The sequence below is a fragment of the Pseudomonas sp. PA-5-4B genome (assembly GCF_021606215.1).
GTDB lineage: Bacteria > Pseudomonadota > Gammaproteobacteria > Pseudomonadales > Pseudomonadaceae > Aquipseudomonas > Aquipseudomonas edaphica.
This window is the reverse complement of record NZ_WKDB01000015.1, coordinates 1-103,642: the sequence shown is the minus strand read 5'-3', so window position 1 is coordinate 103,642 and position 103,642 is coordinate 1. Positions and strand designations below refer to the sequence as shown.

Annotated in this window: 122 protein-coding genes, 1 tRNA gene and 2 pseudogenes; 87 read left to right on the top strand and 38 right to left on the bottom strand. The window is 57.5% G+C overall.

The features are described from left to right. From GIW28_RS10095 to GIW28_RS10080, 4 genes and pseudogenes are all read right to left on the bottom strand, one after another. Window positions 1-1,062: tyrosine-type recombinase/integrase (locus tag GIW28_RS10095; protein WP_236490393.1), on the bottom strand; the 1,062-nt coding region annotated here is incomplete at its 3' end. A gap of 122 nt (window positions 1,063-1,184) precedes the next feature. Beyond that, window positions 1,185-1,574, bottom strand: a pseudogene (locus GIW28_RS10090) (endonuclease); the annotation flags it as partial. Window positions 1,575-1,578: 4 nt separating this feature from the next. After that, window positions 1,579-1,827 (bottom strand): DUF1654 domain-containing protein, encoded by a 249-nt coding sequence (locus tag GIW28_RS10085; protein ID WP_017138765.1) that lies wholly within the window; start codon window positions 1,825-1,827, stop codon window positions 1,579-1,581. Window positions 1,828-2,013: 186 nt separating this feature from the next. Next, a complete protein-coding gene (locus GIW28_RS10080) occupies window positions 2,014-3,102 on the bottom strand; it encodes an asparaginase (protein WP_056861272.1) in 1,089 nt (362 codons plus the stop codon). 494 nt (window positions 3,103-3,596) lie between these two features. On the opposite strand from GIW28_RS10080, the gene GIW28_RS10075 reads away from it, so the two are divergent. The 7 genes from GIW28_RS10075 to GIW28_RS10045 are packed head-to-tail and all read left to right on the top strand — an operon-like array spanning window position 3,597 to window position 10,564. After that, window positions 3,597-4,556: a sugar ABC transporter substrate-binding protein gene (locus tag GIW28_RS10075; RefSeq protein WP_236447240.1), complete on the top strand. Its 960-nt coding sequence runs from the start codon at window positions 3,597-3,599 to the stop codon at window positions 4,554-4,556. 57 nt (window positions 4,557-4,613) lie between these two features. Beyond that, window positions 4,614-6,167 (top strand): sugar ABC transporter ATP-binding protein, encoded by a 1,554-nt coding sequence (locus GIW28_RS10070; RefSeq protein WP_017138768.1) that lies wholly within the window; start codon window positions 4,614-4,616, stop codon window positions 6,165-6,167. Then, window positions 6,164-7,141, top strand: a complete 978-nt coding sequence (locus tag GIW28_RS10065; RefSeq protein WP_099549914.1) for an ABC transporter permease — start codon at window positions 6,164-6,166, stop codon at window positions 7,139-7,141. The genes GIW28_RS10070 and GIW28_RS10065 overlap by 4 nt, the downstream gene beginning before the upstream one ends. A 3-nt stretch (window positions 7,142-7,144) precedes the next feature. Continuing rightward, a complete protein-coding gene (locus GIW28_RS10060; protein ID WP_099549915.1) occupies window positions 7,145-8,167 on the top strand; it encodes a LacI family DNA-binding transcriptional regulator in 1,023 nt (340 codons plus the stop codon). 23 nt (window positions 8,168-8,190) lie between these two features. After that, on the top strand, window positions 8,191-9,108 hold the full coding sequence (gene rbsK, locus GIW28_RS10055; RefSeq protein ID WP_236447241.1) for a ribokinase: 918 nt from the start codon (window positions 8,191-8,193) through the stop codon (window positions 9,106-9,108). Next, window positions 9,105-9,509 carry a D-ribose pyranase gene (rbsD, locus tag GIW28_RS10050; RefSeq protein ID WP_017138772.1) on the top strand — a complete coding sequence of 135 codons (405 nt, stop codon included), beginning with the start codon at window positions 9,105-9,107 and terminating at the stop codon, window positions 9,507-9,509. The genes rbsK and rbsD overlap by 4 nt, the downstream gene beginning before the upstream one ends. Before the next feature lie 26 nt (window positions 9,510-9,535). Further along, window positions 9,536-10,564: a nucleoside hydrolase gene (locus tag GIW28_RS10045; protein ID WP_236447242.1), complete on the top strand. Its 1,029-nt coding sequence runs from the start codon at window positions 9,536-9,538 to the stop codon at window positions 10,562-10,564. A 33-nt stretch (window positions 10,565-10,597) separates the two neighbouring features. On the opposite strand, the gene GIW28_RS10040 is transcribed toward GIW28_RS10045, so the two are convergent. Beyond that, complete coding sequence (locus GIW28_RS10040; protein ID WP_017138774.1) at window positions 10,598-10,810, bottom strand: hypothetical protein; 213 nt, start codon at window positions 10,808-10,810, stop codon at window positions 10,598-10,600. Window positions 10,811-10,982: 172 nt separating this feature from the next. Between GIW28_RS10040 and GIW28_RS10035 the strand changes: the two genes are divergently transcribed. Continuing rightward, on the top strand, window positions 10,983-11,291 hold the full coding sequence (locus tag GIW28_RS10035) for a hypothetical protein (protein ID WP_026013818.1): 309 nt from the start codon (window positions 10,983-10,985) through the stop codon (window positions 11,289-11,291). A 143-nt stretch (window positions 11,292-11,434) separates the two neighbouring features. Further along, window positions 11,435-11,755, top strand: a complete 321-nt coding sequence (locus GIW28_RS10030; protein ID WP_017138776.1) for an I78 family peptidase inhibitor — start codon at window positions 11,435-11,437, stop codon at window positions 11,753-11,755. Between the two features lie 74 nt (window positions 11,756-11,829). Here GIW28_RS10030 and GIW28_RS10025 read toward each other — a convergent pair whose 3' ends face one another. Together GIW28_RS10025 and GIW28_RS10020 are read right to left on the bottom strand one after the other, a co-directional pair. Continuing rightward, window positions 11,830-12,042 (bottom strand): cold-shock protein, encoded by a 213-nt coding sequence (locus tag GIW28_RS10025; protein WP_003234260.1) that lies wholly within the window; start codon window positions 12,040-12,042, stop codon window positions 11,830-11,832. A 289-nt stretch (window positions 12,043-12,331) separates the two neighbouring features. Then, window positions 12,332-12,646: a hypothetical protein gene (locus GIW28_RS10020; RefSeq protein WP_236447243.1), complete on the bottom strand. Its 315-nt coding sequence runs from the start codon at window positions 12,644-12,646 to the stop codon at window positions 12,332-12,334. A gap of 365 nt (window positions 12,647-13,011) precedes the next feature. On the opposite strand from GIW28_RS10020, the gene thrS reads away from it, so the two are divergent. The 9 genes from thrS to GIW28_RS09975 all read left to right on the top strand — a co-directional run bounded on the left by thrS (window position 13,012) and on the right by GIW28_RS09975 (window position 20,464). After that, window positions 13,012-14,934: a threonine--tRNA ligase gene (gene thrS, locus GIW28_RS10015; RefSeq protein ID WP_017138778.1), complete on the top strand. Its 1,923-nt coding sequence runs from the start codon at window positions 13,012-13,014 to the stop codon at window positions 14,932-14,934. Continuing rightward, complete coding sequence (gene infC, locus GIW28_RS10010; protein WP_015884933.1) at window positions 14,934-15,485, top strand: translation initiation factor IF-3; 552 nt, start codon at window positions 14,934-14,936, stop codon at window positions 15,483-15,485. Before thrS ends, infC begins: the two co-directional genes overlap by 1 nt. Before the next feature lie 59 nt (window positions 15,486-15,544). Further along, window positions 15,545-15,739, top strand: coding sequence for a 50S ribosomal protein L35 (rpmI, locus tag GIW28_RS10005; RefSeq protein ID WP_002553160.1), 195 nt, complete (start codon window positions 15,545-15,547; stop codon window positions 15,737-15,739). A 27-nt stretch (window positions 15,740-15,766) separates the two neighbouring features. Beyond that, window positions 15,767-16,123 carry a 50S ribosomal protein L20 gene (gene rplT / locus GIW28_RS10000; RefSeq protein WP_003174975.1) on the top strand — a complete coding sequence of 119 codons (357 nt, stop codon included), beginning with the start codon at window positions 15,767-15,769 and terminating at the stop codon, window positions 16,121-16,123. A 109-nt stretch (window positions 16,124-16,232) separates the two neighbouring features. Beyond that, the gene (pheS, locus tag GIW28_RS09995) at window positions 16,233-17,249 is read left to right on the top strand and encodes a phenylalanine--tRNA ligase subunit alpha (protein ID WP_034117607.1); all 1,017 of its coding nucleotides are present in this window, start codon (window positions 16,233-16,235) and stop codon (window positions 17,247-17,249) included. Window positions 17,250-17,275: 26 nt separating this feature from the next. Continuing rightward, window positions 17,276-19,654 (top strand): phenylalanine--tRNA ligase subunit beta, encoded by a 2,379-nt coding sequence (gene pheT / locus GIW28_RS09990; protein ID WP_176991857.1) that lies wholly within the window; start codon window positions 17,276-17,278, stop codon window positions 19,652-19,654. Between the two features lie 3 nt (window positions 19,655-19,657). Then, window positions 19,658-19,960, top strand: a complete 303-nt coding sequence (ihfA, locus tag GIW28_RS09985) for an integration host factor subunit alpha (protein WP_002553164.1) — start codon at window positions 19,658-19,660, stop codon at window positions 19,958-19,960. Then, window positions 19,941-20,297: a MerR family transcriptional regulator gene (locus tag GIW28_RS09980; protein WP_003219935.1), complete on the top strand. Its 357-nt coding sequence runs from the start codon at window positions 19,941-19,943 to the stop codon at window positions 20,295-20,297. The genes ihfA and GIW28_RS09980 overlap by 20 nt, the downstream gene beginning before the upstream one ends. Window positions 20,298-20,387: 90 nt before the next feature. After that, window positions 20,388-20,464: transfer RNA gene (locus GIW28_RS09975), tRNA-Pro, on the top strand. Window positions 20,465-20,553: 89 nt separating this feature from the next. On the opposite strand, the gene GIW28_RS09970 is transcribed toward GIW28_RS09975, so the two are convergent. From GIW28_RS09970 to GIW28_RS09945, 6 genes are all read right to left on the bottom strand, one after another. Continuing rightward, complete coding sequence (locus GIW28_RS09970) at window positions 20,554-21,666, bottom strand: phage integrase Arm DNA-binding domain-containing protein (RefSeq protein WP_236446944.1); 1,113 nt, start codon at window positions 21,664-21,666, stop codon at window positions 20,554-20,556. Next, window positions 21,666-21,878 (bottom strand): hypothetical protein, encoded by a 213-nt coding sequence (locus GIW28_RS09965; RefSeq protein ID WP_059404374.1) that lies wholly within the window; start codon window positions 21,876-21,878, stop codon window positions 21,666-21,668. Before GIW28_RS09965 ends, GIW28_RS09970 begins: the two co-directional genes overlap by 1 nt. Before the next feature lie 72 nt (window positions 21,879-21,950). Then, window positions 21,951-22,130 carry a hypothetical protein gene (locus tag GIW28_RS09960; protein ID WP_236446941.1) on the bottom strand — a complete coding sequence of 60 codons (180 nt, stop codon included), beginning with the start codon at window positions 22,128-22,130 and terminating at the stop codon, window positions 21,951-21,953. Between the two features lie 49 nt (window positions 22,131-22,179). After that, window positions 22,180-22,509, bottom strand: a complete 330-nt coding sequence (locus tag GIW28_RS09955) for a hypothetical protein (RefSeq protein ID WP_236446940.1) — start codon at window positions 22,507-22,509, stop codon at window positions 22,180-22,182. Window positions 22,510-22,589: 80 nt separating this feature from the next. Further along, the gene (locus tag GIW28_RS09950; RefSeq protein WP_236446939.1) at window positions 22,590-23,039 is read right to left on the bottom strand and encodes a hypothetical protein; all 450 of its coding nucleotides are present in this window, start codon (window positions 23,037-23,039) and stop codon (window positions 22,590-22,592) included. Then, on the bottom strand, window positions 23,036-23,335 hold the full coding sequence (locus GIW28_RS09945; RefSeq protein WP_329606430.1) for a DUF4406 domain-containing protein: 300 nt from the start codon (window positions 23,333-23,335) through the stop codon (window positions 23,036-23,038). Before GIW28_RS09945 ends, GIW28_RS09950 begins: the two co-directional genes overlap by 4 nt. Window positions 23,336-23,426: 91 nt before the next feature. On the opposite strand from GIW28_RS09945, the gene GIW28_RS09940 reads away from it, so the two are divergent. Continuing rightward, entirely contained in the window at window positions 23,427-23,591 is a 165-nt protein-coding gene (locus GIW28_RS09940; RefSeq protein ID WP_236446937.1) for a hypothetical protein, read from the top strand. A 3-nt stretch (window positions 23,592-23,594) separates the two neighbouring features. Then, window positions 23,595-24,053: a hypothetical protein gene (locus GIW28_RS09935; RefSeq protein ID WP_236446929.1), complete on the top strand. Its 459-nt coding sequence runs from the start codon at window positions 23,595-23,597 to the stop codon at window positions 24,051-24,053. On the opposite strand, the gene GIW28_RS09930 is transcribed toward GIW28_RS09935, so the two are convergent. Next, window positions 24,050-24,973, bottom strand: coding sequence for a DNA cytosine methyltransferase (locus tag GIW28_RS09930; RefSeq protein WP_236446927.1), 924 nt, complete (start codon window positions 24,971-24,973; stop codon window positions 24,050-24,052). The two genes, GIW28_RS09935 and GIW28_RS09930, sit on opposite strands and share 4 nt — an antisense overlap. Before the next feature lie 70 nt (window positions 24,974-25,043). On the opposite strand from GIW28_RS09930, the gene GIW28_RS09925 reads away from it, so the two are divergent. Continuing rightward, window positions 25,044-25,280: a hypothetical protein gene (locus GIW28_RS09925; protein WP_236446925.1), complete on the top strand. Its 237-nt coding sequence runs from the start codon at window positions 25,044-25,046 to the stop codon at window positions 25,278-25,280. A 9-nt stretch (window positions 25,281-25,289) separates the two neighbouring features. Here GIW28_RS09925 and GIW28_RS09920 read toward each other — a convergent pair whose 3' ends face one another. After that, window positions 25,290-25,643, bottom strand: a complete 354-nt coding sequence (locus tag GIW28_RS09920; RefSeq protein WP_236446923.1) for a hypothetical protein — start codon at window positions 25,641-25,643, stop codon at window positions 25,290-25,292. Between the two features lie 28 nt (window positions 25,644-25,671). Beyond that, window positions 25,672-25,983, bottom strand: a complete 312-nt coding sequence (locus GIW28_RS09915; protein ID WP_236446921.1) for a hypothetical protein — start codon at window positions 25,981-25,983, stop codon at window positions 25,672-25,674. A gap of 98 nt (window positions 25,984-26,081) precedes the next feature. On the opposite strand from GIW28_RS09915, the gene GIW28_RS09910 reads away from it, so the two are divergent. Then, entirely contained in the window at window positions 26,082-26,309 is a 228-nt protein-coding gene (locus tag GIW28_RS09910; protein WP_236446919.1) for a hypothetical protein, read from the top strand. Here GIW28_RS09910 and GIW28_RS09905 read toward each other — a convergent pair. The 4 genes from GIW28_RS09905 to GIW28_RS09890 form a co-directional block, all read right to left on the bottom strand. Then, window positions 26,293-26,616: a hypothetical protein gene (locus GIW28_RS09905; RefSeq protein ID WP_236446917.1), complete on the bottom strand. Its 324-nt coding sequence runs from the start codon at window positions 26,614-26,616 to the stop codon at window positions 26,293-26,295. The two genes, GIW28_RS09910 and GIW28_RS09905, sit on opposite strands and share 17 nt — an antisense overlap. An 81-nt stretch (window positions 26,617-26,697) precedes the next feature. Further along, the gene (locus GIW28_RS09900; protein ID WP_236446915.1) at window positions 26,698-27,012 is read right to left on the bottom strand and encodes a hypothetical protein; all 315 of its coding nucleotides are present in this window, start codon (window positions 27,010-27,012) and stop codon (window positions 26,698-26,700) included. Then, window positions 27,009-27,371 carry a hypothetical protein gene (locus GIW28_RS09895; RefSeq protein WP_187601568.1) on the bottom strand — a complete coding sequence of 121 codons (363 nt, stop codon included), beginning with the start codon at window positions 27,369-27,371 and terminating at the stop codon, window positions 27,009-27,011. Before GIW28_RS09895 ends, GIW28_RS09900 begins: the two co-directional genes overlap by 4 nt. Window positions 27,372-27,827: 456 nt before the next feature. Then, window positions 27,828-28,115: a hypothetical protein gene (locus tag GIW28_RS09890; protein ID WP_236446913.1), complete on the bottom strand. Its 288-nt coding sequence runs from the start codon at window positions 28,113-28,115 to the stop codon at window positions 27,828-27,830. A gap of 381 nt (window positions 28,116-28,496) precedes the next feature. Here GIW28_RS09890 and GIW28_RS09885 point away from each other — a divergent pair, with 381 nt between their 5' ends. Then, the gene (locus tag GIW28_RS09885; protein WP_236446911.1) at window positions 28,497-28,814 is read left to right on the top strand and encodes a DUF1654 domain-containing protein; all 318 of its coding nucleotides are present in this window, start codon (window positions 28,497-28,499) and stop codon (window positions 28,812-28,814) included. A 77-nt stretch (window positions 28,815-28,891) separates the two neighbouring features. On the opposite strand, the gene GIW28_RS09880 is transcribed toward GIW28_RS09885, so the two are convergent. Beyond that, window positions 28,892-29,161 carry a superinfection immunity protein gene (locus GIW28_RS09880; protein ID WP_236446909.1) on the bottom strand — a complete coding sequence of 90 codons (270 nt, stop codon included), beginning with the start codon at window positions 29,159-29,161 and terminating at the stop codon, window positions 28,892-28,894. Window positions 29,162-29,315: 154 nt separating this feature from the next. Further along, window positions 29,316-29,642 (bottom strand): DUF2388 domain-containing protein, encoded by a 327-nt coding sequence (locus tag GIW28_RS09875; RefSeq protein WP_236446907.1) that lies wholly within the window; start codon window positions 29,640-29,642, stop codon window positions 29,316-29,318. Between the two features lie 259 nt (window positions 29,643-29,901). Between GIW28_RS09875 and GIW28_RS09870 the strand changes: the two genes are divergently transcribed. Further along, complete coding sequence (locus GIW28_RS09870) at window positions 29,902-30,105, top strand: hypothetical protein (RefSeq protein ID WP_053256761.1); 204 nt, start codon at window positions 29,902-29,904, stop codon at window positions 30,103-30,105. A gap of 117 nt (window positions 30,106-30,222) precedes the next feature. Here GIW28_RS09870 and GIW28_RS09865 read toward each other — a convergent pair whose 3' ends face one another. From GIW28_RS09865 to GIW28_RS09845, 5 genes are all read right to left on the bottom strand, one after another. Further along, the gene (locus GIW28_RS09865; RefSeq protein ID WP_236458920.1) at window positions 30,223-31,101 is read right to left on the bottom strand and encodes a DNA adenine methylase; all 879 of its coding nucleotides are present in this window, start codon (window positions 31,099-31,101) and stop codon (window positions 30,223-30,225) included. A gap of 64 nt (window positions 31,102-31,165) precedes the next feature. Further along, window positions 31,166-32,917, bottom strand: coding sequence for an AAA family ATPase (locus GIW28_RS09860; RefSeq protein WP_236458919.1), 1,752 nt, complete (start codon window positions 32,915-32,917; stop codon window positions 31,166-31,168). Window positions 32,918-33,086: 169 nt separating this feature from the next. After that, entirely contained in the window at window positions 33,087-33,308 is a 222-nt protein-coding gene (locus tag GIW28_RS09855; RefSeq protein WP_236446901.1) for a hypothetical protein, read from the bottom strand. Beyond that, window positions 33,305-33,550: a hypothetical protein gene (locus tag GIW28_RS09850; RefSeq protein ID WP_236446899.1), complete on the bottom strand. Its 246-nt coding sequence runs from the start codon at window positions 33,548-33,550 to the stop codon at window positions 33,305-33,307. Before GIW28_RS09850 ends, GIW28_RS09855 begins: the two co-directional genes overlap by 4 nt. 4 nt (window positions 33,551-33,554) lie before the next feature. Further along, window positions 33,555-34,403 (bottom strand): XRE family transcriptional regulator, encoded by an 849-nt coding sequence (locus tag GIW28_RS09845; RefSeq protein ID WP_236446897.1) that lies wholly within the window; start codon window positions 34,401-34,403, stop codon window positions 33,555-33,557. An 88-nt stretch (window positions 34,404-34,491) separates the two neighbouring features. On the opposite strand from GIW28_RS09845, the gene GIW28_RS09840 reads away from it, so the two are divergent. From GIW28_RS09840 to GIW28_RS09785, 12 genes are all read left to right on the top strand, one after another. Further along, entirely contained in the window at window positions 34,492-34,671 is a 180-nt protein-coding gene (locus tag GIW28_RS09840) for a Cro/CI family transcriptional regulator (RefSeq protein ID WP_236446895.1), read from the top strand. An 83-nt stretch (window positions 34,672-34,754) separates the two neighbouring features. Beyond that, on the top strand, window positions 34,755-35,177 hold the full coding sequence (locus GIW28_RS09835; RefSeq protein ID WP_236446893.1) for a phage regulatory CII family protein: 423 nt from the start codon (window positions 34,755-34,757) through the stop codon (window positions 35,175-35,177). Between the two features lie 68 nt (window positions 35,178-35,245). Then, on the top strand, window positions 35,246-35,944 hold the full coding sequence (locus GIW28_RS09830) for a phage antirepressor KilAC domain-containing protein (protein ID WP_236446891.1): 699 nt from the start codon (window positions 35,246-35,248) through the stop codon (window positions 35,942-35,944). Beyond that, window positions 35,944-36,693, top strand: a complete 750-nt coding sequence (locus tag GIW28_RS09825) for a DnaT-like ssDNA-binding domain-containing protein (protein WP_069553774.1) — start codon at window positions 35,944-35,946, stop codon at window positions 36,691-36,693. The genes GIW28_RS09830 and GIW28_RS09825 overlap by 1 nt, the downstream gene beginning before the upstream one ends. Continuing rightward, a complete protein-coding gene (locus GIW28_RS09820; RefSeq protein WP_236446889.1) occupies window positions 36,693-37,376 on the top strand; it encodes a replication protein P in 684 nt (227 codons plus the stop codon). Before GIW28_RS09825 ends, GIW28_RS09820 begins: the two co-directional genes overlap by 1 nt. Next, the gene (locus GIW28_RS09815; protein ID WP_236446887.1) at window positions 37,373-37,669 is read left to right on the top strand and encodes a DUF1364 domain-containing protein; all 297 of its coding nucleotides are present in this window, start codon (window positions 37,373-37,375) and stop codon (window positions 37,667-37,669) included. The genes GIW28_RS09820 and GIW28_RS09815 overlap by 4 nt, the downstream gene beginning before the upstream one ends. Then, complete coding sequence (locus GIW28_RS09810; RefSeq protein WP_236446885.1) at window positions 37,666-38,070, top strand: hypothetical protein; 405 nt, start codon at window positions 37,666-37,668, stop codon at window positions 38,068-38,070. The genes GIW28_RS09815 and GIW28_RS09810 overlap by 4 nt, the downstream gene beginning before the upstream one ends. Then, entirely contained in the window at window positions 38,067-38,498 is a 432-nt protein-coding gene (locus GIW28_RS09805; RefSeq protein ID WP_236446883.1) for a VRR-NUC domain-containing protein, read from the top strand. The genes GIW28_RS09810 and GIW28_RS09805 overlap by 4 nt, the downstream gene beginning before the upstream one ends. After that, window positions 38,495-39,775 (top strand): tyrosine-type recombinase/integrase, encoded by a 1,281-nt coding sequence (locus GIW28_RS09800; protein WP_236446881.1) that lies wholly within the window; start codon window positions 38,495-38,497, stop codon window positions 39,773-39,775. The genes GIW28_RS09805 and GIW28_RS09800 overlap by 4 nt, the downstream gene beginning before the upstream one ends. A gap of 16 nt (window positions 39,776-39,791) precedes the next feature. Further along, window positions 39,792-40,088, top strand: coding sequence for a hypothetical protein (locus GIW28_RS09795; protein ID WP_236446879.1), 297 nt, complete (start codon window positions 39,792-39,794; stop codon window positions 40,086-40,088). Continuing rightward, entirely contained in the window at window positions 40,088-40,405 is a 318-nt protein-coding gene (locus GIW28_RS09790) for a hypothetical protein (protein WP_236446942.1), read from the top strand. The genes GIW28_RS09795 and GIW28_RS09790 overlap by 1 nt, the downstream gene beginning before the upstream one ends. A 3-nt stretch (window positions 40,406-40,408) precedes the next feature. Next, window positions 40,409-40,762, top strand: coding sequence for an antitermination protein Q (locus tag GIW28_RS09785; protein ID WP_236446878.1), 354 nt, complete (start codon window positions 40,409-40,411; stop codon window positions 40,760-40,762). A gap of 381 nt (window positions 40,763-41,143) precedes the next feature. Here GIW28_RS09785 and GIW28_RS09780 read toward each other — a convergent pair whose 3' ends face one another. Further along, window positions 41,144-42,154: a hypothetical protein gene (locus GIW28_RS09780; protein WP_236446876.1), complete on the bottom strand. Its 1,011-nt coding sequence runs from the start codon at window positions 42,152-42,154 to the stop codon at window positions 41,144-41,146. 272 nt (window positions 42,155-42,426) lie between these two features. Between GIW28_RS09780 and GIW28_RS09775 the strand changes: the two genes are divergently transcribed. After that, on the top strand, window positions 42,427-42,759 hold the full coding sequence (locus GIW28_RS09775; RefSeq protein ID WP_236446874.1) for a phage holin, lambda family: 333 nt from the start codon (window positions 42,427-42,429) through the stop codon (window positions 42,757-42,759). 79 nt (window positions 42,760-42,838) lie between these two features. Here GIW28_RS09775 and GIW28_RS09770 read toward each other — a convergent pair whose 3' ends face one another. After that, complete coding sequence (locus tag GIW28_RS09770) at window positions 42,839-43,042, bottom strand: hypothetical protein (protein WP_236446872.1); 204 nt, start codon at window positions 43,040-43,042, stop codon at window positions 42,839-42,841. Window positions 43,043-43,201: 159 nt separating this feature from the next. Beyond that, window positions 43,202-43,471, bottom strand: a complete 270-nt coding sequence (locus tag GIW28_RS09765) for a hypothetical protein (RefSeq protein WP_236446870.1) — start codon at window positions 43,469-43,471, stop codon at window positions 43,202-43,204. Window positions 43,472-43,596: 125 nt separating this feature from the next. Here GIW28_RS09765 and GIW28_RS09760 point away from each other — a divergent pair, with 125 nt between their 5' ends. The 28 genes and pseudogenes from GIW28_RS09760 to GIW28_RS09625 all read left to right on the top strand — a co-directional run bounded on the left by GIW28_RS09760 (window position 43,597) and on the right by GIW28_RS09625 (window position 66,612). Further along, a complete protein-coding gene (locus GIW28_RS09760; RefSeq protein WP_236446868.1) occupies window positions 43,597-43,941 on the top strand; it encodes a phage holin family protein in 345 nt (114 codons plus the stop codon). A 418-nt stretch (window positions 43,942-44,359) separates the two neighbouring features. Then, the gene (locus tag GIW28_RS09755) at window positions 44,360-44,944 is read left to right on the top strand and encodes a terminase small subunit (RefSeq protein WP_236446867.1); all 585 of its coding nucleotides are present in this window, start codon (window positions 44,360-44,362) and stop codon (window positions 44,942-44,944) included. A gap of 4 nt (window positions 44,945-44,948) precedes the next feature. Further along, a complete protein-coding gene (locus GIW28_RS09750) occupies window positions 44,949-46,967 on the top strand; it encodes a phage terminase large subunit family protein (RefSeq protein WP_236446865.1) in 2,019 nt (672 codons plus the stop codon). A gap of 1 nt (window position 46,968) precedes the next feature. Next, window positions 46,969-47,175: a phage head-tail joining protein gene (locus GIW28_RS09745; protein ID WP_236446862.1), complete on the top strand. Its 207-nt coding sequence runs from the start codon at window positions 46,969-46,971 to the stop codon at window positions 47,173-47,175. Further along, a complete protein-coding gene (locus GIW28_RS09740; protein WP_236446860.1) occupies window positions 47,175-48,656 on the top strand; it encodes a phage portal protein in 1,482 nt (493 codons plus the stop codon). Before GIW28_RS09745 ends, GIW28_RS09740 begins: the two co-directional genes overlap by 1 nt. Further along, on the top strand, window positions 48,653-49,795 hold the full coding sequence (locus tag GIW28_RS09735) for a head maturation protease, ClpP-related (RefSeq protein ID WP_236446858.1): 1,143 nt from the start codon (window positions 48,653-48,655) through the stop codon (window positions 49,793-49,795). The genes GIW28_RS09740 and GIW28_RS09735 overlap by 4 nt, the downstream gene beginning before the upstream one ends. Continuing rightward, complete coding sequence (locus tag GIW28_RS09730) at window positions 49,792-50,130, top strand: head decoration protein (protein WP_065929222.1); 339 nt, start codon at window positions 49,792-49,794, stop codon at window positions 50,128-50,130. Before GIW28_RS09735 ends, GIW28_RS09730 begins: the two co-directional genes overlap by 4 nt. 62 nt (window positions 50,131-50,192) lie before the next feature. Beyond that, window positions 50,193-51,188, top strand: a complete 996-nt coding sequence (locus GIW28_RS09725; RefSeq protein ID WP_099489030.1) for a major capsid protein — start codon at window positions 50,193-50,195, stop codon at window positions 51,186-51,188. A gap of 2 nt (window positions 51,189-51,190) precedes the next feature. After that, window positions 51,191-51,511: a head-tail joining protein gene (locus GIW28_RS09720; RefSeq protein WP_069552403.1), complete on the top strand. Its 321-nt coding sequence runs from the start codon at window positions 51,191-51,193 to the stop codon at window positions 51,509-51,511. Further along, window positions 51,508-52,167 (top strand): phage tail protein, encoded by a 660-nt coding sequence (locus GIW28_RS09715; RefSeq protein ID WP_236458918.1) that lies wholly within the window; start codon window positions 51,508-51,510, stop codon window positions 52,165-52,167. The genes GIW28_RS09720 and GIW28_RS09715 overlap by 4 nt, the downstream gene beginning before the upstream one ends. Continuing rightward, window positions 52,167-52,682: a hypothetical protein gene (locus tag GIW28_RS09710; protein ID WP_236446584.1), complete on the top strand. Its 516-nt coding sequence runs from the start codon at window positions 52,167-52,169 to the stop codon at window positions 52,680-52,682. Before GIW28_RS09715 ends, GIW28_RS09710 begins: the two co-directional genes overlap by 1 nt. Window positions 52,683-52,711: 29 nt before the next feature. Continuing rightward, window positions 52,712-53,245: a phage baseplate assembly protein V gene (locus tag GIW28_RS09705; protein WP_236446593.1), complete on the top strand. Its 534-nt coding sequence runs from the start codon at window positions 52,712-52,714 to the stop codon at window positions 53,243-53,245. A 56-nt stretch (window positions 53,246-53,301) separates the two neighbouring features. Next, window positions 53,302-53,580: a hypothetical protein gene (locus tag GIW28_RS09700; RefSeq protein ID WP_236446582.1), complete on the top strand. Its 279-nt coding sequence runs from the start codon at window positions 53,302-53,304 to the stop codon at window positions 53,578-53,580. 5 nt (window positions 53,581-53,585) lie between these two features. Further along, window positions 53,586-53,912, top strand: a complete 327-nt coding sequence (locus GIW28_RS09695; RefSeq protein WP_236446580.1) for a GPW/gp25 family protein — start codon at window positions 53,586-53,588, stop codon at window positions 53,910-53,912. Next, window positions 53,909-54,790, top strand: coding sequence for a baseplate assembly protein (locus GIW28_RS09690; RefSeq protein ID WP_236446578.1), 882 nt, complete (start codon window positions 53,909-53,911; stop codon window positions 54,788-54,790). Before GIW28_RS09695 ends, GIW28_RS09690 begins: the two co-directional genes overlap by 4 nt. Window position 54,791: 1 nt before the next feature. Then, entirely contained in the window at window positions 54,792-55,481 is a 690-nt protein-coding gene (locus GIW28_RS09685; RefSeq protein ID WP_065929230.1) for a phage tail protein I, read from the top strand. After that, complete coding sequence (locus GIW28_RS09680) at window positions 55,478-57,094, top strand: phage tail protein (protein WP_236446576.1); 1,617 nt, start codon at window positions 55,478-55,480, stop codon at window positions 57,092-57,094. Before GIW28_RS09685 ends, GIW28_RS09680 begins: the two co-directional genes overlap by 4 nt. Further along, a complete protein-coding gene (locus GIW28_RS09675; protein WP_236446574.1) occupies window positions 57,091-57,522 on the top strand; it encodes a phage tail assembly chaperone in 432 nt (143 codons plus the stop codon). Before GIW28_RS09680 ends, GIW28_RS09675 begins: the two co-directional genes overlap by 4 nt. A 102-nt stretch (window positions 57,523-57,624) precedes the next feature. Continuing rightward, window positions 57,625-58,791, top strand: coding sequence for a phage tail sheath subtilisin-like domain-containing protein (locus GIW28_RS09670; protein WP_065929232.1), 1,167 nt, complete (start codon window positions 57,625-57,627; stop codon window positions 58,789-58,791). A 12-nt stretch (window positions 58,792-58,803) separates the two neighbouring features. After that, window positions 58,804-59,307: a phage major tail tube protein gene (locus tag GIW28_RS09665; RefSeq protein WP_236446572.1), complete on the top strand. Its 504-nt coding sequence runs from the start codon at window positions 58,804-58,806 to the stop codon at window positions 59,305-59,307. A gap of 14 nt (window positions 59,308-59,321) precedes the next feature. Further along, window positions 59,322-59,597, top strand: a pseudogene (locus tag GIW28_RS09660) (phage tail assembly protein); the annotation flags it as partial. Window positions 59,598-59,636: 39 nt separating this feature from the next. Beyond that, window positions 59,637-59,921: a phage tail assembly protein gene (locus GIW28_RS09655; RefSeq protein ID WP_236446592.1), complete on the top strand. Its 285-nt coding sequence runs from the start codon at window positions 59,637-59,639 to the stop codon at window positions 59,919-59,921. Window positions 59,922-60,071: 150 nt separating this feature from the next. Beyond that, a complete protein-coding gene (locus tag GIW28_RS09650; protein ID WP_236446570.1) occupies window positions 60,072-63,332 on the top strand; it encodes a phage tail tape measure protein in 3,261 nt (1,086 codons plus the stop codon). 9 nt (window positions 63,333-63,341) lie between these two features. Then, window positions 63,342-64,187: a phage tail protein gene (locus GIW28_RS09645; protein ID WP_236446569.1), complete on the top strand. Its 846-nt coding sequence runs from the start codon at window positions 63,342-63,344 to the stop codon at window positions 64,185-64,187. Beyond that, window positions 64,162-64,368, top strand: a complete 207-nt coding sequence (locus tag GIW28_RS09640) for a tail protein X (protein WP_236446567.1) — start codon at window positions 64,162-64,164, stop codon at window positions 64,366-64,368. Before GIW28_RS09645 ends, GIW28_RS09640 begins: the two co-directional genes overlap by 26 nt. A gap of 91 nt (window positions 64,369-64,459) precedes the next feature. Further along, entirely contained in the window at window positions 64,460-65,503 is a 1,044-nt protein-coding gene (locus GIW28_RS09635) for a phage late control D family protein (RefSeq protein ID WP_236446565.1), read from the top strand. A 51-nt stretch (window positions 65,504-65,554) separates the two neighbouring features. Then, on the top strand, window positions 65,555-66,088 hold the full coding sequence (locus GIW28_RS09630) for a glycoside hydrolase family 19 protein (RefSeq protein WP_236446563.1): 534 nt from the start codon (window positions 65,555-65,557) through the stop codon (window positions 66,086-66,088). After that, window positions 66,085-66,612: a lysis system i-spanin subunit Rz gene (locus GIW28_RS09625; RefSeq protein WP_236446562.1), complete on the top strand. Its 528-nt coding sequence runs from the start codon at window positions 66,085-66,087 to the stop codon at window positions 66,610-66,612. Before GIW28_RS09630 ends, GIW28_RS09625 begins: the two co-directional genes overlap by 4 nt. Window positions 66,613-66,633: 21 nt before the next feature. Here the strand turns inward: GIW28_RS09625 and GIW28_RS09620 are convergent, their stop codons facing one another. The 7 genes from GIW28_RS09620 to GIW28_RS09590 form a co-directional block, all read right to left on the bottom strand. Then, complete coding sequence (locus GIW28_RS09620) at window positions 66,634-67,290, bottom strand: hypothetical protein (protein ID WP_236446561.1); 657 nt, start codon at window positions 67,288-67,290, stop codon at window positions 66,634-66,636. Window positions 67,291-68,248: 958 nt separating this feature from the next. Further along, entirely contained in the window at window positions 68,249-68,899 is a 651-nt protein-coding gene (locus tag GIW28_RS09615) for a hypothetical protein (RefSeq protein ID WP_236446560.1), read from the bottom strand. A 627-nt stretch (window positions 68,900-69,526) separates the two neighbouring features. Next, window positions 69,527-69,814 carry a type II toxin-antitoxin system RelE family toxin gene (locus GIW28_RS09610; protein WP_268938834.1) on the bottom strand — a complete coding sequence of 96 codons (288 nt, stop codon included), beginning with the start codon at window positions 69,812-69,814 and terminating at the stop codon, window positions 69,527-69,529. After that, window positions 69,804-70,091: a type II toxin-antitoxin system Phd/YefM family antitoxin gene (locus GIW28_RS09605; RefSeq protein WP_236446559.1), complete on the bottom strand. Its 288-nt coding sequence runs from the start codon at window positions 70,089-70,091 to the stop codon at window positions 69,804-69,806. Before GIW28_RS09605 ends, GIW28_RS09610 begins: the two co-directional genes overlap by 11 nt. An 89-nt stretch (window positions 70,092-70,180) precedes the next feature. After that, window positions 70,181-71,113: an EAL domain-containing protein gene (locus GIW28_RS09600; protein WP_268938835.1), complete on the bottom strand. Its 933-nt coding sequence runs from the start codon at window positions 71,111-71,113 to the stop codon at window positions 70,181-70,183. Window positions 71,114-71,244: 131 nt separating this feature from the next. Next, on the bottom strand, window positions 71,245-74,376 hold the full coding sequence (locus tag GIW28_RS09595; protein ID WP_236446557.1) for an ATP-binding protein: 3,132 nt from the start codon (window positions 74,374-74,376) through the stop codon (window positions 71,245-71,247). Between the two features lie 82 nt (window positions 74,377-74,458). Continuing rightward, window positions 74,459-75,085, bottom strand: coding sequence for a response regulator (locus GIW28_RS09590; RefSeq protein WP_236446556.1), 627 nt, complete (start codon window positions 75,083-75,085; stop codon window positions 74,459-74,461). Window positions 75,086-75,388: 303 nt separating this feature from the next. On the opposite strand from GIW28_RS09590, the gene GIW28_RS09585 reads away from it, so the two are divergent. From GIW28_RS09585 to GIW28_RS09545, 9 genes are all read left to right on the top strand, one after another. Then, window positions 75,389-75,835, top strand: coding sequence for a hypothetical protein (locus GIW28_RS09585; protein WP_236446555.1), 447 nt, complete (start codon window positions 75,389-75,391; stop codon window positions 75,833-75,835). 246 nt (window positions 75,836-76,081) lie between these two features. Beyond that, complete coding sequence (locus GIW28_RS09580) at window positions 76,082-76,609, top strand: fimbrial protein (RefSeq protein ID WP_236446553.1); 528 nt, start codon at window positions 76,082-76,084, stop codon at window positions 76,607-76,609. Between the two features lie 247 nt (window positions 76,610-76,856). Beyond that, window positions 76,857-79,403, top strand: a complete 2,547-nt coding sequence (locus GIW28_RS09575; RefSeq protein ID WP_236446551.1) for an outer membrane usher protein — start codon at window positions 76,857-76,859, stop codon at window positions 79,401-79,403. Window positions 79,404-79,509: 106 nt separating this feature from the next. After that, window positions 79,510-80,262, top strand: coding sequence for a fimbria/pilus periplasmic chaperone (locus GIW28_RS09570; protein ID WP_329606429.1), 753 nt, complete (start codon window positions 79,510-79,512; stop codon window positions 80,260-80,262). Between the two features lie 92 nt (window positions 80,263-80,354). After that, on the top strand, window positions 80,355-80,837 hold the full coding sequence (locus tag GIW28_RS09565; protein WP_236446549.1) for a fimbrial protein: 483 nt from the start codon (window positions 80,355-80,357) through the stop codon (window positions 80,835-80,837). 14 nt (window positions 80,838-80,851) lie between these two features. Continuing rightward, window positions 80,852-81,337: a fimbrial protein gene (locus GIW28_RS09560; protein WP_236446546.1), complete on the top strand. Its 486-nt coding sequence runs from the start codon at window positions 80,852-80,854 to the stop codon at window positions 81,335-81,337. Next, window positions 81,334-81,861, top strand: a complete 528-nt coding sequence (locus GIW28_RS09555) for a fimbrial protein (RefSeq protein ID WP_236446544.1) — start codon at window positions 81,334-81,336, stop codon at window positions 81,859-81,861. The genes GIW28_RS09560 and GIW28_RS09555 overlap by 4 nt, the downstream gene beginning before the upstream one ends. Window positions 81,862-81,943: 82 nt before the next feature. Next, a complete protein-coding gene (locus tag GIW28_RS09550) occupies window positions 81,944-82,813 on the top strand; it encodes a reverse transcriptase domain-containing protein (RefSeq protein WP_236446542.1) in 870 nt (289 codons plus the stop codon). 1,605 nt (window positions 82,814-84,418) lie between these two features. Then, on the top strand, window positions 84,419-85,060 hold the full coding sequence (locus GIW28_RS09545) for a glycoside hydrolase family 25 protein (protein ID WP_236446540.1): 642 nt from the start codon (window positions 84,419-84,421) through the stop codon (window positions 85,058-85,060). A gap of 5 nt (window positions 85,061-85,065) precedes the next feature. Here GIW28_RS09545 and GIW28_RS09540 read toward each other — a convergent pair whose 3' ends face one another. After that, on the bottom strand, window positions 85,066-85,695 hold the full coding sequence (locus tag GIW28_RS09540; protein ID WP_236446538.1) for a CatB-related O-acetyltransferase: 630 nt from the start codon (window positions 85,693-85,695) through the stop codon (window positions 85,066-85,068). A gap of 167 nt (window positions 85,696-85,862) precedes the next feature. On the opposite strand from GIW28_RS09540, the gene GIW28_RS09535 reads away from it, so the two are divergent. The 13 genes from GIW28_RS09535 to GIW28_RS09475 form a co-directional block, all read left to right on the top strand. Then, on the top strand, window positions 85,863-88,268 hold the full coding sequence (locus tag GIW28_RS09535; protein WP_236446536.1) for a TonB-dependent receptor: 2,406 nt from the start codon (window positions 85,863-85,865) through the stop codon (window positions 88,266-88,268). A 266-nt stretch (window positions 88,269-88,534) separates the two neighbouring features. After that, entirely contained in the window at window positions 88,535-89,449 is a 915-nt protein-coding gene (locus tag GIW28_RS09530) for a Fe(3+) dicitrate ABC transporter substrate-binding protein FecB (RefSeq protein ID WP_370589443.1), read from the top strand. Window positions 89,450-89,451: 2 nt separating this feature from the next. Next, a complete protein-coding gene (gene fecC / locus GIW28_RS09525; RefSeq protein ID WP_236446535.1) occupies window positions 89,452-90,441 on the top strand; it encodes an iron-dicitrate ABC transporter permease FecC in 990 nt (329 codons plus the stop codon). Beyond that, a complete protein-coding gene (locus tag GIW28_RS09520) occupies window positions 90,438-91,406 on the top strand; it encodes an iron chelate uptake ABC transporter family permease subunit (protein WP_236446534.1) in 969 nt (322 codons plus the stop codon). Before fecC ends, GIW28_RS09520 begins: the two co-directional genes overlap by 4 nt. 4 nt (window positions 91,407-91,410) lie before the next feature. Then, window positions 91,411-92,202: a Fe(3+) dicitrate ABC transporter ATP-binding protein FecE gene (fecE, locus tag GIW28_RS09515; protein WP_236458917.1), complete on the top strand. Its 792-nt coding sequence runs from the start codon at window positions 91,411-91,413 to the stop codon at window positions 92,200-92,202. A 496-nt stretch (window positions 92,203-92,698) separates the two neighbouring features. Further along, window positions 92,699-95,092, top strand: a complete 2,394-nt coding sequence (locus tag GIW28_RS09510; protein WP_236447929.1) for a TonB-dependent receptor plug domain-containing protein — start codon at window positions 92,699-92,701, stop codon at window positions 95,090-95,092. A 25-nt stretch (window positions 95,093-95,117) separates the two neighbouring features. Next, window positions 95,118-96,083 (top strand): amino acid ABC transporter permease, encoded by a 966-nt coding sequence (locus GIW28_RS09505; protein ID WP_236447928.1) that lies wholly within the window; start codon window positions 95,118-95,120, stop codon window positions 96,081-96,083. After that, entirely contained in the window at window positions 96,076-96,849 is a 774-nt protein-coding gene (locus GIW28_RS09500) for an amino acid ABC transporter ATP-binding protein (protein ID WP_017138708.1), read from the top strand. The genes GIW28_RS09505 and GIW28_RS09500 overlap by 8 nt, the downstream gene beginning before the upstream one ends. An 18-nt stretch (window positions 96,850-96,867) precedes the next feature. Beyond that, complete coding sequence (locus GIW28_RS09495; RefSeq protein WP_056861290.1) at window positions 96,868-97,791, top strand: ABC transporter substrate-binding protein; 924 nt, start codon at window positions 96,868-96,870, stop codon at window positions 97,789-97,791. Window positions 97,792-97,801: 10 nt separating this feature from the next. After that, window positions 97,802-99,385, top strand: a complete 1,584-nt coding sequence (locus GIW28_RS09490) for a flavin monoamine oxidase family protein (RefSeq protein WP_236458916.1) — start codon at window positions 97,802-97,804, stop codon at window positions 99,383-99,385. Between the two features lie 11 nt (window positions 99,386-99,396). Beyond that, window positions 99,397-99,819, top strand: a complete 423-nt coding sequence (locus GIW28_RS09485) for a RidA family protein (protein ID WP_169988555.1) — start codon at window positions 99,397-99,399, stop codon at window positions 99,817-99,819. Between the two features lie 358 nt (window positions 99,820-100,177). After that, window positions 100,178-102,328 (top strand): phosphocholine-specific phospholipase C, encoded by a 2,151-nt coding sequence (locus GIW28_RS09480; protein WP_017138713.1) that lies wholly within the window; start codon window positions 100,178-100,180, stop codon window positions 102,326-102,328. A 159-nt stretch (window positions 102,329-102,487) separates the two neighbouring features. Further along, window positions 102,488-103,642 (top strand): EAL domain-containing response regulator (locus tag GIW28_RS09475; RefSeq protein ID WP_236490392.1); only part of this gene is annotated, 1,155 nt, incomplete at its 3' end.

The window sequence follows — 103,642 nt, the reverse complement described above, 5'->3', positions numbered from 1 at the left end:
GTCTTTAGTAGTTGCCTCATCTTCGTGTCCCATTTGTTCTGGAACATACTGCCAAGGGTCGTACCCGTGTTTGTAGCAGAAGTCAACGAGATTGGTCGCGAATGTGTGTCTCAGCGCATGGAAGGTCAACTTGAGAAAGTTGGGTTTGGTCACAAAGTGTAGATGCGGGTCTTTGGCGTGAAGTTCGGATATCACGCTCTCGATTTTTGTGCTAGCTAAGATTCTTGCTGACTTGAAAATATTAGAGGCGTGTCCTTCGAATAATGAAGCGCCATTCCTCCTGCAAATCAACGATCCATTCGCAATATTATCCGTCCTGCGTCGACCCTCCATGAAGGCCTTGATCTTTTTGAGAGCTTTAGGAGGGCAGTCAACCTGCCGGAGCTTATCTCCCTTCCCGATAATAGGCAGTGTTATGGTCTTATCACCGCTCTGCTCCGCCAGAGCAATGCGTCTCCTCAAATCAGCCGTTTGCAGATTTCGCGGATCGGTGACTTCGGCACAGCGAAGTCCACAATAGTATCCGAGGTGAAGAACCAGCTCGTCCCGCTCCTTTTCGAAAGGGGATTTGGCTTTGATGTTGCCCAGCAGACTGCTGAGGATGTCTTTCTGGATGTACTTACTGAAGAGGTCAAAGTTGACTTTTTTCTTGCCGTCCCCTTGAACCTTCTGCTCCGTCGAAAGGTACAGGTAGGTGAAGGATGCCGGAGCATCGAGCATCCCAATCTGCCAGGCGTGTGCATAGAATGCTTTGAGGGTGGAAATGTGGCGCTCGATTGTCTTGTCAGTGCACGATTTGGTCGTTTTCAAGTGGCCGTACAGATAGCCTGACATGTCGAGATCTGTGAGGCGTCTCCAATCTTGCTCATGAACGCGCAGGGCTTCGAAGAAGCCTCGAAGGTCATATGCACAGGAGCGGATGGAGTTGGGTAGCTGCCCATCTTGGGCTAGGTGTATTAGATAAAGACTTGGGGCTGGGACGATGCTCTCTTCTGTGATCGGCCCATCCTCGAGAACGGCATAGGTATTGAGGGGGCCGCCTGACCAAGCGATGTCTTTCACAAATTTTATCTTCATCGCATTGCACCCATAGCCCCGAAGCAAGAGTTGCTTCATAAAGCTAAGCTAATCAGCAGCTTATGGTGCTGTCAACGTGCGTAGAAGAGCGTGTCAACGTTTCCCTAAAAGCGGTTCTCTCTCGGATAAACCTCGCCGATGCTCGGCACCAGGTTGTGCAGGTCCGCCTCGGCGCGCTTGAACACATCATCGTGACGCGTACAGTTTTTGCGCCCGCCGGCTTGCCAGCACTGGCGCTGATGTCCGATCTGCCAGGCCGGGACGATATGTTCCCATTCGATGCGTGCGGCACGGTTGGCATTTTTGCGCGGTACGTAACCGCAGGCTTTCAAATCGACCCGGTTGCCGGTGTATTTGCAGCCACAGTAGAACTCCGTGGATTGCGGGGCGTAGAGCTTCCAGGCGACTTTCTTGGCCTCGCTGAAGGTTCGAGGCGCCTGTGCGTGGGCTGTAACGGCAAAAAACAGGCAAAAAACAGCAATAAAACGGCCACTCATTGAATCAATCTTCCTTCGGCACAACCCAGAAAATCTGCACGCCACCGTCATCCCGGTAGGCGAGGGTGACGTTGTCGTTCTCCGCAATCTCCTCCAGCAAGCGCGCCCATTCCTCCTCAGGCTCATCCGGCAAGCGAAAGATCAAGGCAGCCTTGGCTTTCTGGGCATTGGTCGAATTGATGATTTTTTGCACGCGAACGGCAAGGCGTGCGTACGCGTCAGGGGTTGGCGCTGCGGAAGAGGACGTTGCCACGGAGTATTCCTTAGTGTGCTGTACGGGCATACAGTATTTAACTGTTACGATTTTCGCAACTGCTTAAAATTCAGGAGGTTTGTCTGGCAGCGTTTTCAGCGAGGTGATTGAGCGCGGGGAGTTGTATCGAGGTGTAAGAGGAGAGGTAGAAGCGGGTGAACCCGCCTCTACCCGTGTTACCGGGGATCAGTATTCCCAGAACATCCGTTGCAGCTCTTTGCTGTCCTGGGTCTTGGTCAGGGCAACCATCGCCAGAATCCGGGCTTTTTGTGGGTTCAGGTCATGTGCGGCGACCCAGTCGTACTTGTCGTCAGGCTGTTCGGCATTGCGCAGAACGAAACCACCGGCATTCACGTGGGAAGAACGAATGATCTGCACACCTTGCTTGCGCAGTTCCTGCAGGGCAGGCACCACCTTGGAAGACACCGAACCGTTGCCGGTACCGGCATGGATGATGGCTTTGGCGCCGGCCTGGGCCAGGGCTTTGACAGCCGTGTCGCTCACGTTGCCGTAGCCGTAGGCGATTTCAACGTCCGGCAGGCTCTTGATGGTCTTGATGTCGAATTCGGAATCCATGGTGTGACGCTTGGCAGGCAAGCGGAACCAGTAGGATTTGCCTTCAACCACCATGCCCAGCGGGCCCCATGGGCTCTTGAACGCTTCAGTCTTGATGTTGATCATTTTGCTCACGTCGCGACCCGATTGGATCTCGTCGTTCATGGTCACCAGCACGCCCTTGCCGCGTGCGTCTTTGCTACCGGCAACGGCTACGGCGTTGTACAGGTTGAGCATGCCGTCCGCCGACATGGCGGTGCCCGGGCGCATGGAACCGACCACCACGATTGGCTTGTCGGTTTTTTCCACCAGGTTGAGGAAGTAAGCGGTTTCTTCCAGGGTGTCGGTGCCGTGGGTGATCACGATACCGTCCACGTCCTTGCTGTCGGCCAGTTCGGCAACACGACGGCCCAGTTGCAGCAGGTTTTCGTTGTTGATGCTTTCGGACGCAATTTGCATCACTTGTTCGCCGCGTACGTTGGCGATCTGACTAAGCTCAGGAACGCCGGCGATCAGTTGTTCGATGCCGACTTTGGCCGCCTGGTACGTGGCACTGTTGGCCGCACTGGCGCCGGCGCCAGCAATGGTGCCGCCGGTGGCGAGGATCACGACGTTGGACAGTTTGGTCTTGGTTTCAACTTCCTTTGCCTGGGCGGCAACGGGGAACAGCAGCAGGAGGGCGAGGGCGCCCGGAACAAAAGTCTTCAGTGCAGATTTCATTATTTTTCTCTCTGGTTTTTGATGAGTGCTGTAGCAGGTTCATCGAGAACACCCGGGCCGTTCTGAATGCCGCGAGGTGCTTGGAAAGAGCAGGATTTGTACCAAGCCCATGATGTTCGCGGTCATAAATTAACGTGTTGATTTAAAACAACTTATATTGAATTTTAAGATGAGTGGGCAGCGTGCTCGTCCGGCATTCCGAACAGCAGGGTGGTATTGCGTTCGGTTGTCCGAAAACCATGATGGAATATCAACGGTGGGTGTGGGACTTGGGCGCCATAGCCTGTCGTTTTAGACAACGACCGGGAGAAGCTGAGGTTCAATCCTGCGACCCGCAGGGTGTAAGGGAAGGTAACCGAGCGCCTGGATGAAAGACGCTTTTCACCCGTTGACAAATCTCGACAAGGTTCTCATAGTTTGAACAACGCAAACGTTTGCGAGATGTTTCGCAGTGCAAGCGTTGCTCACAATAATCATAAGATCGGAGTGAACCCATGAAGCTGCCATTTGCTGGACGTCTTCTTGCTGTCGCTGTGCTTGCCGCCGCATCCGCTGCTCTGCCCCTTTCCTCTGCCTTTGCCGATGACGCCGCCGCCAAACCCAAGGTCGGCCTGGTGATGAAGTCCCTGGCCAACGAATTTTTCGTGACCATGCAGGACGGCGCCAAGACTTATCAGAAAGAACACGCTGCCGATTTCGACATGATCACCAACGGGATCAAGAACGAAACCGACACCAGCGCGCAGATCGATATCGTCAACCAGATGATCCTCGCCAAAGTAAACGCCATCGTGATCGCGCCGGCTGACTCCAAGGCACTGGTCACCGTGTTGAAGAAAGCCTCCGATGCCGGCATCAAGGTCGTCAACATCGACAACCGCCTTGACCCGGACGTGCTCAAAAGCAAAAACCTCGATATCCCGTTCGTAGGTCCGGACAACCGCAAAGGCTCCAAGCTGGTGGGTGACTACCTGGCCAAGCAACTGAAGGCAGGTGACAAGGTCGGCATCATCGAAGGCGTGCCGACCACCACCAATGCCCAGCAGCGCACCGCAGGCTACAAGGATGCGATGGACGCGGCAGGCATGAAGATTGTTTCCACCCAATCGGGTAACTGGGAAATCGACCAGGGCCAGAAAGTGGCGTCCGCCATGCTGAGCGAATACCCGGACCTCAAGGCGCTGTTGGCGGGTAACGACAACATGGCCCTGGGCGCTGTCTCCGCCGTACGTGCGGCAGGCAAGGCCGGCAAGGTATTGGTGGTTGGCTACGACAATATCGAAGCCATCAAGCCTATGTTGCAAGACGGCCGCGTACTCGCGACCGCCGACCAGGCCGCGGCCCAGCAAGCGGTGTTCGGTATCCAGAACGCGCTCAAGCTGGTCAAGGGTGAAAAAGTCGATGCCAAAGACGGCGTGATCGAAACCCCGGTCGAACTCGTCCTCAAGAAGTAATCCTGGCAGCACCCAACAGCGCCCGCTCGTCCTGAGCGGGCGCCTGGAGATTTTCCTATGTCATCTTCCGCCCCGAACGCTGTCCTCTCGGTCAGCGGTATCGGCAAGACCTATGCCCAACCGGTACTGTCCGACATCACCCTGACGCTCAATCGCGGGGAAGTGCTGGCGCTGACCGGTGAGAATGGCGCAGGTAAAAGCACCTTGTCGAAAATCATCGGCGGGCTGGTCACGCCGACCACCGGGCACATGCAGTTCAATGGCCAGGATTACCGTCCCGGCAGCCGCACCCAGGCTGAAGAGCTGGGCGTGCGCATGGTCATGCAGGAACTCAACCTGCTGCCGACCCTGACCGTGGCCGAAAACCTGTTCCTGGACAACCTGCCCCGCAACTGTGGCTGGATCAACCGCAAGCAACTGCGTAAAGCTGCGATCGAAGCCATGGCCCAGGTCGGCCTGGATGCGATCGACCCGGACACCCTGGTGGGGACGCTGGGCATTGGCCATCAGCAGATGGTCGAGATCGCCCGCAACCTGATCGGCGACTGCCATGTACTGATCCTCGACGAACCGACCGCCATGCTCACGGCCCGTGAAGTCGAGATGCTCTTTGAACAAATCACCCGCCTGCAGGCTCGGGGCGTGGCGATCATTTATATTTCACACCGGCTTGAAGAGCTCGCCCGTGTTGCCCAGCGCATTGCAGTACTGCGTGACGGCAAGCTGGTCTGCGTCGAGCCGATGGCCAATTACAACAGTGAGCAGCTGGTGACCTTGATGGTCGGCCGCGAGCTGGGTGAGCAGATCGACCTGGGGCCACGCACCATTGGCGGCCCGGCGCTGACGGTCAAAGGCTTGACCCGCTCGGACAAGGTTCGCGATGTGTCCTTTGAGGTGCGTGCCGGTGAGATCTATGGCATTTCAGGCCTGATCGGCGCCGGCCGCACTGAATTGCTGCGTCTTATTTTCGGTGCCGACCTGGCCGACAGCGGCACCGTGGCCCTGGGTTCGCCAGCCCAAGTGGTGAGCATTCGCTCGCCGGTGGACGCAGTGGGCCATGGCATCGCGCTGATCACCGAAGACCGCAAGGGCGAAGGCCTGCTGCTGACCCAATCCATCAGCGCCAACATTGCCTTGGGCAACATGCCGGAAATCTCCGGTGGCGGCGTGGTCAACAGCCGCGACGAAACTGCCTTGGCCAAGCGCCAGATCGATGCCATGCGCATCCGCAGCTCCAGCCCGGCGCAGTTGGTGTCCGAGTTGTCGGGCGGCAACCAGCAGAAGGTCGTGATTGGCCGTTGGCTGGAGCGCGACTGCGCGGTAATGCTGTTCGATGAGCCGACTCGCGGTATCGACGTCGGCGCCAAGTTCGACATTTATGCCTTGCTCGGCGAATTGACGCGCCAGGGCAAAGCGCTGGTGGTGGTATCGAGTGACCTGCGCGAACTGATGCTGATCTGCGATCGCATCGGTGTGCTGTCTGCCGGGCGCTTGATCGAGACCTTCGAGCGCGACAGCTGGACCCAGGACGAATTGCTCGCCGCCGCCTTTGCCGGCTATCAAAAACGTGACGCGCTGCTCAACGACGCAGTGCTTAGGGAAACACCATGAAAATCACTTCTTCCCCGGGCAAAACCGGCGGCAACTTCTACGGCCTGGGCACCTACCTGGGGCTGGCCGGCGCCTTGCTCGCGATGATTGCGCTGTTCTCGGTGCTCAGCGACCACTTCCTGTCCTATGACACCTTCAGCACCCTGGCCAACCAGATCCCGGACCTGATGGTGCTGGCGGTGGGCATGACGTTCATCCTGATCATCGGCGGCATTGATCTGTCGGTGGGCTCGGTGCTGGCACTGGCCGCTTCGGCGGTCAGTGTGGCGATTCTGGGCTGGGGCTGGAGCGTGTTGCCAGCCGCATTGCTGGGCATGGGCTGCGCTGCGTTGGCGGGCACCATTACGGGTTCGATTACCGTGGCATGGCGCATTCCGTCGTTTATCGTGTCCCTTGGCGTGCTGGAAATGGCGCGTGGCGTGGCCTACCAGATGACCGGCTCGCGCACCGCCTATATCGGTGACTCCTATGCCTGGCTGTCGAACCCGGTGGCTTTCGGGATTTCGCCGTCGTTCATCATTGCCCTGTTGGTGATCATCGCCGCTCAGTTGGTGTTGACCCGTACTGTATTCGGTCGCTACCTGATCGGCATCGGCACCAACGAAGAAGCCGTGCGCCTGGCCGGCATCAACCCCAAGCCCTACAAGATCCTGGTGTTCAGCCTGATGGGCCTGCTGGCCGGGGTGGCGGCATTGTTCCAGATTTCCCGCCTGGAAGCGGCGGACCCGAATGCCGGCTCCGGCCTGGAGCTGCAAGTGATCGCCGCCGTAGTGATCGGCGGCACCAGCCTGATGGGTGGGCGCGGTTCGGTTATCAGCACCTTCTTCGGTGTGCTGATTATTTCGGTACTGGCCGCCGGCCTTGCGCAGATCGGTGCGACAGAGCCAACCAAACGCATCATTACCGGCGCCGTGATCGTGATTGCCGTGGTCCTCGACACCTACCGCAGCCAGCGCGCCAGTCGGCGGGGCTGAACCATGGCAACGATCAAGGATGTGGCCGCGCTTGCAGGTATTTCCTACACCACTGTGTCCCATGTGGTGAACAAGACGCGGCCGGTCAGCGAGCCTGTGCGCATCAAGGTGGAAGCGGCGATCAAGCAACTGGACTACGTGCCGAGTGCCGTCGCGCGCTCGCTCAAGGCCAAGACCACTGCGACCATCGGCCTGCTGGTGCCCAACAGCCTTAACCCGTATTTTGCCGAGCTGGCGCGGGGTATCGAGGATTACTGCGAGCGTAATGGCTATTGCGTGATCCTCTGCAACTCCGACGATAACGCCGAAAAGCAGCGCAGCTATCTGCGCGTGTTGCTGGAAAAGCGCATCGACGGCCTGATCGTGACCTCGGTGGGCGGCGATGACAGTGGCCTTGCCGCAGGCTTGAGCGCGGTGCGCACCCCCATGGTAATTGTCGACCGAGCACTGGACGGCATTGATGTCGACCTGGTGCGCATCGATCATGAGCAGGGTGCCTACCTGGCAACCCGGCATTTGCTGGAGCTTGGTCACCGCGACATCGCCTGCATTGGCGGCCCCAGTCATACCCGCGTGGCGCAAATGCGTCTTGCCGGCTATCACCGCGCGCTGCGTGAGGCGGGCGTGGAAGTGCCAGCCAATCGCACCCAGGAAAGCGATTTCACCAGCACCGGTGGTTATGCCGCGGCGGTACAGCTGCTGTCGGAAAACCCACCCAGCGCGATTTTCGCCAGTAACGATATGATTGGTTTCGGCGTGTTGCGTGCAGCCGCCGAACGCAATATCCGTGTGCCTGGCGAGCTGTCGGTGATTGGTTTTGACGATATTCAAATGGGTCGCTACGTGTACCCGGCGCTGACGACGGTCGGGCAGTCGATCGTGCAACTGGGCGAGACGGCGGCCGAGCTTTTACTGCGACGAATTGCAACACCCCAACTGCCGATCGATCAGCGCATCGTGACGCCGAGCATTGTTTTGCGTGAGTCGACGGCGCCGTTTGCCGGTGTGTTCGCCCAATACCGCTGAACCGAATTGATGAGTACTGATGTATGCCAGCAAAAGTAGTGGTAATAGGCAGCTTGAACATGGACCTGGTCACCCGCGCCAGTCGCTTGCCGCGCGCCGGTGAAACCCTGATCGGCCAGACGTTTTCCACCGTGCCGGGCGGTAAGGGTGCCAACCAGGCGGTAGCCTCTGCGCGCCTTGGCGCTGAGGTGGCGATGATCGGCTGTGTGGGCACGGATGCCTACGGCGCGCAATTGCGTGATGCGCTGCTGGTGGAGGGCATCGATTGCCAGGCCGTCAGCACGGTGGATGGCTCCAGCGGCGTGGCGTTGATTGTGGTGGATGACAGCAGCCAGAACGCGATTGTGATCGTGGCTGGCAGCAACGGTGAGCTCACGCCCGCGTCGTTGCAGGCGGCTGACGCGGTACTGCAGGCAGCAGATGTCATTGTCTGCCAGTTGGAAGTGCCGATGAACACGGTTGGCCAGGCGCTCAAGCGCGGTCGTGAATTGGGCAAGACCGTGATCCTCAATCCGGCACCGGCCAGTGGCCCGCTGCCAGAGGAATGGTATGCCTCGATCGATTATTTGATCCCCAACGAAAGCGAGGCCAGCGCCTTGAGTGGTGTGACGGTCGATTCACTCGACGGCGCCAAGGCTGCCGCAACGCTGCTGCTCAAGGCGGGTGCCGGCAAGGTCATTATTACCCTTGGCAGTCAGGGCGCGTTGTTTGCCGATGGCAAAGGTTTCGAGCACTTGCAGGCGCCCAAGGTCAAGGCGGTGGACACCACGGCTGCCGGTGACACCTTTGTTGGTGGTTTTGCCGCGGCGCTGGCCAATGGCAAAAGTGAAGCCGAGGCTATCCGGTTTGGCCAGGTGGCTGCCGCGCTGTCGGTCACGCGGGCGGGTGCGCAACCCTCTATTCCTACGCTGCAGGACGTACAAGGTTTTATGCCCTCATGAAAAAGACACCATTGCTCAATATCGCGCTGTCGCGCGTGATCGCATCCCTCGGCCACGGTGACATCCTGGTGATCGGTGATGCCGGCCTGCCAGTGCCGCCAGGCGTCGAGTTGATCGACCTGGCGCTCACGCAAGGCATTCCGGATTTCATCAGCACCTTGCGCATTGTGCTCAGCGAGATGCAGGTAGAAAGCCACGTGCTGGCCGAGGAAATCCTGCTCAAGCAGCCACCTGCGCTGACGCCACTGAATGTGTTGACCGAACAGGCCGCCTTGGGCGAGCGCCGTTTGGTCAGCCATGAAGAATTCAAGCAGCTCAGCCGCAAGGCCCGCGCCGTGGTGCGCACGGGCGAGTGCCAGCCGTATTGCAATATCGCGCTGGTGTCCGGCGTTACCTTCTAGAGTTTCCCTACGACAAGGAGTGTTTCATGCAACGTGGTCTCCCAGCCCTGAAGAATCTATTTCGGAGTGTCCTGCTTTTGTCCGCACTCACCGCAGCCAGCGCCCACGCGGCGGAAAAAATCGACCTGATCATCGACACCGACCCAGGCGCCGATGACGTCGTGGCGTTGCTGTTTGCCATGGCGTCCCCGCAGGAGCTGAGCATTCGTGCGCTGACCACCGTCGCCGGTAACGTGCGCCTCGACAAGACCTCCCGCAACGCGCGCCTGGCCCGCGAGTGGGCAGGGCGCGAAGACATCCCGGTGTACGCCGGCGCGCCAAAACCCATGCTGCGCACGCCTATCTATGCGGAGAATATCCATGGCAAGGAAGGTATTTCCGGGGTTGCCGTGCATGAGCCGAAAAAAGGCCTGGCCGAAGGCAATGCCGTTGACTACCTGATCAAGACCTTGAGCACCGCCAAGCCTCACAGCATCACCATCGCCATGCTCGGCCCGCAGACCAACCTGGCACTGGCGTTGACCCAGGCGCCGGAGATCACCCAAGGCATCAAGGAAGTGGTGGTGATGGGCGGGGCGCATTTTAATGGCGGCAATATCACCCCGGTGGCTGAGTTCAATCTGTTCGCGGACCCTGTCGCGGCTGAAATTGTGCTCAAAAGTGGCGTCAAGCTGACTTACCTGCCGCTGGACGTGACCCACAAGGTGCTGACCAGTGACGCGCGCCTGAAACAGATTGCCGACATCAAGAACAATGCGAGCAAGGTGGTGGGCGATATTCTCAATGAATACGTCAAGGGCGACATGGAGCACTACGGCATCCCGGGTGGCCCGGTGCATGACGCTACCGTGATTGCCTACCTGCTCAAGCCTTCCCTGTTCAGCGGCCGTGAAGTCAACGTGGTGATCGACAGCCGCGAAGGCCCGACCTTCGGCCAGACCGTCGTCGACTGGTATGACGGCCTCAAGCAGCCGAAGAACGCATTCTGGGTTGAGAACGGCGACGCCCAGGGCTTCTTCGATCTGTTGACCGAGCGCCTGGCCCGTCTGAAGTAAGGTGTTTGCCGGTCGGCGCTCGCCGGCCGGGTCTTATTCGCGCTCGGGGTTATGAGCGCCCATGTGGTCGGCCGGGTATTTCTCGAATACCTGGCCGATGAACGCCTGTGCGGCCTGAGTGCCGAGCTCCTTGACCAGCAGGTCGATTCCGATGATGGCCAACTCCTCCGGGCTTCCGGGGCTGTAGGAGCTTTGTCCTTGAGGCCACTTGGCTTTGATGTCGGCTTGGAGGGTTACGGTACTCATGGTCGGGGCTCACGGGGCGGGAAGGCTGGGCAATGCGCTGGAACGCGGTTCTAACCGGGGCAGTTAACCATTTTTGCGTAGGGTTTGGCAGTGCTACTTAGGCATGAGACGTTTCGGGATGAGGCCGATGCTGTGCGACACTGTTACCCCATTCAATTGCCGGGGACACCAGGTGCAGATCGATTTGAACAACCCCGAGAACCTCACGCTGGAAGCCGTGCGCCAGTTGCTCGCGAGTGCCAGTGACGACGAGCACACCCAGTTGCGGGTGACCAAGGGCGGTATCGCGTTTATTTCTTCCGGGAAGGCCGTAGGCGGAGTCGACATCGACGGCCTGCTGTTTCGCCTCGAGACCTGGGCCAAAGGCTCGGGTTATGTCGGTAACGTCGCGGCCAGCGATGAAGTCTGGGTCCGGCAGATTTTCAACGCGCTCCAGCAGAACTGGCCGAAGCCGCCGTTTGACTACATCGATATCTACTGAATTCGTTCATATCTGGTGACGATTGATCCGGCGAATGCTCGCCTTGAGTCAGGCAGACTTGCTCTTAGGCGATTTACGTCTTGAAACCAAACCGCCAGATCGCTGTCGCACGATCTCTGTCCATTTTTTTCATAGGAGGCTTCATGCCTTGGAAGCTCGCATCATTCGGTACTTTGTTGGCAGCACTCGCGTTGGCGGGTTGCAGCACCCCGGGTGCCCCTGAGCCGGGCAAAGATGCCGCCGTTGCCGATGCAGGTCACACTCGCTGCGAGTCGAAGGCTGCCGAATTCGCTATCGGCCAGAAAGCCTCGCCTCAACTGCTGGAGCAGGCGCGTACCCGTGCCGGCGCGCAGAACGCACGTATCCTCAAGCCTAACGACATGATCACCCTGGAATACCGCTCCGACCGTCTGAACCTGAACACCGACGACAACCTGGTGATCACGCGGGTCAACTGCGGCTGATCGCCTCCCGGCTTTTGCAGCGCCCATAAAAAACCCCGTCACATGGACGGGGTTTTTTTTAGCTCAGCGGAGAATTACTCGCCGCGAACCTGTGCAGCTTGCATACCCTTTTGGCCTTTCTCAGCCACGAAGGAAACGGTTTGGCCTTCTTTCAGGCTTTTGAAACCGTCGCTTTCGATAGCTTTGAAGTGTACGAACAGGTCGTCACCGCCACCTTGAGGAGTGATGAAGCCGAAGCCTTTTTCATCGTTGAACCATTTAACGGTGCCGGTTTGGCGATTAGACATGGTGTATCTCCAAGAAACATATATTTTCAGTAGTGCTGTGCTGCTCAGGCCAACTGGGCACACCGGGGTATCATAGTCGAAATGTTCGGCTTGTAAGCCCCCCCAAGGCATTGTTTGCTAATCAATAGCGTTGCGTTTAGTGCCTTGGTTGGCTGAAAGCCCCGATCTACGGGGCTTTGCAGCGAAATACCAGCTGTTAAAAAAAGCCGTAAAAGCTGCGTAATTTGTGCGAAATGGCAGTTTTCAGGCTGTTTTTTCAGTCAAATGGCCGTCTGATCAGTGGTCGTTGTTATTTTTTCTTCACGACTTTGCAGGACGAAATAGCCGCGACAGCTTTGTTTTTTAGCTCGGGGCTGGAGTTCGGGTTAGTCATGAGCTCTTTGATTTCAGCGGTGCTCAATTCGGCATTGATCTTGTCCGCGCCACATTCGCAATGGCTTTTGGCGGTTTTGGCGTCCACGTTTTGTTGGGCTGCCGAGCTGCAATCCTTGATGAAGTTGTCACGGGCACCTTCAGGCCAGTTCGAAGGGGCGGCGGCGTGCGCGCCAACAGACAAGAAAGCCAGGGAAGCGGCGAGAGCGAGGGTCGAGGTAAAGCGCATCATGAAGTGCTCCTTTGATTCGTGGGCAAACAGCGATTCTCAGCGGGTTTGAGGGCTTTCGTACAGCTCAAGTTCACTTTTACAGGCATCAAACACGGGATTTTATGTTTCATCAGGCGCGGCAGGCGCGATGACCGTTCATCTGTGCTAGCATCCTCTGCTTGGCTATTTCCAGGCGCGCCCATTGCCGCCTTGCCATGTTTTTTGAGTTCACTCCAGTCACTCTGGTTCGATTATCGGTTGGCCGAAAGGCTCCTGCCGCTGTAAGGCAGGCGTTCATCATTGAACGGCCTGGTGTTGGATCTTGTACTGGCTCATCCCAACCCACGTGACCTTTGGTAGGGGTCACCACTAGGAGAGGAGGCGCCATGCCAACTATTACTCTTCCCGACGGCAGTCAACGTTCATTCGATCATTCGGTTTCCGTAGCCGAGGTCGCCGCATCCATTGGTGCAGGTCTTGCCAAGGCCACCGTGGCCGGCAAGGTCGACGGCAAGCTGGTTGACGCCAGCGACCTGATCACTGGTGATGCCAGCCTGCAAATCATCACGCCCAAGGATCAAGAGGGGCTGGAGATCATTCGCCACTCTTGCGCGCACCTGATTGGCCATGCGGTCAAGCAGCTGTACCCAACGGCAAAAATGGTGATCGGCCCGGTCATTGACGAAGGCTTTTACTACGATATCGCCTATGAGCGTCCTTTCACTCCGGACGACCTGGCCGCTATCGAAGCGCGCATGCACGCGCTGATCGAAAAAGATTACGACGTGATCAAGAAGGTCACGCCGCGCGCCGAAGTGATCGACGTGTTCACCGCCCGTGGCGAAGACTACAAGCTGCGTCTGGTGGAAGACATGCCGGACGAACAGGCCATGGGCCTGTATTACCACGAAGAATATGTCGACATGTGCCGTGGTCCGCACGTGCCGAACACACGCTTCCTCAAGTCGTTCAAGCTGACCAAGCTGTCCGGTGCCTACTGGCGCGGTGATGCGAAGAACGAACAATTGCAGCGGATCTACGGCACGGCCTGGGCTGACAAGAAGCAACTGGCGGCCTACATCCAGCGCATCGAAGAAGCTGAAAAGCGCGATCACCGCAAAATCGGCAAGCGCCTGAACCTGTTTCACCTCCAGGAAGAAGCGCCGGGCATGGTGTTCTGGCACCCGAACGGCTGGACCCTGTACCAGGTGCTCGAGCAGTACATGCGCAAGGTTCAGCGTGACAACGGCTACCTGGAGATCAAGACGCCTCAGGTTGTTGACCGCAGCCTGTGGGAGAAATCCGGGCACTGGGCCAACTACGCCGACAACATGTTCACCACGCAGTCGGAAAACCGCGACTACGCCATCAAGCCAATGAACTGCCCATGCCACGTGCAGGTGTTCAACCAGGGCCTGAAGAGCTACCGCGAGTTGCCGATGCGCCTGGCCGAGTTCGGTGCCTGCCACCGTAACGAACCGTCGGGTGCGCTGCACGGCATCATGCGTGTGCGTGGCTTCACCCAGGACGACGCCCACATCTTCTGCACCGAAGAGCAGATGCAGGCTGAATCCGCCGCGTTCATCAAGCTGACCATGGATGTTTATCGCGATTTCGGTTTCACCGAAGTCGAAATGAAACTGTCCACTCGTCCGGAAAAACGTGTTGGTTCCGACGAACTGTGGGATCGCGCTGAATCTGCACTGGCCGCTGCGCTAGATAGCGCGGGCCTTGCGTACGATCTGCAGCCGGGTGAGGGCGCCTTCTACGGTCCGAAGATCGAGTTCTCGCTGAAAGATTGCCTTGGTCGCGTCTGGCAGTGTGGTACCCTGCAGCTCGATTTTAACCTGCCGATCCGTTTGGGAGCCGAATACGTCTCCGAAGATAACAGCCGCAAGCACCCGGTTATGCTGCACCGGGCGATCCTCGGCTCGTTCGAACGGTTCGTCGGTATCCTGATCGAGCACTACGAGGGTGCATTCCCTGCGTGGCTGGCTCCGACCCAGGCAGTGATCATGAATATCACTGATAAACAGGCCGATTTTGCCGCTGAAGTTGAAAAAACTCTCAACGAAAGCGGATTTCGTGCCAAGTCCGACTTGAGAAATGAAAAGATCGGCTTTAAAATCCGCGAGCATACTTTGCTCAAGGTTCCCTATCTTTTGGTTATCGGAGATCGGGAAGTCGAGATGCAGACTGTCGCTGTGCGTACTCGTGAAGGTGCTGACCTGGGCTCGATGCCCGTCGCCCAGTTCGCTGAGTTCCTCGCGCAAGCGGTTTCCCGGCGTGGTCGCCCAGATTCGGAGTAATTATTATTAAGCGTGAAATGAGACAAGATAAACGAGCTGCACCGAAAGCCCCGATCAACGAGAATATCTCGGCACGCGAGGTTCGGTTAATTGGCGCTGACGGCGAGCAGATTGGCATCGTCTCGATTGATGAAGCGCTTCGTATTGCTGAAGAGTCCAAATTGGACCTGGTGGAAATCTCCGCCGATGCAATCCCACCTGTTTGTCGGGTGATGGACTACGGCAAATCGATCTTCGAGAAGAAGAAACAGGTTGCCGCAGCGAAGAAGAACCAGAAGCAGATTCAAGTAAAAGAAATCAAGTTTCGTCCAGGGACGGAGGAAGGGGATTACCAGGTAAAACTGCGCAACCTGGTACGTTTCCTGAGTGATGGGGACAGGGCCAAGGTATCCTTGCGATTCCGCGGCCGTGAGATGGCCCACCAGGAGCTGGGGATGGAACTCCTCAAGCGGGTTGAAGCTGACTTGCTCGAGTACGGTTCGGTCGAACAGCATCCTAAGATGGAAGGACGCCAGCTTATTATGGTCATCGCCCCGAAAAAGAAGAAGTAATCAACAGGGCACGGCAGGCCTTCTGATTATGTTTATCAACTGAATGCGGAGTACCGAACATGCCAAAGATGAAAACTAAAAGTGGTGCTGCTAAGCGGTTTCTGAAAACTGCTAACGGTATCAAGCACAAGCACGCTTTCAAGAGCCACATTCTGACCAAAATGTCGACCAAGCGTAAGCGTCAACTGCGCGGTAGCAGCTTGCTGCATCCGTCTGACGTGGCAAAAGTCGAGCGCATGCTGCGCCTTCGTTAATTTTAGTCAAGAATAGAGGAATAACTCATGGCTCGTGTAAAGCGTGGCGTCATTGCCCGTAAGCGTCACAAAAAAATTCTGAAACTTGCTAAAGGCTACTACGGCGCGCGTTCACGCGTATTCCGTGTTGCCAAGCAAGCGGTAATCAAGGCAGGCCAATACGCCTACCGCGACCGTCGTCAGAAAAAACGTCAGTTCCGCGCTCTGTGGATCGCTCGTATCAATGCTGGTGCACGTGTTAACGGTCTGTCCTACAGCCGTTTCATCGCTGGCCTGAAAAAAGCGTCCATCGAAATCGACCGTAAGGTTCTGGCTGAACTGGCCGTGAACGAAAAAGCGGTGTTTGCTGCGATTGTCGAGAAAGCTAAAGCCACCTTGGCTTAAGTACCCCCGACAGTCACCTTGGGCTGCTCCTGTAGCCCAAGGTGGTAAACGTCATAAATAGGGGAAGAGCCTTCAAGCTCTTCCCCTATTTTGTATCTGGAGTCTGTACATGGAAAACCTGGATGCGCTCGTTGCCCAAGCTCTTGAGGCTGTGCATAGCGCTGAAGATGTAAATGCCCTGGAGCAAATCCGGGTTCACTACCTTGGCAAAAAAGGTGAATTGACTCAGGTGATGAAGACCCTGGGGAATTTGCCGGCTGAAGAGCGTCCGCAAGTCGGCGCGCTGATCAACGTCGCCAAGGAGCGTGTCACCGAGGTGCTCAATGCGCGCAAGGCGTCGCTCGAGGAGGCCGATCTTGCGGCCAAGCTCGCCGCCGAGTCCATTGACGTAACTTTGCCTGGTCGTGGCCAGGCCTCGGGCGGTCTGCATCCGATTACCCGGACTCTGGAGCGTATCGAGCAGTTTTTTACCCACATCGGCTACGGCATTGCCGAAGGTCCTGAGGTCGAAGACGACTATCACAACTTCGAGGCGCTCAACATCCCAGGCCATCACCCGGCCCGGTCGATGCACGACACCTTCTATTTCAACGCGAACATGCTGTTGCGCACCCATACCTCGCCGGTACAGGTCCGCACCATGGAAGCAAACAAGCCGCCGATCCGCATCGTCTGCCCAGGCCGTGTGTACCGCAGCGACTCTGATATCACCCACTCGCCGATGTTCCACCAGGTCGAAGGCCTGCTGGTCGATCGCGACATCAATTTCGCCGACCTCAAAGGCACCATCGAAGAGTTCCTGCGGGTGTTCTTCGAGAAAGAGCTGGCGGTGCGTTTCCGTCCATCGTTCTTCCCGTTCACCGAGCCATCCGCTGAAGTCGACATGGAATGCGTGATGTGCAGCGGCAAAGGCTGCCGCGTCTGCAAGCAGACCGGCTGGCTGGAAGTGATGGGCTGCGGCATGGTTCACCCTAACGTGCTGCGCATGTCCGGGATCGACCCGGAAGAGTTCTCGGGCTTTGCCTTCGGCATGGGCGTTGAGCGCCTGGCCATGCTGCGTTACGGCGTGAACGACTTGCGTCTGTTCTTCGACAACGACTTGCGGTTCCTCGCGCAATTTCGCTAGTCGTAACGAATCTTTAGGAGAGCAGGATGAAATTCAGTGAACAATGGCTGCGTGGCTGGGTAAGCCCGCAGGTAGATCGCGACGAGCTGGTTGCTCGTCTGTCGATGGCCGGCCTTGAGGTCGATAGCGTAACGCCGGCCGCCGGTGTTTTCACCGGCGTGGTGGTGGGCGAGGTGCTGAGCACCGAGCAGCACCCCGATGCCGACAAGCTGCGTGTGTGCCAGGTCAGCAATGGCGTGGAAACCTTCCAGGTCGTGTGCGGAGCGCCAAACGTGCGCCCGGGCCTGAAGATTCCGTTTGCCATGATCGGCGCCGAACTGCCGGGCGACTTCAAGATCAAGAAAGCCAAGCTGCGTGGCGTTGAGTCCAACGGCATGCTGTGTTCCCAGGCCGAGCTGCAAGTCGGCGAGGGCAACGATGGCCTGATGGAACTGCCGGCCGATGCGCCAGTGGGTCAGGACATTCGCGTTTACCTGGAACTGGAAGACGCCAGCATCGAGGTCGACCTGACCCCGAACCGGGGTGACTGCCTGTCCCTCGCCGGTCTGGCCCGTGAAGTGGGCGCGCTGTACAACGCCCCGGTCACCCGCCCGGTGGTGGCCGCAGTCGCTGCAGTCCACGACGAAGTGCGCCCTGTCGACGTACTGGCGCCAAACGCCTGCCCACGTTACCTGGGTCGTGTGATCCGCAACGTCGACCTGTCCAAGCCAACCCCGCTGTGGATGGTTGAGCGCCTGCGTCGCGCCGACGTGCGCAGCATCGATGCCGCCGTGGACATCACCAACTACGTGATGCTGGAGCTGGGCCAACCGCTGCACGCCTTCGATCTTGCCGAAATCAATGGCGGCATCCGTGTGCGCATGGCCGAAGAAGGCGAGAAGCTGGTATTGCTCGACGGCCAGGAAGTCAGCCTGCGCGCCGACACCCTGGTCATTGCCGACCATTCCCGCGCCCTGGCGATTGCCGGCGTGATGGGTGGCGAGCACAGCGGCGTGTCCGAAACCACCCGCGATATTTTCCTTGAGAGCGCATTCTTCGACCAGATCGCCATCGCTGGCAAGGCGCGTTCCTACGGCCTGCACACCGATGCGTCGCACCGCTACGAGCGTGGCGTGGACTGGAAACTGGCCCGTGAAGCCATGGAGCGCGCCACCGGCCTGCTGCTGGAAATCACCGGCGGCGAAGCCGGCCCGATCACCGAGACCGTCAACGAGCAGTTCCTGCCGTCGATTGCACCGATCACCCTGCGCGCCAAAAGCGTCGAGCAAATGCTTGGCCTGGTGATTGAACCTGCGCAAATCGAGCAACTGCTGTCCGCACTCGGCCTGGGTATTTCCGCCGGTGGGGAAGGGCAGTGGCACGTAGAAGTGCCAAGCCATCGTTTCGACATCAGCCTGGAAGTCGACCTGATCGAAGAGCTGGCCCGCCTGTACGGCTACAACCGCCTGCCGGTTCGTTACCCGCAAGCGCGTCTGGCACCGCAACCCAAGGCCGAGGCGCGTGCGCACCTGCCAGAGTTGCGTCGCCTGCTGGTTGCCCGTGGCTACCAGGAAGCGGTGACTTATAGCTTCATCGATCCAAAGCAGTTTGAGCTGTTCAACCCAGGCGTCGAACCGTTGCTGTTGGCCAACCCGATCTCCAATGACATGGCTGCCATGCGTTCGTCGCTGTGGCCAGGCTTGGTGAAAGCGTTGTCCCACAACTTGAACCGTCAGCAAGACCGCGTGCGCATGTTCGAAAGCGGCCTGCGTTTTGTCGGTCAACTCGACGGCCTCAAGCAAGAGCCGATGCTGGCGGGTGTTGTCTGCGGTAGCCGCCTGCCAGAAGGCTGGGCACAGGGCCGCGATGGCGTGGACTTCTTCGACGTTAAAGCCGATGTGGAAGCGGTGCTGGGCTTTGCCGGTGCACTGGATGATTTCACGTTTGTGCCTGGTAGCCACCCGGCATTGCACCCGGGCCAGACTGCACGTATCGAGCGCGAAGGGCGTTTGGTGGGTTTTGTCGGTGCTATCCACCCTGAGCTGTCGAAAACATTGGGCCTGGACCGTCCGGTCTTTGTTTTTGAGCTGGTCCTGGCTGAAGTGGCGTCGGGCAAGATGCCTAAATTCAGCGAGTTGTCGCGCTTCCCTGAAGTGCGTCGTGACCTCGCGCTGATCGCCGACCGTGAAGTGGCCGCCACTGCCGTTCTGGACGTAATCCGTGAAAATGCAGGGGAATGGCTGACAGACCTCAGGCTATTTGACGTCTATCAGGGTAAAGGCATTGATCCGCATAGAAAAAGCCTTGCAGTTGGCTTGACCTGGCAGCATCCATCGCGCACTCTTAATGACGATGAGGTGAATACCACGACACAAAATATCCTCACCTCGCTCGAACAAAGGTTGAACGCCACGTTAAGGAAGTGACGTATGGGGGCTTTGACGAAAGCTGAGATGGCGGAACGTCTGTACGAAGAGTTGGGTCTGAACAAACGCGAAGCCAAGGAATTGGTCGAGCTGTTCTTTGAAGAAATTCGGCACGCTCTGGAAGACAACGAACAGGTCAAATTGTCCGGTTTCGGTAATTTTGACCTGCGGGACAAACGCCAGCGGCCTGGCCGCAATCCAAAAACGGGAGAAGAAATCCCGATCACGGCTCGCCGTGTGGTCACCTTTCGTCCAGGGCAGAAGTTGAAGGCCCGAGTTGAGGCTTATGCTGGAACCAAGTCATAACGACGAGCTACCCGTCATCCCAGGCAAACGCTACTTCACCATTGGTGAAGTCAGCGAGCTCTGTGCGGTCAAGCCGCACGTGCTGCGCTATTGGGAGCAGGAGTTTCCTCAACTCAACCCCGTCAAACGCACCGGGAACCGTCGGTATTATCAGCGCCAGGATGTGCTGATGATCCGACAGATCCGTGCGTTGCTGTACGACCAGGGGTTCACCATCAGCGGCGCGCGCCAGCGTATGTCCGGTGATGAAGCCAAAGACGACACCACCCAATACAAGCAAATGATCCGCCAGATGATCTCCGAACTCGAAGATGTGCTGGTGGTGTTGAAGAAGTGATACAAGCTTTTAAAATACTTCCACATTTCAAAAGCTTGCGGTATATTCCGGATCGCTTCGTTACGAAGCAAACCCAGTAACACGCCTAGTCGGGGCGTAGCGCAGTCCGGTAGCGCACTAGCATGGGGTGCTAGGGGTCGAGTGTTCGAATCACTCCGTCCCGACCATTATTCCTGAGTAAAATCAGACACTTGAGCCGATCAGATAGATCGGCTTTTTTGTGCCTGCGCAAAACCCGCGCAAAACTGGCGCAAAACTACCCGGTGATTTCGCTGATATTTAGGTCTGGAACAGCCTCGGACCAGATGATTTCCTCGTGGTCTCGCTGGTAGTTCTTGGTCATGCCCTGGCTCGCATGGCCTGCGATCTTCTGCCCATCCTTTCCTGCTTTCTTGTACAAGTGCAGCGACAGCGCCCGCACTTCATGGAAGCCTGGCATCTCCTCCTCCTTCCATCCCGCGTAGCAGTTCGCAGCCTCTCTGGCCTCCTTGAATGCCCGCGTCAAATACCTCTCTTCAACCTTCGTCCAGTGGTCCTTAGTCTGTGCCTGCTTCTGCTTAAGCCGATCTGGTTTTCGGTGCACCAAGTACGGCGAGACGACATCGTCGCGGCACCGACTGATGACCGCTTGAAGCTCCGGCGTCACCCGAAAGCGTATCCAGGCGGCATCGCTGGCCTTCGCTGTTTTCTTTTGGACCACATACAGAAAGCCCTCTCGAACTCCGTCGAAGCGCATATCCAGGATGTCGGTGCGGCGTTGAGCGGTAATTAGGGCCAGGTCGATTGCATTCTGTAGCCAGGCTGGCGACTTCTCCCTGATTGCTTTCAGCCCCTCTGTGGTGTGCCGCTTGCGTTGTTTCTTCTCGATCCGATTGATGGTGCTGGCCGCTGGGTTATCCGGGCACAGGCCTTTGGCTGCTGCGTGGTTGAAAATGTCGATCAGCAGTGCCCTGGACTGGTTCGCCGATCGCGGCGTAATGGCGTCCAGCATTTCCGCGATTATGCGGATCGTGATCTGATCGACAGCTTTGCCTTCGAACTGTTTCCGGAATCGGCGGAAGTGCACGGCATAAAGCCCTAGGGTTCCTTTTGCCAGCTCGCGTGGGGGGAGCACCTCTCGCTCGTAAGTATCGAGGAATGTGGCGAACGACTCTGACGATGCGGAGAGCACGGCACCGACCAAGTCAGCTCCGCGCATGAACTCCAGGTTCAGTTGTTTTGCAGCATCGATCGCTTTGATGCGGTCGCTGCCGAACTGGAACCACTTGCCGTCCGTTGGGCGGCGATAGCGATATGTCAACCGGCGCGCGTCGAAGTACAGATTTTGCGGTAGGTTCTTGTTCGCCTTGTTGCGCGGCCGAGGGACCATCATGCAGCTCCTTTCAATACCATCGCCACCAGGTCGTTGCCGTCCGAGCGGGTGAATGCAGTCCAATCAACGTACCAAAGTTTCCCGATCTGCTCGCCGGGCACCGCTCCGTTGCGGATGTGATTACGGATCGCCTGGGGGCACTGAGGCGTCCCATTCTCGCCCCAGCGCCGGCGCTGGAACTCACTGATTTTGATCAGCTCTCTTTTCATTGGGTGCTCCTTTCCTTGCTTGGCAGCATGAGTTAGCCCGCCGCTCACCGGCAGGCATGTAGGGGGTTGGGATTAGGGGTAGTTCTTGCTGATGCGCTGGGAAATAGCGTCGAGCTTTTCGGCCATGTACCACATGTCGTTGTTGTCGCGGCGGGATACAACTGGTGCGCGCTGGACGTTGCGATCAATCAAGATCTTTGCTGCCAGCAGGATCAGCCATGCCTCGACCTTGCGCCGGAAGAACCGCTTCATGGCCTGTGCACTCGATAGATGAAGACGTAGGCGAACCAGAGGGGGGCGATCATGGTGTCACCTCTCGGCGCGCCCACCAGCAGACCGGGCCGTCGTCAGTGTCATGGATGGCCAGGCAGAACCAGCCTTCACCTTCTGGGCGATCCGGCTCCCAGTAACTGCAGTCCGGGTCGCCAGCTTCGAAATAGCGCTCAGAGACCGCTTCGTCGCTGTGGTATTCGAGCTGTACCATCTTCACCTGCAAGTGCTGTGCAACGACCCAGGCCTTGCACTTATCACCGTCGCCCTCGTCGAAGTCGGGCATATCGGGGTGAGCGAACATGCCGTATTCATCGCGCACGACCGGGGCTGGCTGGATCAATTTGATTTCTTCAGGCATGGCTTCGTCCTTGCCGCTATAGCGGCTGACTTTGAAGGGGGAGGGGTTACAGGTTTTTCGGATGGAGTACGGATGTACTCCTATCGGGATTTGGCGGCGCGCTTGCGGAACTCGTAAACCATGCTGCGCAGATCTACCAGTGACTCCTGCAGGTCGCCGCGGGCGGTATCGATCGCTTCGAACAACTCGCCTCTGCCGTCGTCGCCACCTTCATCTACGGCCAAGAGGGCCAGGCCATATGACTGGAACTTCGCCAGGACGTCATCGGCAGACTTCGCCATGTACTCGGCGTGCTCAATGGCATAGTCCTTGTCGGAACGCTCGTTGGTGACAGGCGCTTCCGGAGCGGCGGCGAGCATGGCGGCCCAGCACAGTTTCGCGCGGAACGCCGCTTGCTGGCAGCCGCTCATCTCTTGGTACTGCTCCCAGACTTCCTCATCGGAAAAGCACTCGTCCGGCTCCGACTCGAAACCGTTTATCACCATGGTTTCGGTCGGTTCAACCGGCACCATTTTCCATTGATTGCTCATACAGCCTCCCTCGTTACCAGATCATGGGTATTCACAACCGTCATACCGAGGCGTTCGGCGATCAGGACTTCCAGCTTGGCGCCTTGCGATTTCTCCCAGCCCGGCAGCAGCGCGATCACGCCGCACAGCCCCAGGCGGGTGAGGTCGTAGGCCATGTAGTCCGCCCACTGGGCGCCCTCTACGACGCCGTGGTCTGCGGGGTTTTCGACTTCGTAGCCCAGGGCGCGCAGCTGGTCGGCCACGGCATTGAAGGCCGGGTAGTTGAAGTCCTCGATGCCAGTCATGGGCCCGGCCACGTAGACGCGGTTGGCGCGGGCGGCCTGGACGGTTACACCTGGCAGCAGGAACGACCTGATGCGGTCAACTGCTCGATCAACAGGAGCCTGGATGAATGACGGCAGCGGCTCGTTCGCCGGCGGCGTGGTTCGAGTAACAGAGGCGATCATGCCGACGAGCGAGTCGGTAACGATGCTGCGGATGTCTGGCCTGCGGTTTTCTGTAGGCATGGGGCGACCTCGCGTTTATAGTTCGATCGAAATGAATGAGGAATGATTGATGCTCTATCGTGGTGTGAGCTCCGAACAGCATTTGGAGTCAAAAGGGCAGATAAAGCCTCGAGGTAACGCCATTGAGGTTGTTCCGAGGTTTGATGGGACGTGGCGCTTTGATGGAGCATTCACCTTTGGTCAATCAGAAGAGAATGCTGTTCGCGCTCACCACATTGAAAATGGCAAGTGGGGGGGGTGTTTTGTCTCAACTTCCCGCAGCTACGAGGTGGCAAAGTACTTCGCGACATCTGACGAACATGGGCATCGGTTTCATGGCTTTGTGTATCACTTAGACGAGTCTCTTTTCGACCAATATGGTGTGGTTTCTCACGAGCTTGAGGACCCATTACATCCAGACGAAAAAGAAGTTTCTATACGCGGTGTAGATGGCGGTGAAATTCCGGTGGGCGTTATTGTTCGGGTTGAAGAGGTCACGATGTCTACGGGATACTCCCGCCTCGTCTAGGCTGCTTTACGCAGAGCTTCGATCAAACGCTGTCCCGCGAGAGGCGGCACTGCGTTTCCAGTCATATGCATCGTCAGCCGGTGGTTATCTGGGCGCTGTGTGTCTTTCGGGAAGGACTGCGCGGACATAGCTTCGTCAGCACTGAGCATTCGCATACGGTCACCATCGACAATGGCCCAGCGGTCCAGTGTGGTGATAGTGCCAATCGGGCGGTCCAGGCTCCGGCCGGTGAGGCCTGACCCTGAACCGTAGTAGGGCATCACAAACCGCTCGCCAAATCGCTTCCGGCCATTCTTCACGCGGCTCAGCGTCGACTCGGCACGACCTGGCTTGATTATCGGCGACCACTTGCCGGCGTTGAAGTCGATAATCTCGCTGGCCGGCACATGCTGATGTTGTTGGAGCTGCAGGTTAAGCGGAGCCTTGCTGCGGGAACAGACCATGAATAGACGCACCCGGTGCTGGGGAACGCCGAGGTCGGCGCAATCCACGATGTGCGGTGCCAACGAGTAGCCCAGACGGCGCATGGCATCTGCCCATGCAGGGTACAAGATCCAGTCCATGAATTCCGGCACGTTCTCGATCACGGCGAAGTCCGGTCGGTTGACCTCTGCGTTCGCCACTGGCGCCCAAGCTGTCGAGCGTGAGTTATCGTGCTGTGGATTGCCTGATGCCTTGCCCCGCGCCTTGGTGTGGCCCTGGCAGCAGGGAGAGGCCAGCATCACGTCATGCTTCGGCACCTGCGACCAATCAGCTTGGTGCAGGTCCTGACATACATGCTGGGTTTCCGGGTTGTTCTTGGTGTGCCACTCCACAGCGGATGGCCAGTGGTTGGCTGCCCAGAGGACGTTGAGCCCGGCGTCTTTCCCACCGCGGGTCCATCCGCCGAAACCAGAAAACAAGTCAATTGCTGTGAGCATAGGAAGTCCTTGTCGGGCTGGGCCCGGGGCGTGGTGCTACGATGGCGCCTTCCTCTAAATGGGCTGGACCATGACAAAGCACGATATTTACGATGAGATCGAAGGCTTTCAGGTTTGGAACTACATGGAGTGCGACAAGAACGATGAGGGCCGGGAGACCTGGCGTATCAACGTCGAGGTAAAGCGTGGTGGTGAGGTGGTGGTGCCGGTTGTTGCGGGTGACCGAACCTATGTTGACCGTGGCCTGGCGCAGGTTGCTGGGCGCGAGGTCGGAGCCAGGCTTATTGCTGGGCGCGTAGCTCGCTAATCAGTGCTGTCAGGCGGCGTAAGTCGCCTCCGGCACCCAGTCAGCAAACCCAACCTTTGGCGCACCAGTTTTGGCATTCAGGATCGGCTTTTTCTTGGCGTCGACCAGGACGGCCTTGGTCCTGATCTTCAGGTCGCGACAGACTATGCTCTTTCGGGCCATGTCCATGAACTGCTGGGCGTACTGGGGGGCGTCGAACATCGGCGACAGGCGCACGCATTTTTTTCCCGCCATGATCTTGGCCACCTGAACCTCCACCTCGGCCTCCCATTGTGAAACGGTCAGGTCGATGCGCTTACCGCCCTCATTTTTGAAGGTGGGCGTGTGCTCTTTGGCCTCTTCGCGAGCCCAGTTCTCGCTCATTCGAAACACTGCAAAAGTGGTAATGGCCTTACTCCAGGCAATCGAGGGCTTTCTGAAGAAGCTTGCTCACCGGCAGCTCTTCGTGCTCGTCGTGATTCATTGCGCGCCTGATGTAGCTGCGAGCCTCTTCGGCATAGTCTCGAAGGCGATCCAGCTCGTCTTCAGCATCATCAGCCTGGCTTTCAAGCATGCGGATATCATCGCGAAGACTCTCGGCCTCGGCGCCAGGATCAATACATTGCGCGGTAAAACGCCGGGTAAGCTCAGCAGCGGCGGCGGGCTCAAGCGCCGCGTAGTGCAGGCACTCTTCATCGCTCAAAGCACTTGCGGGGATGCTCATGGGTTATCTCCAAGCGTGCGCCTGCCTCGCCGGCTGGCGTGATTCGTTGATATGGGGTATTACGGGTGACCGGCATGGAGCCGGATCAAGGAGAAAGAATGACTATCGCGACAAAAATGCAGAACCAGTTGGAAGAGCTGCTTTCCGCAGGCGCGGGCCTTGAGATTTCAGCCCGGGGAAAAATGCCAAACCAGCTTGTTGATCTGGCCATTTGCGCCAAGCGCGGAGGCTCCCAATTAACCATCATTGAAGTTGGTCTGCTGATGCAGAACCAGTTGATCGATATCGCTCGAGCTGGTGGTGGGAACGTCATTCTGAAGGATTGACCGATTCCGGTCCGGTCTTTCTGAAGTCCAGAAGCTGTCGCGACTGCTTTACTGAAATCTCAAAAGCAGGTCGCGACATGTTGGCGAATCGGGCCGATTCCTCGGCAGTGGCTGCTGCCAGGTTGATCAGGAATGTCGAAAGCGTTTCCTGCCACTCCTCAAAGTCGTGGCGAGCGCCCAGCACCTGAAGTGCATCATCGAGCGCTTTCGAGACAATCAGCGTTCGCTTCTCGGCGCCGATCCGCTCGAGCAGTGCCTTCTCTTTCGAGCGCTTGTCCCGTTGGATCTGCGCGTTGTCCTTGGCCATGGCCTACCTCTTCTATTTCACTTGCCGGTATAGCCAGCCATGTAGGCCGGCGCCGCGCCGCGGCGATCTTGCTAATGCGCCTCATGGTGTATCGGCAAATTTAAAGCCGTTCTCCTGGGCGATCAGCATCACGCGTTTGATGTGCATGCCCAGGTTCATTGCTGCCACGCTGGCTACCACACCCTTGGCGGCTTCGGCGCGCACTGCAGGCGCCAACTTGTCGCGTTCTTTCCGGAGGCGTTCGTGGTGCGCCGTGGTGCCATTGAAGGGGCCATCGACACCCACGCCGTTCGGAATTACCTGAGCGGTCTTGCCGGCACCAAAGTAGGCGTCCAGTTGTTGGTTCAGGTTTTCGATGATCGAATCCCGAGGGTTGGGCATTGGCACACCGATCATTGCTGCGCACCGTAGTAGGCGAACACCGCGAGCATGACGGCGAAGCCAACCGTCCAGCGCAGCACCAGGCGCCCGAAACGGCGCGATGTCGCCTTGGCGGAATCGAAGAAGTCGGCGTTGCGCTCGAGCTGATCGGCGTACTGGCAAGCGCCGTCGTGGCCGGTGCGTGCGCCACGAGATACGCCGCTGGAGCGCTCTACCACATCGAACAAGTTCTTGCCGAGCGGCACCACGTTGAAGCGCGGCACCTTCACAGGTTCTTCGCGACCGATCATCACGTACATCTCCGAAGTGGAAAGCTGAACGCGGGCGCGCAGGGCCTGCAGAACGGCTTGGCTTTGTTGGATGGCTGAGTTCATGCCGACTCCTTGGTTGTGGTTGCGTTTATTCGTCAGCAGCCTGACCGCCTGGGTGTGCCGGTGGGCGCAGGGGAGGGTGCTGACGGATAAAGGCGAGGCGTAAAAAAGCCCAGTCGAAACCGGGCTTTTCGTTTTGTCACAAACGCCTCCGTACGTGACAAGCCGGCAGAGCCCTTTGGGGCCGTGCAGGTATCTGAGCGTTTACATGGCTGCCAATCCTCCGTGCTGAGATGAAGTGGCCGCCGGCCTGCTCACCACTGCCCAGGTGACGGGCTTTGCGCTAGGCTGAGCGCTCTCACACAACACAACCTGCAAAGGAGGGCGAACTTGCCATGCGCAAATTCAAACTGAAGTACGGATATGACTTTGACGACTCATGCCCGAAGTACTACGAGAGCGATGACGCAATCAGGGTCGGGGATGCCATACGAGTTGAAAACGGTATGTGGCATGCAGTTACGGGCATCGAAATTCTGAAGCGAGATATTCAGCTAATTCTTTCGAAGTCTTCTCAGTCGCCAGAAGAGGCAAAGCTTGTAATGAAGCAGCTATTGTCCGACTGAGAACGATCGTCGCAAACTTCAAGCAGCTCTGCTTGTCGATGTCTTGACTGGGGTACATCAGGCTAAGCTTTGTCCGTAACCCTGGATCGCCCTGGCAAGCCAGCGTCATAAGTGCCGCCTCTATGCGTGCTTGCAGTGAAGGCGCTTCTACTTTCGGTAGATCTTCAGCGACGCTTTTCATATTCCTATCCTCTCTGTCATCCCAAAGCACCCTCGCGAGAAGGTGCTTCAGTGATGCCGTCCGTCCTATTGCCGCCGGAAGGGGCGGGGCGCATTGCTTGCCGGGTCACACACTCGGTTCTGGCGTTTCACCATCGAGCAGCCGTACAAGGTTTTCCCTGTCGTTGGCAGGCTTTCGGGCCTGTGTGCTCGCCGGTCGCCGGTAGAGGCAATGCGGTCTGTTGTTTGTTGCGCTGGTTGTTAAAGAGCGGTGGGCGTTCTGTGCTTGTGGAGAAGCACAAGTCGGCTTGCATTTATAAAAGCATGCTTGTGATTTGAATGCAAGCACGCTTGTGTTTATTTTGCTTACTGTATGTATGTACAGCATTATTGTGAGGTGGTTATGGCTAAGCAGAAGGGAAGCCCGACGGGCTCGGCACGGGCAGAAATGACGGGGATGGAACGGCTGGGATTGAGGGTGTCATCGATGATCAACCACCCCGTGGCCCAGGCGCAGCGCTGGGTGACGATTCATCGTCTGGACACGGATGGGGATCGGGAGTGGGAAGAGGTACTGAGCGTAATCGCCGAGACGAACGAACTGGAGCTGACACTCAATGACGACGGCAGCGTGACGGTGAGATGGGAGCAGCAGGAAGTCGAGGTAGCGGGGAGGGGAGAGGTCGAGTTTCAGCCAGAAGAAGAGGCGGCGCCGTTCTGATAGGCATGAAAAAGCCCGCGCTTGGCGGGCTTAGGGTTCAGATCAGGAATGGCAGATACGAGAAGCGCACCGCCAACTCATTCGTCCGCAGCCGAAAAAACTAAAGCTCTGTAAAGCGCCAACAACCAACCGATACCCGTCCACCCAGCTAGCAGGTTCAGCTTGAATACCGATATGCGCACCTTCCTGGCCTGGCCGATTGCACATATCGACGGATAGAAATACAAAACCGTAGCGCTGGAGAAGAAGAGAATATTGGCAAATAGCGCGACCTCGTTGCCGCCGCTAATACCTAAATAGCTGAATCCGCATAGTGGGATCAGCATACCAAGCGAAAAAACTTTCACCGATCCGCCCCCTACGAATGAATACGATCACGCCGGTAAGCGGCGTAATGACATCAATGTACATGGGTGAATTTGGATAGTGAACCGAAGAAAAACTATCCGTTCGATAGTTAGGGTCGAGAAGGCCGGCACTGCGGGTAGCCCTAGGTCGACATCAGAACGAGGTCGCTATCGCCTGCGCCAGTTGCATGTCAGACATATGAGGCGAAGTGTAGGCTGAACGATAATGCCGGGACGCCTGCTCAAACTCAGCACCACGAATCTCGCCGTCCGAGCCAATGAACGCCAGGGCATCCGTCTTGGCTGACTTGAAAATCTCAGGCGGTTCGGTCGTGAGAGACGTGGTAGCCCCAATTAAAAGGGTCGGCGCGCAAATTGTGAGAAATATCGCGGCAGCGATAGGGTTGGCACCATCACCTGATACGGCCTGCGTGCTGACCGATGCAAGTAGGGCGATTGCCAGGGTCTTCCATGAGTCCATTCTTCGTTGCTTCCATTGCGTCCAGGGAGCGCCACAATAGCAGGCTAGGGCGCTTGGCAGAAATAAGAAGCCCGTCGCTGGGCCCATGCTTGAAGTAGTCTCGCCGCCTAGATGAAATGGACGAGCCCCGGGCCCCTTCCGAAAAAAAAATTTGCGACGCTATGTGATGTCATATTGATATCACGCATCTAATCTACCGTGGACTCCTTGATCAGCTTGAGCCACCAGTGTCATCTAGTGAATATCACCAGGTGCTAAAATGCGTAACGAGATTCGTCGTTCGGCTGTAAAAGCCTGGAGGGATCTTCTATATCAGGCTGTAAATGAACAGGACGTCGAGGACAAGTATTTTATATTGCTCACGAGAGCCGATGAGATGGAGCGTGCCGGCCTTATAACAGAGGAGGAATGGAGAAAACTGATTCGCAAAGCGGGCGAGTTTCTAGCAAGCACTCTTAGATGATCTATTTGGGTGGGAGCGCCTCGAGCGGCCCACCTTGAAAACTGCTCTATGACCAAACATCTTCACGCTTGGTCTGCTCTCAGATACAAGAAGCCCGGCGCTGGGCCGGGCTTTGAGTTAGGCGGCCACGGTGGCTCTAGGGATTTCCGCATCAGGCACAGATATACCTTCTTTGAAGAACATGACCTCATCGCCTACATATCGAGCCTGAGCGGTGTAGTGCAGTCCGTAAGTCAGTGCCTCGTTCTGGCTGTACATCTCGCAGATTTCCGGCGCGCTATCGTACGAAACTACCCATGGCCTCTGGAAGTCAGGAGACTGCAGCAATTGAGCAATTTGTAGGTGATCATCGTGCTTGTAGAAGTTTCGGTATAGGCCGCGGCCTTTAACATAGTAGGGAGGGTCAAGGTAGATCAGCGATTGGTCAGGCAGAAACTCTGCGGCGCGGCCAAGCAAAAGAAAGGCATCCTCGCAATATACCGAAATCCGATCTGCATTCAGCGCGATTCGTTCCAGTCTGGCAGCGATCATGTCTTTGCTGAATCTAGCATCGAGTTTGTAGGCGCCAGTCTGCGCCTTCCCCCCGATAACTCCACCTTTGAGGATGCCGGATCGGTTCGTACGGTTCACAAAAAGCGTTGCAAAACCCCTCTCTGCAAGGGATAGATCAGGGTTTTGACCAAGCATCACGGAACGCCAGTGGTGCCATTGCTCCATATTGATTGGCGTGTCTCTGAGCAGCTTTAGGATTCCGTCAGGATCGGAAGTCGCGGCTGACCAAAAGGAGAATACGGCCGGATCGAGATCATTGACATGGATATGAGTTGCATGACCGTCGAAAAGAAGCTCAAGGGCTACGCCGGCCCCGCCAGCAAACGGTTCGAGATAGTGTCCGCCCGCCAGGCCATTAGCCCGCATTACCTCAGCAATGAAAGGCGCAAAGCGAGCCTTCCCGCCGGGGTAGCGTAAGGGGCTGTATAGCTTGTTGGAGTACATTTCATCTCATCCTTTGAGGCGTCTGAGCCCCAGTTTATCGGCGCCCAGTATACTTGGCCAGCCCCTATTTTGTGAGTTTTGCTGTCGCGACTGACGCTGCGATGAGATCGTCTTGGAATCTCACCACCTCTGCGGGATTTTCGGCAAGCCACAACTCTACCAGTTTCCAGTCAGTAATTCTTTGTAGTCGAGCTTTCATCCAGCCTTTAGCAGAAACTCGATCTTTTATATTAAAGTCGCCCTTCAGTAAATGAGTGCTAAGCTGGTTTCTAGTTACATTCATATCTTCTAATGATTGACGAGCTGTCGGGTAATTTTCATCATCTTTCATAAGCTGCTTTACAAATTCGTAGATTGTTCTCTCTGGAGAGTGCCCTTTTCCCGAGCTATCACGGCTACCCGGGAGCTTGACGACATTTTTCAATCCGGCTGTGACTGACGCATCGGCATCGACAACAATCAATACTTTCTTAAAATGTTTATCAAATTTTTGTAAGCCTTGAAGGTTATTGCATCCAACGCTTATTGGAATTGCTTTTAGTCTTTTGCCGGTCGCCGTATTGACTTGCCGTTTGAGCTTTTGTGTCAATAGATGGCCAAGTATAAAATTAGCCTCTGCATCTTCGAGATATATCTTTAGAGAGTTGTCGACTGCAGCCGGTTTCGGGGCTGGTTCTGGTGGCGTTAAACTCATATCACCTTGAATTTGAGAAAAGGATAGATCCTTCTTTATTCTTGGGGCAATCGAGTCAGTGATATAAACCACCGAGTCTACTCTCACACCTTTATCATCTATTGGATTAGTGTCCGGGTGAATCGCTTCTATCATACACAAGGAATGTGTTGTCGCTACAACCTGTATTCTGAGCTTTTTAGCAACATTCTTAATTCCATCCATCAGAGACTTTTGTGCATGAGGATGGAAGCCCGCATCGATTTCATCGATTACTAGAAGCCCGCCGGGGTAGTCCGGCCACTCTCTTTCCAGCCGCCGGAAAGATGCCAGAGCAGTAGCTATTGAGCTAAGGCTATCTTGGCCGAGCGAAATGCTTTTCGGGCTGTGAGCATATTCTGGGTGCTTGGCAATTTTGCTTGTCCCCTGAATGGATTGGGTGGTAATTGCATTCGTCGCGGTTTCCGAGTCATCGACTATGTTTATCACATCTTTAATGAATTTATTAATAAATACAGCGTCAGACTTATCTATCGTGTTGTCAAGGCTGTTTAAAATAAGCTCAGGGTCGCTTTCGCCAATTGGGATCATACGAGTCATGCCAAGATATATGGTAGGGATAGGAACCTTTGAATCAGATCCTATGACAACCCCACTTTTGACGTCCTCATAATTACCTGTTTTAGTGTTTCTGGGTACGACCCTTACTTCTGTCCTGCTGGTTTTTCCATCTTTGTTTTTTACTAGTCGCCTGGTAAATCCGCATCTCTTAGTGAATTCGTTTTCGTTGATAAGGTAATCTAGGTGCGGATTAGAGAGCGTGCCTTTTGTTTTGTTGACAAGATATTCATTTTCGAAATCGATGTGAATGATTTCGTTAAGCAGCCCTGTGAAGGGTTTGCCGGTATATGTTTGAACATTAGTGTCAGTAATACCTGAGCCATTTGCGATTAGCGCTAGTATCGTGGATTTCCCGATACCGTTATGTCCTGCGATTAATGTAACGCGCTCAGCGAATTCCACCGTAATGTTCTTTAATTTTCGAAACGGAGGCTTTTCTATCCTTAATCTAACTAAAGAAAATTCTTGCTGAGGAACCTTGATCGCTTCTTTGGTGGTTTTTCTTGTTCGGCGATTTACCATGATATCCCTTTCTATGTTAGGTTTAATGAATAACGCTTGTGTGGGCTATTAAGTGAGAGTAGCGATTTCTAATTTTCTTCTTTTTTCGTACTAAGTGCGCATTCCAGACTAGCAGCGTGCGCGTCTGGACGTAGGTCTCGTTACGCATCACGCAAAATCCTTCCCGCCTTCACCTCATCCGCACGCCATAGAAGTGGTTCAGCACAATCAGCTCAATCACCGCCACGAAAACACAGAGTATAACGAATCCAGGGCTGAAGGCCCGCTTGCGGCCCGAGGAGCCTCCGCCCAGCCCAGCTATATCGGAATACCCGGGGAGCATCATCAGGAAAGCCAGCGTAGCCAAAACCCCAACCTTGCTCCAGAAGCTCTGCTCTCGCCATGCAGTCATGTTTTCTGTTCCGCAGCCCGAATTATCCGGGCGGCTTTCACCTCATCCGCATAATCCGTCAGCTTGTCCTCCATTGCCTGATAGCTCAGCGCGATCATCATCAGTTCGTCAGCGCTTATATCATCGCCAGCAACGAGAAGCCGTTTGGCGACTCCGAACAAATCGAAGCCCGACCACTTGAGCAGGGCAGCAGCCTCTTTCAGGTCACGGCGCAGTTGTTGGTTGGGTTTAGTGAGTGCCATGGCTTCACACCGGTTGCCCATTCCACACGTAAAGCACCCGAGCAAGGATATGGGTGTCATCCGCTCGTATGTCCTCTGGGTCGTGGTGCTTGTTGTCCGAGATCATCTTGAAGCGGTCCTTGCCTTTCTTCTGCAGGCGCTTCACGTACAGCATGTCGTCGTGGGAGAAGAGGTAGATACCGTCGCCCGTGAACTCCCGAATCGTGATATCCACCAGCAGCGGGTCGCGGTCTTTGATCGTCGGCGCCATCGACTGGCCCCACCCGGTGATCATCTTGAGGTGGAAGTGCTCTTTGAACGAGACACCCATCTCGCGCAAATGCTTGGGGCTGACCCGTATGTCCTGAAGCATCTCTGGGAATTCGTGCGGGATCTGCCCGCCGCCCATCGCTGCGCGCACGTCGTAGTGGGCAATCCATACTTCGTCACCGACTTGGCCCGCCCTGGTGAAGTCGACTTTCACTACATTGGTCGACTTCGACTCAAGCGCCACATCTTCTACCACTTCGGCGATTCGTGTTCTCGCCTCATCCGATAAGCCCCGGCCGTGCTTCGCGAGCATCTGCTTGACCAGGTCCGCCGAAGAATAATTGCCAGTTTTCGGAGCATCCGCGGCCTTCCGGCTTGGCGGCTCACCCTTGCCTGACAGCAGCCAGTCGACCGTCGTGTCATAGCCTTCAGCGATCGCCACCAGGTTTTCGTTCTTTATGTTGCCAGTATCACCGGCAAACCACTGACGAACGGCTTCGTAGCTGACCCCGCAGGTGGTCGCTATATCCCTTTTAAATCCTCGCGGCCCGATCTCAGGCTTTCGCGCCAGGACAAGTTTCGCAATTCGATCAGTAATTTTCATGCAAGCAATCTACAAGTTAGCTTGGCAAGCATGCTTGCTTAGTAAACACAAGCATGCTTGAATTGCCGTATACCCAAAGGAGTCAGCCATGAACCGTGCCGACGCAATTAAACATTTCCAAGGGATCGCCCCCCTCGCCAAAGCGCTCGGCATCACATACGAGGCAGTCCGGCAGTGGGGAGAGGAGATTCCTGAGCTACGTCAGTACCAGCTTGAACTTGTAACCGCCGGCCAATTGAAGGCCGACAAAAAGAAAACGGCTGCATAAGGCGTCCTTGTCATTGATCTGTTGAGCGAATGATCGCCGGACCTGGCGGCCGCTACCACGGAAACAAATTTGAGGTTTTACGAATGGAAGATTTCTTGAGGGCTTGCCACACCACCATCAAGGAAAGTGGAGCAGAGGAACTGGCCGGGAAGATGTGTCTCGCGCACGTCAGTTTGCTGCAGCGCTCGAACCCGGATAACTCGGCGCACCACCTGACCATTGAACATCTGTTCGGCGTCCTGCTGCACACCGGCGACATGCGGCCGCTGATTGCCCTGGCTGACAAGTTTGGCTTCGAACTGGTCGCCCGTGAGAAGCCTGCGGCCAAACCATTGATGGTTGCGCTGGGCCACCTGTCGGCCGAGTGCGGTGATGTTGGCCGGCTGATCTTCGATGCGGCCGCTGACAATCACATAAGCCAGCACGAGAAAGCGCAGGGAGAGAAAGCCATTCAGGAAGCAATCGACGCGCTGCACATCCTTCGCGAATCGCTGAAGGCCGCCTGAATCTCAGGCATAAAAAAACCGCCTGGCAGGGCGGCTCTTTCAACAGCAATAAAACTTGTGGGGCCATTATGAACACACTCGTCGCTCCAAGCAATACCGTGACGATATCAAGCCGGGAGGTCGCTGATCTAACCGGAAAGCAGCATCACCACGTCGTGCGCGACATCAAGCACAACCTGGCGGAACTGAACCTAGATGCATCCAAATTTGGATGCATCTATTTCGACGCCTCGAATCGCAAGCAAACCGAGTACCTGCTTCCGCCGGATCTCGTCATGACGCTGCTGACCGGCTACAGCGTCCCGCTTCGCCATCGTGTCGTGACACGTTTGCACGAACTTGAACGCGTGTCACGACACGTTGCGATCCCTCAGTCCCTGCCAGAAGCACTACGCCTTGCCGCCGATCTCGCCGACAGAAACGGAGAGCTTCAGCGATTGGTTTCAGACCAGGCGCCCAAGGTCGCCGCGATCAAGCGGCTTGCCGCCGCCGGCGGTGCAATTTGCATCACCGACGCGGCCAAGCAGCTTGGCGTGCCACCGTCGCGACTATTTGCTTGGCTTGAACAGCACCGCTGGATATTCCGCCGCCACGGCTGTAAGCGCTGGGTCGCATACCAACCCCGCATAACTTCCGGGTTCATGACCCACAAGGTCACTGCGTTGAAGCCTGATCCAGAGACTGGCATCGACCGTGCCGCCTTCGACCCAATGATCACTCCAAAGGGGCTGACACGCCTCGCTGAACTACTGCAGGAGGCCGCGTAATGGCCGGCGATTGGATCAAATTCGAACTCACCACCCTGGATAAACCTGAGGTTTGCCAGATCGCAGACCTGGCCGACATCGATCCTGATGCTGTCGTCGGCAAGCTGATGCGCGTCTGGGGATGGTTCGATCAACAAACTGAAAACGGTAACGCTCCAAGCGTTAGCAAAAAGTTACTCGACCGTCTCGTTGGCGTTATCGGTTTCTGTGAACACATGAAATCTGTTGATTGGATGATCGAGTCCGAAGGCGTGATTAGCCTCCCGCACTTTGATCGACACAACGGCAAGACCGCTAAAAACAGGCTTCTAACGGCTAAACGAGTGGCAAACCACAAGGCAAGTAACGCAAAAGGTAACGCTTCGAACGTTAGCGGTGCGTTACCTAAAGAAGATGTAGAGAAGAATAAAGAACCTCTCTCTGCGCGTGGCTCCGTTGACCCTCGCATGCCAAGCGAAATGACCCTCGACTGGAATCCTGATGACAAGCTGCTGAAAACCTACTCGGTTCACTCTGGCGTAGCGCTAGACCTGTTTACCGAAGAGGCTCGCCGCGCATTCACCGCTCACTACGAGCCTCGCGGCCAAGTGAACACTCAGGCTGAGTGGGTGCAGATGCTGGTCAAGTGGGTGTTGAACGACAAGAACCGATCAGCCGCCACTAACGTCACGCCCATTCGGCAGCGTCCGCCGGCAGCGTCCGACTTTGATGATGAAAGCACCGACTGGCAGAACGGAGTGCAATCGTGATGAAGCAGGTAGCCGCAGTAACCCAAGGCCTTTGGGCCAATCCTAAGGCCGGCGAGTTCATCTCGGCAGACGAGGCGCAAGCTCCGCAGGATGAAGGTCGCCGTCAGATGGCCGTAGCTATCAATGATCTGTTCACTGAGCTTCGCCTGATTCGTTCGGCGTGGCGTCAGGCATGGCCGGACAAGGTGACCTATCAGGCCGCCAAGGTGCAGTGGATGCAGGCATTTCTCGACGAAGGCATCCGCACCCAGGGTCAGATCGAATTCGGCATGATCAAGGCGCGAAAGCAGGTCTCCGACTTTATCCCGAGCCCGGGTCAGTTCATTGAATGGTGCAAACCAACTCCGGAAATGCTCGGTCTACCACCCCTGGCTGCGGCTCACCGTGAAGCCGTGCGTAACGCCCATCCGGGTATGGCTGGGCAGGGCAAGTGGTCGCATGATGCTGTTTGGCACACGGCCAAGGAATGCGGGTTCGAGAGCCTGAACAAGCTCGACGCAGCTTTGAGCCTGAAGCTGTTCGAGCGGAACTACACGATCACCATTCGGCGCTTGCTCGACGGATTGCCTCTTCAGGCGATGCCGAAGGCGCTCCCCGCCAAGGTCGATGGCCGAATCACCCCAGAGGTGGGGAATGGCGCGCTTGCCCAACTTCGGGCCAAGTTGGCCGGAGGCTCCCGGTGAGTCGTCTCACTGACGCGGCCCGTGACCGTGACTGCCAGGTTCGGTTTCCGGGCTGCTCCTGCGAACCGTCCACCACCGTCTTGGCTCATTACCGGCTGGCTGGCACCTGCGGTGTGGGCATGAAGCCCAACGATTTCCAGGGCGCCTGGGCCTGCGGTTACTGCCACGACATTGCGGACGGCCGACTCAAGGCGCCAGTGCAACTGACCCGTGAAGAGGTCCGCCTGTATCTCGCCGAAGGCGTCATGCGCACCCAGGACATCCTGATCCGTGAAGGGAAGGTGAAACTTTGAAACTGAAAGACAACATGGAAATTCAGGCTGAGGCACTCAAGCGCATCGGGTTCCCGCCCCGAATGGATGCGGCGTCGCTGACAACACCCAACTTTTACCGACTGCTTGAACAAATGACTGTTCTCAAAGATCGCGCCCGCCCTTGCGAGAACGTGGTGATCTGCAAGGACTGTTCCGCCGTGCACGACTGCCCATTTGGCGCGCATCACGAAAATGCGTTTGATCATCGCCGCGTGTGTGGTGCCTGCGGCAGCAGGTCAGGCTTTCGTGATGTGGTCGGCTGTTGGGTGTCTTTCGCTGAAACATGGAAGCCTTGGACCTGGGGGAAGGGCTGCTGGGCATTCGATTTCTGCACCTCTCCTGGACATCGGCCGGATGGAAAAAAGGTGACTGCGCAATGAAGCCGTTCACCGTGAAGCCATTCAGCTCGAAGCCGGAGCGGGCCAAGCCCGTGGACCGGGAAGGCCTGGAGCAGGCCGCGCTGATGAAGGAAATCGCGCTGCGTTACCCGGTCGCCGCCAAGTTGATTTTTCACGTCCCGAACGGCGGGCACCGGCACAAGTTGGTGGCGATCAAGCTGAAAGAGCAGGGCGTGAAGGCCGGCGTTCCCGACCTGGTGCTGCCGATGGCCCGCGGCGGGTACTTCGGGCTGTACATCGAATTTAAGGCCCGGGCGCCGTATGACGCTGCCGTGTCACCGGCCCAGGACGCATACCTTCAGGCGCTTACCGAGCAGGGTTACCTGGCCATCGTTTGCCGTGGGCACGTCGACGCCATTGAGGCCATCAGGGCCTACCTACTTCAACCTCAAACCAAGGCCGCCGCATGACCCAGACAATGCTCACTTCGTTCACCGATGCGGAGATTCGCCGCCAGTCCGGCAACGCAGCAGTCCGTGACCTGCGTGACGCGCGATATCCCGGCGTGTACTTCCGCTTCCATCGAAACCGCGATCGCGGCACTTGGTACCTGGTGTCGGGCGGCAAGTGGGACAAGATCGCCGCGTTTCCTCAGCTGCCGGCGAAGGGGTTGATCGTCGCGTTGCCGAAGATCCGCGAGCGCTTGGCCGCCGACCCCAAAGCATCAGCCGCCGCCGGCACGTTGCAGACCGTTGGAGAGCTGCTCGACTGGTTCACCGCCCGCCAGGCCGTTGACCGCAGTCTGTCGTCCAAGCGCCGCTCCACCAACACCTCGATCATCTCGTGCCACCTGAAACCACGACTCGGCACCCTGGTGGTGGAGGACGTTGACCGGTCGACGCTCGACAAGCTGGTGATGTGGCCGATGCAGGCTGAAATGTCCCTGTCCTACGTCCGTCTGATGTGGGGCGTGCTGGTGGTCGCGTTCCGCCAGGCCGAGAAGCTTCGGCTGATCACTTCCAACCCCATCTCCGGCTTCAAGTTCACTGACTTCACCAAGGCCCGAATCCAGCCCAAGCCGTCACGCCTGCGTGCCGTCCAGCTCGAGGAAGTGATCTGCGAACTGGCCGCCGGCTTCGACCAGCACCCGCAGGACTGCATGCTGGCCCTGATGATGCTGTGCCACGGGACCCGCGCCGGCGAGACCAGGCAAGCACAGTGGTCCCACTTCACCTTGGGTGAGCAGGGCGAGTGGTTCATTCCCACCGAGAACACCAAGACCCGCTGCGAGCATCACTTGCCGCTGACCCACCAGATGTGCGCGCTGCTGGAGCGGTACCGGGACTGGCAGTCAACCAAAGGCTACAAGGGCACCTACGTGTTCCCGGCGCGGGGCCGTGGGCCGATCAGTGACAGCCAGGCGTGCGCCGTGTTCACGCGCCTGGGCAAGGGTGAGTGGACGAGCCACGACCTGCGCAAGGTGGCCCGAACCGGCTGGACTGACTTGGGCGTCGACTTCCTCATTGGCGAGATGCTGGTGAACCACACGATGACTCGCAACGTGCAGACCTATATCCACACATCGGCGGAACTGCTCAAGCGCGAGGCATTGGTGAAGTGGCATGACTGGTTAGACGGGAATGGTTTCAACCTGATTCACCGCTCGACCATGACTAGAAACGGAAATTCGCACAATGGCGCTGAGGCCTTGAATGGCGCGGCCTCTAGCCAAATCCAGAAACCATAAAAGGCGAGGTTTAAAAATGATGAAAACAGACGTAAACCGCGCCCAGTTCGAGGAGCGCTTCCCGGTCCCGAGCGGCATGTTCTGGGAGTCGAAGGTTGGCTCGGCAGGTGATTACATCGTGCAGTGCGTGGCTTGCTGCTCCGCTGATCGTGCCGCTCGTTATTGCGCTCGCTGGGAATCATGGCGGGCGTCTCGAGAAACTCTGCGAGTCAGCAATCCATTTCCTGCCGTGATGGGCGATCCGGATGCGTTGTGGGCTCGCGAAGTGTCGGAGAAGGCGCTTCGTGATCAGGGGCTGAGGGTGGTCGGATGATGAAGAAGTCCCACGGCCCGGCATTCCGCGCCGCCCAACTGGACCTGGCCAGGTGCCCGGCATGCCGTGGCAAGGCGTTGACCAAGGGTGTCTTCCACGAACTGCCTTGCGTTCAGTGCAACGCCTCGGGCTGGGTCACTGCCGAAACCGGTGAAGCGTTGCCTCTGGAGGTGCTGGTGACGCAGCTGAGCATCCGACTCCAGGCCGCAGATCATCAGCTTGCGCAGTTTCGCAAGTTGGCCCCGTCCGGGGCTTCCGCGCAGTACGAACAGAACAACCGCCGCGGCGCCGGCGGCACCAACTTCACAGGGGATTGAACCATGGCCTTCACACCGACATTTAAAGAGCGCACCGCCGAGGATCTGCTGGAGCACTGGGGCCGCTGGGTCGTGCTGGGCTCTGGCGTGTCCTGCTGCGCCTCCAGAGAGAATGATCTGCACCTGCCGATGATCACTGACGATGACGCATTGTTGATGGATGGATTGATTGGGCGTCTGCGAAATCGCTATCCAGAATCGGGCAACGTGATCATTGAGTACTACAGGTCTCGCAATATCGACTTGAAGACTGTGGGTACTCGACTGGGGTTTGGCTACGGCAAGACACAGGGCTTATGGAGGGCAGGTATCGCATGGATCGACGGGGCTTTAGATCTTCGCCGAAATGCCGCTTGACAGGATCGATTTGGATCTATAGTTTTTACGTTACTTTGCGGTTTTTCCGCGAGCAAAGCCCAGCATTAAATGTTGGGCTTTTTGCTTTTTGAAAAAGCTTAAACTCCAGCGATAACATATGGTCGGGCAACCAGTGTGCTGCCTTTCATGCAGAGTAGTGATGGTCTCTGCCGAATCCACAGATGGTCCAGACTTGCTCGTGAGCGGATAAGCGAAATCCTTACTCGTCGAATTTCTCAACGAGTATAAGAAATCTACAATAGATCTCTACAGGATGCGTATTGAGCAGTAACTGCGTATTTGCAAAAGTCGTGTGTATTAGCGCTGCTGGAGTGGATAAATTGATAATCTAAGCACGCCAGCTACTCTTAAATATTGGAATTACTTCTCATTCTTCGCGGAGCTAATCATTTTTCCGCCTTTGAGTTGGATATTTGAGTTGCTCACCCCTTTCAGGACCAATTCATATGGGTGGTCGGCCATTTTTTCTCTTTCTGCCCTGTTAAGTAGAAGTAGCTTTAGCACCTCCACATCCCGGTCGCTTGGGGATGCGCCAGCCTTGAGCCGTTTAATGTAATCGTCGGCATCGAAATATTTTTTAGCATCCTCCCTTAGTGCAAGAAGTACAGAGGATCTGAAGTTGGAGGTTCGGTAGATGTAAACTATAAATGCCGCAAGACTTATGTATAGGCCGATTATGCCGGTGACCGCTTTGTCTGTGAGTGTTGCTGAGGCAAATATATATATAAGTAAAATTCCTATATTGAAAAGTACAAACAAGTTGATCATTACTGCCTTTATTCTTCCTGAGCTAGACATTTGCTCCTGTATGGTTTTCTCAAGATTGTGTGTGCTCTCCTGCCGTTCCTGTATGCGTAGATGCTCGCGGCGATCCTTTAGGAGCTGAGATGGTTCCTGCTGAACTAAAAACGCAGATACGGCATTTTCAATTGTGATTCGTATTTTAGAGTCAACTGAATTGTTGATGGCGTTGGTTTCTTCGAGTTTTCTTGAAATTATTTCGGGAAGATTTCTTGCCAGTTGTTGTTCTAATTCGTCTTGGATAGCTTGTCTTTGGCTGGTGATATTTTTTTCATATAGGGCTTTTTGGATGTTGGCAACGTGGGTCTCCAAGTCTGTAATTCTTTCGCTCGACTTTGCTCCGGACTCTGGTTCAGAGTAAAAAAAGACTCTCATGATTTTTCTTAGTGTGCCGGTTCTTTCTAGTACAATTGCCAGTGTGATACAAAGTGCAATAAACATAGCTGCTGTTGCGAGTGCTGAAACAGCTGGGTATTTTTCTATCTGCAGAAGAAAGTCTATGATTGAAATTAGCGTGCTTTTTGTTTCTGGTACTGATCCAGATACCATTGAACCTTCGGAGTAATCCATTTTCCATTCCGTTGAGTGTGATTTATGTAAATCGAGAACTAATCGAGTTATCTTCTTCCATCATAGCAATTTGCCCTGTCTGTGGGTACAGCTACGTCTTCAATAGGCACAGGTTCGTCGCATGGAGTGAGCTAGGCTTCATCGTAGCTTTAAATTTTATGAGCGCATCATGACGCCTTCCAAAGCGATGTCGTTCGTGCAGAACTTCTATCTTTTTATGCCCGCCAGTTTGTCGGGAATTCTAATTGCGCTCCCAGCATTGGGGGACTGAGATGCCGAACATGGCAGATAAGCCAGACACCTGGGCATTGATGCTTGCGTGGCTGAGCCAGCATGCGCCGATCCTCTACCCGGCGGGACTGTCCTTCGCAGTGGCGGTGTTGCGCATTACCTACGGTGGCGGCTCGCGCCGCCAGATGCTGGTGGAAGGCGTGCTGTGTGGAGGTCTAACGCTGACTATCATCAGTGGCCTTGAGTTCTTCGGGCTGCCTCAGAGCATGGCAACCTTCGTTGGTGGTTGGGTCGGCTTCCTGGGTGTGGAGAAGATCCGTGCTATCGCTGATCGTGTGACTGACTTCAAACTCCCCGGCCGGAACGTCGAATGATGCGAGCTATACACCAAAATGGCGCGCTGCGGCCGGCCGGTTACCCTGGGGATCTTCGGAGGACACGGTTTTTTTATTTTCATTCGAAATCTAAGTCTTCGGCTCTGATCCCAGGAATTATTTCAGCAGAGCCATCTTCTAGGCGCAGCCTGATGTGAGGAGAGCCGCTCATTTCCTCGAATACCGTAAGGACGGTGGCAGTCTTGAGGAACAGGCGACCACTGTGGATTGTTTGGCTGGTTATGTGTACGCGCAAACCTGGCTTCACATCTTCGAATTTCATTTTAAATGGCCCCACTTGAGGTACTCAGGATGAACAAACTCAATAAAATCTCCATGCGGGCGTTGTACAAAAGAAACCACTGTCATCGCCAGGTGGCCTTGCAATTGCTCAAAGCAAGGTTGGCCTGCCTTGAGCAAAAACTGCATGCAATGAATGGTTCTACTTAACCCGCGCTTCTTTTGGGTAGGTGAAACCGGCCATTTCTTCTTGAAGTACGAAGCTCATATCCTCATAGCTCATGCCTCGGACTTGAGCTGGTGCCCAGCTGAACTTATGAATTAGGTAGAAGCGCACAGCGTCCATGCCTTCTAACGTTTTGTATTTTTCACGTTTTGCGATGTGGTCTCCATATACAGCTAGCCCATAAGCGATACCACCTTCAGCTTCATGCAGCCTCTTCCATATTTCATATTTTTCTTTCGCTGACACTGGAACCTCCTGGTTCAAATCCTTGGTATGGAGGATGGAGCCTATCAGCGGGCAGCGTGCGATCCAATCGTGTCGTATCACTCGTTGAGTCTTCGAAATCAAATTCATTCTAGGCGGTGCGTTTAATGACGAACGAACAACAGACATTGATAGAAATGCCGATCTGGATGGTGATCGTGCTGTCCCTGGTCGGCGGCATATCCGGCGAAGCATGGCGGGCTGACAAAGCGGGGGTAAGTGGCTGGTCCTTGATTCGCCGCTTGCTCCTTCGATCCGGTGCCTGTGTGGTCTGCGGGCTTTCCACCATGATGCTGCTGCACGCTTCGGGCATGTCGGTGTTGGCAGCGGGCAGCATCGGCTGCCTCACCGCGATGGCCGGTGCCGATGTCGCCATTGGGCTGTACGAACGCTGGGCCGCCAAGCGGTTGGGCGTGTGCGATGTGCCGCCCTCGGGCAGTGGTCAGGGTTGATGCCCTGGTGGCCTCTTAATACGAGGTCTGTAGAAAGTTGCACCGAAATAAAACGTCGACAGGTCGCCGGGGACCCTGGGGGTACCCGAGGGACACGGGGCATAGAACCCGCGGGAAAACGTTAGCCACAGGGTTTGAAAGTTAGTTGACAGCGGTTGACAGGTTGACAGGATTTGCGTGTAAAAAATCCTCGACAGCGCGTGCAACGTCAGTGATCTGGAAGCACAAAGATTTCGCTCGAGCCCCGCAAAAACTGGCACAGGCGCCTGTTTGTAGCGCATGGAAATTTAGCGAGACTCCTCAAATAAGCCACCAAAAATCGCTGTCAACATTGAAGGGTTAGTTGACAGAGTTAGTTGACAGGATTGGTTGACAGGATTGGTTGACGAGGTCGACCTGGTTTCAAAAGGGAGGCCGCATGACTTTTTTGACTCGCAAGCAGTATGGCGAGATGAAGGGATGGTCCAGACAGTACGTCGGGAAACTGATTCTGGCTGGGCGGTTGGTCTTGAACGAATCCGGATTAGTGGATGTTGGCGCTAGCGAGAAACTGCTTTCCAGTACCAGCGATCCAAGCAAGGCCGGGGTTGTCGCCCGTCATAAGCGTGAGCGCCCTCGCAAGGAAGCCCCTGCCGGCAGTGCAGCAGTCGTTACATTTCCGAGCATCGATGGATCTGCAATGCCACGAGTGGGTGATGAGCCTGACTTTCAAAAGTCTCGCGCAATGCGTGAGCATTATTTGGCACTGCAAGAGCAGGCTAACTTTCACCAGCAGCAAGGCTCGCTTGTCTTGCGTAAAGCTGTGGAGGACGGCGCATATAGCGCAGGGCGTCTGATACGCGACCAGTTGCTTGGCATCGTCGCGCAACTGGCGCCGGAGTTGGCCGTAATGACCGACCCGTGGAAAATTGAAAGACACCTGACGGCGGCCATCCGCCGCTCACTAGAAGACGCCGAACGAATTTCTTCAGCGGACCGAGAACACGCCCTGACTCCGAGTTGACCTTATGCTAGCGGAACACCCTGACGGTACAGAACTGTATCGCGAGGCGTATTTCCGTGGCTTGCGCCCGGACCCGGATGTTTGGGTGGATGAGTGGGCTGACGAGTTCATGCGTATCCCGCGTGATACCGGCGCCGCCGAGCCTGGCCAGTACCGCACCGCGCGAACACCGTACGCGCGTGAGCCGATGCGTTGCCTGTCGCCTGCCCACCCCTGCAAGCGGGTGGTGACAATGGTCGCATCCCAGTTGATGAAAACGCAGATTGGCCTGAACTGGATAGGCGGCCTGATTCATATGGCTCCGTCGAACATCCTTGCCTTGCTTCCCAGCCTTGGGTTGGCCAAGCGCGTCTCTTCCCGCATAGGCAAAACTATCAAAGCCACTCCAGTGTTGCGCGAGCGTGTCGCGGCCACCCGGTCACGCGATGCTCGCAACACCCTGGATACCAAAGAGTTTGAAGGCGGTACGTTGTATGTGACCACCGCGGGTTCGGCTGCGAACCTTTCGGAGTTGTCCGCACGCTACATCTACGGCGATGAGATTGATCGCTGGGAGACAGATCTCGGCGATGAGGGCGACCCCGTTGAGCTTGCAGAAACCCGGGGCAGCACCTTCGGCCGCAATGCCAAGTTCTACTTTTCCAGCTCGCCGACGATAAAGGGCGCGTCGCGCATTTCCGATCTTTTTGAGACCAGTGATCAGCGGTATTACTACGTGCCGTGTCCGAACTGCGGTCACCTGCAGGTTTTGGAATGGGAGCGCCTGCATTACTCCGAGGACTACAGCGTGGTGCACTACCAGTGCGCCGGCCCCGAATGTGATGTGCTCATTGAGGAGCATCACAAAGGTGAGATGTTGAGCAAAGGGGAGTGGCGAGCCTCCTCACAAGGCGATGGCGAGACCGTTGGCTTCAATCTCAACGCGCTTTACTCACCGCCCGGTTGGACGAGTTGGGCTTCGCTGGCCAAGCAGTTTGAAAAAGCAAAAAAGGCTCAGGCCAAAGGTGACCTGGAACCGATGCAAGTGTTCTACAACACCCGCTTGGCCAAGGTCTGGGACAACGCGCAAGAGCAAACCAGCGCTGATGTGCTACGCGATCGCGCTCGGTTGGAATCCTACAGCCTTGGCTCGGTACCTCACGGGGCGCTGATGTTGACCTGTTCGGTCGACACCCAGCATGACCGCCTTGAGCTCATGGTGATGGGCTGGGGTGTCGGCATGGAGCGCTGGGTGATCGATTACCAGGTGATCGCGGGCAACCCTTCGGATGAGCGAACCTGGTTGGCGCTGGATGAGCTGCTTAAGTCGCGCTATCGGCATCCCGGTGGTGCCGATCTGGCAATACTTGCCACGGCGGTCGACTCTGGTGGTAACCACCATGATGAGGTTTACCAATTCTGTCGTTTGCGTCGGTGGCGAAACGTGTTTGCGATCAAGGGCGCAAGCAAGTGGGGCAGGCCAGTGATTGCACAGCGACCATCCAAGGTTGATGTGACCTGGAAAGGCCTGACCGAGCGACACGGGGCGGAGCTTTGGTTCGTCGGTACTGATACGGCCAAGGACTGGATCTATAACCGCTACCTGGTTGAGGAAGGCCATGGCGCGCTGCATTTCGCCAATGATTTGCCAGATGATTTTTTTGACCAGTGTGTCGCTGAGCGCAAGGTGACCCGCTATGTCAAAGGCTATAAAAAAATCGAGTGGGTCAAAGGCAAAGCTGAGCGTAACGAAGGTCTCGACCTGATGGTGTACTGCCTGGCCATGGCCCATTACTTAGGCATCAATCGTTACCAGGAACACGATTGGGAGAGGGTAAGTCAGGCCGTGTTCAACGCGGGTATCGAAGCTGTTCAGAGCAAGCCAATTCAGGGGGAGCGTTTGAGCCGCTCAACGAACGCGCCGTCCTCGGCAGCACCTACGTTGCCGCAAAACGAACAACACGTTGCTCCCGTCGTCCAGGCGCGACCCGCTGCACCCCCTCAACGCCGCATCTCCACCAGCGGTTACCTGAAGAGACGCTGATATGTCGTTTACCCCGAAGCACCTCGAAGCCATCGAGCGCGCCATCGCACGCGGTGAAAAGACCGTGCGCTATAGCGACCGCACGGTGGAGTACCGCTCCATTGACGAACTGCTTAAAGCCCGCGACGAGATCCGCACGTCGCTGAGCAAAGCCGCTGGGCCTCGCTCTCGCGTCGTTCGGCTCTACCACGGAGGCAAGGGAATCTAATGGCCCGACATTATCCGACGCTAACCCGTAACGGATTCTTGCTGCCGTCGAACATCAAGGCCAGTTACGAAGGCGCCGGTGAGGGCCGACGTTCGGCCAGTTGGGAAGCCACCGACAACGGCATCAACAGCATCAACACGCCGGCTCTGCGCAACCTGCGGGCACGTTCGCGGGCGGCGGTGCGCAATGACCCGTATGCGTTCAACGTCATCGACAAGCGCGTCAGCAACCTGATTGGCACCGGTATCACGCCCAGGCCGACTACGGAGGACGCAGAGCTGCGCAAACTCCAGCAGCAGCTGTGGGATGACTGGGTGGACGAAGCGGATGCCGATGAACTGACCGACTTCTATGGCATGCAGGCCCTGGTAGCGCGCACCGTTGAAACCGCCGGTGAATGCTTCGTGCGGTTGCGACCACGCAGCCCCAGTGAGGGCTTGGCGGTGCCGCTGCAGCTGCAGGCGCTGGCCCCTGAATTTGTCCCTCACGATAAATTCGAGATGGCCAAAAACGGCAACGTGATCCGAGCCGGGATCGAGTTCAACCCGTCGGGCAAGCGTGTGGCGTACTGGATGTATCTTTCCCATCCGCGTGACTCGTCGTCGCTGAACGCCGGTTACAACCAGTTGGTGCGTGTACCGGCCACGCAGGTGCTGCACATCTTCGAACCCATGGAACCCGGGCAGTTGCGCGGCGTGCCTCGCTTGGCACCGGTCCTGAAGCGCCTGCGCAGCTTGGATAACTACGACGACGCGGTGCTGTTCCGGCAGGAAGTGGCGAACCTGTTCGCGGGCTTCATCAAGCGCCCGGCACCGGAGACTACGCAGCAGCCTCGCGATCCCGTTACCGGCATGCCATTGAACGTTGACCGCGACGGCTTCACGCCAATGGTCGCGCTGGAGCCCGGCACCATGCAGGAGCTGGGGCCAGGTGAAGAGGTGGAGTTCTCCAAACCACCGGACGCCGGTAACAACTACCCGGACTTCATGCGGCAGCAGCTGATGGCAGCGGCTGCGGGTTCGGGCACGCCTTACGAGATCCTCACCGGCGACATGCGCGAGGTCAACGACCGGGCGCTGCGGGTGGTGCTCAACGAGTTCCGGCGCCGCCTGGAGCAACTGCAATTCGGCGTTTATGTGCATCAGCTGTGCCGCCCGGTGCGTGCTGCCTGGCTGGACATGGCCGTGCTGTCCGGCGCCCTGGTGCTGCCGGACTACGCGCAACGTCGACGCGAATATCTGCGCACGCGTTGGGTGCCGCAGGGCTGGGCCTACATCCAGCCGGTGCAGGACGTTCAGGCGCGTCGGATGGAAGTGCAGGCGGGCTTTGGTTCGCGCAGCGAGATGTGTCTGCGCAACGGCTACGACGCGGAGACCATTGACGCGGAAAACGCCGCCGACCTCGCGCGGTCCACGGAACTCGGTCTCAACTACACCACGCTTGATGCCATCGAGCCGAATGACGACAAGGAACAATTATGAGTAAGAAAGCCAAGCCCCGTGTCTTTGACAAGGCGGGCAAGCAGGTCAAGGTTGCCGACAAAAGCTGGTACACCCTCCAGGCCAGCGGAGAAACCGAGCAACGCAACATCGAAATCTTCGTGTATGGCGAGATCGGCGCGTGGGGCGTCACCGCCAATCAGTTCGTTCAGGACCTGCGCGCCATGGATGACGGCGCGTCGCCTGTCACTGTTGCGTTCAACAGCATCGGTGGCGACCTGTTCGACGGCCTGGCGATCCACAATGCATTGTCACGCCTGGGAGAGCGCTGCACGGGTCGCATTGATGCCCTGGCGGCGAGCGCGGCCAGTGTCGCAGTGTGCGGCGCTCACCGAGTGGTGATCGCAGCCAATGCCATGTTGATGATCCACAACCCCTACACCTTTACCGGTGGTGATGCCGAAGACTTCCGCCGTGTCGCGGATGTGCTGGACCAGACCCTGGAAGCGATCATTGCGGCCTACAAGGCCAAGGCGCCGGACATCGACGAAGCCGAGCTGCGGCGCATGGTCAACGCTGAAACCTGGCTCACGGCCAACGAAGCGGTGGCACTGGGCCTGGCCGATGAGGTGGGCGACGGTTTGAAGGTCAGCGCCTGTCTCGGCCAGGGCAGTGTGCTGCAGCGTTTCCACCATGCCCCCGCCGAACTGCTCGCCCAGCTGGATGAAGAACCGGAAGTCGATCCGGCTGAGCCTGTCGATCCACCGGCACCGGCACCTGTATTGGACGCTGCCGGGCTAGCGCTGATGGTCACCAAGGGGTGTGCGGCAGCCGGCATCAGCAACCTGGTGGATCCGATACTCGCTGCGACGAAGTTGGAAAGCGAAGCCGTGATCCAAGCCGCGCTGACCAATGCCAAAGCCCTGCACGGCCTGTGCGTAGCAGCACGATTGCCAGAGCTGGCCGGCGAATTCATCAGCGCTGGCCTCGACGAAGCGGCAGTTCGCGCGCGGTTGTTCGACAAGCTGGTGAGCAGCGGCGGCGGTTTTGAGATCAATAACAGCCTGCCGCTGGATGATGACCCGGCCCAAACGGTCAAGGCCAAACAGGTAGACACCCACTCAATCTGGGCCACCCGTCAGGCGGCACAGAACGGAACCTCGAAAGGAGCAAGAGCATGAAAATTGAATCGATGCACGCGGGCGAGTTCCTGCTGTCCGAAGGCGCTGGCAACATCTCCCGCGAAGCGATCAACGTCGCCGCCGGTGCCGCCTTGGAGCCTGGTCAGATCCTCGGCCTGGTCACACTTACCGGCGAGTTCGCCCCGTATAAGCCGACCGCCGAAGACGGCACCGAAAACGCCATCGCGATCCTCTATGGGCCGCTGGGCGAATCGGATGTACCACGTCGCGGTCGCGCCATCGTGCGGCTGGCCGAGGTCAGCGAAGCACATTTGACCGGCCTTGATCCTGCTGCTGAAAAGGCCCTGGCTACCCACTTCGTGATCGTCCGCTAAGACGTTCACCCCCTTTTATTCATCCCGCTGCGTGCGGGATTTTTCGTTTCTGGAGAGTACCCATGGCCGATATCGCCATTTTTGAAGACGATGCATTCAGCGTTTCCTCGCTGACCGCTGCAATCAATGACCAGGAATACCTGCCGGGCCGCATCAGCAGCCTGGGACTGTTTCGCGAAGAAGGCATCAGCACGCTGACCGTGCAGATCGAGAAGGACGGCGACACCCTGGCGCTGGTGCCAGCGGGCGAGCGCGGTACCTCAGGCCTGGTGGTTGGCGGTACCAAGCGTCAACTGATCCCGTTCAACACCGTCCACCTGCCGGAACGCTTCACCATCAAGGCCGACGAGATCCAAGGCATCCGCGCCTTCGGTACCCGCAGTGAGTTGCAGGCCGTGCAGGACGTGGTCAACAAGCGCCTGGCGAAAGCGCGCCGCCAGTTGGATGCCACCCACGAGTTCCAACGCATGGGCGCGTTGAACGGCCAGGTACTGGACGCCGATGGCAAGACGGTCCTGTTGGACATTTATAAATCCTTCGGCGTGAATCGCCAGAAGCTTCAGATGGGCTTGAACAGTCCAGACACCGAGCTGCGGGTTAAATGCGGCGAAGCGTTGGACATGCAGGAGGAAGCACTCGGAAGCGTCACCAGCAGCGGCTCCCGCGCGATGTGCGGCAAGAACTTCTGGAACAAGCTCATCGTGCATAAGTCGGTCAAGGAGACCTACCTCAACACCATGCAGGCTGCGTCCCTGCGTGGCGATGCCCGTGAAAGCTTCGAGTTCGGCGGGATCGTCTGGGAGCGTTATCGCGGCAAGGTGGCCGGTGTTGCTTTCGTCCACGACGACAAGGCGCTGCTGATTCCCGAAGGTGTGCCGGATCTTTACATCTCGTCCTTCGCGCCGGCCGACTACATGGAAACGGTCAACACCCAGGGCATCCCGTACTACAGCAAGATCGAGCCGCTGCCGTTCAACAAGGGTGTCGCCGGTGAAGCCCAGTCCAACCCGCTGCACCTGTGCACGCGGCCTCGGGCGCAGATCCTGCTGGAGATGTGACCGTGGCCTTCCGCGAACTGATCGACGACATCGACGCGGTGGTGTTCGAAACACTGGGCGATACCGCACGGATCGAGGGCCGCGAAGAACCAGTACTCGGCATGTTCGCGGCGCCCTGGTTGCAGCCCAAGCTCGGCAAGCTGAACACCGGCTTGCGCGAGCCTCGGTTTGAAATCCGCGTCAGCGATTCGGAAGGCTTGAAGCGCGGGCTATTGGTCAGCATCGACTTGCCTGCTTTGGATGGCGGCGGCGATTACGACCTGCTGCAGCTGGAGCCGAGTGGCGACGGTCTGGTCGCCTTGATCCTGAGGTTACGCCCATGAGCATCGGTAGCTACTACAAGCCCTCGGCTGGCGGCGGCATGATCTCCATCCAGTCGTCAGCCGCAGACCTGCAGGCGTTTCAGGACTTTGCCAAGTTGGTGCCCAAGGCCGCTGCAACTGCTCACCGTCGAGCCATCAACAAGACACTGGGGTGGTTGCGCACGCATATCGCCCGGGCTGTTAGTCGGCAGGAGCGCATCGCTGTTGCGGCGGTGCGTCAACGGTTGCGCAGTTACCCGGTGTCCGGCGGGGCTTCGAGCGGCAAGCTGTGGTTTGGTTTGAACGCTATCGAGTCCAGCCGGATCGGCCGCGCTCGGCAGACCGGCAGCGGTGTGTCCGTGGCGGGGCGGCGGTATCAAGGTGCGTTTCTGAAGAAGGTTTACGGTAACAAGCCGGACATCTGGATCCGTGCCGCGAGCAAGCACTTCAACGCTGACGATTACCCTGACAGCACGGTGTCACCGGGACGCGGGCCGAGTTCGGGGTGGGTGGCGGAAAACGGCAGTCGCTTTCCGCTGGCAAAGGCGAAAGTCTCTCTGGAGCAAGCCCGTCCCCACTTTGAAAGCTGGGTACAGAAGGCCGATGAACGCTTACTGGAGATCCTGAAACAGGAACTCAACTTTGAGCTGCAGAAATACCTCAAGAGGATCGGGTAATGGCTGACGAACCTTTTAGTCTGGATCAGCTTTATCAGGCGATAGAGCAACACCTGTCGAGTCACCTGCCTGGAGTTCAGGCCGTAACTGCCTGGCCGAACATCGAAGACCGTATCGCGTTGCCGGCTGTGTTTCTGGAGCTGGCTGAGGTTGAACCGGGTACCGACATCGGCACGGGTGAAACCGTGTTGGTGTGCAAGGTCGAGGCACGCATCATTGTTGACCCGATTCATCCCCGGCATCAGCAACAGGCGGTGCAGTTGGCTACTCAGCTCGCAGTTCTACTGCGCGCACAGACTTGGGGGCTGGCGGTCGAGCCAGCAGAGTTCGTTCAGGCCTTGCAGGATTGGACCCAGCCGGCATTGGATGGCTACACGGTGTGGCTGGTGGAGTGGACGCAGCAAGTGTATGTCGGTCCCGAGGAATGGCCATGGCCTGACCAGCCGCCGGGCATGCTGTTGTTTGGCTTCAACAACGATGTCAAAGAGGACTTTGTGCCAGCGGAGGACATGTGAGCGGCTATGCCAGCGCCCAGCATGACCGCATGCTCGCCGGGGTGGTGAAGGATTGTTATGTGGTGGCGCTCGACCTGGCCGCATCGCCGCCGGTGTGCCGGGTGTCCGATGGCGAATGGGTCAGCGCCTGGGTGCGCTGGCACAGCATTGCTGCCGGCAAGGCCAGGCACTGGCGGGCGCCATCCATGGGCGAGCAGGGGACGTTGGTTAGTGCCAGCGGTGATGTGGCGCAAGGGACCTTCATCCCGGGCTTGTATGGCAATGCCGGCCCCCCACCGGATAACCGCGATCATGTGGAAGTCTGGCGCTTTGACGATGGCGGCTCACTGATCTACGACTGGCAGGCCAAGAGCTACAGCATCACGCTGCCGAGCGGAACGGTGACCATCAAAGTCGCCAGCACAGAGGCGGTGATCACGGACAGCGCCGTGAACGTGACCACAGGCAACATCAATTTGAAAGCAGCGGTGCTGATCGACGGTGCATTGCACGTTACAAAGGGCATCACCAGTGCCGGCGCGATCATTGATGCCGGTGGCAACAGCAATCACCACACGCATTAATTTCAATCCCCAACAGCCCGCCCAGTGCGGGTTTTTTTACACCTGGAGTTTGCCTTATGAGTAAGTCTCGAACTGATGGCGATTCGGCCGGGGCCGTCGAAGCGACTGCGGTTGTGGGCTTGAAGCCCGCGCCGCTTGGTATTCCCGCGACTGCTGACGCGGTGGAGTCCATCGGCCCCGCGCGTGTCTTTCGCGACAAGGTTTTCACCTCGCGAACACTGATCCTGCCCAGCGGCGAGACGCTTCCTGTTATTGCCGGTCGCGTCACCGCATGTGGCGATGATCAATATGCGTTCTTGAAAGCGCACCCGGATCTGGAGCAATTGAAGGAGTAATCACAATGATCGGAATGGACCGCCACACCGGCCAGCCCATTTCCGGCATCACGCACTTGCGCCAATCAGTTCCAGACATCTTGGGCACGCCGTTGGGCAGCCGTCGACATCGGCCGGAGTACGGCAGCAAGCTCCGGCGGTTTGTGGACCTGCCCGTTAACGAGGGCTGGAAAAGCGCTGTACAGGCGGAAGTCGCCCGCGCCCTGGGGCGTTGGGAGCCGCGTCTGAAACTGGATCAGGTGCGCGTCATTTCAGTTATCGGCGGGCAAATCAACCTGAAGATCGTCGGGCAGTACCTGGGCGATGCCGTCACGTTGGAGGTGGCCGTATGAGTATTGTGGATCTGTCTTCGTTGCCGGCACCGACCGTGTTGGAGCCCCTGGACTTCGAAGAGGTGTACCAGGAAGGGCTCAGCGTTTTTCGCGGGTATATGGGCGGCAACTGGACCGCCGCGCTTGAAAGTGATCCGGTGGTTAAAGTGCTGGAAGTCGGCGCTTACATCAAGGTCGGCAACCGCGCCCGGGTCAATGACGCCGGCAAGGCTGTACTGCTGGCACACGCGATACGCGGAGACCTCGATCACTTGGGGGCCAACGTCAATCTAAAGCGCCTGGTTATTCAGACTGCAGATCTGCTGGCGGTGCCGCCGGTGCCGGAGGTCAAGGAGGACGACGACCCGTTTCGAGAGCGCATTCAGTTGGCTTATGAGGGGCTGACTACCGCCGGACCGCGTAACAGCTACATCCTGCATGCGCGAAACGCGTCGGGGTTGGTGGCGGATGCCACGGCCGAAAGCCCTGCGCCTTGTTACGTGACGGTAACGGTGTTGGGGCTGGACGGGGAGGGCGTTGCTTCACCGGCTCTGTTGGCTACGGTGGCCGCCGCGCTGAATGACGAAAACGTACGGCCAGTGGGAGATCGGGTGACGGTGCAGAGCGCCCAGGTGATCCGTTACCAAATCAACGCGATCCTGCATATGACCAGTGCTGGACCCGAAGCCGATGCCAGTTTGGCCGAAGCAAAGAATCGATTAGCTGCCTGGATCAATCCGCGAAAGCGGCTTGGCGTCGAGGTGGCCCGCTCCGGTGTGGATGCGCAGCTGCACGTTGCCGGCGTTTCGCGGGTCGAGCTGATTGGATGGCAGGACCTGGCCCCGACCAAGGCTCAGGCGGCGTTCTGTACGGACTACACCGTGACGCTGGCGGGGTGATATGAAAAGCCTACTGCCGATCAACAGCACACAACTGGAACGGGCCATGGAGGCTACGTTTTTTGAGAAAACGATTGTCCCTCTGCGTGACCTCTATAACGCCGATACCTGCCCGGTGCATTTGCTGCCGCATCTGGCGTGGGCCTGGTCGGTGGATCGCTGGGATTATCGATGGACTGAGGCGACCAAGCGCGCCGCCATCAAGGCGTCTTACTACATCCATGCGCACAAAGGGACCATCGGTGCGTTGCGGCGTGTGGTCGAACCTCTTGGCTACCTGATCGAGATTATCGAGTGGTTCAAGATGGTGCCCGAGGGCATACCAGGCACCTTTGCGCTGAAAGTTGGCATCCTCGAAACCGGTATTACTGAAGAGATGTATGCCGAGCTTGAAAGGCTGATTGACGACGCTAAGCCGGTCAGTCGGCACTTGATCGGCCTGGCCATAAGCCTCGAAACCGTCGGGCATCTCAATGTTTTCGCAAGCTCTACTGATGGCGACGAGATTGACGTGTACCCGCCAGTTCTTCGCGACATCGTCACCACGGGGCGGATCAGCGCACCGGGACGCGAGCACACCGTCGACACCGTCAACGTATACCCGCCAGTACCAGGCGTCATCGTCCTGACATGCCACATAGGCGCCGCCGGTCGGGAACACTCCATCGACACACTGGATATCCACTCATGATTGATTCCAACTCTCAATTCTTTGCGATGCTCACCGCGATTGGTGAGGCCAAACAGGCCAACGCAGACGCTCTGGGCGTACCCTGGAAACTTACCGAGTTGGGTGTGGGAGATGCCAACGGCACCGACCCCATTCCTGACCGTGCACAAACGAAGCTCATTAACGAGCGTCGGCGCCGACCGTTGAACAAGCTCTCGGTGGATCCGGCCAACCCTAATATCATCGTGGCCGAGCAAATCATCCCGGCCGATGAAGGGGGCTGGTGGATTCGTGAGATCGGCCTGTATGACGCCGACGGCGCCTTAGTGGCTGTGGCGAACTGCGCGCCGAGTTACAAGCCGTTAATGTCCCAGGGCTCCGGTCGTACGCAAGTCGTCCGGATGAACTTCATTGTCTCCAGCGCAGCAAACGTTGTGCTGAAGATCGATCCGGCCGTTGTGCTGGCAACACGACAATACGTCGACGACTCAGTAAAAAATCTGGCGCCTATCGAGTCACCGGCCTTCAAAAAGGTGCCAACGGCTCCAACGCCGCCGCAATTTGACAGCACCACTAAGCTGGCGACAACTGAATATGTGCAGCGGGCGCTGGGGAGTTACTCAGGCCAGGTCAACTATGCCGGCGACCAGGTATTGACTGTTGATGACGTGGGTAGGCTGGTCAATTTTCCGCAGGCCTCGATCGCTACGCTGCCCCTAGCGTCGACAGCGGTACCTGGAGCGGTAATTACAATCGGTAGCTCTCTTTCGGGATCGGTCACTGTCAAGCCTCAAGGCGCGGACACCTTGACCAACTTACTGACGACTCCTGGGCCATTTATTATTCCGAAGGGCACCCTCGGCGTATTCCGCCGGCTACTGGGTGGGAGCGGGTGGAGTTTCGACAGCGGCGATGCATCCCTAAGGTTCTCGCCAGCGCTGTCGTCGTGGGAAACAAAACCGCCTTTCACGAAGGATAAAAGCCTAGCGACTACAGAGTTCGTTCAAAAAGCGCTCGGTTCTTTCTCGACGGCTCGGGGAGTCAACGCCTCGACAGTTCTAACGCTTGATGATGTAGGTGCCTCAATTGGATTAGGTGGCTTAGCGGCCTACACCGTCACGCTGCCACATGTAGACGATGTACCTGCAGGCGCTGCAATCGGGCTCCATTGTCGCAATGGGGTGGGTGTCACAGTCGCGAGTAAGACAGGTTCGCAGATCAGTCCCCAGGGTGCATTCCTTAGCCAAATCATTATGGCTGCTGGGGAGTCCGCGCTTTTGGTGAAAGAGGGTTCGGTGTGGTGTGTTTATGGCAGCGCGGCCTTGAAATACTCGTCGCAATTCGCTGCATCGCTCGGCACCAACGGTTATCAAAAGCTCCCCAGCGGGGATATCGAACAGTGGGGATTGGTTGTGAGCGTCTCGGCCGGCTCGGACACGGTAATTACTCTGCCAGTGGCGCTTTTGGAAGTGCCTAACAACATTCAGCTGACGTACGCCAACTTTACCAATGGTGAAAGCGTAGGCAGTTCGCCGGTATTGCAGGCGAGAAACAGCACGAAGGGAAGTATCACGGTGCGTAACCTATTAAACGGCAATGCATCATTCTTCTGGCGAGTGAGGGGTAAGGCATGACTGTCTTTTATAGTCCGATGTCCGGTTTTTTTTACGATGACGAAATCTGCACGTTTATTCCTGCTGATGCCCGTGAGTTTAGCGCAGAAGAGCGAGACTCGTTGTTAGCCGAAGAGAGTCGGGGGAAACGCTTGGTATGTGGCCCGGATAACTGGCCGATGCTGGTGGACGCGCCCGCCCAAACTGAAGAAGAGTTAGCGGAGATCGAGCGTTACTGGCGTTCGGCGCAGCTGACGGCCACCGACGGTGTGGTTACGCGTCATCGTGACGAGCAGGAGGATGGATCGGACCTCACGCTCACTGCCGAGCAGTACGCTGAGCTGCAAGCCTATCGACGTGCGTTGCGCCGTTGGCCTGAAGCCGGTCAGTTTCCTTTGAGGGAACATCGGCCCTCTGCTCCCGAATGGCTCTCAACACTTGCTCAATAGACGCCCTGCATAGGGCGTTTTCTTTAACGTTATACACAACAAGCACCACCCCATTACGGCCTCGCTCTTGCGGGGCTTTTTCGTTTCTGGAGATCGAGCCTTATGAGTTTCTTTCACGGCGTTACCACGACCGACATCAAGACGGGCGCGCGCACTATTTCGTTGCCGTCGTCTTCCATCATCGGACTGTGCGACACCTTTACCCCAGGTGGACTGGATGGGGGCACAGCCAAGGCCGGCGAGCTGAAGTTGATCACCACTGAGCGCGAAGCCATTGCCGCTTTCGGTGCAAATTCTGCAATCACCAAGGCGTGTAAAGCGATCTACACCAAGGCCAAGGCGGTGATCGTCGCTATTGGCGTGCCGAAGCTGGAAGACGCGGCGCTGCAAACCTCGGCGATTATTGGCGGCGTTTTGGCGTCGGGTCAGCGCACCGGCCTGCAGGCGTTGCTGGATGGTAAAAGTCTGTTCAACGCGCAGCCGCGGTTGTTGATCGCGCCGGGTCATACCGCCACGCAAGCAGTGGCTACCGCGCTCGATAGCCTGGCGCAGAAGCTGCGGGCTATCGGCATCCTCGACGGCCCGGGCACCACGGATGAAGCGGCGATGCTCTACGCCGATAACTTCGGCAGTCGCAACCTGTTCATGGTTGACCCAGGCGTTCAGTACTGGGACTCCGATCTCAGCAAGACGGTTGATGCGCCGGGTTCGGCCTGGGCGGCAGGCTTGTTTGCCTGGACCGATGCCGAATATGGATTCTGGGCCTCGCCGTCGAACAAGGAGTTCACCGGTATCACCGGCACGACCCGGGCTGTCGAGTACCTGGACGGCGACGAGACGTGCCGTGCCAACCTGCTGAACAACGCCAATATCGCGACGATCATTCGCGACGATGGCTATCGCTTGTGGGGCAACCGCACACTTTCGAGCGATCCGAAGTGGGCGTTCGTCACGCGCGTTCGCACGTTGTTCATCCTTATGGACGCAGTGCAGGCCGGCCACAAGTGGGCCGTGGACCGCTCGATCACCAAGACCTACGTCAAGGATGTGACTGACGGCCTGGACGCTTTCATGCGCGACCTGAAAGCCCAGGGCGCAATTATCAATTTTGAAGTCTACCCGGACACCGAGCTGAACACCGCAAGCCAGATCTCCCAGGGCAAAGTTTATTGGCGCATCCGCTTCACCGACGTGCCGCCAGCAGAAAACCCGAATTTCCTTTTCGAAGTCACCGATCAGTGGATGACCGAAGTTCTCGAAGCAGCCTAAGGGGCCTAGTCAATGATTCCTCAAACTTTGTTCAACACAAACCTGTTTGTCGACGGCGTGAATTTCGCCGGCGATGTGCCGACTTTGACGCTGCCCAAGCTGACGGTTAAGACCGATGAATATCGTGCCGGTGGCATGGCCGGTGCCATCGAAATGGCTCAAGGCCTGGAAAAAATGGAGGCGTCCTTCGTCACCAAGGGCGTACGTCGTGAGTCGTTGAAATACTTTGGTTTGGCTGATGGCACGGCATTTAACGCGACTTTCCGAGGGGCTTTCAGGGGGCAAAAAGGCGCAGTGACGGCGGTGGTCGCCACCCTGCGCGGCTTGCTAAAAGAGGTCGATTTGGGCGACTGGAAAGCCGGTGATCCGGCTGAGATCAAGCACGCCATTGCGCCGTCTTACTACAAGCTCGAAATCGACGGGCGCGTCATTTACGAAATCGACATGGTCGCGGGTGTTCAAGTCGTCGACGGTAAAGACCAGCTCGCTGACATCCGCGCCGCACTCGGCCTCTAAGGGAATAGATCCAAATGAATCAAGTAAACGCTAAGGAAGTACCGGCCTGGTTGTCGCTCAGCGCGCTCGCCGCTGTCGTGACGCTTACCCGGCCAAGCAATGCTAATGGTGTACTGGTCGAGACACTCACCTTGCGTGCCCCGGTCGTGCGCGAAGTACGGGCAGCCGACAAAGCGTCGAATGGCGACGAGGAACAGCGTGAGCTGATGTTGTTCGCCGGGTTGGCTGAGGTGGGCGTTAAGGATCTTGAAGGCCTCAAGCTGACTGACTATCGCCGTGTTCAAGCTGCGTATTCGCACCTGGTTCCCGAAACCGACTACACAGACGTGATGCCGTCTTGGTTGTTGGTGACCACCGATCAGGCCGTAGTGACGCTTTCCTGTCCGACTGAAATCAACGGGGTAGCGGTCGATAAATTGCCCCTGCGCTCCCCGACAGTAGGCGATGTGCGCGCGGCAAATCGTGACGCTGCCGGTGATGCCGAGCAGCGTGAGCTGGTGTTGTTTGCCTCGCTTGCCGGTGCGCCTATCGCAGATCTGGAGGGCCTGAAGTTGGTGGATTTTAACCGCCTGCAGGCCGGCTATTTTCGCATGGACCAAGACGACGGGATTTGATCCTGTCGTCATAAAAATGGCCGCGAAACGTCTGGCGGCGGAAACCGGATTTTCCGCCGCCGAGATTCTGTCGATGCCGTTTGCAGAAATGGTGTGGTGGCTCACGGAATGAGCCGCCTTCGATAAAACTACGCAAATGAGGGCCATGACATGGCGAACAAAATCGCCCTCGGGCTGGTGATCGGCGGCGCCGTCAGTTCGACCGTCGGTGCAGCGTTTAAAGATGTGACAGGGCGCATCAAGCGTCTTGAGGCGGAAGGCAACAAAGCGCGCGTTCTACAGCGCACTATCGGCGACACTATTCGCTTGCGTGATGAATGGAAGAAAGCCCATGACAGCGGCTCTGAGGGCGCATCCAAGCTGCTGGGGCGTTTGAACTCCAATCTGGACAGTTTGAAAAAGCAGGGCATTGAGGTCGGCCGGCTGGAAAAAGCCTATCGTTCAATGGGGCAGACCGCCAACAAAGCCGAGCTTAAGGCCCGGGGCCATCAGCAACTGGATGCTGGTAAAAACGGCATGAAAAGCACAGTCGGCGCTGCTGTCGTGGGTGTCGGTATGCTGGTTGTACCGACCAAGGTCAGTGCGGATTTTGGGGCCATTGTTCGTGACATCGCGATCAAGGCCGGCATTGCCAACAAGCCACAAGAAAAGGAAATGTCTCGCAAGATCATCGATACCTCGCGCGACACCGGCATGGCGCGCAACGATGTGGCCGACGTGGTTAACCAGTTGGTGAGCGCCGGTATGGAGTTGAGCAAGGCCCTGGAATATGCGCCAGTCGCGGCCAAGTTTGTCGTAGGGCAGGGATCTAACGGTGTCGACACGGCGAAGATGATCAACGCGCTGGGTCAAAACGCCAAGATCACTGACCCCAAGCAGATGCAGCAGGCTCTGGAAGCGATTGCCTACCAAGGGCAGGCGGGCAGCTTCGAAGCGGTCGACATGGCCAAATGGTTCCCTGAGCTATTGGCGAACATGGGCAGCCTCGGTATCACCGGCATTGATGCGGTGACGCAATTGGGTGCCATGCTGCAAGTGCAGATGAAATCTGCCGGCGGCGCCGATGAGGCAGCCAACAACCTCAAAAACTGGATGAGCAAAATCGGCTCAGGCGATACCGTCAAGGCGTATGCAAAGGCCGGTATCGACTATAAGGGCTCGATGCAGACCGGTTTGCAGAACGGTATGTCCACGCTTGAAACCAGCATGGCGTTGGCGCAGAAGTACATTCAAGCCACCGATCCGAAGCGCGCGGCGGCGATGGCCGAAGCCACGGCGAAAATCAGCAAGGAGTCTGACCCGGAGAAAGCCAAGGCCATGATGGCCTCGCTGGAGGAATCCTTGCGCACCGGCGACCTGTTCGCTGACATGCAGGTGAAGGCCGCGCTTTCTGCCTATATGCAGAACAAGGCGTTGTACAGCCAGCTCAAAAACGATTCGCGTGATGCGACGGGCATCCTCGACAAGAACCTCAGCGAGCGGCGCGAGGCGTCTTCGCAGAAGTGGGCCGAGATGGCTCAGTCGATGGATGACGCCATGCGAAGTGTCGGGGATGCCCTGCGTCCGGTCACGGACACCGTGGCTGAAGCGTTGACCAAAGTCACCAAGGGTATTACCTCGCTGTCTGACAGCGCGCCCGGGGTGGTGACGGGCATCGCGGCGGTGGGTGGCGGACTTGTCGCACTGAAGGGGCTGCTTAGTTCCTTCAAAATTGCTAAAGGTTTACTCAACGTTGCGCGGGGCTCGCTGGGTGGCAAGTCCGGGGAAGTGCAAAAAGTCTTTGTGACGAACGCCCCGGATGGTGGCAGTGGTGATGGCAAGGGTAGCGAGCCCAAGGGGAAGGCCGGTAAAGCCCTGTCTTTGGTTGAGACCGGGCTCAAGGCCGTTGCCGCTCTCAAGGGTGACTCAACCGATAGCGAAGGTAAGGATGATAAGAAGCCCGGGAAGTTGGACATTGTCGCGACGGGCCTTAAGGTTGTTTCCCTGGCTAAAGAGGCTGTGTCTGGTGATGACCATGCCGCTAAGACTAACGATTCGGCGGCTGGTGAGGACGGGGTTCAAAGGGTTTTCGTCGTAAATGCGAGTGCAATGGGCGGATCTACTGGAGGCCCAGGCGAAATACGTCGGCGTGGTCGCGGTTCAAGGCGTAATCCTCCACGTCGTCGGCCTACAACGTCTCGTGCAGGCGGTGCGCCACGACCTTCAGTGTCGGCGCCACGCCCACCTGTGCCACGGACTCCAGTACCTGTACCGGCGCCACGGCCGCCAGTGCCACGGCCTCCGGCACCTATGCCGTTGCCACGTCCGTCAGTGCTACGGCCTCCGGCACCTATGCCGGTGCCACGTCCGTCAGTGCCACGGCCTTCGGCACCTATGCCGGTGCCACGTCCGTCAGTGCCAAGGCCTCCAGCACCTGTGCCGGTGCCACGTCCATCAGTGCCACGGCCTCCGGCACCTGTGCCGGTGCCGCGACCGTCAGTGCCACGGACTCCAGCACCTGTGCAGGTGCTGCGCCCGTCATTGCCGAGGCCCCCGGTGCTTGTTCCAAGTCCACCAGTTTTGCCGCCCTCGGTGTCTGTCCCGACTATCTCAGTACCACGCCCTACGGTGCTGGTCCCGCACTCGCCGATCCCTCCGGTTCAAGTGCCTGGCGGCGCATTGTCCAAACTGGGCGGGGTAGTGCAAGCGGTCGGCAAGATCGGCAAAGCTGCCAAGATGATACCTGGTGGCTCGCTGATGGAGGCCGGCGCCATGGCTTTCGACACCTATGAGAACGCCAAGACCAAGGACGAAAAGGCCGAGGGTTACGGCGCCGCCGCCGGCAATCTTGCCGGCACCATGGCCGGGGCTGCTGCCGGTGCTGCTATTGGCTCGGTGGTGCCGATTATTGGTACCGCCATTGGCGGGCTTTTAGGCGCTTACCTGGGCAGCATGGGTGGTTCGGCGCTGGGCCGAGCTGCAGGTAAGTCGTGGTTTGGAGGTGAGGATGAAAGGCCCGCGCCTCCGGTGACGCCTCCGGTGACGCCTTTGCTGATGGCGCCTCGACCGGGGCCAGCCATTCCAAGCTTGGCGACCATGGGCAAGTCATTCAATGGCGCAAACGGTTCGGGTGCTCTGCTGATGGCTCCTGCACCGCAAGCGCCGGTGCTGGGTGATGTTGCACGCTCTCTGGCTGTGGCGGTACCGAGCAGGCCGGCGGCTGTGGCGATTCAGCCCAAAGAGCCGGAGAAGCCTGTACCTGCCAAAGTGGACCAGAAATTTGAATACTCACTGAGCATGCCGGTCACGGTGCAAGGGGATGTGAAAGACCCGCAACGCTTGGCGCAAGACCTCATGCCGCATATGCGGCTAATGATGGCGGACGCGGCGAGACAAAACGCCGCGAAGCTGTACGACGAACCGCACCTGTAAGGAGGTCCTATGGCTTATATGGAACAGATGCAGTCGGGCCTCAAGTACCTGGTGGAAGCGGGGGAGGCAGGCAGACGTAGTGCCGACGGCATGCTTGGGCCGGTCAACGGCGCAATCAGAGAATTAACCGGCGCCGCGTCGGAGCTGGAAAACATCACGTTCGTGGGGCCGGCTGTCGGTGCCAAGCTACAAAGGGTAATGCGCGGTGTGGATGCAGCGCAGGCCAAGGTCGGCCAGGTGGTGGCTGTGTACGGCCGCGCGACACGGGCGGCCACCGAAGTGCAGGACCGGATGGGCGCCCTGAAGGAACAGGCGGGCAGGGCGGCGACGGCGATTAACAACATCGCCGGCAAGGTCAGCCCGTCGTTGGCGAACATCGTGCCCACCAGTGCCTTTGCCGTGGATGCCACGCCGGCACCGGAAGCGGTGAAGCCGTTCCCGCACTTGCTGATCATCCAGCCCCGTGACCCCAAGGTTCAGCCGTACTACTTCAACCTGGACACGGCCGCGTTCGATGAGCTGAGCCGCTCGACCGAATTCCGCTGGGCTTCTCAAGAGCGACTGTCTCGGCGCCCAGCGCAGCAGGCCGTGGGCATCGGCGAGGAAAAACTCACTCTCAAGGGGACGATTTACCCAGGCTTCAAGGGCGGCCTCAAGCAGCTCGATACGCTACGCACCATCGGCGGCAAGTTGCAGCCGCTGACCCTGACCACAGGTTATGGCGAAGTGATCGGGACTTGGTGCCTGAAATCGATCAACGAGGAACAGGGCGCTCTGCTGCACGGCGGTATTCCCCGTAAACAAGGGTTCACTCTGGAGTTTGCGCGCTATGGCGACGACATGCAGAACGTCTGACGGAGACATGCTTGATGTCATTTGTCATAACGTTTACGGCCATCTAAACGGCAGCGTTGAGTCGGTGCTTGATGCCAATCAGGGGTTGGCAGACGAGCCCCAGCCTTACCGCACGGGGGTGGTGATCGTTCTGCCGGATCTGCCAAGCCCGACCGAGGAGGGTATTAGTTTGTGGGATTGAGCCCGAACCACTCCGCCAGGATCCCGCTGCGTTATGCGTAACGGCACTATTTACGGCCCGCCTTGTGCGGGTATTTTTTTGGACAAAATCCATGACTCCCACTTTTCGAATCGTTGCCGATGGCGCCGATATTACCGCCAAGATCAATGACCGACTTTTGCTGCTGCGGACTTCTGACAAGCCGGGTATGGATTCCGACGAGTTTGAATTGCGTATTGATGACCGCGACGGCCAGGTGCAGTTGCCCCGGCGCGGTAGCTCAATCGAGATTTACCTGGGTTACGCCGAGACGTCCCTGATGCGCCTTGGCCGTTACGCAGTGGACACGGTCGAAGTGTCCGGCCCGCCGGATACGATTGTGATCAAGGGCAAGGCCAGCGACATGCGCGGCAGTGGCAAAACCATCCGTAGCGGAAGCTGGGAGGATGTGCCGCTGTCGAAAGTCGTCGCCGACATCGCGGCGCGCAATGGTTGGCAGGCGGTGTGTCCGGTGGCGACGAAAGTCGCTCGGGTAGATCAGCTCAACGAGTCCGATTTTAATTTCATCACGCGCCTGGCCAAACAATACGACGGCACTGCAAAGGTTGCCGACGGCAAGCTGTTGGTGATGCCGCGTCAAGGTAGTCAGACGGCCAGCGGCAAGACGTTTGGCGCGATCACCCTGACGAAAAGCGACCTCAGTCGATGGCAATTCAGCCTTGGAGATCGCAACTCTCACAAGGCAGTGGCGACCAAGCATCAGAACAAGAAGGACGGCAAGCTGTCGGTGGTCACCGTTGACAACGACGACGCCCCAGATGGATTGCCGGCGGTGCATACCGATCGACATATCTACCCGAACAAAACCGCTGCCGAGGCTGCCGCCAAGGCTCGGTTGGCGGCGTTCAATCGCTCGACCGCCGACGTGCGTTTCGAGATGCCTGGCCGAACAGACATTTTTGCCGAACGCTTGATCAACGCCCAGGGCTTCAAGGTCGGTCTTGACGGAGAGTACTTAGCGGATTCGGTCGAGCAGGTGTTCACCCAGTCTGGCTGGTCGACCACGGTGGAGTGCAATGCTGGCAAGCAAGGTAAATCCAAAGGCAAGAAAAAGAAGGAAAAGAAACCGCTCAAAATAGTGAGCGTCGAGAAGTAGTAGTGCATCCCATCGCCGCCTGAGTGCGGTTTTTTTATGTCTGGAGTTTTTATGTCTGTTACCGAGCAACAGCTGCAACGCATCATGCCGAACGCCGGCCGCCAAGCCGGCGTTTTTGTTACTGCACTGAACACCGCGATGAACCGCTACGGAATCGTGGGCCCGTCGCGGGTCGCCGCATTCATCGCCCAGGTCGGGCATGAGTCCGGCCAACTGCGCTATGTGCGCGAGATCTGGGGGCCCACGGCGCAGCAGCTCACGTACGAAGGTCGTGCCGATCTGGGCAACACCGTGAAGGGGGATGGTTCCAAGTTCCGTGGCCGGGGCCTGATCCAGATTACCGGGCGGGCGAACTACGCCGCGTGCGGTGAGGCTCTGGGCCTGGACCTGATCAATCAACCGGAACTGCTCGAGCAGCCACAGTATGCCGCGATGTCGGCTGCCTGGTTCTGGTCGACGCGGGGGCTCAACACGCTGGCAGATCAGGGTGAGTTCACGAAGATCACGCGGCGCATCAATGGCGGGCTCACCGGTAAGGTCGATCGCCAGGATCTGTACGACAAAGCGCTGAAGGTGCTGGCGTGACGCCGGTGCAGAAGCTGGCCGGGATGGTGCTGCTGATCCTCGTACTGATGGCTGTATCTGCTGGTGCTGCCTGGCAGGTGCAGGGTTGGCGCCTGGGCAAGCAACTCGCCGAGCAGCTCACCGAGCAAGGTGCAACGCATCAGAAAGACCTCGACGCAATCACCAGTGAGGCCTGGCGTCAGCAGCAGGCCGAGCAAGACAAGCGCTTGGCCACCGAGCATCAGCTCGCCACCCAGGACCAACAACACACCAAGGAATTATCAGATGCCCAGCGCAACCAGGCTCGCCTGCGTGACCAGCTTGCTACTGCTGATGTCCGGCTGTCAGTCCTCCTTGCCGAGGATTCAGCCAGTGGCTGCGACGTGCCTACCGCCCCCGGCGCCGCCGGCGTGGTTCATGCAGCCCGTCGAGCCCAACTTGACCCCGCGCATGCTCAAAGAATTATCGCCATCACCGACACCGGTGACCGGGGATTGATCGCGCTGCAGGCATGCCAGGACTACGTGCGAGAGATCAGACGCTGATCAGATGCAAAGCCCTGAATCTCACTTGTTACGGGATATTTGAGCGGACTCTGTAGATTTGATCGTGGTTGCTAGTGCGGAGGCGAGAGACTCATATGCAACTGCCATTAAAATCGCCATCAGAATTGCGCCGGCTGTTCCGATTGCCCATTGAGAGAACACCTTAGCCTCTTGGTACTTTTTTTCACCATCTCTAGCGCGATTCCACTCATGTTTAAGCATTTCTCTGGATGCTGAAATCAAAAGACGTATTGCTTCGTCAGCCTCGTGAGAATTCATGGCTTCGAAATTCTTATAAGTTTGCTCAATTAGCTGTAGAAATTTTTCGTTTCTTTCGAAGTCTTCTTTTTCTCTTTCTTTGTCATTTATCCTAAGCACGATGCTTGTTTTAGCTTTTAATAAGTTTGTATAAAGGTCGCTATGCTTGAGCCTGCTAAACTTGCTACTGGTTTCAGGTAGTCCTCTTTCTACGTTGTCTTGTTGTATGTGCTCAATCAAAACACGCGTGCACGAGATATATAGAGATATTTCTTCTCTAAGTTCGTTGATCCAGTTTTGTCTGAACTCCGAGACTTTTGATTCCTTTGTCGAGATGAATCCCGCGTAGGCAATTCCTCCTGCGATCAGTGCTGCCGAAACAACACCTATGGGTACAAAAATACTTTCCGGGAATGCCATTCTCTAAGCCTCTTGTGTAGATCGATGGCGAAGATTATTCAGGTCACTGCCGGCAGTCTACTGGGCGCGCATCGATGATGGGATTTCGTACCACTTTTTGTACCATTCCAGCGTTTTCGAGGGGCATTTAGGGGGGGGGCCTGAAACCCTTTAGAAGCCCCAGACCAAAAACGCCAGCTAATCCGCGCCCTCTAGCTTTCCCTGGTATGACGCAGGAATATTTCCTGCGCATCTGGTAGCGTCAGACTGCAAACCTAACCAAGTGGGAGTACGGGATGTCAATCAAAGTAACGGCACCACTCGTTAACGGCGATTTGTGGGATACGCTCGGCGAGAGTGCGTCAGGCGAGGACGTTGTAGAACTGATATGCGGTGATGATCTGCGACCGCCTCCCACGAGTGTGGTCATTACGGTGACTACCGAATCGGGTAAGCGGGTGGAGGTGCGGATTCCGAATCTCTGACACCGGCACCGCCATCGTGAGGATTGACGGCAAAATCGTGTAAAAAATGGGCTGATTTTCTGTCTAAAACTAACCCCGTCTACCGCGTATTCACTGACCTAAAACGCGGCTAAATGACGGTATGGTTTTAGACAGTGAAATGCTGAAAGCCACGTTCTACGTGGCCTATGCACTGTTCCAGCCCATACTGCTGCATCACTGGCGTATAGGTGGTTTCGGGCGTATTACTGTAGCAATATCCAACGCTAAGTTATTGATTCTTATAGAGCGAATCGACTGTTTTTAACATCCCGAAAAGACGTGCGTTTTCCTTTTATATCAATCGCTTGCATGTGTTTCGTGGTCACCTTGACATGGTGGCGAGGGCACAGCTTGGAATGGCTGAGTGAGGGAGCACTGGACTGGCAATCAAACGATGAAGCCGGGGGGGTTGAACCCCCAGTTGATGTGCTGTTGTGTTGTGGTCTTGTGGCTCTCAAACAGTTATTGTTTTGTCACTGCGTCTTGGGCGGTAAAATGCTGTTTGAAGCCCATGCTTTGAGCTGTGCCTCGGGAAACGATTTCGTGATGCCGTTGAATATACGAGTATAAATCGGAGTCTTAGCCCTGCCGAGTATGCCGGCCGCATACAAATTTCTTAATACATGCGCTCCGGACTTTTGATGCTTTACAAAAAATCGTAATGTTGAAACGTCTGCGTATATTTCGGCCTTTACCAAATCTACTTTGCAAGCAGGTAGATTAAAGTTTTTCTCGATTTTTAGATCCTTTGCGTGCATAAGTTCGTGATAAATGAATAATACTTGTAAAGCCCAAAACAATGATTCGTGTTTTTCTTCGCTAATGCCGGATGGCGTTGAGCCAAGAAATATAGCGCTCTGTGGCGCGTCATCTAATAAGAAATTAACTGTGTATCCATCGGCAGATGCCATTGTGTAACCACCATCCTCCAGTGATTTGATACTGTCGTCCGTGAAGCGCATTATGGAGTCATACTTTATTCCAGCGTTTTCTAAGTCTGCTTCAGGGCTTCTATTTGGAACAGTGATGTCGATAAAATTGATATGCTTACAGATTTCAACGCTCGTTTCTTTTATCTGCTCAAACAATGCCTTCATTGCCGATGGTTCGCTATGACTTTGCATCTTTTGTCCTTTAGTTGAGCTGACTCTTCCAGTGCTTTTTCACCGGCAACGCTATCACTGAATCGTATCCCATAACTGTCCACGTTGGGCGTTTCGAGCTGCGCAGCACGCCAGGGAGGGTAACGCGCAAAACCTCCTCTGGAGGCCGCGTGTTTCCGTTTGCATAAGCACAAAAAAACGGATGTTTTGCCATCCTTAAAGGTGCCAGTATTCGTTATAAAACAATAGCTTATGCCGCTACAGACCCCAGCATGGGGTGCTAGGGGTCGAGTGTTCGAATCACTCCGTCCCGACCATATTTTTCAATGACTTAGCCCAATCTGAAAAGGTTGGGCTTTTTCATGCGCGCTGCTTTTAGGTAACTGATTCGGGAGTCTAAGCTTGAAGAGGCCTCTCGACAGTCCTACGACTCCAAAACAGAAATATTCAAAGGGTTTGCCACTGCTAATGAGGCAGCAGTGTCAGGGATCGCTACGACCGGTGAAGAAGCGCAAAAACTCGTGGTAAACGCACGACGCAAAACTGCCGAGCGGCGCCTTGATGGCTTCTGCCGAGAGCTGAGGGTTGCTTTCAAGGTCAAGATCCGCAGAGCGTAGCCTGGCACCGCGCCGGGCTTCTTGTATCTGCCTACCGCTTCCCTGCTTGCTCATACACCGAACTGCGCTCTCGCTTGCCTACGGCCAGCACCAGAATGACAATCCTCTCATCCTCTACGCGATACACCAGCCGGTACCCGGCTCCGCGCAATTTGATCTTGTAGCAATCCTTCATGCCGTGAAGCGCATCACATGGCACTCGCGGTCCGGCCTGCCGCTCTTGAAGTTTTTTCAGAAACTGGAGACGTATTGTCCCGTCGAGTTTTTTCAGTTCCTTCAGCGCTTTCGGATCCCACTCGACTTCGTACTCAATGGCCATTGGCGATGTCTGCCTCGGCCTCGCCAATAAGATCGTCGAGGGATACCCGTACAGGTGTTTCGTTAGCGTCGAGACGAGCCTTGACCAGGTGAACCAGTTCCAGCTCTTCCAGACGCTCTATCATCGCTTCGTAGACATTTGCCGGAACAATGTAGCCCATGACGCGGTTGTGGTTCAGTACGGCTACGGGCTGGCCGTTGGCGCCGCTCAAGACGGAGGAGGGATTCTTCTTGAGTTCGGAAACGCTCACCGCCACATCAGCCAGAATATATTGCATAGATAAGACTCCTAAATAGGTCTTTATTTTGGTCTTCTAAGGTGGTGATGGCAAGCGGCTCTAGCAACGTATAGGCGGTCCACCGCAAGTTACTCTGGTGCTGTGATAGGTACCGGTTTGGCGTGTCGACCTGCTGACCTAGACTGAGAACATGATTGTGGGTTTTGTATCCATGCTTCAAACGCATCAATGACCATCGGCTTAGCACACAGAAAACCCTGACCCATTTGTACCCCCATCTCATAAAGGTGATCGTGCTGAGCTTTGGTTTCAATACCCTCTACCACCAGTTGCATACCTAGATCGGCGGCAAACGCCACTGTATTGCGAATGACTGCTTGATAGTGGCCGGGCCCGTCAATAAATCGGGTGAACTCTGCAGCCAGTTTGATTTCACTAAACGGTACTTGGCATAGTCGTAAGAGTGACGAATAGCCCGTGCCGAAGTCATCAATCGATAGGCAGATGCCCAACAGGCGTAGACGATTTAACTGTTCCACACTGGTAACGCAGGCACAACTGGGGCCGTCTTCTGTAATTTCGAAGGTTAGTGACGACAGTGGCAGAGGGTGCTGGCTCAACCGAGTCTCCAAGCGATCAATGAGAGTACCGTTCATTAATTGACTAAGGGACAGATTGAATGCCATCCCTATGAATCTGTCTTGGGCGTGAAGTTTGATCTGATAGGCGAGGCTCTGTTCCAGAAGTTCGAAAAGTAGCTTGTCGAGCCATTTTTCACGCGCCATCACCGAGATGAAGGTTGCTGGGGCCAGCACGCCGTAAAGCGGGTGATGCCAGCGTGCTAACACCTCAATCGAGTTGACTTGGCCAGTGCGTAAATCGAATTTGGGTTGCACGTACGCAACGAACTCTCGTCGGCGTAGCCCCAGTTGCACATCATCGGCCTTGGGTAGTTTTGCTAGCGTCTTCGATACACTTAAATTGTTCGACTGCCCTGGCTGAGCCTGCTGTCGTTGGTATGTGGGGCTCGATATGAGAGCGAGCGAGGAGCATTTGGGCATTGGGGTGGCCTGAATTTGGATACCTCAAAGCCTACGCGAACTCATCCTGGTGACATGAGAGACCAGTCTGGGTTTTAGCTGAGATTTGTCTGGGCTGGCGTGCAGATATTTCTTGCTTGGTGTTCGGGCAATCAGTTCGGGCGAAGTGACTCGTTGATTGTCTCCAGTGACTGGATCAGGGCCGTAACTGTTTCACGTATATCGACGGACATGACGCCTTCGGCACACAATTCTTCTACTTCGACGCATTGCTCCAGCATTCCAGAGAGGTTCAACAGGTATGCGGTACCTTTGAGCTTGTGCGCAACGCGTTCAATCTCCTTCAGATCTTCTTTCTTCAGGGACAGTTCTAAGATTGCGCGTTCGCTATCATTACTTTCGATCACTTGTTCGGCTATGGCGGCATGGATAGTGCTCATTGACGACGGCGTACTTTTCACTAGCTGGTGATCCGCCTCGCGCTTGGGAATCCACCGGTTAAGGTCGGGCAGGGTGATCGGTTTGGTCAACGCATAGTCCATGCCGCAAGCCAGGCAGCGCTCAAGCGCTTCGCGTTGTGCGTCTGCGGTCAGTCCAATGATGATGCACGGGCGACAGCCTCGAGATTGCTCTAACTGTCGGATGCTTTGGGTCATTTCGAGGCCGGTCATCTGTGGCATGTTGCCGTCGGTGAGCACAATGTCGATGTCATTCTCTTGCCACATAGCCAGGCCTTCCAAGCCATTGCTGGCGGTGACCACGCGATGACCCAGGTAGGAGAGCTGCTGGTACAAAAGGTACTGACTCGGTAAATGGTCTTCGACAATCAGAACGGTCAGTGCCGCATCTTTGCTCTTGTCCGTAGTCGATCCTGAAGCAGGGGGTGGTATTTGACTCTCAGCTTTGACGCGATCAAGGACTATGCTGAATGTCATCCGGGTGCCGTACTGCGGATCACTTTCTGCCGCCAGATGCCCACCCATAAAGTTGCTTAGCTCCTTACAAATCGCCAAGCCAAGGCCAGCGCCAGCGTTGGGGTCACTGATCGCATCGGTCGTGATGAAGAAGGGTTTAAATATCTGATCAATCTGTGTCGAAGGAATCCCGACGCCGGTATCGCTCACGCAGATGAGAACGTGCAGAGAGGTATCGTTCGCGGGCGTCACCTCGCAACGAATGTTTATGCCACCTTGCTCAGTGAACTTGATCGCATTGCTCATTAAGTTGGAGATGATTTGTTTGACCTTCAGCGCGTCAGCCCAAACCAGTTCAGCGGCCAAAGGATCTATATCAAGATGCAGTTGCAATCGCTTCTGCCGAGCCAAACCGGAAAATACATTGGTTGTCGTCTCCAGTAGCTCCTTGATACGGGTGGGCTCAGGAGACAGGTTCAGCTTTCCTGACTCTATGCGCGATATGTCCAGAATTTCGCCGATCAGCGCCAGCAAGTGGGTCGATGATTCGTAAGCGATGTGCAGGGACTGAGTGTTGAGCTCGGCGTTATCCTTGCGGATAAGCACCAATTCCAGCATGCCGATGATGGCATTGAGAGGGGTGCGGATTTCGTGGCTCATGGTGGCCAGGAACACAGATTTGCTGCGGCTGGCCTTATCGGCAGACTCCTTGGCTATCTGCAGTTCGTCCAGCAGTAATTGCCGTTGTTCTAGGTCCCGGCGTTTAGCCGCTATGCGGCGACGTTGAACAACTATCAGCAGGCTGGTTACCAGAAGCAGGGCGCCCAAAACCTCGAAGGATCGCCAGATATAGGAGGCGATACCCTCCCAGTATTTGTCATCGGTTGCAGAGTTGGCACGCCAGCGCCCGATGATTTGTAGATTCTTGCGCGGAGGGATTTCAATCATCGCCTTGTTGAAGATCGATATCAGCTCCGGTTGGTTTTCAGGGGCGGCGAACACGATCTTCGCATCCTCAACATTGAGGATGCCACCGATTTTCAGGCTGGATTCGTATTTGTAGGAGAGGTAGTAGCGCGCTACGTTGGCCGGCGCGAGAACAAAGTCGGCTGTACCCTCACGGACAAGTTTAAATGCCTCGCCCATGGTTTCGGTGTTCTCGATCCGCACATGGGGATATTGCCGGGCAAGCATCTCCCTCTGCATATAGCCTTTTGCAACGGCGACGGAGGCAGTGCTATGTGGCTCCAGGGGCAACTGATTGTTTTGCCGCATAACGAAAAGGTAGGGGGCGACGGCCATAGACCGGGTAAGCAGATAAGGCACTGAAGAGTTACTGGCGGCTGTGAGGATACCAATGTCTGCTTTGCCGTTGTCCAGCAGCGCACTGACTTCGCTCAGCGATCGGACGCGGATAATGTTGAGGTGGATGTCCGTCTTGCGCCGAATAATGCCCAGCAGATCTGAGGCAATACCATTCAAGCGACCATTGCTGTTGAAAAAAGCGTAAGGAGCAAGATCCTCACTGATCGCGAGGTTGACTACCCCGGTGTTGTTTATCCAGGTGCGTTCGGCGTTGGTGAGGTGGACGCGAAAATCACCATAGTCACCGCTCTCAAAATCACCCCAAAAATACTGGGCGTCGGTCATTTGGCGGGGCGTGATGCTACCCAATCCGCGCTCGAGAAGACCGGCCAGTAAAGGGTTGTTTGCGGCAATCGCAAAAGCAATGTTGACCCTTGGCAGGCGTGTACTTTGGTTGATTTCAAACTGGACACTGAATAGCTGACTGGATAGATAGTAGGTGGAGAGGGTGTCGCCCAGGTAAGCGTCATTATCGCCAGTTAACACCGAGGCCATCGCGGCAAGCGGCGTCGCATACATACTGAAAGTCCCTTGGCTGCCGTTGGCCTTGTACAACGAGAGAGCAGCCCTGCTGGCTACGGCGATGCGCAAATGGGGATCATTGATGCTGTATTCATGGAGATCTCCCGCGTCAGCGAAGAGGGCAAGCTCCGACTGTCCGTAAGGTGGCGTCAGTTGTACACCGAAATCGCCGGCCTCTTGTGGGGTGGCGTTGGCTACCAGATCTATCTGCCGTTGGCGCAGGGCCTCAAAGGCGGCGGCGGACGTAGCAAACGGGCGCACCTTAATCGCGATCGCAAGTTCTTGCTGCAAAGCTGCCAAGTAGTCCGCTGTGAGTCCTTCAAAGCTCCCATGCTCACTGAAGATTCGGTACGGTGGTAAGGAATCGCTTGTCACGCCGACTATCAGCGTTCGTTTTTGCCCAAGCCAGGCCTGCTCGACATCGTTGGGCTGGACCTTCACGCTATCGAGTTGTTGTCGCGCGATGGGCTGCAGATCGCTCATCTCGGCCCCAGCCACCAGGCAACAAAATACCGTGAGGTAGGCAAGGACGCTGAGTCGGGAGATGGTTGATTTCAAGTCAATCTCAAATGAGGCTGCGCTGCTTGGCAATATCGGCCAGTTCGACCACTGAAGTCACGCTGAGCTTGGTCATAAGGTTGACCTTGTGGCCACTGACCGTTTTGCTGCTGAGGCTGAGTTTAGTTGCGATATCACGGTTGGAGTAACCTTCAGCCAGCAACTTTAGAACCTGTATCTCGCGATCCGTAAGATTCTGCAAGTCACCTACTGCCCCACCTTGAACAGCGCCAGAGAAGATCGGCATGGCGCTCTTAGGAAATAACACGTACCCATCAGCGATGGCTTTGATCGCCTTGATCAGTTGGGTAATGGGTTCGAGCTTACTCACAAAGCCACTCGCCCCAGCGTGAAAGCAACGTGTGGCATAGGTGTCCTTCGTCTGAGACGTGAATACGAGCACCCGGGTATCGAGCTTTTCACGGGAGATTCGCTGCAATACCGTAAGCCCGTCCATTTTTTCAAGGCCTATATCCAGAATCACAATGTCTGGCTGGAGGGACTTGATCATTTGTAAGGCATCAACACCATCGGCAGTCTCGCCTACAGTCTCGTAACCGATTCCGTCGAGAGCGCTGCGGATGGCCGAGCAGATCAACGGATGATCATCGACGATCAGTACTTTTTTGCTCATTAGTCTTGGCTCGCATTTAGGCATGGGTCTGGAAGACAGTTATAGCCACAGCCCTAAGGCCGCAGCCTGAACAAGGCTGGGCTGAGGTTTTGGTTTTTCTGGGCGGCCGTCCCGGGCCTCTCTCTGTCTTACCCGTTATTATTGCAGGAGGCAGACCTGCTGGAACCAAGATCCATGCTGGCTGCAAGCGAGAATATTCTCGCATGCCAGCAAGGTTTTTCTCTCAAGAGAGTGTCTGGCTTTTCGTAAAAATCAAGACCAATCCACAGAAGAATGAGAAAGATCTCGTATAAAGATTAAACAATGAGCGCTAATTTCCTGGCTTTTTGCTGGGAGCAGGGCGTGCGTAAGGGTAGAAGCCACATGGTGGTGCTGAGCAAAAATTCCGGTTCGCTATTTGGCTATGCGGGAACGCTCAATGAACTGGGGTATTACTCGGTTAGCTTGTGTGTTTGTGTCCAAGAGGTGGCTGACCTGCTGGGGGCAGGGGGGCGTGTCGAGTATCTGATCTACGACGGGTTCGACCTTGGCAAAGATGCTGACCGTCTTCAGATGCTTATAAAGCACAATGCGATAAATTCAATCATTGCGGTTGCTGATGTGAACTCCCGGCAGCATAAAAAAATAATCTTATGGGCGAAAACTTATCGCGTACCGCTGCGGGGCGTTCTGCAGGCACCACTTCGTTCAAGCGAACTGCATGATTTAATACAGTTGAATTCCCTCAATATAGAATGCTCGGTGCTTTAATAGCTGCTAGGAAGGAAGAGGCTCTCTAAACCAAACAAGAATTTTCTTGCCTCTCTTCAAGAGGTGCCTTGGTTACCTCTGTGTGCCTCGTCCCTATAATCAAATCAGCTCAACGATATGAATATGTTGGAGCTCGATCGCTTACCACTGATTTCCCCTCGAACGGGGTCGGTATCTATTTGTAGGTCTTTAAGTAGATGTGTGGTCGTAACTATTGATTTGATTGTAATAAGGATGATGGCTCGTATGAAGTTTAATAAAATCGCTCTGGCGGCCGCAGTGGTGCTCGGTACTATCTCTAGTGTGCAGGCTGCAGATCAAGGCAATGGCGTCGTAAAATTTACCGGCACTGTTATTGATGCGCCATGCGCTATAGATCAAAAATCCAGTGATCAAACAATTGACCTGGGCTCTGTTGCTAACGTGGCGCTCGCTGACGGTGGTAGTTCGGGGCCGAAAGCATTTGAAATTCGTCTCGAAAAGTGCAGTCTCGCCACAGCTAAAACAGTAAAAACGACATTTTCTGGTGCGGAAAGTGCAGGCGGTTTACTCGGTATTACCGGTACCGCTAAAGGTGCTGGCATTGCGCTGGCTGATGGTGACGGAAATTCGATCAAGCTGGGCACCCCTACTGCCGGTAAGTTGCTAGGTGCTGGGACTTCTGAAACTACCCTCGCATTCACGGCTGCTCTAAAAGGTAGTGGTGGTAATGTAAGTACCATCGTTCCGGGTGAATTCAGCAGTGTCGCAAACTTCATGTTGACCTACAATTGATCTAGTTGTAAGTCTGGAGTTGCTATGCATGTGGGTAACGCCCACATGCATTTTGTTATGAATAATAACTTGACCAACTATGGGGCTGGGAAGAGGCGGCGTTTGTTCGGCCATCAACAGGAAGTATGAGTAGGGGCATTCAATTAAGTCCTGTGCTTTTTCGTGGGTGGTGTTCGGGTTGGATTGCGCCTCGCTAATAGTTGGCATGCTTTGTAGTGTGAATATAAATGACATGGACTCATCAATCGTGAGTGTGCCGAAATGGGCACTGGTACCTTTTCGTCCGCGCGTATTGGGCGTTTCCATAGCTTGTGCACTCAGCGGCGCGGGGTGTCACGCCAGTGCGCAGGAAGTAGAATTCAATATTGATGTGATAGATGTTAAAGATCGCGAAAATATGGATTTGGGCCAATTTTCCCGTGGCGCATACATCATGCCGGGCGATTACACAATGCTCGTACGAATTAACAGGCAGGAACTGCCAGAGCAGTCGGTGGTGTTCTACCCATCAGAACAGGATGCCAGGGAGAGCGTGGCCTGTCTCGGTCCGACTCTGGTCGATCAGTTCGGTTTAAAACCGGACATCAGCAAAAAACTCAAGTGGTGGCACCAGGGGCAATGTCTTTCACTGGACAGTCTGCCAGGTGCAACAGCGCGTGCTGAGTTGGGCACTTCCAGCGTGATGGTCAGCGTACCGCAGGCCTATCTGGAATACGCAGCAGACACTTGGGATCCGCCGTCGCGTTGGGAGGAGGGCATCCCTGGAGTGTTCGTTGACTATTATATGAACGGACAAAGCCAACGACAGGAACATGGTGGTGGAACCTCTTACAACCTGAGCGGCAACGGCACGGTGGGGGGGAATATGGGGGCCTGGCGACTGCGTGCCGACTGGCAAGCGCGGCTGGATCATCGGAATAATGGTCAGGGCGCAGGCAATAGTTGGGATTGGAGTCGTTACTACGCCTATAGGGCTATTCCGACCCTTGGGGCGCAATTTTCGCTAGGTGAGAACTTCCTGTATTCCGACATCTTTGACAGCTTTCGCTTTACCGGCGTCAGCCTCGTCACCGATGACAGCATGCTGCCGCCGAACCTTCGGGGTTATGCCCCGGAAGTGGCAGGTGTGGCGCGTACCAATGCCAAAGTCGTAATCAGTCAGCAGGGTCGAGTTCTATACGAAACCCAGGTTGCTTCGGGGCCGTTTCGCATTCAAGACATTAATGATGCAGTTTCCGGGCAGTTGGATGTGCGGGTAGAAGAGCAAGATGGCAGCGTGCAGTCATTCACTGTCGAAACCGCCAGCGTTCCCTACCTGACCAGGCCGGGTTCTGTGCGTTACAAGGTCAGCAGCGGTCGTCCCTCGGACTTCAGCCATAGTACCGAAGGGCCAATGTTCGTCACCGGCGAGGCTTCGTGGGGGGTGAGCAACGGCTGGTCGCTTTACGGCGGCGGTGTTGAAGGTGGTGATTACAAAGCCCTGGCTTTGGGGGTGGGACGTGACCTGATGATGTTTGGGGCATTGTCATTCGACATTACTCAGTCGCGGGCCCGCCTTCCTCAAACGGAGCAAAACACTCTGAGCGGCAACTCTTACCGACTGCGCTATTCGAAAAACTTCGACGCGTACGACAGTCAGGTCACCTTTGCTGGGTATCGCTTCTCCGAGAAAGATTACATGTCGATGAGCGACTATCTGGATGCCCGTAACTTCGGCACGCGTAACGAAAACAGCAAAGAGTTATACAACGTCAGTTTCAGGCAGAACTTCAGCGACAGCGGGTTGAGTACTTATCTCAACTACGACCACCAGACCTATTGGGATACCAAGGCCAGCGACCGATACACCTTTACCTTGTCCAAAAGCTTCAACGTCGGTCAGTTCAGGGCAGTAAGCCTCTCGCTAACGGCGTATCGCAATAAGTACAACGGCTCCAATGACGACGGCATGTACCTCTCGCTCTCAATGCCCCTGGGTCGCGGCAGCAGTTCTGTCAGCTACAGCGGCAGCTACGATCGTGATGCAAACAGTCATCAAGTGGGCTACTACGATCGTCTCGAAAACGGCGACAGTTATCAGCTCAATGGCGGCAAAAACCGCGATGGTGCCACCGCGAGTGCCTTCTACACCCATGACGGGACCCTGGCCCGGGTCAATGCCAACACCAGCTATCAGGAGGGGCGCTATGCCTCAGTCGGTATGTCGCTGCAGGGCGGTGCTACCGCCACCACGAAAGGGGCTGCGATGCACCGCTCGAACATGATCGGGGGAACACGAGTCCTGATCGATACCGATGGCGTAGGGGACATCCCAATTTCGGGATATGGCGCACCCATTCGCACTAACCGATTTGGCAAAGCAGTGGTCACCGACGTGAACAGTTATCACCGAAACCAGTTGAGCATTGACCTTAACAAGTTGCCGGAAAACGCTGATGTAGGCCGCTCGGTGACGCAGGCCACTTTGACCGAAGGAGCTATTGGTTATCGGCGGTTTGAAGTGGTGGCCGGAGAGAAAGCGATGGTGGTGATCAAGCTTGGCGATGGTTCAAACGCTCCCTTTGGTGCCACGGTAAAAAACCACAAGGACCAGGATGTGGGCATCGTCAGCGACGAAGGCAGCGTCTACCTCAGCGGTATCAATCCTGGCGGGGAAATGAGTGTGCATTGGAATGGCCGGGCACAGTGTGAGATGCGGATGCCAGAGCAGATATCCGAGGGCGACATGGCAGAACTGGTGTTGCCATGCGCACGGATACCCACTAAGGAATCGCGACAAAAAGTGCCGGGTTGACTCCTTATAGCAAGGACATCTGTAGCACATGCGTTGGCGAGTGGGGCGTTCTCTTCCGCGGTCCGACTTTGAAGTTTTACAGAGATACAACAGTGAGTAACAGAAGATGAACATTCAGAATAAGCCATTTTGTCGCGTGGCTGGCGGCCTGCTGTTAAGCATGCTGGGCCTGCAACAGGTGCAGGCGGCTGTAGCGCTGGACCGTACCCGTGCCGTATTCAACGGGGGCGAAAAGTCCATTAGCCTTAGTATCAACAACGGAAACAAGGATTTGCCTTACCTGGCGCAAGGCTGGGTGGAAGATGAGCAGGGTAATAAGATTACCAGCCCTTTGACCGTTCTCCCGCCCCTGCAGCGTCTTGAGCCAGGGGCCAAAAGTCAGATCAAGATACAGGCCCTGCCGGCCGCCAACTTGTTAGCGCAGGACCGGGAGACGCTGTTCTATTTCAATCTGCGTGAAATTCCGCCGAAGAGTGAAAAACCCAACACCTTGCAACTGGCACTGCAGACGCGCATCAAGCTGTTTTATCGGCCAAAAACGCTGGGCGCAACCATGGGGATGGTGCCCTGGGAGGAGCAACTAACGCTGAGCAAGCAGGGCAACAAATACCTGGTGAATAACCCGACGCCTTATTACGTGACAATAGTTGATGCGGGCAGCAAGCCTGGCAGCGCCAGTGCCGAGGGATTTGAGCCGATTATGATAGCGCCGAAGGGTAAAGAAACGCTGAGCCTGGATATTTCCGTGCTGGGCCAGACGCCCGTGCTGACCTACATCAACGACTACGGAGGTCGCCCTCAACTGCAGTTCACCTGCAACGGTAATGACTGCAAGGCCATGCCCGTCAAGCAAAATTGATCACTGGTGTAGTGGGGTCATGACGTAGTGAAGGAGCCAAACATACTATGTGTAACGGGAACAGCATGGTGATTGAAAGAGCACACCGGTATATGCGGCGTGTCCTATGCGCTGCTCTGGTCGCATTGGGAGCAATCGCTCAACCTGTCATGGCGACATCATTTAGCAACATCAAAGTAACAGTGATCCTCACCGCAGAGCCGTGCAAGGTTAACAACAACGGCATCATTGAAGTGAATTTTGGCAACGACGTGCAGACCACGCTGGTGGACGGCAGTTATAAAAAAATGCAGGTGCCGTACACAGTTCAGTGCCCAGTTGGTGCCCCCACTGCGATGAATATCCGGATAGAGGGCACGGGCGCGGCGTTTGACCCTAACGTATTGATGACCAATATCAACAATTTTGGCATTGCGATATTAACTGATGGAAATCCACTGCCGATCAACACCCCCAAGGACTTTATCTACCCGAATTGGCCACAGCTCTACGCAGTGCCGGTCAAACGTACTGGCGCGACTCTTATTGGCGGGGCCTTCACTGCGGGAGCAGTAATGAAGGTGGAGTACCGGTGAACAGGTATAACGTGATGAAAATTTATGCAGGCATGCTGCTGTCACTGGTCAGTGCCATTGTAACCGCGTCAGGCAGGGAGACCGATAATCTACAACTGCGCGGCACTCTGGTTGAGCCACCGCCGTGCACCATCAACGACGGCGGTCAGGTGGATGTGAATTTTGGTAACCGAGTGGGTGTGAAAAAGGTAGATGGCGTGAACTATCAGCAAGTGATGAATTACCAGATCACCTGCGACCCAAGTGCCAATACCTGGGACATGACCCTGGAAATTATCGGTACCCCGGCGGATTACAATACTGCGGCAGTGACCAGCGACGTGACTGACCTGGCTATCCAGATCAAGCAAAACGGCGTTCCTTTTGAATTGAACAAGCCCATTCCCATTAGGCTGACAAGCCCGCCTATTCTTTCGGCCGTGCCGGTCAAGCGTGCCGGAACAACGCTGATAGAAGGGCCGTTTGAGGCTACTGCGACCCTGCGGGCGGTATACCAATGAACCCGCGTAAGAGTTACCTGCATGCGCTGCCGCTAGCATTGATGCTGAGCCAGACGGCACAAGCCGAGAATGTTCGGCTACATGGCGCCTTGGTGGCAGAACCTTGTGTGATTGCGCCAGGGGGCGAGAGCGTGACACTGGACTTTGGCTCACTGATAGATAAGGACCTGTATACCAACCAGCGTACCCGCAGTAAGCCGTTTGATATTCGCCTGATGGAGTGCGATGTGAGTCTGGGTAAAACAGTCAAGGTGACCTTCAGCGGTATTGAAAACCCGCATCTGGCCGGGTTGCTGGCCATCGACGGTGGCGGTCAGGCTAAGGGCATTGCTATCGGCATGGAAACCCAGGGCGGCCAGAAACTACCGCTGAATAAGCCAGGTGAAGGCGTCCGGTTGGTTAACGGAAGCAACACCCTGACGATGCTGGCCTTTGTGCAGGGCGAACCGGCGGCAATAGCCAACAAGACCATTGAGCGCGGGCCATTCAGCGCCATCGCAACCTTTAGCCTGGAATATGAGTAAGGCTGAAAGGGACTGGTTGGCGGCGTAAATCTGGCTGGGCAAACGACGCCGACATGCACCTCCAAATGCGGACGTGTGGCACTTGCGCTTTCATTGGCTGCAGCAAGGTGAGGCTTTGTATCGACAGGTGTGTCGCGGTAACTATCGCCTGCAGCCGATGCAGGTACATCAATGCCACGACCGTCGCTGGGTACAGTGGTGCGCTCAAGACGCCCTGGTGCTGAAATGGGTTGCGCTGCAGGTGGAAAACCGGCTGCCGATGCATGAGCGCTGCGCTCATATCAAAGGGCGGGGTGGGGGAAAACAGTCGGTGAGTGAGGTTTGGCGAGCGCTAGCTTCAAGGCGATTTCCATTCGTCTATCGCACAGATATTCGGGGTTATTACCGCCATATTCGCAAGGAGCAATTGCTGAGCCTTGTGCGGCGGCACATTGAGGACCCAGTACTCAACGACCTTGTCGAGCAGTACCTGTATTACTGCGTCGAGGACGGCGGGGATATCTTCACGCCTACTCATGGGATATGTCGGGGCTGTGCGCTCAGTCCGTTGATGGGGGCCGCGCTGCTGTACCACGTGGATTGCCATTTTGCTCTTCTTGAGGGCATCTTTTATGCACGTTACATGGACGATTTTGTGCTGCTCACACGCACACGTTGGCAACTGCGACGCTGCGTAAAACAACTGCATGATTTTTTTAACCTGAGTGGCTTTGAAGCGCATCCGGACAAAACTCAACTGGGGAGGATTGAACATGGTTTTGACTGGTTGGGCGTATGGTTCACCCCCACGGGGACCTCCATTGCGCCTGGCGCGTTAGAAAACCATTGTGCACAACGGTTGCGGCTTTACGAGCAAGCCCGACGAAGGGGACTGTCAGCGACAGAAACCGCCGCGCGGGTGCAAGCGTATGAGGCACGGTGGAACATTTGGGCAATGCAGATGCTGGGATGACTCATCCGTTCCGCGTCTGCGTAAGTGGCATATTGTCATCCTGGTAAGGTGGGCAGACCCAACACCTGCCGCGTAGGGGCGCGTAGGCGTTGCCGGCGGATAAACTACCGATCAAAACGGACGAAACATGAACCTATACCGACGAATGATACTGGGTACCGCGTTGTGTGCAGCGTGTGCAGGATGGACCGGGATTACAATCGGCGCCACCTTGGTCTATACCGACAAGACCGTAAATGGGGTGCGGAGCATGACAATACGGGACATCATCATAAGCGAAGGGGAGCTAGTCGAAACCCGACCGCCAGGGTACCCGAACGGCGCTAGGTACTATTTATTCCGGGTATACCAAGGGATGAGGTCCGTGGCGTGTGGATCCGCGACTAATGCGGGACAGATTCCTCGATGCAACGGACCGCAGGTACCACCGTGCAGTACTGCTGCCGACGGTGTCGCGGCCGTAAGAAGCTTGATAGGCCAGACTCTGGACATCACCAAGTTTAATGGACAGACGCCAACCAAATGGCAGTTCCAATGCGGCTCACCGACGTCCGTGTTCTCGACTACGTCCTATAATTTAAGTGCCGCGCCTGTACCCGTATCTTGCACAAGTACCTCCACTGAAATAAGGATGCAAGGACGCGTCGGGGATAACTTGACTGATTCTGCTAACGTAATCATCCACTGCGATTCAGAGGCCGATACCAAATTGACAATACCCAACGATGGAAGAGTATCGGTGGGCGGGGAGGGCGAGGTGCAATTGAAATTCCCACGCACGGGATCGGCCGTTCGCTATGTAACCGGAACCGACACTTTAGTCGTTATTAACGCCGAACTGACCAAATCGCCAAACACCGCAGGGACTTACCAGGGATCTACCTTTCTACTCCTTGACGTATTGTAATTCCCGCTATAAACGACGGGATAACTCTGCATTCCTGCTGCGAGATCTCGTGGTAACTCGTCTGCGCCACGAGGTCATCCCTGATGTCGTGTCCTTCGACGAAGTGCTACGAAGAGTAAGGGACATATTGGACTAATTTCAATCTGCAATATATGGAAAATGGGCGCGGCTGGGCTATGGAATCGGCATTTATAATAAAAATGGGAGGCTGTCTGCATTTGCCGAGCGCGCCCATACGGTATCATGAACCGTAGCCTATCTGATGTTTGTATTCGGTCGGCAGGACGCCGTAGAGGGGGTGAGCGATGTATGTTGCGCAAAACCTCCGCTACAGGCCACGGTTTATCGTTTGCATAAGCACGGGAAATGCGGTTATTTGGTGTCGTGTATAAGTGCCTAATTCTATAACTTACAATAGCTTACGTTTGTACGGGGCCATGCATGGGGTGCTAGGGGTCGAGTGTTCGAATCACTCCGTCCCGACCATATTTTTCAATGACTTAGCCCAATCTGAAAAGGTTGGGCTTTTTCATGCGCGCGTTTTTTGGGGAACGCCCCAATTTTTCACCCTTGTACCGTCTGCCATACCCAAGCGCATCCCTAAGCAGGCAGTACTCTTATACGGTTTTTCGGCGCTTTAGAATGAAAGTATCCGAGATGAAAGGTTGCATAAAGCACCCAGCGTCTTGGAGAAACTCATGAGTTGTGAACAGCAAACCCCTACCACCCATGCGCGTGGCATTGATGTGTCGCGCTGGCAAGGAGAGATCGACTGGCGCCGCGTCGCGTCAGCCGGTGTCACCCATGCCATTGTGAAGATGACCGAAGGGGGCACCTACACTGACCCTCGGTTTGCAACAAACTTTGCCGGGATGCTGGCCCACGGTTTGACTGCGGGGGTTTACCACTACTTTCGTGCACTGAGCAGTACCCCCGGCGAACAACTGGCCAATATTCGGCAGCGGCTCTGCGAGGCCAGCTTCGAGGTCGGGAAGCACATCCTGGCCATTGATGTAGAAACCTCGCGCAACGAAACGGCGAGCCCGGATCAGATGGCCGATGCCTTGTACGAACTGGTAATGCTGCTCAGCACGCAGGTGCTCGATGGCGCCCATCCCTACATCTACACGTCACCCAGCATCTGGGCTGACCGTGTGGCGTGGCGCAAGTACGATTTCAGCCGGTGCCCGTTGTGGATCGCCCACTGGGACGCCAAGCAGCCGACGGTGCCCGAAACCTGGCGTAGCCACGGCAAGCGCTGGCACTGGTGGCAGCACAGCAGCAAAGGCCAGGTCGATGGCATTCAAGGTGCCGTGGATCTGGATTGGATCAAGCGCTGAAGGCTTCAGCCAGCCGAACGCCCGCGCTGGCTGAGGTACTCCACAAACGGCCCGATATCCGTACTGCACAGCAAATGCGCCACCTCACGCACCTCAGCCTCCGGCCAGTCCCACCAGGCGGATTGCTCAAGGATCAGCCGAGTCGGTTCATCAAAACGCCAGCGGATATGTTTGGCCGGGTTGCCGCCCACAATGGCGTAAGGCGCCACATCCTTGGTCACAATCGCGCCCGCAGCCACGACTGCGCCATTGCCGATCGTCACGCCCGACAGAATCTTCGCGTGGGAGCTGATCCAGCAATCATTGCCAATGATCACGTCGCCTTTGCTGCCACCAAAGTCGGTAATGTGCGCGAGGCTTTTCATCTTGGCGGGGAAGGGGTAGCAACTGAGCCAGTCGGTGCGATGATGGCCGCCCAAATACACTTCCACATTGCCGGCAATCGAGGTGTAGGCGCCGACACGCAGGGTCGTGCCTTCATGCCAGTCGTGCACCTTCAAATCGCCGTAGGTGCCTATGCCAAAGCTGTAGTTTGGATAGCGGTTGCGCAGTTTTTGCGTCGAGCGCTCCAGCGGGGAGAGCGCGCGTAGTGCCTTGCGCGCTTTTTTTTCGCGCCATTTACGCAATAACTTCATGCGGTGAGCCTTTATGCAGAGATTGAAATCAGGCGACATCGTGAGCAATGGCTGCCCTCTATGCAAGACGAAGGCTTTATCTGCTGAAAAAAATCGCCAACCCCTGTCCCTTTTTTGCGCCTCGCCTGTCATTCCAGGCAAGTGAACAAAATCGAGAGCTTCTCCCCATGCCCGCAGTCCGACCCATGCGCTTGCGCCCGTTGCTGAACCTGAGCCTGATGCTGAGCCTCAGTGCCAGCCCGTTATTTGTCCCGCTCAGCTATGCCGAAGACAGCACCGCCCGCCGCAGTTACCAGGTGCCGGCCGGTAGCCTGAGCGCCGCATTGACCCGCTTCGCCGGGCTCGCCGGGGTCAACCTGTCGGTGGACCCGGCGCTGGTCAGCGGTCGCAGCAGCGCCGGCTTGTCGGGTGAATACGGCGTGGAGGAGGGCTTTGCGCAGTTGCTGACGGGCTCGGGCCTGCAATTGCAACCGATGGGCACGCAGGCCTACAGGCTGATGCCGGTGCCGGAAAGCGGCAGCCTGCAACTGGCACCCACGTCCATCGTCGGTACCACTGGGTTGGCCGATGGCGATACCTATGCCGGTGGCCAGGTGGCGCGGCGTGGCTCGCAAGGCCTGCTCGGCTCACGGGACTTTATGGAAACCCCGTTCAGCATGACCACCTACACCGCCGAGGCGGTCAAGAACCAACAGGCGCGTACCCTCGGCGACCTGGTCGCCAGCGACCCGTCGGTGCGCGCCACCAACCCGGCGGGCGGACGCTACGAGCAGTTCACCATTCGCGGGTTCAGCCTGTTCAACAGTGATGTGGCCTACAACGGCCTCTATGGCGTACTGCCGACGTACACCATCGACATGGAAATGGCCGAGCGCGTCGACATCCTCAAAGGCCCGAGCCAGTTGATCAACGGCATCTCGCCGCGCGGCAGCGTGGGCGGCGGGATCAACGTGGTGCCCAAGCGCGCTACCGACAAGGACATTACCTCGCTGACCGGCACCTGGGCGTCCGGCAGCCAGGCCGGTGGCGCGGTGGACGTGGGGCGGCGCTTTGGTGAGGACAACAAGTTCGGCATCCGTTTCAATGGCGTGAAGCAGTCCGGCGATACCGAATGGGATCACCAGAGCGTCGACCGTGAAATGGCGGTGCTGGGCCTGGATTTTCGCGGTGAGCGCCTGCGCCTTTCCACGGATATCGGCCACACCGAGCGCGACACCGATGCGCCGCAAGAACGTGTACAAGTCGGCGCCAATGCCCGGGTGCCGAGTGCCAATGACGTACGGCATAACTACGCACAGCCCTGGAGCAAAGCCCGTACCGATGACACCTTCGGCACGGTTAACGGCGAGTTCGACCTCAGTGACAGCGTGATGCTGTATGGCGGCGTCGGCGCGCGTAAAAGCAACCACGACTTCTTGCGTCACGCGGTGTCCGTCACCAACAACGCCGGGGATTTCAGCGTATTGCCACGGGATTTCACCCGCGATGAAAACGTGCGCACCGCTACCGCCGGGGTGCGCAGTTGGTTGCATACCGGGCCGGTCAGCCATGAGATCAACCTGGCGGCCAGCTACTTCTACATGGACTTTGAAAACGGCGGCGCCCGTTACGCGGCGGCGCCGAGCAACCTGTACAACCCGGTAGAAACCCCAACCCCTTCACGGCCAACACGCCTGGATTCCAAGGTCTACACCGAGAACCGCTTCAGTGGCGTGGCACTGTCCGATACCCTGGGCTTTTTCGACGAGCGTTTATTGCTGACATTGGGCGCGCGCTGGCAGCGGGTCAAGGTCGACGACTGGACCAACAACGTCAAAGGCGCTACGGCCTACGATGAGGAAAAGGTCTCGCCCTCCGGCGGCATCCTGTTTAAAGCCACCGACAAACTGTCGCTGTACGCCAACTACATGGAAGGCCTGAGCCAAGGCAAAATCGCGCCGTCGACCTCGATCAACGAAGATGAAATCTTCCCGCCGTTTGTCAGCCGTCAGGTTGAAGTGGGTGCCAAATACGACGCCGGCGCGTTTGCCGTGACGGCAGCGGTGTTCCGTATCAAGCAGCCGGCCTACGAAACCAACGCCACTACGCGGGTGTTCGGCCCCAATGGCAAACGCCAGAACGACGGCGTGGAGCTGAGCGTGTTCGGCGAGCCGCTCAAGGGCGTACGGCTGCTGGGTGGTGTGATGGTTATCGACAGCGAACTGACCCACACCACCAACGGTACTTTCGACGGCAACCGCGCCCCGGCCACGCCCAAGTACAACGTCAACCTGGGCGCCGAATGGGATGTGCCGACGGTGGAAGGCCTGACCCTGACCAGCCGGGGTATCTACTCAAGCTCCCAATACCTGGACCAGTCCAACGTCAAGGAAATCGACGCGTGGACCCGCCTTGACGTTGGTGCGCGCTATGCCTTCAAGGTCGACGATAAGCACATCACCTTGCGGGCGAATGTCGAGAACGTCGCCGATAAACGCTATTGGAGTTCGGCCGGTGCTTCGGATGACAGTGAGCCGGGCCTGACCCTGTCCACGCCGCGCACCTATTTGCTGTCGGCCACCGTCGACTTCTAAACGCAGGGATTATGTGGGGAAGGCCAATGTTGGAGGGCCAATGTGGGAGCTGGCTTGCCTGCGATACAGACACCTCGGTCTGTCAGTAAGACCCGGTCGATGCTATCGCAGGCAAGCCAGCTCCCACACAAGCCAGACCACACCCTAAAATCGCTGCGTTAATAAGAATGTTTTTTGATTGCATCGCCTCAATATGGAATAGTACCCGCCGTTTTCCCCGGCCCGTCCAGCCGGGGTGTTTTAACGCCGAGGTCTTTGTCATGCGAATGTTGCGCTCCATCCCGACCCTTGCCGCCTGCCTCCTGGCGTTGTCTTCCAGCGTATTGAACGCCGCGCCCATCGACCTTAATGACGGCCAGCACGCGGTGCACCTGCCGGATGCGCCCAAGCGCGTGGTGGTGCTGGAGTTCTCCTTTCTCGACAGCCTCGCCGCCGTTGACGTCACGCCGGTCGGTGCTGCGGACGATGGCGATGCCAACCGCGTCTTGCCGCGTGTGCGCCAGGCCATCGGCCAATGGAAGTCCGTGGGCTTGCGTTCGCAACCGAGCATCGAAGAAATCGCCCGGCTCAAGCCGGACTTGATCGTCGCCGACCTCAATCGTCATCAGGCGTTGTACAGCGACTTGGCGAGCATCGCGCCGACCTTGTTGCTGCCATCACGTGGGGAAGATTACGAAGGCAGCCTCAAATCCGCCGAACTGATCGGCACGGCCCTGGGCAAAAGCGCGCAGATGCACGCGCGTATCGCCCAGAACCGTGAGCACTTGCAGGCCATTGCCAAGCAGATTCCGGCAGGTGCCAGCGTGTTGTTCGGGGTTGCCCGTGAAGACAGCTTTTCCGTACACGGGCCTGACTCCTACGCCGGCAGCGTGCTGCAAGCCATCGGCCTGAAAGTGCCTTTGGTACGCGCCAAGGCTGCGCCGACTGAGTTTGTCAGCCTGGAACAATTGCTCGCGCTTGACCCTGGCTGGTTGCTGGTTGGTCACTATCGTCGCCCAAGTATCGTCGACACCTGGAGCAAGCAGCCGTTGTGGCAAGTGCTCGGCGCGGTGCGTAATCATCAGGTGGCCGAGGTCGATGGCGACAGTTGGGCGCGTAACCGAGGTGTATTGGCGTCGGAGCAAATCGCTGAAGACACCCTGGCGATTCTCAAGGGCGGCAAAGCCGTATTGAGCCAATAACCGTGCAGCGCAGTTTCGCGGCGGCAGGCATTGTGCTGCTGGGTGCCGTGTTGTTCTGGTACTCGCTGTACAGCTGGTCGCCGTTCACCATCACTGCGACGGATGCCTGGAACGGCCTGGTTCATCAGGGCAGCGTAGGCGGCAATATGGCCTATATCGTGGCGCAGCTGCGCGTGCCGCGTGCGTTGTGCGCGGCGTTGGTCGGTGCCTGCCTGGGCCTGGCCGGTGCATTGATGCAAGGCATCACCCGCAACCGCCTGGCATCGCCGTCGTTGTTCGGCGTGACGGCCGGCGCGGCATTGGGATTGGCCTTGTTTTCCACCGGTTTGGTCGCGCCGCCCTTTACCGGGGGCGCCCTGTTGATGACCTGCCTGGGCGGCGCGCTGGCCTGGGTCACGGTGTTCAGCCTCGGCGGCGCGTGGTCGCCGACCACCGCGCAAGGTCGGCTGGTGTTGGCCGGTGTGGCGGTTGCTGCGTTGTGCGCGGCCTTGACCCGGCTCACGGTGATTCTGGTCGAGGCCCAGGCCCAAAGCGTGCTGAACTGGCTGGCCGGGTCGCTGGCCAATGTGGGAGCGGCCCAGGTGCAACTGCTCTGGCCGTGCACGCTGATCGGCGGCGTGTGGGCGCTGTGGTGTGCGCCGCGCCTGAACCTGATTAACCTCGGCGAAGACGCCGCGCGCTCGTTGGGCGTCGGTATCGCCAGCCTGCGCTTGCAGGTGTTTGTCGCCAGCTTGCTGCTGGTGGGTGCCAGCGTCTGCGCGGTCGGCCCCATTGGCTTTGTCGGGCTGATCGCGCCGAATATCATTCGCCAGTTTCTCGGTAACGACTACCGATGGCTGATGCCGCTCAGCGCGGCGTTGGGCGCGGTGATCGTGCTGGGCGCCGACTTGCTCAGTCGCGCGGTGGCCTTTCCAGTGGAAACCCCGGCGGGCGTGGTCACTGCGTTGATCGGCGCACCGTTCTTCCTGTTTCTTGCCAGGCGCACCCTATGATTCGGCCACGCTTACGTTTATGGCTGCTGCTGGGCTTGCTGCTGGTGGCGTTGCTGGCGAGCCTCAGCTCCGGTACGGTGTGGCTCAAACCTGCCACCGTGCTGGAGCGCCTGCTGGCCCACGACGCCCTCGATTTTGAAGTGTGGAACCACCGCCTGCCACGCAGCCTGATCGCCATTCTGGCTGGCTGCGCCTTCGGCCTGGCCGGCGCGATTGTGCAGGGCGTGATCCGCAACCCGCTGGCCTCGCCGGAAATTCTCGGCGTGACCCAGGGTGCCGGGCTGGCGCTGACCGTGGCGATCATCAGCTGGCCACACCTGCCGATTGCCTGGCTGCCACTGGTGGCCTGCCTGGGCGGCGCCGGTGGGGCCTTGCTGCTGGCGCTGTACAACACCGGCGTGAGTTTTTCCGGGGTGCGTTTTGCGCTGTCGGGGGTGGCGATTGCGGTGACCTTGTCCAGCGTCACCGAGTTTTTGATCCTGTCCCATCCGTTGGATATCAACACCGCGTTGCTCGCGCTGACGGGCAGTTTGTGGAGCCGTAATTGGCACCATGTGGCGCTGGTGTTGCCGTTTCTGCTGTTGATCCCGTTGGGCCTGTGCCTGGCTAAACCCCTGAACCTCATTGCTCTCGGCGATGAGGCCGCCCACAGCCTGGGCACTGCGCTTGGCCGTACCCGTTGGTGGGCGATGGCCTGCGCGGTGGTGCTCACCAGCCTGGGTGTCGGCGTGATCGGGCCGATTGGTTTTATCGGCCTGGTCGCACCGCACATGGCGCGGCGCCTGGTGGGTGGGCATCACCAGTACCTGCTGCCGGCTGCGATGCTGATTGGCGCGTTATTGCTGGTGCTGGCCGACACGCTTGGACGCACGTTGATCGCGCCCAGCGAAATCCCGGCGGGCGTGCTTACGGCGGTGATTGGTGCGCCGTATTTTCTTTGGTTGCTGGCACGGTTCAAGGGTTGATGACATGAGTATTTTGCAGGCCCACCAACTCGATATCGGCTACGGCGCCACGCGTATCGTGCAGGGCCTTTCGTTCGCACCGCCGACAGGTCGCGTCACCGCGCTGATCGGCCCCAACGGCTGTGGCAAGTCCACCTTGCTCAAGGCGTTTGCGCGCATCCTCAAGCCGACCCAGGGCGAGTTGACCCTGGATGGCCACGCCTACGCCAGCCTGTCCGCTCGGCAACTGGCGCGGCAGATCGCATTTTTACCGCAGGTATTGCCGGTGCCGGAAGGTGTCAGCGTGCGCCAGTTGGTCGCCTACGGCCGCAGCCCGCATAACTCGTTGTGGGGGCGCCTGAGCGGCAACGATCAAGCCCAGGTGACCCAGGCCATGCAGCGCCTGGAGCTGGACAGCCTGGGCGACCGCGCGTTGGCGGATTTGTCCGGCGGCCAGCGCCAGCGCGCCTGGCTGGCCATGGTGCTGGCACAGAATGCGCCAGTGGTGTTGCTCGACGAGCCCACCACTTACCTCGACATCAGCCATCAGGTCGAACTGCTCGACCTGATGGGCGAACTGGCCGCCGAGGGCAAAACCGTGATCACCGTACTGCACGATATCAACCAGGCCTGCCGCTACGCCGATCACCTGGCGGTGATGCACGCCGGCAAGCTGGTCGCCGATGGCGCCCCCGCCCAGGTGATCAGTGCCGAGCTGATGCGCCAGGTGTTCGACGTGCAAGTGCAGATCCTGCAGGAGCCGGTTGCCGGCACGCCAATGTGCCTGGTGGAAAAAAGCACTCGCACCCACACCTGACCCTGTTCGCTCTCACGCACTAATGCTCGTTCCCACGCTCCGCGTGGGAATGCAGCCCGTGACGCTCCGCGTCACAAGGTTGCCGGTTGCAGGGCGGGACGCGGAGCGTCCCATGAGGCATTCCCACGCAGAGGGTGGGAACGATCAGCAGGAAAACATTATTTATATGAATAAAGTTATTCGCTAATAATGAAAGTAGGGAATATTAGCTTATGCCCAAATAGCATTATATTTTTAAAATCCATTCCGTTATGTTTGATCGCAACAGCCTACCCCTGACCTCGGATGGTACCCAGCGTGATTCAGATTCTGCGCGCCATAACCGGGTAAAGACCCCGCGGCAGAATCGTTGGAAGGGAGTTCAACGTATGTCGCCGATTCAAAACCCTCGCTCACTCCACACCTAGTTCCCCATCGCAGCTGCACCCTGAAAAACGAGCACCGCGCCCGCCCGCGCGACTGCCCGACTTCGCGATTCGGAAAGCCTGGAGTGGTCATGAAGCAAGTTTTACCCCCCACCGCCGCACTCACGCTGGCCCTGTTGGCCGGCACTGCATCCGCCCAGGACGACAGCACCCTGTCCACCGTGGTGGTCACCGGTAACCGTGGCGCCGAGCAGCGCACCGTCACCAGCAGCCCGGTGCCGATCGATGTGGTCAGCGCCAGGCAACTGCAAAGCACCGGTAAGCCTGGCTTGATGGAAGCCTTGAGCGCGGTGATCCCGTCGCTGACCCTGCCGGAAAAAACCGGCTGGGACGCCAGCGGCATTGCCCGTGCCCCCAACCTGCGCGGCTTGAGCGCTGCCGAAGTGCTGGTGCTGGTCAACGGCAAACGTCGTCACACCAGCGCCACGCTGAACATCAATGGCATCAACACCGGCGCGGCGCCGGCTGACCTGGATTTGATCCCCATCAGTGCCATCGACCATGTGGAAGTGCTGCGCGACGGCGCCGCCGCCCAGTACGGCTCGGATGCCATCGCCGGGGTCATCAATGTGATCCTCAAGGCTGATACCAGCGGCACCGCCGTCACCAACGTCGGTCAGGGCTACGACGGCAAGAAGCAAACCGTGCAACAAAGCCTCAACAAGGGTTTTGAAATCGGCAACGGCGGCGTCGTGCAATTGGCCCTGGATGCCCGCAGCCAGAATGACGACAACAAAGCCAGCGCCAACGGCTACACCTATGAGCAAGCCTACAACCAGGCCGGCAGATCGACCTACGGCGGTTACGGCACGCCCAAGACCAACCTGCTGACCCTGGGCTACAACGCCGAGCTGCCGATTGATGACAGCCTCAGCCTGTATTCCTTCACCACCTACTCGCGGCGCAAGGCCGAGCAGGGGCAGAACTACCGCCTGCCGACCATCACCAATACCATCACCACCGGGCCGAATGGCTACCCGGCCGGGTACACGCCGACCTGGTACATCGACGAGGACGATTTCCAGGCCGCGTTCGGCGGCAAAGGCACCGTCGGCGCGTGGGACTGGGACGTGTCCACCACCTACGGGCGCAACGAGGCGGAGCAGGGCACCACCCACAACCAGAACCCGTCGCTGGGCGAGTACACGCCCAACAGCTTCACCTCCGGCACCTGGATTTCCACCGAGCTGACCACCAACCTCGACTTCAAGCGCGGCTTTGATGTCGGCCTGCAAAAACCGTTGGACCTGTCCTACGGCTTCGAACATCGGCGCGACACCTATGAGGTGCAGGCGGGTGACTACGCGTCTTATGCCAATGGCGGCTACTGCGTGGCGCCCGGCAACTGCGCGTCATCCGGGGCGCAGGTCACCAACGGCATTTCGCCGGATGAAGAAAGCAGCGCCTCGCGCAACAGCCTCGCCAGCTATGTCGATGTGGGCTTCAACCCGCTGCCGGACTGGTACATCGGCACCGCCTTTCGCTACGAGCATTACAACGAAGGCGTCGGCGCCACCCGCAGCGGCAAGCTGACCACACGCTACGATTTCACCCCGCAATTTGCCGTGCGCGCCACCGTCAGTAACGGCTTTCGCGCGCCGTCCCTGGCCAATAGCCTGTTCAGTGCGCGCTCCACCACTTATGGCGTGGTCGACGGCGTGTATCAGTCGATCAACTACGGCGTATTGCCGGTGGGTTCGGCGGCGGCCAAGGCCCTCGGCGCCCAAGAGTTGAAGCCCGAGCGCTCGACCAACTTCAGCCTGGGTTTCACCCTTACGCCCACCGACCGCCTGAACTTCACCGCCGACGCCTACGTGATCAACCTGCGCGACCGCATCACCCTGACCGGCACCTTGCTCGGCCCCGAAGTCACTCAGGTACTGCAAAGCAACGGCATCAACTCCACCTCCGGCGGCCAGTACTTTATCAACGGCGCCGACACCCGCACCAAGGGCGTGGATCTGGTCAGCAACTACAACCAGGACCTCGGCCAGTTCGGCGCCTTGAAGTGGACCGCCGCGTTCAACTGGAACCAGACCAAGATCCTCAACTACAAGGCCTCCACCGACATCCTCGGCACGCCCTATGACCTGATGGACCGCCAGGCCCGTGGCCTGATCACCGATGTGCAGCCCAAGACCAAACTCATCCTCGGCGGCGACTGGAGCATCGACCGCTTCAACCTCAACCTGGCCCTGACCCGCTACGGCGCCTACAAAGAGGTCAATTCCTCGGCCAATCGCGACCTGGACCGGGTTTACAGCGCCCGCTGGATCACTGACCTCGACCTTGGCTACAACCTCACCAAAGCCCTCAACATCGCCGTCGGCGCCAAGAACCTGTTCGACCTTTACCCCAAGAAACAAGGCGTGCCGAGCAGCACCATGCTCGCCAGCTACGGCACTTATTCGCCCTACGGTTTTACCGGCGGGTACTACTACACCCGGCTGACTTACGCCTTCTAAGGCCGCAACCCGCGAGGAATAGAACATGCCCATTGTCGCCAAATCCTATGACCTGATCGAAGACGTCAGCCCGGTTCGCCAGCGCCGCGTTGCAACGCCGATCAAGGCCCTGCAAGTGGTTCCCGCCCGCCACCCGTGGCGCTGGGCCGGGTCGATCTTCGCTGCGCTGGTGCTGCTCGCTATCGTGCATTCACTGGCCACCAACCCGCGTTGGGAGTGGGGCGTGTTCGGCCAGTGGTTCTTTTCTGTCTCGGTGCTGCGTGGCCTCGGCCAGACACTGTTGCTGACGCTGCTCAGTACCGTGTTCAGCATCCTCTTCGGCACTGCATTGGCGCTGGCACGGCTGTCGGGCTCGCCATTGCTGGCGGCGTTGGCCTGGGGCTATATCTGGTTTTTCCGCTCGATGCCGGCGCTGCTGGTGCTGATCATCCTCTACAACTTTGCCTACCTGTATGACCACATCGTGCTCGGCGTGCCGTTCACCAGCGTGGTGTTCGCCGAGTGGTCGACCGTGGATGTGCTCAGCCAATTCACCGTGGCGGTGTTGGGCCTGAGCTTGATGCAGGCAGCCTATGCGGCGGAGATCATTCGTGGCGGTTTGATTGGCGTGGATGCCGGCCAGCATGAAGCGGCGGCGGCCCTCGGTTTGCCGGCTTCGCGACGGATTTTTCGCATCATCCTGCCCCAGGCGCTGCGCTCGATTTTGCCGTCGGGTTTCAACGAAATCATCGGCCTGGTCAAGGGCACGTCCATCGTCTACGTGCTGGCCTTGCCGGAGCTGTTCTACACCGTGCAGGTCATCTACAACCGCACCCAGGCGGTGATCCCGCTGCTGGTGGTGGCGACCGTGTGGTACCTGATCATCACCACGGTGCTGACCAGCGCCCAGTACTACGTCGAGCGCCACTTTGCGCATGGTACGGCGCGGGTACTGCCGCCCACACCGCTGCAACGCCTGCGCGGCTGGCTCAAGGAGAAAACCCATGGCTGAAGCACGCGCCGGGCGCATTCAGATCCAGGGCGTGGGCAAGCGCTTTGGCAACCAGCAGGTGTTGAAAGACATCGACCTGACCATCGACCCAGGCAAGGTCACGGTGATTCTCGGGCCGTCCGGCTCGGGCAAATCCACCTTGCTGCGCACCATCAACCACCTGGAAAAAATCGACAGCGGGCACATCACCATCGACGGTGAATACGTCGGCTATCGGCGCAAGGGTGACCTGCTCTACGAATTGAAAGAACGCGAGATTCTCAAGCGCCGCATCGACGTGGGTTTTGTGTTCCAGAACTTCAACCTGTTCCCGCACCTCACCGCCTGGGAAAACGTCGCCGAAGCACCGCTGGCCCACAAGCGCTGGAGCAAGGCCGGGGCGCAGGCCAAGGCCTGCGAGCTGCTGGCCAAGGTCGGCCTGGCCGACAAAGTCGATGCCTACCCACGGCAGCTCTCCGGCGGCCAGCAACAGCGCGTGGCTATCGCCCGCGCCCTGGCGCTGGATCCCAAAGTGCTGCTGTTCGATGAACCCACCTCAGCCCTCGACCCGGAGCTGGTGGGCGAAGTGCTCGACGTGATCAAAGGCCTGACCCAACTGGGTGTGACCCTGGTGATCGTCACCCACGAAATCGGGTTTGCCCGCGAAGTGGCCGACCACGTGGTGTTCCTGTGTGACGGCCAACTGATCGAAGAGGGCCCGCCCGAACAGATGTTTCGCCAACCCCGACATCCCCGCACCGTGGCCTTTCTGGGCAAGGTGCTTTAGTTCAAGGAGTGACTGCCCATGTTCATCAATACTGCCCGCGTGGCCTTGCTGACGCTTGCCGTCGGTGCTGCGCAAACCGCGTTCGCCGTGCAACAGGTGGATTTCAGCCCCGACCGCGTGCGTATCCATGTACCGCGCAATGAAGCGGCGATTGCGCAGATCCCGCCGGGCTTCAAGTTCGCCCAGCCCGGCAAATTCACCGTGGCCGTGTCCGGCGTGGCCGGGCCGCCGCTGGCGCTGTTGGCCAATGACGACAAGACCACCATTGGCAGCGAAGCCGACACCGCGCAGTTGGTGGCCGACAGCCTCGGCCTGCAACTCAATGTGGTGCAGACCAGTTGGGAGGATTGGCCGCTGGGCGTCAGTTCCGGCAAGTACGACGCGGTGATCAGCAACGTCACCGTGACCGAGGCGCGCAAGAAGCGTTTTGACTTCGCCACCTATCGCCAGGATGTGCTCGGCTTTTACGTCAAGAGCACCAACAAAATCACCGAGATCAAACAGGCCGCCGACATTGCCGGGCTGAAGATCATCGTCGGCTCCGGCACCAACCAGGAGAAGGTGCTGCTGGCGTGGAACGAGGCCAATGAAAAAGCCGGTATCAAGCCTGCGCTCCTGCAATACATCGACGACCAGGCCGCCGCGCAACTGGCGGTGCAATCGGGGCGCAGCGATGCGCTGTTCGGGCCCAACTCGGTGTATGCCTATTCGGCGGCGGTCACCGGTGGCATCAAGTTGGTGGGCACGGTGAATGGCGGCTGGCCGTTGAAGGCCGATATCGCCGTGACCACCCGCAAGGACAACGGCCTGATCCAGCCGATTCACACCGCCCTGCAAGGCGCGATTGCCGGCGGCCAATACGAACAGGTGCTGCAACGCTGGGGCCTGGACATCGAGCGCGTCGACACCTCGCTGATCAACCCACCGGGCCTGCCGGACTAGGAGCATCGACATGGGACTGACACGCCGTGAAGCGCTGTCGAGCATCGCCGCTGTAGGCGGCGAAAAGGCCGTCAAGGATGCATTGGCGGTATTGGGTTTGGGGCCGTCGTCACATCGCCGCCCGCAACCGCTGAAACTCAACGCGGGCCTGGGGCAGGGCACTCGTGCGCTGGTGCTGGGCGCCGGGATTGCCGGGTTGGTGACGGCCCTGGAACTTAGCCGCGCCGGGTTCAGCGTGCAAATACTGGAGGCCCGCAACCGCGTGGGCGGGCGCACCTGGACCCTGCGCAATGGTGACCGCGTGGACTATAAGGACGGCCGCACGCAAACCGTAGCGTTTGATAACGGCCTGTATTTCAACGCCGGTCCCGCCAGGATTCCGAGCCAGCACCGCACGCTTCTCGACTATTGCAGCGAGCTGGGTGTGCCGCTGGAAGTGCTGGTCAACAGCAGCCACGGCGCCCAGGTGCGGCCCGACCTGCAACAGCCGGCGTTCACCGTCGGCCAGGCGATCAATGACACGCGCGGGCATTTGTCCGGCTTGCTGGCCAAAGCCGTGCAGCGCGATGCCCTCGATGATGTGTTGAGCAGTGAAGAGCGCACGCGCTTGCTGGCGTTTTTGCAGGTGTATGGCGATCTGTCGCAGGAACTGGCCTTTGAAGGCAGCTTGCGCTCCGGTCACCTGGAGTCGCCTGCCCACCCCGGCGCACTGCCCGCCAGCCGCAGCCCGCTGGCGCTGGACCGGCTGCTGCATCCGGAGTTGTGGGGCGCGTTATTGCACACCGAATTCCCGGAATTTTCCGCCACCATGTTCCAACCTGTCGGCGGCATGGACCGCATCACCGACGCCTTCTACCAGCGCGTGCGCGAGCACGTGCAACTCGGCGCCCAGGTGCGGCAGATCCGCCAGCTTGAAGACGGCGTGGCGGTGACCTACCACGACCAGCTCAGCGGCCGCGAACAGGTGGTGCGTGCCGATTACCTGGTCTCGACCTTGCCGTTGCCGCTGTTGGCCAAACTCGACACCGACTTCAGCGACCCGGTCAAAGCCGCCTTGCTCAGCACCCGCAGTGATCAGGCGACCAAAGTGGCCTGGCAATCGCCGCGCTTCTGGGAAACCGACTATCGCACCTACGGCGGCTTGTCGTGGATCGAACACCCGGCGCGCCTGCTGTGGTACCCCAGCAACGACCTCAACACCCGCGACGGTTTGCTGGTGGCCGGTTACGTGACCGGGGAGGGCGCCGACGTATTTGGTGCCAAGCCGTTCGATCAGCAGTACGCCACGTCCAAAGAAGCCGTGGAACTGCTGCATCCGGGTTATTCAAAACACCTGCGCCACCCGCTGGCGGTGTCCTGGGAACAGATCCCCTACAGCGAAGGCCCATGGCTGCAACGCGAACACTTCCCGGCCGACGCCAGTGCCTTGCTGGAACAGGCCCACGGCCGCGTGTACTTCGCCGGCGACGGCCTGGTGCAAAGCGGTGTGGGCATCTGGCAGGAGTCGGCAGCCAACTCGGCGCGGCATGTGGTCGCGCAGCTGGCCGAGCGCGTTACCCAACAACAACAGATTGCGGCACTCGCCGCCTCCTGAGGAGCATCACCATGAGCGACAGCATTCAACGCACCAGCGTCGGCGATTTTCCCATCTCGCAAACCGTCACCGTACCGGCCTCCGCCAGCCTGATTTTCGTCAGCGGCACCTTGCCCGACCTGGCCGACCCGAACGTGCCAGGGGTTTACGGCAATACCGAAGTGCAGACGGTGTCGGTGTTCAACAAGCTGCGCAAGATCCTCCAGCAGCAAGACCTGGACCTGGGCGATATCGTGCAATTGCGCGTGTTTCTGGTGGGGGGCGAAGAGACCGACGGCAAGCTCGACTTTGCCGGGTTGCAGCGTGGTTACACGCAGTTCTTCGCCACGCCAGAGCAGCCGAACAAGCCTGCGCGCACGGCGTTGCAGGTGGTGGCATTGCCGTTGCCAGGGGCGCTGGTGGAAGTGGAGGCGATTGCGGCCAGAACGGCCTGACTCTATTGAATGCGCTGTTGTGGATAGCTTGCTTGCTGTGGCTTGTTGTGGCGAGCAGGCTTGCCCTGCGTTGGGCTGCGCAGCGGCCCTGAAACCAGGCGCTGAGTTCCTTCAGGAGAATCCCGGTGCCTTTACTGGGGCTGCTGCGCAGCCCAACGCAGGGCAAGCCTGCTCGCCACAACAAGCCTGTTTGCCACAATAAGCCTCTAGCCACAACAAGCTGCTCACCACCATTGGTGGCAGGCCCGTGAACAGATCATCGGATTGTCAGTAACCGCATGTCACCTTTTTGTCGCTTGCAGTCTCTACTTTGTCTTGAGCGTTTTTATCTCAAGCACCCCAGGGATTGATTAGTGCCATGCCAACTCTCACCCGCCGCACCCTGCTGAAGGCCGCCGCCATCGGCTCCGCCTACACCCTGCTACCCGACTCCATCCGCCAGGCGCTGGCGATCCCCGCCAACAACCGCACCGGCACGATTATGGATGTGGAACACGTAGTCATCCTGATGCAGGAAAACCGCGCGTTCGACCACTACTTCGGCACCTTGCCCGGCGTACGTGGTTTCAGCGACCGCTTCACCATTCCGCTGCCGGGCGGCCGCAAAGTCTGGGAGCAACAGGGCAAGGGACGGCGCGTATTGCCTTATCATTTGGACAGTTCACGCGGCAATGCCCAGCGTGTCGACGGCACGCCACATTCCTGGGTTGACGAACACGCCGCCTGGGGCAGCGGCCGCATGAATGCCTGGCCAACCTACAAGACCAACACGTCAATGGGCTATTACCGCGAGCAGGAATTGCCGTTCCAGTTTGCGTTGGCCAACACCTTTACCCTGTGCGATGCCTACCACTGTTCGGTGCACGCCGGCACCAACCCGAACCGGCTGTTCCATTGGACCGGCACCAACGGCCCGACCGGCGCCAATGTGGCTGCGGTGGTCAATGAATGGGACGGCCCTGGCGCAGTGAGCGTGGGTTACACCTGGAAAACCTACCCTGAGCGCCTGGAAGAGGCGGGCGTGAGTTGGAAGGTCTACCAGTTCTTGCCGGATAACTTTGGCGACAACCCGCTGGCTGGTTTTCGCCAGTACCGCGCCGCCAGTGTTGCGGCCGGCAACCCGGCGGAACCACCGAAAGACTTCAAGGCCTTTGTGCCCTACAGCGATCAACTCAACGCCCGTGTGCCGTTGTACAAAGGCAACGGCAACACACTGCCATCGGCAAACGGCAGTGACCTGGAAGCGATCATCCAGGGCTTTCGCGATGACATAAAAAACGGCCGCTTGCCTCAGGTGAGCTGGCTGGTCGCCCCGGCCAATTACTCCGAACATCCTGGGCCTTCCAGCCCGGTGCAGGGTGGCTGGTTCACCCAGGAGATTCTCAAGTCGCTGACTGAAAACCCGCAGGTGTGGAGCAAGACTGTATTGCTGGTCAACTACGATGAAAACGACGGTTTCTTCGACCACGTCCCTTCACCGTCAGCCCCGTCCAAGCGTGCCGATGGCAGCTTTGCAGGCAAATCCACGGTCAAGTTCGACAGCGAAATCTTCACGCACCCGGCGCCGCCCGGCACCACGCAACAGCCTGCGCCTGACGGTGGTGTTTACGGCCCTGGCCCACGGGTGCCGATGCTGGTGCTGTCGCCCTGGAGCCGCGGCGGTTGGGTCAACTCCCAGGCGTTCGATCACACCTCGGTGCTGCAATTTCTGGAGAAGCGCTTCCAGGTGCGCGAGCCCAATATCAGCGCCTGGCGCCGCGCCGTATGCGGCGACCTCACCTCGGCGTTCAACTTCGTCAACCCCAACACCGAGTTGTTGCCGCCACTGCATGAAACCACCCGCCGGGCGGCGGACTTGCTGCGCCAGCGCCAGGAACAACTGGCCCAGGTTGTGGTGCCTGCAGAGGGCCGGCAACAGGCGCCGCATCAGGCACGCATGGCTCGACCATCCCGTGCGTTGCCATACCAGTTGAACGTCGAAGGTGACGTTGATCGTCGCGCCGGTGAGCTGACGTTGAACTTCTTCAACCATGGCGAACAGGGCGCGGTCTTCCACGTCTACGACCGACTGCACCTGGAAGACATCCCACGGCGCTACACCGTTGGCGCCGAACAGCACCTCAGTGATACCTGGCCAGTGGCTGGCGGCTATGACCTGTGGCTATTGGGGCCGAACGGCTTTCACCGATCATTCAAGGGTGATCTGCAACGCCGCGAACCGCAACTGTCAGTGGCTTATCAAGGCGATAGCGTTCAACTGACGGTGATCAACCCCAGCAAGCATCCAGCCTCGGTGACGATCAAGCGCTGCCCTTACACCCATCAAGGCCCATGGCTGCTGGAGATTGCTGGCCACAGCTCGCAGCAACGCACATTCTCCCGTCAGCCGAGCGGTGGCTGGTATGACTTCACCGTGCGTAATGAGCATGGCTGGGTGCGCCGGGTGGCGGGGCGGGTTGAGACGGGGGCGCATAGCATCAGTGACCCGTTGATGGGCAAGCCGGTGTAGCAAACCCTGAGGCGGCGGATAGCGTTGAACCGATCCGCTGCCTTTGGCCGGGAGTTAGTATTTTGAGAAATATCCTACGTTCATAAAGGATTAAACATCCGCGCTTTTTCCGGGCAGTTTTAGACAATCGTTGGGTCCACCACCCACGAGCCCACGCCAATGACGAGCCAGCCTTTACGCGTCCTGATCCTTGAGGAGCACGCCTCTCAGCGCGCCGTCGTCGTGAGCCGGTTCAAACGGTTGGGGCATGCGGTGATCGAGGCGACGCATGCCATTGAAGCCTTGGCCCTCCTGGAAAGCGTTCACGGGGTGGATGTCGTACTGTGCGACTTGTCCATGTCCGGCATGGATGGGCTGGAGTTTTTGCAACATGCCGCGCAACGAGGGTGGCTGCATGGCGTGATTGTCAGCGGCCATCAGCCGACCGGGATCAGCCAAGCCCTGCAACAGTTCACCAGCCTGCTCGGCGTGTGTTTGCTTGGCCATGTCGAAAAGCTGGCGACCCTCAATCAGCTCGAAGAGGTATTGCATCGTCATCAGCCTGTTGGGGGGATCGTGCCTGCGGTTTCACCTGCGTTGCCATTGTTTACTCAGGCGCAAGTATGCGACGCATTAGCTGCCGGCCAGCTGCACGCGTACTACCAGCCCAAATTCAGCCTGTGGACCAACGGGATGATCGGCGTGGAAGTGTTGAGCCGCTGGCAGCACCCGCTTTACGGTTTGTTACCGGCAATGGCCTTCATGCCGGTGCTGGAGCGTTGCGGGCTGCTCGACCCATTGCTGTTTGCACAGATGCACCAGGCCTTGACCCTGCAACAACACGTCAGGGCAAGAGGCATGACCTTGAACCTGGCGTTCAAACTGCACGCTCAGCAGCTGGCTCAGGGCGGGTTGAGTTTGAAGATCAAAGACGTCATGGCGCCGTTCAAGGCACCGCGCTCCAGCGTGACTTTCGAGCTGACCGAAAGCGGCATGCTGGAAGCCTCGGCGAGCAGCCTGGCGTGCCTGATGCGTTTGCGCATGCTCGGTTGCAACCTGTCCCTGGATGACTTCGGCGCCGGGTTTTCATCCTTGCAACGGCTGTGTCAGCTGCCGTTCAACGAGATCAAGCTGGATGCCGAGTTTGTGCGCGGCATGACCGCCGACCCACGCTGCTGCGCGGTGATCCACAGCACCCTGGCGCTGGGCGATAGCCTGGGCATGAGCGTGGTGGTGGAAGGTATCGAAACCCAGGAGCAGCAGCGGCAATTGCTGGCGATGGGCTGCAGGGTGGGCCAGGGGTATGTGTATGCGCCGGCGATGAGTGGCGAGCAG

Bases quoted from the DNA above. Each gene is read 5' to 3' on its own strand.
- GIW28_RS09555 (WP_236446544.1), top strand. From the start codon at position 81,334: ATGAACCCGCGTAAGAGTTACCTGCATGCGCTGCCGCTAGCATTGATG.
- GIW28_RS09595 (WP_236446557.1), bottom strand. From the start codon at position 74,376: ATGAGCGATCTGCAGCCCATCGCGCGACAACAACTCGATAGCGTGAAG.
- GIW28_RS09960 (WP_236446941.1), bottom strand. From the start codon at position 22,130: ATGAAGCGGTTCTTCCGGCGCAAGGTCGAGGCATGGCTGATCCTGCTG.
- rplT (WP_003174975.1), top strand. From the start codon at position 15,767: ATGGCTCGTGTAAAGCGTGGCGTCATTGCCCGTAAGCGTCACAAAAAA.
- GIW28_RS09750 (WP_236446865.1), top strand. From the start codon at position 44,949: ATGCTAGCGGAACACCCTGACGGTACAGAACTGTATCGCGAGGCGTAT.
- thrS (WP_017138778.1), top strand. From the start codon at position 13,012: ATGCCAACTATTACTCTTCCCGACGGCAGTCAACGTTCATTCGATCAT.
- GIW28_RS09620 (WP_236446561.1), bottom strand. From the start codon at position 67,290: ATGGCATTCCCGGAAAGTATTTTTGTACCCATAGGTGTTGTTTCGGCA.
- GIW28_RS09580 (WP_236446553.1), top strand. From the start codon at position 76,082: ATGAAGTTTAATAAAATCGCTCTGGCGGCCGCAGTGGTGCTCGGTACT.
- GIW28_RS09855 (WP_236446901.1), bottom strand. From the start codon at position 33,308: ATGACTGCATGGCGAGAGCAGAGCTTCTGGAGCAAGGTTGGGGTTTTG.
- GIW28_RS09775 (WP_236446874.1), top strand. From the start codon at position 42,427: ATGCCGAACATGGCAGATAAGCCAGACACCTGGGCATTGATGCTTGCG.
- GIW28_RS09740 (WP_236446860.1), top strand. From the start codon at position 47,175: ATGGCCCGACATTATCCGACGCTAACCCGTAACGGATTCTTGCTGCCG.
- GIW28_RS09505 (WP_236447928.1), top strand. From the start codon at position 95,118: ATGCCCATTGTCGCCAAATCCTATGACCTGATCGAAGACGTCAGCCCG.
- rpmI (WP_002553160.1), top strand. From the start codon at position 15,545: ATGCCAAAGATGAAAACTAAAAGTGGTGCTGCTAAGCGGTTTCTGAAA.
- GIW28_RS09795 (WP_236446879.1), top strand. From the start codon at position 39,792: ATGATGAAAACAGACGTAAACCGCGCCCAGTTCGAGGAGCGCTTCCCG.
- GIW28_RS10040 (WP_017138774.1), bottom strand. From the start codon at position 10,810: ATGAGTACCGTAACCCTCCAAGCCGACATCAAAGCCAAGTGGCCTCAA.
- GIW28_RS09785 (WP_236446878.1), top strand. From the start codon at position 40,409: ATGGCCTTCACACCGACATTTAAAGAGCGCACCGCCGAGGATCTGCTG.
- GIW28_RS09920 (WP_236446923.1), bottom strand. From the start codon at position 25,643: ATGAGCGAGAACTGGGCTCGCGAAGAGGCCAAAGAGCACACGCCCACC.
- GIW28_RS09540 (WP_236446538.1), bottom strand. From the start codon at position 85,695: ATGAAGTTATTGCGTAAATGGCGCGAAAAAAAAGCGCGCAAGGCACTA.
- GIW28_RS09495 (WP_056861290.1), top strand. From the start codon at position 96,868: ATGTTCATCAATACTGCCCGCGTGGCCTTGCTGACGCTTGCCGTCGGT.
- GIW28_RS09760 (WP_236446868.1), top strand. From the start codon at position 43,597: ATGACGAACGAACAACAGACATTGATAGAAATGCCGATCTGGATGGTG.
- GIW28_RS09670 (WP_065929232.1), top strand. From the start codon at position 57,625: ATGAGTTTCTTTCACGGCGTTACCACGACCGACATCAAGACGGGCGCG.
- GIW28_RS09570 (WP_329606429.1), top strand. From the start codon at position 79,510: ATGAACATTCAGAATAAGCCATTTTGTCGCGTGGCTGGCGGCCTGCTG.
- GIW28_RS09485 (WP_169988555.1), top strand. From the start codon at position 99,397: ATGAGCGACAGCATTCAACGCACCAGCGTCGGCGATTTTCCCATCTCG.
- GIW28_RS09730 (WP_065929222.1), top strand. From the start codon at position 49,792: ATGAAAATTGAATCGATGCACGCGGGCGAGTTCCTGCTGTCCGAAGGC.
- GIW28_RS09700 (WP_236446582.1), top strand. From the start codon at position 53,302: ATGAGTAAGTCTCGAACTGATGGCGATTCGGCCGGGGCCGTCGAAGCG.
- GIW28_RS09845 (WP_236446897.1), bottom strand. From the start codon at position 34,403: ATGAAAATTACTGATCGAATTGCGAAACTTGTCCTGGCGCGAAAGCCT.
- pheS (WP_034117607.1), top strand. From the start codon at position 16,233: ATGGAAAACCTGGATGCGCTCGTTGCCCAAGCTCTTGAGGCTGTGCAT.
- pheT (WP_176991857.1), top strand. From the start codon at position 17,276: ATGAAATTCAGTGAACAATGGCTGCGTGGCTGGGTAAGCCCGCAGGTA.
- GIW28_RS10065 (WP_099549914.1), top strand. From the start codon at position 6,164: ATGAAAATCACTTCTTCCCCGGGCAAAACCGGCGGCAACTTCTACGGC.
- GIW28_RS09680 (WP_236446576.1), top strand. From the start codon at position 55,478: ATGATTGATTCCAACTCTCAATTCTTTGCGATGCTCACCGCGATTGGT.
- GIW28_RS09925 (WP_236446925.1), top strand. From the start codon at position 25,044: ATGACAAAGCACGATATTTACGATGAGATCGAAGGCTTTCAGGTTTGG.
- GIW28_RS09545 (WP_236446540.1), top strand. From the start codon at position 84,419: ATGAGTTGTGAACAGCAAACCCCTACCACCCATGCGCGTGGCATTGAT.
- GIW28_RS09685 (WP_065929230.1), top strand. From the start codon at position 54,792: ATGAAAAGCCTACTGCCGATCAACAGCACACAACTGGAACGGGCCATG.
- GIW28_RS09910 (WP_236446919.1), top strand. From the start codon at position 26,082: ATGACTATCGCGACAAAAATGCAGAACCAGTTGGAAGAGCTGCTTTCC.
- rbsK (WP_236447241.1), top strand. From the start codon at position 8,191: ATGCCAGCAAAAGTAGTGGTAATAGGCAGCTTGAACATGGACCTGGTC.
- GIW28_RS09790 (WP_236446942.1), top strand. From the start codon at position 40,088: ATGAAGAAGTCCCACGGCCCGGCATTCCGCGCCGCCCAACTGGACCTG.
- GIW28_RS09895 (WP_187601568.1), bottom strand. From the start codon at position 27,371: ATGAACTCAGCCATCCAACAAAGCCAAGCCGTTCTGCAGGCCCTGCGC.
- GIW28_RS10080 (WP_056861272.1), bottom strand. From the start codon at position 3,102: ATGAAATCTGCACTGAAGACTTTTGTTCCGGGCGCCCTCGCCCTCCTG.
- GIW28_RS09635 (WP_236446565.1), top strand. From the start codon at position 64,460: ATGACTCCCACTTTTCGAATCGTTGCCGATGGCGCCGATATTACCGCC.
- GIW28_RS09585 (WP_236446555.1), top strand. From the start codon at position 75,389: ATGAGCGCTAATTTCCTGGCTTTTTGCTGGGAGCAGGGCGTGCGTAAG.
- GIW28_RS09665 (WP_236446572.1), top strand. From the start codon at position 58,804: ATGATTCCTCAAACTTTGTTCAACACAAACCTGTTTGTCGACGGCGTG.
- GIW28_RS09980 (WP_003219935.1), top strand. From the start codon at position 19,941: ATGCTGGAACCAAGTCATAACGACGAGCTACCCGTCATCCCAGGCAAA.
- GIW28_RS10075 (WP_236447240.1), top strand. From the start codon at position 3,597: ATGAAGCTGCCATTTGCTGGACGTCTTCTTGCTGTCGCTGTGCTTGCC.
- GIW28_RS09725 (WP_099489030.1), top strand. From the start codon at position 50,193: ATGGCCGATATCGCCATTTTTGAAGACGATGCATTCAGCGTTTCCTCG.
- GIW28_RS09655 (WP_236446592.1), top strand. From the start codon at position 59,637: ATGCCGTCTTGGTTGTTGGTGACCACCGATCAGGCCGTAGTGACGCTT.
- GIW28_RS10070 (WP_017138768.1), top strand. From the start codon at position 4,614: ATGTCATCTTCCGCCCCGAACGCTGTCCTCTCGGTCAGCGGTATCGGC.
- GIW28_RS09745 (WP_236446862.1), top strand. From the start codon at position 46,969: ATGTCGTTTACCCCGAAGCACCTCGAAGCCATCGAGCGCGCCATCGCA.
- GIW28_RS09865 (WP_236458920.1), bottom strand. From the start codon at position 31,101: ATGTACTCCAACAAGCTATACAGCCCCTTACGCTACCCCGGCGGGAAG.
- GIW28_RS09565 (WP_236446549.1), top strand. From the start codon at position 80,355: ATGCGGCGTGTCCTATGCGCTGCTCTGGTCGCATTGGGAGCAATCGCT.
- GIW28_RS09645 (WP_236446569.1), top strand. From the start codon at position 63,342: ATGGCTTATATGGAACAGATGCAGTCGGGCCTCAAGTACCTGGTGGAA.
- GIW28_RS09915 (WP_236446921.1), bottom strand. From the start codon at position 25,983: ATGAGCATCCCCGCAAGTGCTTTGAGCGATGAAGAGTGCCTGCACTAC.
- GIW28_RS09715 (WP_236458918.1), top strand. From the start codon at position 51,508: ATGAGCATCGGTAGCTACTACAAGCCCTCGGCTGGCGGCGGCATGATC.
- GIW28_RS09965 (WP_059404374.1), bottom strand. From the start codon at position 21,878: ATGAAAAGAGAGCTGATCAAAATCAGTGAGTTCCAGCGCCGGCGCTGG.
- GIW28_RS09695 (WP_236446580.1), top strand. From the start codon at position 53,586: ATGATCGGAATGGACCGCCACACCGGCCAGCCCATTTCCGGCATCACG.
- GIW28_RS09535 (WP_236446536.1), top strand. From the start codon at position 85,863: ATGCCCGCAGTCCGACCCATGCGCTTGCGCCCGTTGCTGAACCTGAGC.
- GIW28_RS09875 (WP_236446907.1), bottom strand. From the start codon at position 29,642: ATGGACTCATGGAAGACCCTGGCAATCGCCCTACTTGCATCGGTCAGC.
- GIW28_RS09605 (WP_236446559.1), bottom strand. From the start codon at position 70,091: ATGCAATATATTCTGGCTGATGTGGCGGTGAGCGTTTCCGAACTCAAG.
- GIW28_RS09490 (WP_236458916.1), top strand. From the start codon at position 97,802: ATGGGACTGACACGCCGTGAAGCGCTGTCGAGCATCGCCGCTGTAGGC.
- GIW28_RS09935 (WP_236446929.1), top strand. From the start codon at position 23,595: ATGCTCTATCGTGGTGTGAGCTCCGAACAGCATTTGGAGTCAAAAGGG.
- GIW28_RS09955 (WP_236446940.1), bottom strand. From the start codon at position 22,509: ATGCCTGAAGAAATCAAATTGATCCAGCCAGCCCCGGTCGTGCGCGAT.
- GIW28_RS09480 (WP_017138713.1), top strand. From the start codon at position 100,178: ATGCCAACTCTCACCCGCCGCACCCTGCTGAAGGCCGCCGCCATCGGC.
- GIW28_RS09675 (WP_236446574.1), top strand. From the start codon at position 57,091: ATGACTGTCTTTTATAGTCCGATGTCCGGTTTTTTTTACGATGACGAA.
- GIW28_RS10030 (WP_017138776.1), top strand. From the start codon at position 11,435: ATGCCTTGGAAGCTCGCATCATTCGGTACTTTGTTGGCAGCACTCGCG.
- GIW28_RS09820 (WP_236446889.1), top strand. From the start codon at position 36,693: ATGAAGCAGGTAGCCGCAGTAACCCAAGGCCTTTGGGCCAATCCTAAG.
- GIW28_RS09530 (WP_370589443.1), top strand. From the start codon at position 88,535: ATGTTGCGCTCCATCCCGACCCTTGCCGCCTGCCTCCTGGCGTTGTCT.
- GIW28_RS09905 (WP_236446917.1), bottom strand. From the start codon at position 26,616: ATGGCCAAGGACAACGCGCAGATCCAACGGGACAAGCGCTCGAAAGAG.
- GIW28_RS09950 (WP_236446939.1), bottom strand. From the start codon at position 23,039: ATGAGCAATCAATGGAAAATGGTGCCGGTTGAACCGACCGAAACCATG.
- GIW28_RS09590 (WP_236446556.1), bottom strand. From the start codon at position 75,085: ATGAGCAAAAAAGTACTGATCGTCGATGATCATCCGTTGATCTGCTCG.
- GIW28_RS09805 (WP_236446883.1), top strand. From the start codon at position 38,067: ATGAAGCCGTTCACCGTGAAGCCATTCAGCTCGAAGCCGGAGCGGGCC.
- GIW28_RS09705 (WP_236446593.1), top strand. From the start codon at position 52,712: ATGCTCGCCGGGGTGGTGAAGGATTGTTATGTGGTGGCGCTCGACCTG.
- GIW28_RS09710 (WP_236446584.1), top strand. From the start codon at position 52,167: ATGGCTGACGAACCTTTTAGTCTGGATCAGCTTTATCAGGCGATAGAG.
- GIW28_RS09860 (WP_236458919.1), bottom strand. From the start codon at position 32,917: ATGGTAAATCGCCGAACAAGAAAAACCACCAAAGAAGCGATCAAGGTT.
- GIW28_RS09735 (WP_236446858.1), top strand. From the start codon at position 48,653: ATGAGTAAGAAAGCCAAGCCCCGTGTCTTTGACAAGGCGGGCAAGCAG.
- GIW28_RS10020 (WP_236447243.1), bottom strand. From the start codon at position 12,646: ATGATGCGCTTTACCTCGACCCTCGCTCTCGCCGCTTCCCTGGCTTTC.
- GIW28_RS09825 (WP_069553774.1), top strand. From the start codon at position 35,944: ATGGCCGGCGATTGGATCAAATTCGAACTCACCACCCTGGATAAACCT.
- GIW28_RS09690 (WP_236446578.1), top strand. From the start codon at position 53,909: ATGAGTATTGTGGATCTGTCTTCGTTGCCGGCACCGACCGTGTTGGAG.
- GIW28_RS09510 (WP_236447929.1), top strand. From the start codon at position 92,699: ATGAAGCAAGTTTTACCCCCCACCGCCGCACTCACGCTGGCCCTGTTG.
- rbsD (WP_017138772.1), top strand. From the start codon at position 9,105: ATGAAAAAGACACCATTGCTCAATATCGCGCTGTCGCGCGTGATCGCA.
- GIW28_RS09885 (WP_236446911.1), top strand. From the start codon at position 28,497: ATGGCTAAGCAGAAGGGAAGCCCGACGGGCTCGGCACGGGCAGAAATG.
- fecE (WP_236458917.1), top strand. From the start codon at position 91,411: ATGAGTATTTTGCAGGCCCACCAACTCGATATCGGCTACGGCGCCACG.
- GIW28_RS09850 (WP_236446899.1), bottom strand. From the start codon at position 33,550: ATGGCACTCACTAAACCCAACCAACAACTGCGCCGTGACCTGAAAGAG.
- GIW28_RS09840 (WP_236446895.1), top strand. From the start codon at position 34,492: ATGAACCGTGCCGACGCAATTAAACATTTCCAAGGGATCGCCCCCCTC.
- GIW28_RS09755 (WP_236446867.1), top strand. From the start codon at position 44,360: ATGACTTTTTTGACTCGCAAGCAGTATGGCGAGATGAAGGGATGGTCC.
- GIW28_RS09650 (WP_236446570.1), top strand. From the start codon at position 60,072: ATGGCGAACAAAATCGCCCTCGGGCTGGTGATCGGCGGCGCCGTCAGT.
- GIW28_RS09640 (WP_236446567.1), top strand. From the start codon at position 64,162: ATGGCGACGACATGCAGAACGTCTGACGGAGACATGCTTGATGTCATT.
- GIW28_RS10025 (WP_003234260.1), bottom strand. From the start codon at position 12,042: ATGTCTAATCGCCAAACCGGCACCGTTAAATGGTTCAACGATGAAAAA.
- GIW28_RS09900 (WP_236446915.1), bottom strand. From the start codon at position 27,012: ATGATCGGTGTGCCAATGCCCAACCCTCGGGATTCGATCATCGAAAAC.
- GIW28_RS10045 (WP_236447242.1), top strand. From the start codon at position 9,536: ATGCAACGTGGTCTCCCAGCCCTGAAGAATCTATTTCGGAGTGTCCTG.
- GIW28_RS09780 (WP_236446876.1), bottom strand. From the start codon at position 42,154: ATGGATTACTCCGAAGGTTCAATGGTATCTGGATCAGTACCAGAAACA.
- GIW28_RS09830 (WP_236446891.1), top strand. From the start codon at position 35,246: ATGAACACACTCGTCGCTCCAAGCAATACCGTGACGATATCAAGCCGG.
- GIW28_RS09835 (WP_236446893.1), top strand. From the start codon at position 34,755: ATGGAAGATTTCTTGAGGGCTTGCCACACCACCATCAAGGAAAGTGGA.
- GIW28_RS09800 (WP_236446881.1), top strand. From the start codon at position 38,495: ATGACCCAGACAATGCTCACTTCGTTCACCGATGCGGAGATTCGCCGC.
- GIW28_RS09970 (WP_236446944.1), bottom strand. From the start codon at position 21,666: ATGGTCCCTCGGCCGCGCAACAAGGCGAACAAGAACCTACCGCAAAAT.
- GIW28_RS09930 (WP_236446927.1), bottom strand. From the start codon at position 24,973: ATGCTCACAGCAATTGACTTGTTTTCTGGTTTCGGCGGATGGACCCGC.
- GIW28_RS09500 (WP_017138708.1), top strand. From the start codon at position 96,076: ATGGCTGAAGCACGCGCCGGGCGCATTCAGATCCAGGGCGTGGGCAAG.
- GIW28_RS09630 (WP_236446563.1), top strand. From the start codon at position 65,555: ATGTCTGTTACCGAGCAACAGCTGCAACGCATCATGCCGAACGCCGGC.
- ihfA (WP_002553164.1), top strand. From the start codon at position 19,658: ATGGGGGCTTTGACGAAAGCTGAGATGGCGGAACGTCTGTACGAAGAG.
- GIW28_RS09615 (WP_236446560.1), bottom strand. From the start codon at position 68,899: ATGCAAAGTCATAGCGAACCATCGGCAATGAAGGCATTGTTTGAGCAG.
- GIW28_RS09610 (WP_268938834.1), bottom strand. From the start codon at position 69,814: ATGGCCATTGAGTACGAAGTCGAGTGGGATCCGAAAGCGCTGAAGGAA.
- GIW28_RS09600 (WP_268938835.1), bottom strand. From the start codon at position 71,113: ATGCCCAAATGCTCCTCGCTCGCTCTCATATCGAGCCCCACATACCAA.
- GIW28_RS09890 (WP_236446913.1), bottom strand. From the start codon at position 28,115: ATGAAAAGCGTCGCTGAAGATCTACCGAAAGTAGAAGCGCCTTCACTG.
- GIW28_RS09520 (WP_236446534.1), top strand. From the start codon at position 90,438: ATGATTCGGCCACGCTTACGTTTATGGCTGCTGCTGGGCTTGCTGCTG.
- GIW28_RS09560 (WP_236446546.1), top strand. From the start codon at position 80,852: ATGAAAATTTATGCAGGCATGCTGCTGTCACTGGTCAGTGCCATTGTA.
- GIW28_RS09870 (WP_053256761.1), top strand. From the start codon at position 29,902: ATGCGTAACGAGATTCGTCGTTCGGCTGTAAAAGCCTGGAGGGATCTT.
- GIW28_RS09770 (WP_236446872.1), bottom strand. From the start codon at position 43,042: ATGAAATTCGAAGATGTGAAGCCAGGTTTGCGCGTACACATAACCAGC.
- GIW28_RS10060 (WP_099549915.1), top strand. From the start codon at position 7,145: ATGGCAACGATCAAGGATGTGGCCGCGCTTGCAGGTATTTCCTACACC.
- GIW28_RS09940 (WP_236446937.1), top strand. From the start codon at position 23,427: ATGAATGACGGCAGCGGCTCGTTCGCCGGCGGCGTGGTTCGAGTAACA.